This window comes from Escherichia sp. F1, assembly GCF_046764225.1.
Classification (GTDB): Bacteria; Pseudomonadota; Gammaproteobacteria; order Enterobacterales; family Enterobacteriaceae; genus Escherichia; species Escherichia coli.
The window spans coordinates 1,495,303-1,606,697 of record NZ_CP177202.1; the positions used below are offsets into that span (position 1 = coordinate 1,495,303).

Below are 111,395 nucleotides of genomic sequence, written 5' to 3' on the forward strand. Positions count from 1 at the left end.
GTTCGCGGCGACAGGCGGCAATCAATGCGCCTAACTCCTGCTTGGCTTGCAGCTGCGTCAAACCGTGTAAATCCAAAAACAGCTCCGGCGAATAATCGCCACGGCGCAGTTTCTTCGCCTCAAAATGGCTTACATCCGGGCGAACATATTTGACCGGACCTTCGGTATTTAATAACGGCTGAAACTCATCGGAAAAATAATGGCTGGCATCGGCCTGCTCCTGAATCAACCGTTTCACTGGCACTTCGCTGATTTTCTTACGCTGCGGTCGGTGGACAATCGTGTCCTGCTTAATCTTGCGAGTCCCCGCCATCAACTGGCGAAACAGAGCCTGGTCCTCCTCGCTAAGTGTTATTTTCTTTTTCATTTATCTGTCTCTATTTCTAATTTTCCTACAGTTTACCCGACTCGTAGCGCAATCGATCGTTTTAAACGTATTTTTCCTCACTCACCGCGCGTGAATGCTGATTTATCGTCATCTTCATGGCAAACTAGCCGCCGAAATTATTGCGATCATGCCCTGGAGGAATACGTGGATAAAATTTTCGTTGATGAAGCAGTAAATGAGCTGCAAACCATTCAGGACATGTTGCGCTGGTCGGTGAGCCGCTTCAGCGCGGCGAATATCTGGTACGGCCACGGCACTGACAACCCGTGGGATGAAGCCGTGCAACTGGTGTTACCTTCACTCTACCTGCCGCTGGATATCCCGGAAGATATGCGCACCGCGCGTCTGACCTCCAGCGAAAAACACCGTATTGTTGAGCGCGTAATTCGCCGCGTCAACGAGCGCATTCCGGTGGCCTACCTGACCAACAAAGCCTGGTTCTGCGGTCATGAATTTTACGTCGATGAACGTGTGCTGGTGCCGCGCTCGCCGATTGGTGAACTGATTAACAATAAATTTGCCGGACTCATCAGCAAGCAACCGCAGCACATTCTGGATATGTGCACCGGAAGCGGCTGCATTGCGATTGCCTGTGCTTATGCTTTCCCGGAAGCGGAAGTCGACGCGGTAGATATCTCTCCCGACGCGCTGGCGGTTGCTGAACAGAACATCGAAGAACACGGTCTGATCCACAACGTCATTCCTATTCGGTCCGATCTGTTCCGTGACTTGCCGAAAGTGCAGTACGACCTGATCGTCACCAACCCGCCGTATGTCGATGCGGAAGATATGTCCGACCTGCCAAACGAATACCGTCACGAGCCGGAACTGGGCCTGGCATCTGGCACCGACGGCCTGAAACTGACGCGTCGCATTCTCGGAAACGCGGCAGATTACCTCGCTGATGATGGCGTGCTGATTTGTGAAGTGGGCAACAGCATGGTACATCTTATGGAACAATATCCGGATGTTCCGTTCACCTGGCTGGAGTTTGATAACGGCGGCGATGGTGTGTTTATGCTCACCAAAGAGCAACTGCTGGCGGCCCGTGAACATTTCGCGATTTATAAAGATTAAGTAAACACGCAAACACAACAATAACGGAGCCGTGATGGCTGGAAACACAATTGGACAACTCTTTCGCGTAACCACCTTCGGCGAATCGCACGGGCTGGCGCTCGGCTGCATCGTCGATGGTGTTCCGCCAGGCATTCCGCTGACGGAAGCGGACCTGCAACATGACCTCGACCGTCGTCGCCCTGGGACATCGCGCTATACCACCCAGCGCCGCGAGCCGGATCAGGTCAAAATACTCTCCGGTGTTTTTGAAGGTGTTACTACTGGCACCAGCATTGGCTTGTTGATCGAAAATACCGACCAGCGTTCTCAGGATTACAGCGCCATTAAAGACGTTTTCCGTCCAGGCCATGCCGATTACACCTACGAACAAAAATACGGCCTGCGCGATTATCGCGGCGGCGGGCGCTCTTCCGCTCGTGAAACCGCCATGCGCGTGGCGGCAGGGGCGATTGCCAAAAAATATCTCGCTGAGAAATTTGGCATTGAGATTCGCGGTTGCCTGACCCAGATGGGCGACATTCCGCTGGAAATCAAAGACTGGTCGCAGGTCGAGCAAAATCCGTTCTTCTGCCCGGACCCCGACAAAATTGACGCGTTAGACGAGTTGATGCGCGCGCTGAAAAAAGAGGGCGACTCCATCGGTGCGAAAGTCACCGTTGTTGCCAGTGGCGTCCCCGCCGGACTTGGCGAGCCGGTCTTTGACCGCCTGGATGCCGACATCGCCCATGCGCTGATGAGCATCAATGCGGTGAAAGGCGTGGAAATTGGCGACGGTTTTGACGTGGTGGCGCTGCGTGGCAGCCAGAACCGCGACGAAATCACCAAAGACGGTTTCCAGAGCAACCATGCGGGCGGCATTCTTGGCGGCATCAGCAGCGGGCAGCAAATCATTGCCCATATGGCGCTGAAACCGACCTCCAGCATTACCGTGCCAGGGCGTACCATTAACCGCTTTGGCGAAGAAGTTGAGATGATCACCAAAGGCCGTCACGATCCTTGTGTCGGGATCCGTGCGGTGCCGATCGCAGAAGCGATGCTGGCGATCGTTTTGATGGATCACCTGTTACGGCAACGGGCGCAAAATGCCGATGTGAAGACTGATATTCCACGCTGGTAAAAAATGAACAAAACCGCGATTGCGCTGCTGGCCCTGCTTGCCAGTAGCGCCAGCCTGGCAGCGACGCCGTGGCAAAAAATAACCCAACCTGTGCCGGGTAGCGCACAATCGATAGGCAGTTTTTCTAATGGCTGTATCGTCGGTGCTGACACGCTGCCGATACAGTCCGAACATTATCAGGTCATGCGTACCGATCAGCGTCGCTATTTCGGACACCCGGATCTGGTGATGTTTATCCAGCGTCTGAGTAGCCAGGTGAGCAATCTGGGCTTGGGCACGGTGCTGATTGGCGATATGGGGATGCCTGCTGGTGGTCGTTTCAACGGCGGTCACGCCAGCCACCAGACCGGACTGGATGTCGATATCTTCCTGCAACTGCCAAAAACACGCTGGACCTCCGCGCAGCTCTTGCGCCCACAAGCGTTAGATTTAGTTTCCCGCGACGGTAAACACGTTGTCCCGACGCTGTGGAAGCCGGAAATTTTCAGCTTGATCAAACTCGCCGCCCAGGACAAAGACGTCACGCGCATTTTTGTTAATCCGGCGATTAAACAACAACTTTGCCTTGATGCGGGCACCGATCGCGACTGGTTGCGCAAAGTGCGACCCTGGTTCCAGCATCGCGCGCATATGCATGTACGATTACGTTGTCCTGCCGATAGTCTGGAGTGTGAAGATCAACCTTTACCGCCACCGGGCGATGGTTGTGGGGCAGAACTGCAAAGCTGGTTTGAACCTCCAAAACCGGGAACAACAAAGCCTGAGAAGAAGACACCGCCTCCGTTGCCGCCTTCCTGCCAGGCGCTACTGGATGAGCACGTGATCTAATGGAAACGTTTAATAGCCTGTTTATGGTTTCCCCGCTGTTGCTGGGAGTTCTCTTTTTTGTCGCCATGCTGGCGGGATTTATCGACTCGATTGCTGGTGGCGGTGGGTTACTCACTATTCCGGCATTGATGGCGGCGGGGATGTCTCCCGCTAACGCGCTGGCAACCAATAAACTGCAAGCCTGCGGCGGCTCTATTTCCGCCACTATCTACTTTATTCGCCGCAAAGTGGTTAGTTTAAGCGATCAGAAACTCAATATCGCCATGACCTTTGTCGGCTCAATGAGTGGCGCGCTGCTGGTGCAGTATGTTCAGGCTGATGTCTTACGGCAGATTTTGCCCATTCTGGTGATTTGTATCGGCCTCTATTTCTTGCTGATGCCAAAGCTGGGTGAAGAAGATCGCCAGCGCCGGATGTACGGACTACCTTTCGCGTTAATTGCCGGTGGCTGCGTCGGTTTTTACGATGGATTCTTTGGCCCGGCTGCCGGATCGTTTTACGCGCTGGCCTTCGTTACGCTGTGCGGATTCAACCTCGCCAAAGCCACGGCTCATGCCAAATTACTCAACGCAACTTCAAACATTGGCGGTCTGCTGCTGTTTATTCTCGGCGGCAAAGTGATTTGGGCGACGGGCTTTGTCATGCTGGTGGGGCAGTTCCTCGGCGCGCGCATGGGTTCACGACTGGTGTTGAGCAAAGGACAAAAGCTGATCCGCCCGATGATCGTTATCGTCTCGGCGGTTATGAGTGCCAAATTACTTTATGATAGCCACGGACAGGAGCTCCTCCACTGGTTGGGGATGAACTAATGAACAGTACACACCACTACGAGCAGTTGATTGAAATTTTTAATAGCTGCTTTGCCGATGATTTTAATACCCGTCTGATTAAAGGCGACGACGAACCGATCTATCTTCCTGCTGATGCGGAAGTACCGTATAACCGAATCGTCTTTGCTCATGGCTTTTATGCCAGCGCAATTCATGAGATTTCGCACTGGTGTATTGCCGGAAAAGCGCGCCGTGAGCTGGTTGATTTCGGCTACTGGTATTGCCCGGACGGACGCGATGCCCAAACGCAAAGCCAGTTTGAAGATGTTGAAGTGAAGCCGCAGGCGCTCGACTGGTTGTTCTGCGTGGCGGCGGGATATCCGTTTAACGTCAGTTGCGACAATCTGGAAGGGGATTTCGAACCGGATCGCGTGGTGTTTCAACGGCGGGTATATGCGCAGGTGATGGATTATCTGGAAAACGGCATTCCTGAACGCCCGGCACGCTTCATTAAAGCATTACAAAATTATTATCACACGCCGGAACTTACGGCGGAACAGTTCCCGTGGCCGGAAGCGCTCAACTAAAGCCAGCGCCACGTTTTACAATGAGGAAAGAAGATGATCGCGGAGTTTGAATCACGCATTCTGGCATTAATCGACGGTATGGTTGACCATGCCAGTGATGATGAGTTGTTTGCCAGTGGGTATTTGCGTGGCCACCTGACATTAGCCATCGCAGAACTGGAAAGTGGTGATGACCACTCCGCCCAGGCGGTACATACAACCGTTAGCCAGAGTCTGGAAAAAGCTATTGGTGCCGGTGAATTGTCGCCGCGTGACCAGGCGCTGGTGACCGATATGTGGGAAAACCTGTTTCAGCAGGCGTCACAGCAGTAAGTTGCGGCGTCTGGAGCACCATGCCTGATGCGACGCTTATCGCGTCTTATCAGGCCTACACGTCACACGTAGGTCGGATAAGGCGTTCACGCCGCATCCGACAAACAATGCCAAAGCTGGTTACCCAGCCTTAATTGCTTTACCCTTCAACAATTTCCGCACCCATAACCGATTCGGGTTTAACGCCGCCAGCGTACTGGCATCCATCGGAATTGGTTCGTTGCTCATCTGCGCCGCCAGAATCTCGGCACACAGTGGGGCAGAACACAAACCACGCGAACCCAAAGCAGCAAGCATAAAGAGATCGTCATAAACCGGCGCGCTTACCGCCTTATCTTTCTGCTCCGCCAGCGACGCATATTCCACGAGTGTTGCCTCATAATCGGGAACATTACCTACCATTGGCAGATGATCGCGGGTGGCACAACGTACACCGCAACGTGCCTCTTTATCACTGACATCAACCGCTTTCGCCCATTGTGCCTGCGGGAAACAATCAATCAACCGCTGGCGATTCTGCTGCTGATCGTCCTCACTGTACGCCGTATCTTCGCTGCCGCGATGATAACTGGCACCAATACAATGATGTTGATTCGCCGGATTTTGTGGCGTGAGATAACCGTCATAGCACAGCACCTGCTTCAGCTCCGCTAGTTCCGGCGTTGTCGGAATATGGCTAACCTGCCCGGCAACCGAATACACTGGCAGAGACGATGTTTGGCTGAAACGGCTGATTAGATGCCCGTTCGCCAGTACCACCACGCTATGCGTTGCTTGCTGATCTCCTGCAAAATTCAGCAACCAACAGTCATCCTTACGGGATAAATCCTGTAACTGGTGTTGATAACGAATCTGTAAACCTTGCTGTTGCGCCAGTTCCAGCACATTACAGGTCAGTTCTGCTGGACACAGCCATCCACCTTGCGGATATGTAATACCGCCACAATTTGTTACTACACCTGTAACGCCTTCAACCTCATTCGCCCCGACCGCAACAGCCAGTTCTGTGGGTAAATCCATCGACAGCATCTGTGCGATTTTATGCTGGCTTTTCTCATCCCAGCCTAACTGCGTGACGCCGCACCAGTCATGATCAAATTTGACGGGCAATAAATCGTAAAGCCGACGAGCAAAAGTAAACGCATTAGAGAAAAAGCGGTTTAGCGCCTCATCGTGTTTGCTTAATAACGGATACAACGCCCCCTGACGATTGCCGGAAGCACCCAGCGCGGGGGCTTCATCCGCGCAATAAAGCGTTACCTGCCAGCCGCGACGCAATAGCGCCAGCGACAACAACGCGCTGGCAATACCTCCGCCGATAATCGCCGCTTCCCGTTTGTTGCTGCCCGTGCGGTTAAACCACGGCGTGGAGCAGGGGAGGGGTAATGTCTGTTCCATCACCCCACAAAGCATTTCCCGTTTGCGCCCAAAGCCATTACGTTTTTGCATCGTGAATCCGGCTTCCTGTAAACCACGGCGGACAAAACCGGCAGACGTAAATGTCGCCAGCGTACCGCCCGGACGCGCCAGCCGGGCCATGGCGTTAAACAGATTTTGCGTCCACATATCCGGGTTTTTCGCTGGCGCAAAGCCGTCCAGAAACCAGGCATCTACTTTATGATTTAGCGAATCGTCCATTTGGCTGGTCAGTTCGTTAATATCGCCAAACCATAAATCCAGCGTCACGCGGCCTTCATCGAGCAATAAACGATGGCAACCAGGCAAGGGCATTGGCCACTGCGCCTGAAGTTGTTCCGCCCACGGAGCCAGTTCCGGCCAGTGTTGATGCGCTAAGGCTAAATCAGTACGGGTGAGGGGAAATTTCTCAAAACTGATGAAATGTAAGCGTTGTAATTGCGCTTGCGGATGTGCTTCGCGAAACTGAACAAATGCCTGCCATAGCGTCAGGAAGTTTAATCCGGTGCCGAAGCCGCTCTCTGCTACCACAAACAGAGGATGTGGATGTTCAGGAAAACGTGCCTCTAAATGGTTACCCCCGAGAAAAACATAACGCGTCTCTTCAAGTCCGTTATCGTTGGAAAAATAGACATCGTCAAAATCTCGGGAAACAGGTGTACCCTCAGCATTAAATTCGAGGTTGGCAGGTTGTATGGAGTAGTGTTTCACGTAAGTTACTCGTCTTACAGGCGGTGGCTCGATCTTAGCGATGTGTGTCAGGCTGCGCAAATTTCTCTATTAATTGGCTGATCGGACTTGTTCGGCGTACAAGTGTACGCTATTGTGCATTCGAAACTTACTCTATGTGCGACTTACAGAGGTATTGAATGAAACGTGCAGTGATTACTGGCCTGGGCATTGTTTCCAGCATCGGTAATAACCAGCAGGAAGTCCTGGCATCTCTGCGTGAAGGACGTTCAGGGATCACTTTCTCTCAGGAGCTGAAGGATTCCGGCATGCGTAGCCACGTCTGGGGCAACGTAAAACTGGATACCACTGGCCTCATTGACCGCAAAGTTGTGCGCTTTATGAGCGACGCATCCATTTATGCATTCCTTTCTATGGAGCAGGCAATTGCAGATGCTGGCCTCTCCCCGGAAGCTTACCAGAATAACCCGCGCGTTGGCCTGATTGCAGGTTCCGGCGGCGGTTCCCCGCGTTTCCAGGTCTTCGGCGCTGACGCAATGCGCGGCCCGCGCGGCCTGAAAGCGGTTGGCCCGTATGTGGTCACCAAAGCGATGGCATCTGGCGTTTCTGCCTGCCTCGCCACGCCGTTTAAAATTCACGGTGTAAACTACTCCATCAGCTCCGCGTGTGCGACCTCCGCACACTGTATCGGTAACGCAGTAGAGCAGATCCAACTGGGCAAACAGGACATCGTGTTTGCTGGCGGCGGCGAAGAGCTGTGCTGGGAAATGGCCTGCGAATTCGACGCAATGGGGGCGCTGTCTACCAAATACAACGACACCCCGGAAAAAGCCTCCCGTACTTATGACGCTCACCGTGACGGTTTCGTTATCGCTGGCGGCGGCGGTATGGTGGTGGTCGAAGAACTGGAACACGCGTTGGCACGTGGTGCTCATATCTACGCTGAAATCGTTGGCTACGGCGCAACGTCTGATGGCGCAGACATGGTTGCTCCGTCTGGCGAAGGCGCAGTGCGTTGCATGAAGATGGCGATGCACGGTGTTGATACCCCAATCGACTACCTGAACTCCCACGGTACTTCGACTCCGGTTGGCGACGTGAAAGAGCTGGCGGCTATCCGTGAAGTGTTCGGCGATAAGAGCCCGGCGATTTCTGCAACCAAAGCAATGACCGGTCACTCTCTGGGCGCTGCTGGCGTACAGGAAGCTATCTACTCTCTGCTGATGCTGGAACACGGCTTTATCGCCCCGAGCATCAACATTGAAGAGCTGGACGAGCAGGCTGCGGGTCTGAACATCGTGACCGAAACGACCGATCGCGAACTGACCACCGTTATGTCTAACAGCTTCGGCTTCGGCGGCACCAACGCCACGCTGGTAATGCGCAAGCTGAAAGATTAATTCGCAGTAGGCCGGAGTAGGTCGGATAAGACGCGCCAGCGTCGCCTCCGACATTACGCGCCAATGCGGCCTCCGGCACTAACGCCAAAGGGAACCCGATGGTTCCCTTTTTCACATTATTGACAATCGCCGCCTGTTCCAGGCAAACTTCCCGCTTTGTCGATTTCCTTCTGAAAAGACGTACGCGTTAATTCCTGCCAACGCACCGTAACCCTGAAACCAGAGAGATGAGACGGGGAAATTCCTCGCCTTGCGCTGCATTCTGGAGTAATGCATGACTGCTGTAAGCCAAACCGAAACACGATCTTCTGCCAATTTTTCGCTCTTCCGCATCGCTTTTGCGGTTTTTCTCACCTACATGACCGTAGGGCTGCCGTTGCCGGTTATCCCGCTGTTTGTTCATCATGAACTGGGCTATGGCAACACCATGGTCGGTATTGCCGTCGGCATTCAGTTTCTGGCTACGGTGCTGACGCGTGGTTACGCCGGGCGACTGGCCGATCAATATGGCGCAAAACGTTCGGCGCTTCAGGGGATGTTAGCTTGCGGTCTGGCTGGCGGCGCGCTGCTGTTGGCGGCGATTTTGCCCGTCTCCGCACCGTTCAAATTTGCCCTGTTGGTCGTCGGGCGTTTGATTCTTGGCTTTGGCGAAAGCCAGTTACTGACGGGCGCTCTGACCTGGGGATTAGGCATCGTTGGGCCAAAACATTCCGGCAAAGTGATGTCATGGAACGGAATGGCGATTTACGGTGCCCTCGCTGTTGGTGCGCCGCTTGGCCTATTGATTCATAGCCATTACGGTTTTGCCGCACTGGCGCTCACCACAATGGCATTACCCTTACTGGCGTGGGCCTGTAATGGCACAGTGCGCAAAGTACCGGCCCTGGCGGGAGAACGTCCATCGCTGTGGAGTGTTGTCGGGCTTATCTGGAAACCAGGGTTAGGTCTGGCACTACAAGGCGTTGGTTTTGCGGTTATCGGGACTTTCGTTTCGCTCTACTTTGCCAGCAAAGGATGGGCGATGGCGGGCTTTACTCTTACCGCGTTTGGCGGCGCATTTGTCGTGATGCGTGTCATGTTTGGCTGGATGCCGGACCGTTTTGGCGGCGTGAAAGTGGCGATTGTCTCTCTGCTTGTAGAAACGGTGGGCTTGTTGCTGCTCTGGCAAGCCCCAGGTGCGTGGGTCGCATTAGCGGGCGCGGCGTTAACCGGAGCCGGATGTTCGCTTATCTTTCCTGCGCTGGGCGTGGAGGTGGTTAAACGCGTACCGTCACAAGTTCGCGGCACCGCACTGGGCGGTTACGCCGCGTTTCAGGATATCGCCCTCGGCGTCTCCGGGCCGCTGGCGGGAATGCTGGCGACCACGTTTGGTTACTCTTCGGTATTTCTTGCCGGGGCGATCTCTGCGGTGCTGGGAATTATTGTCACGATACTGTCATTTCGTCGGGGCTAACGAACCAGCCAGACCAGCATCAGGATAATCGCGACTAACAGTATCCACAGCGCGGGACGCGTTGCCATATTTTGCAACGTGTCCATCATCGGTGGAAAAGGATTAAGCAGCGGTTGCATATCACGCGGATCAATCCCTTTAACCCGCCGTTGATAAAGCTGATTAAGAATATCCTCGGCCTGGGCAGAAGAAAGCGATGATTGCGCAGAAAGGCCATATTTTTGCTGGATATATGCCGATAACGCCGCCAGTTCACTGGCATCTAAAGGTTGTTTTAGCGCCATCTGGAGTGATTCAAGCGTCGGCGTATTTTGCTGGCTTAGCGTCTGACGCGCCTGTAGCCAGGTCACCAGATGGTTAAACAGTTTCGCTGGAATTAACTCACCATCTTTCACCCCGGAAAGTTCCAGCATCGATTGCCAGATCTGCTTGCTGGGTTCTCCCGTTGCCGCCGCAAGTTTGGTCACCAGCTGTTTGAGCGCATTGTGCTCCGCCGGTAATAACGGACGGTCGGTCGCCTCGCGCTGCTGCGGTTGCGGAATAACCATCTTCCCTTCCTGCAACAGGGTTAGAATGGTTTTTAATTGCTCCGGTGAGAGCTGATTCAGCGGCGTCTGACCAAAGTTATGACGGATATAATCCGTGACCGCCTGACGATTATTCCCCAGACGTAAATACTCCCCTAATTGCGCTAAAAGCTGGCGGGCAGAATGGCTTTTTTGCGCGGCCAGCAGACGTTGCGCCAGATTGTGCTCAGCGGCAGGGAAGTGACGCGAAAGCAGCGGTGAATCTCCCGACAGACCAATATCGTGCCTGATACCCGCCCACAGTTCTGCTCTTTGCTGTTGCGTCAGTGAGGTCACTTTCGTCATTAAGCTTTCCAGCGAAGTACGTTGCTGACTGGATAAAGGCTGATTGCCCGCGCCAGACGGCAGGTTATCTCCCTGACCTGGTGGTTGCCCAGGAGGAGGGCCGGAAATAGGTTGTATCATTACGTATCCTTATACCTGAAATCTTCGCAAGTATGCCTGGCCGCGAGATTATGGCACACTTGTCCGGTTAACTCTCGTCTCATACAGGTAACACAAACGTGAAAATCCTTGTTGATGAAAAAAACAAAGATTTAATTTCTTGATATAAAAGGATTTGTATCAGCGTATGTCCACGCAGTGACCACATTTTCGAGAGGTAGAGTAAGCCCGCAACATTGCGGGCTTTGTCTTATGGTTCGATCGCCGTTTTGAGCCGTTGTGTTGCTACATCAAAATAATGATCACTGGTTTCTATACCAATAAATTTGCGTCCTGCTTTCAGTGCAGCCACACCCGTTGTTCCCGATCCCATAAAAGGATCAAGGACTGTTCCACCACTATTCGCAGTCCTGACCAGTTCTGCCATAAGTTCTTCTGGTTTTCCGGTCGGGTGCATTTTCTTTGATGGGATAACCGGGAACGTCATGCAGCCGTCGAACGGTCCCGAAGGCGATTTACCTAAATGGCCTTTACTGCCCCAGACGATGTATTCGCACTGATGCCGGAAATACCCCGTATGGGGTGTTCGTGACCCCCTTCCTTTGTTCCACGCAATGATTCCACGCCATGTAAAACCGCTGGCCTGAAACGCATCGGTTAAAGCTGGCAGTTGTCGCCAGTCAGTAAATACCAGGGCATAACCGCCCGGCCTGACTGCGCGGTGTGCCTGTGCCATCCATAATTGTGTCCAGTAAGCCCACGAACGGGCATCCATGTTTTCACCCGCAAACCCATCAAAGCGATGAAGGTTCTCGCCGTTCAGATATTTTGCGTGGCTGCCCTGGTTGGTGCGTCCGGCCTTGTGTGTCGCGCCCGAACTGTAAGGCGGGTCAGTGATTAAGGCATCAATACTTTCTGGCTCAATCAGCGGCAATATTTCCAGCGCATTCCCACGACAGAGCGTGGCATTGTCAGTCTGATAAACCTTAGTGTGTTCCGGTGTATGTGCTGGTTGGTGCTGGATTGCGATCCCCACGGTCATAACTCCTCATGTGTGTGGGGTGCTCGATGGCTCTCGTTATCTGGTTAAGTGTTTTGCAGCGCGGACATTTTATTTCAATGTAGTGAAATGAGGCGCGGGCAAGTAGTTTGTTGCAATTTTTGCATCGTACATTTTGCGTCATTTGCGGCACCTCTTGTGTGGTTACTGCTGCCGATATGATAACAAATCGATCGTTTTTATCGATCGGATTTATTGCATCGATCTGTTATGCCTATTGCTTATGTATGGTGCCCTCATTTGTGAGGGTAGCAAAAAGAAAACCCGCAGTTTTTACGCTGCGGGTTTGTTGTTCATGTCTGAGAGATAGGGTGCCACTTCAGCCAACCTTAGCAACCGATTGACGGGGGATTGCTCCCCCGTCGCGGTTTCCTTACTGCTTACACTGTAAGAACGCCGCAAACTCCGCTCCCCAGAAGCTCATCCGTATTTCACACAGCGAACCGTGCAGCATCCAGATGATGAGGATTACCGTCACGCAGAACGTGATGGCCGTAAGCGATTTTTGCGACATAGCGCTTGCTCCTTTGTTGGAGAGGCGCTAACCTATCACTTGCTTAAGGTAGATATGTTAGGGCCTCGGTTAAACAGAGATGTTTTCCGGGGCCTTTCCACATCTGGCCTTCGGGTATTCCCTCCGACCATCAGCCGAAAGGCACCCGCGCGTAATCTATCGCTTTTTTGTTACTCCGGCAATTCTGCCTGTTAATTCTGAGATAAAGGCAAACTCATCTGATTGTTTCCCCTGTGTGAAGCTGGCAGATCATGCCACGGGATATCTTCTGAAGAGTGAACGCCGGAGGCGTGTTTTGATGTGAATTTATGGAAAGCTTCCAGTGTTGAGAAGCATACGCCGCATTCCAGATTGTTACACTGGTAATACTTTTGCCGCACGGTGTTTGAATCATTTTCCGGACGACTGGTGCGGATACGGGCAGATGCGCCACAAAGCGGACAACGGAACATAGCGACCTCCCTTAACGTGGTGCTGTCGCTATTCTAAGTTGCTCACTCTGTTTCCGCTATCCATTCCGGGATTTTTGCCTCAAGCTCAAGCTGCGTGGTAAAGCCGCTGTTATCAATGGTGTGCTCGGCTTTTGCAATAATCCAGTCCTGATTATCAATCTCGCTTTTAAATCCTGTTACCGTGCCATGCATTTCGGGGTAGAGTTCTGCACGTCCACGTGCCAGCGTGATGGAAAATGATGCGGCTCCGCGTTGTAGCTGCTGCCACTTTGCCGCCGCTGCGCGTCTTGCTGCCTGCTCGTTCTGATAAGTCTTGCGTAACACAAACACATTGCCTTCCGCACCTTCCATATAATCACCTTCACGGCTGCTGCTTTTCTCCTTTTTGGGTTTTGGCGGTTTGCGGCGTTTCACGCTGACTTTTTTCTTTTTCCCGTAATTAAGATCAAGCCAGTAAGCGCGTACCCCCGTATACGCTTCGCGGTCAGCAATGCGGAACTGATGGCGATCGCCACTGCTGCGCGTGATGGCGAACGATGGCAACGGCTGGCCCTGTGCGTTCACGCCACCGCCTGGCATAATGAATAACAGATTACCGCTTTTTACCGTGGTGATTGCGCCCAGCATTTCCGCCATGCGCGTAAGAAAGGACATGTCGCTTTCTTCGGTCTGGTCGGCGTGGTCGATTTCGATATCCATCAGCATTTCGCTGATTTGCGGTTTCAGACCGTACCGATGAGCGATGGCGGATACCACACGCTCAACGGTCACATCATGCCAGGACACCTCACGTTTAACGTTAAATTCATCCCGAAAATCTGCGCTTCTGGCTGAAACAGTCAGCCTGTCCGGCGGTCCTTCGTGAGCGATTTCATCAACAATGTAAGTGCCTTTTTCTGTCAGCGGTTCCCCTTTCCAGCCAATGAGAACCGTCAGACGCGCGCCCCGTGGCGGTAGCTGCAACTGGCCATCGGCATCATCCAGCGTGATGGTGAGCTGGTCCGCCTCAAATCCCCGGTTGTCGGTCAGCGACAGGCTCATCAGGCGCTCTGCCACGCCGGACAGCGTTTTACCCTCCGCGAGAATATCAAAATCCGGCATTTTCACGGGGTCTGTGCCCTGACTGAGCAATTGCATGGTGGTGTCGGTCATCTGTTCCCTCCCTGTGCGGCATGGTCGCATGTGCGTGCGGAGTGGGTTACTGCTTTTTGTTGTCGCCGTGGCGGGAGAATAGCGCAGGGGTGAGATTACGCGCGTGGTGGGTGATGATTGTTGCTGAATCATTTAACGGATACAAGGGGCTGAAGCTATGAGTGAAACTCGTTTTCATGGTGCCCGTGTTACGGAAAGTACCGACCTGGTAACAGCGATTAATGATGTTGATTCCAGTGTTATCGGTATCGTGGCAACGGCGGATGATGCGGATGCGGAGCTGTTCCCGCTGAACAAGCCCACACTGCTGACCCGCGTCAATGACGTGCTGGGAAAATGCGGAACAACGGGGACGCTTTATCGTGCGCTTAAGGCCATCGCAGACCAGGTGAGCACAAAGGTGATCGTCGTTCGCGTGGCTGAACACAAAGAAGAAGACGGAAAAACGCAGGATCAACTGGTTATCGGTGGTTCTGAATCTGACGGCAGCTATACGGGGATGTATGCGCTGCTTGTTGCAGAGCAGGATGAAAGCATCGGATACCGTCCGCGTATTCTGGCCGCGCCGGAGCTGGACACGGAGGCGGTAACAAAATCCCTGTGCGTGATTGCGGGTAAACTGCGCGCGTTTGTGTATGCCTCATGTCACGGCTGTAACACGATGGCTGAGGCGATTACCTACCGCCAGAAATTCAACGAACGTGAGGTGATGCTCTTATGGCCGGACTTCATCGCCTACAACCCGAAAAGTGGCAAAAACGAAACGTTCCCCGCGCCTGCCTATGCGTGCGGCCTTCGTGCGTACATTGACCATGAGCAGGGCTGGCACAAATCATTGTCCAACGTTCCGGTTAAAAATGTGCTGGGGATGTCGAGGCATGTGTTCTGGTCGTTGCAGGCCGAAGACAGCGATGCCAACAGCCTCAACAACAAAGAAATCACGACCATTATTCGTCGCAACGGGTTCCGCTTCTGGGGCAACCGCACACCGGAAACGAACGCCTACATCTTTGAGGTGTATACCCGAACCGCACAGGTGCTGGCTGATTCAATTGCGGAAGCGCAGTTTGAAACCATCGACAGTCCACTGACGCCTGCGAACGTGAAGGATGTTATCAGTGCCATCAGGGCAAAACTGGATTCACTGGTGACAGCCGGGAAACTGATTGGCGCGGAGTGCTGGTATGACGTGGTGGATAACAGCACCACGGATTTACGTCAGGGGCGTGTGCGTATTCGCTACAAATATACGCCCGTTCCGCCACTGGAAGACATGGAGCTTTACCAGACGTTTACTGATGAATACTTTGAACCCGCATTTGCGGTGCTGGGAGGTGCCTGATGGCTGTGCCAAAACATCTTCGCTTTTTTACGCTGTTTGTGGATGGTGAAAACGAAGTGGGTAAGGTGACGTCCGTCACTTTGCCTAAGCTGACGCGCAAAACCGACAGCTACCGGGGTGGTGGCATGATGGGGGCGGTAAGTATTGATCTCGGCCTGGACGACTCCGCGCTTGATGCGAGCTTTGTCATGGGGGGCGCAGTTCGTGAGCTGTTCCTTAAGTATGGCGGCACGATTGACGGCACGCTGCTGCGTTTTGCGGGTGAATACTACACCGATGCAGAAAGCGACCTGTATGAAGTCGAAATGCGCGGACGTGTGACGGAAATTGATATGGGGGAAGCCAAACAGGGCGAAGCCACATCACACACTTACGCCATTAAAAACACCTACTACAAGCTGAGCGTTAACGATCGCCCGTTGTGGGAGATTGACCTGCTGAACTTCATTTACCGGAAGGACGGCAAGGACATTGTGCCCGATCGCATCCGTTCCGCGCTCGGGCTTGGCTGATAAGTAATATGCAGGCGGCGCAGTGCGTCGCCTCTGACTGAAAAGGAGACAACTGATGAAAGACATCGATACTGAAACCCGGAATAACACCGTGGCGGATGATGTGACGGCAGGTGAGGATATGGCTGTCGAACGTGGCGTAAAACTGACCCGACCAATTGAGCGTGGTGGCGAAAAAATCACGTATGTGGAGATCACCGGGGCTATTGAACAGGCTGGATCCCTGCGTGGTCTGTCGCTGTCTGATGTGCTGAATCTGAAAGCGGATACCATGTTCACGCTGTTGCCTCGCGTGACCTCGCCACGACTGGATGAAGTGATGATTAAAAAAATGTCGTCACGCGATTTTATTCAGTTGTGCGCTGTGGCTGTAAATTTTATGAGCGAGCCAGACTCTGGCGCGAAGAGCGTGCAGGAGACGGCAGCGTAATCACCCTGGTGTGCTTTGAGCACATCGAAGATCTGGTGGCAGATATCGCCGCCATTTTTAACTGGTCGCCCGCCGAAATCTTCATGATGACGCCCGGCGAAGTGGTTAGCTGGCGTGAGCGGGCGGCACTTCGCAGCGGGAATGCAGACAATGAAGACTCTTGATATCCGGGTCGCTTTCAGCGCCGTTGACAGGCTGACCCGGCCTGCCGAAAACGCCCGCCGCCTGATGGGGCAGTTTGGTGACTCCATCCAGCGAACGCAGGGGGCGATCAAAAATCTCGAGCGTCAGGCGCGTTCATTTGAGCGCGCCCGTGACGCTGTCAGTAAAGCGGATGCGGGCATCGTGAAAGCACGACGCCAGCTTAACGCCCTTAATCAGTTACAACGCACGGGTACAGTGCTCAGCGAAAAACAACAAAAGCTGATGCAGCAGTTAAGCACCCGGCTTGAACGCCTGAATGAATCGCGCACACGGGAAATTCAGAAAATGCGGGAGCTTGGCGGAGAACTGAAACGCCACGGCATTTCCCTGACAGGCAGCGATAACACCATTCAGCAGGCCATCAGACGCACCGAACAATACAACAACCAGCTTGAACGCGAACGGCAGGCGCTTGCGCGTGTAACGCAGGCGCGTGAGCGGTATTCGCGCGCGCAGGAAACAGCGGGAAAACTGAAAACAGGTGGTGCGCTGGCAATTGGTGCGGCAGCGGCGGGCGGCTATGCTGCCGGGCGTTTTTTGCAGCCTGCGATCGGGTTCGGCAAAGAGATGTCCCGCGTTCAGGCACTGACGCGAATCGACAAAAACAGCCCGCAGTTTAAGGCGCTGCGTGAGCAGGCGTTAAAACTTGGCTCTGAAACACAGTTTACTGCGAGTGATGCCGCCAGTGGGCAGAGCTTTCTGGCAATGGCTGGTTTTACTCCGCAGGCCATTCAGGCCGCATTGCCCGGTGTTCTTAATATGGCGCTGGCAGGTGGCGTCGAACTCGGCGAGACGGCGGATATAGGCTCCAATATCCTCACACAGTTCAACCTGACAGCCGATCAAATGGACCGGGTTGGCGATACGCTGACAGCGGCATTCACCCGGACCAATACTGATTTACGCGCGCTGGGCGAAACCATGAAGTATACCGGTCCGGTTGCCGCAAAACTTGGTATCAGTCTTGAAGAAGCGGCAGCCATGGCCGGGATGCTTGCCAATAATGGCCTTCGTGGAAGCGATGCTGGTACGGCCATGCGCGCAAGTCTGTCCCGCCTTGCATCACCGCCAAAAGCTGCGGCTGATGCGCTGAAAGAGCTGGGAGTGTCAGTTGCTGACGCCAGAGGCAAAATGCGCCCGATGGAGGATGTGCTGCTTGATCTCTATAAGGCGACACAAAAATACGGACAGGTGGACCAGGTTTCCTTCTTCAAGGACATCGCCGGAGAAGAGGCGTTCGTTGGTTTGCAGACGCTTGTTGCGGCGGCTGGTTCAGGAGAGCTGCAAAAACTGACCAGAGAATTGCAGGGGGCAAGGGGAGAGGCCGATCGCGTTGCAAAAGTAATGGCCGATAATCTTGATGGGGACCTGAAAAATCTCGACAGCGCATGGGAAGGTCTTCGTATTCGCATCAGTGATCTGGTTGACGGTCCGCTGCGTTCTGTCACGCAGTGGCTCACGCGGGTGCTTGAAAAAATCACCTCGCTGGCGCAGGCCCATCCGGTACTGACGCGCCAGCTACTGATAGCAGGCGGTGCGTTGCTGGCAATGACTGCAACGGTTGGCTCGTTGTCGCTGGCTATTGGTGTGCTTGCTGGCCCGCTGGCAAAACTGCGTCTTGGTTTTTCTCTCCTGACCGGATCAATGAATGCTGTCAGGGTCCTGCCAGCACTATGGGGAATGGTGACGGGTTCCGTTTCTTTGCTGGGGGGTGCTATCGGGGCGCTGTTCAGTCCGGTCGGATTGATTGCTGCTGCGTTTGTGGCTGCGGCGGTTCTCATCTGGAAATACTGGGAACCCATTAAGGCGTTTTATGCCGGGGTGTTCAGCGGGATTATGGAACGGCTGGCTCCGTTGCGCGAAACCTTTGAACGGTTTGGCCCTGTTTTTGACGCAATCGGAAGCGGGATCAGTCAGGTGTTTAACTGGTTTAAATCGCTGCTGTCACCGATGGAGTCCAGCAAGGAAACGCTGGATAAATGTACCAGTGCTGGCGAGATATTCGGTAACGTTCTTGGCGGTGCGTTACAGCTTGTTCTGACACCTGCAAAAATGCTACTGGATACGCTGGCGTGGATACTTGAAAAACTTGGCGTCCTTCCGGATGAAGCGGAAAGGGCGCGCAAGAAAATCGAAGACGCACAGCGTGCGGCCATTCTTCAGGACAAGGTTGCCTTGCTTCAGGGGGACCTGGCGAAAATCAATCCGCCGAAGCCTGTGGAAAATGGCAATGGCACCGGGGGTGATAAACCCAAAGACAACAAACCACTCACAGACAGCAATACCGGGACGCTACGCAGACTCAGCAAAATTGCTGATAACACAGGTAAGCTGGTTGATGAGACAAAAAAACGTATTGGCCCCGGCGATATTGTCTTTAAGAACCTGCCCCGCGCACTTGCTGTTCGTGGGGAGTGGCAGGAGCGAAAGATTGCACAGGTCAGTAAGCCTGCCCCCGCAATTAATATCACACCCGTGGTCCCGGCTCCGCTGCCTCCGGCGCTGGTCCCTGTTGTTGCGGCCAGCTCCCGCCCGGTGGCGGAGGCCATACGATCGCCAGTGGCATCAGTTCCTGTAACTTCCCGTAACCGGGAGCCTGTTGCCTCCGGATTTGGTGGTGAAATTCATGTTCATCTGCATAACGTCGTTACACAGAATCCCCGCGAACTGGCGAAACTGGTCGGTGAAATGGTCAGGGCAGAAATGGAACGGCGCGCCCGTGCCGGGCGTGGCAGTTTTTACGATAAAGATTGAGGAGTCATGGCCATGATGATGATCTACGGCATGTTTGTTTTTGAGCTGCGCACATTGCCGCATCAGCAGTTACAGCAAAACAAAAGCTGGCGGCATGTGAAAAATGAACGCGTTAACCGTTCAGCAAGCTGGCAGTATATCGGTGCAGGTGATGATCGCATCGTTCTTTCTGGTGTGCTTTATCCTGAAATTACAGGGGGCGAAGTGTCGCTGTCGCTGCTGACCACGCAGGCGTATACAGGACGACCCTGGCCTTTGATTGATGGCGTCGGGCAGATTTACGGCATGTATGTCCTGACCGGAACGAATACGACCCGTTCCGAGTTTGATCGCTACGGTAAGGCGAAAAAGATAGAATTTTCACTGACACTTGAACGCTGCGATGAGGATTTGCGAGAGCGCCTGCAATCCTCATCATTCAGCGATATGCTGTCCGGCTTCAAAGATAAGGTGACATCATCTCTTAACAGCGCGGCCAGTTCAGTTAAAGGGCTGTTCTGATTTAACACAAAAACCGCTAATGGCCAGATTAGCGGTTATTTTGTTTTCTGACTCTTCTCTATTGTTCCGCTTGATTCTCCTGCGGGGTGGTAACGATAAATCGTCGATGTACCAATGCCGTAAATTATTGCCAGTTGTTTTCTGTCGTGACCGTTTTTAATCAGCCTTGCTATTTGCTCATGCTGTTCTTTTGTCAGCTTCGGTCGACGTCCGCCTGTGCGCCCCCGTGCGCGCGCTGCCGCCAGTCCGGCCAGTGTACGTTCAACAATTAATTCACGTTCCATTTCAGCCAGGGCACCCATCACGTGGAAGAAAAAACGCCCCATTGGAGAAGATGTATCTATGCTGTCGGTCAGACTGCGAAAATTAATCCCTCGCTCCCGTAGTTCCCCGACGAGAGAAATCAGATGTTTCATGCTTCGCCCGAGGCGATCCAGTTTCCAGACAACCAGCGTGTCACCTTTTTGAAGACGCTTTAAAGCGCGTTTTAATCCCGGTCGGTCTGTCTTTGTCCCGCTTAATTTATCTTCAAATATTTGTTCACATCCTGCACAAACAAGAGCGTTTCGTTGCAGGTCTGTATTCTGGTCATTTGTTGATACCCTTACATAGCCAATCAGCACGCTGAATCTCCCGTTTAAAAGCGCAAATCATGCCATGCAGGCCGGAAACGGCCATTATCTAAAACCTCGGTTTACAGGAAACGGTAAACAGGGCTGGTAACGCCGTGCAAAAAAATGGCGATACCTTGTCCGGTGGGCTTACTTTTGAAAATGACTCAATCCTTGCCTGGATTCGAAATACTGACTGGGCGAAGATTGGATTTAAAAATGATGCCGATGGTGACACTGATTCATACATGTGGTTTGAAACAGGCGACAACGGCAATGAATATTTCAAATGGAGAAGCAAACAAAGCACCACAACAAAAGACCTGATGAATCTTAAATGGGATGCTTTGTCTGTTCTTGTTAAAGCCCTTTTCAGCAGTGAAGTAAAAATATCGACAGTCAATGCACTGAGGATATTTAATTCATCTTTTGGTGCCATTTTTCGCCGTTCTGAAGAATGCCTGCATATCATCCCTACACGAGAGAATGAGGGAGAAAATGGTGATATAGGGCCATTACGCCCCTTTACGATTAACCTTAGAACTGGTCGGATAAGCATGGGGCATGGTCTTGATGTTACAGGGGATATATTTGCAAACCGTTTTGCAATTAACAGTAGTACCGGCATGTGGATTCATATGCGTGACCAGAATGCTATTTTGGGACGCAATGCGGTATCCACCGATGGTGCGCAGGCATTACTTCGTCAGGACCACGCTGATCGCAAATTTATGATTGGTGGACTGGGGAATAAGCAATTTGGCATCTACATGATTAATAACTCAAGGACAGCCAATGGTACCGATGGTCAGGCGTACATGGATAATAACGGGAACTGGCTTTGCGGCTCGCAAGTTATTCCCGGCAATTATGGTAATTTTGATTCACGTTATGTGAGAGATGTCCGACTTGGCACACGTGTTGTTCAGACTATGCAAAAAGGCGTGATGTATGAGAAATCAGGTCATGCAATTACGGGGCTTGGCATTGTCGGTGAAGTTGATGGCGATGATCCGGCAGTATTCAGACCAATACAAAAATACATCAATGGCACATGGTATAACGTCGCACAGGTGTAATTTATGCAGCATTTAAAAAATATTAAGTCTGGAAATCCAAAAACAAAAGAACAATATCAGCTAACAAAGAATTTTGATGTTATCTGGTTATGGTCCGAAGACGGAAAAAACTGGTATGAGGAAGTGAAAAACTTTCAGCCAGACACAATAAAGATTGTTTACGATGCAAATAATATTATTGTCGCCATCACCAAAGATGCCTCCACGCTTAACCCTGAAGGTTATAGCGTCGTTGAGGTTCCTGATATTACCGCCAACCGACGTGCTGATGATTCCGGTAAGTGGATGTTTAAGGACGGAGCTGTGGTTAAACGGATTTATACGGCAGACGAGCAACAACAACAGACCGAATCACAAAAGGCCGCGTTACTTTCCGAAGCAGAAAACGTTATTCAGCCATTGGAACGCGCTGTCAGGCTGAATATGGCGACGGATGAGGAACGCGCACGACTGGAGTCATGGGAACGCTATAGTGTTCTGGTCAGCCGTGTGGATACGGCAAATCCTGAATGGCCACAAAAGCCTGAATAAAAATTAAGGCCCGATAGCGGGCCTTGTTTCATTCTGGTTGTTCTGGAAACGTTACTGGCAGGCTGGAAGTGTCTGTAGATTCGACTTTCTGCGCAAAGAGCATCCACTCTGTTAATTTTTGTTTATTCTCGTCGGAAATGATGCCCAGCCGTAGCTGTGAGTCCCATAGCTGGGTTTTATCCCTGACGAGCTGTAGCAGGCTTTGCTTTTCATTTTCCGCCTGCTGCCTCTGCTCTTCCTCGGTATAAGTTCGCTTTACCACTACGCCATCTTTGAACATCCATTTACCCGAAATGTCAGCACGGCGATTTGCTGTAATATCAGGTAATTCAACGACGCTTGCGCCTTCCGGATTAATTGCTGAAACATCCTTTTCAATACAAATAATAACGCCGTTACGGTCATAGACCATTTTCAATGTGTCTGGCTGGAAATTCTTTTGTTCCTCATACCAGTTTTTTCCATCATCTGAATAAAGCCATTTGATGTTAAATTGCTTTGTTAGCTGGTATTGTTCTTTCGTTTTAGGATTGCCAGCAGTAATGTTTTTTAAGTTCATCATGATTAAATACTCCCCGCGTTATACCACGTTCCATTAATGCAATACTGAATTGGCCTTGCCTGTGTTGTATCAATTAATTCATCACGGTTTCCGTTAACTGAACCTGTAACGACATAACCTGACCTGTCAGACCAGCCGGGACCATTCCATGTCTGAACAGATGACAGACCGCCCAGGCGAATACCTGTAATAAACCTTGAGTTACATTCTGCCTGCGTGTATGCACCAACATCTCCCGCAGAGGGTTTGCGGGTCGTGGTGTAAAACTCTGACCAGTCAGCCTCAAATCCATAACCATCACGCGCTGAACGATAAAAAATACCGCCGTTCCTGTAATTCACGCGGAACTGTACAGCAGGGCAGCTCCCCGTATTCATATTGAAGTGGAGGATTAATGTCGATGCGCCACTGATATCTGCATCATAAACGCCGCTATTCCAGTTCCAGCCAACAGCTTTATCATTTGCAACCCTGCTTCCTGTTTGCCCTAAAGCAAATGCAGGCTGCTGGTTTTTCGTGTTGTAGTCTCTTCGCCATCCAGGAGCATAAGCATCACCATGATTAATATAAGTGAATTGAGCGTTAGTAATTCCGCCACCGCTGGACGTGCTCGGCGTAGTAACGCGTATGGTCATTGCGCCGCGAGTGCCAATAACTTCCACCACAGCACCTGCAAGACAAATATTTCCGCAACCTGTATCTGTAATGACCTTATTATTTGCATAAGCCCATGAGCCTTTGCACATCCAGTAAGGATGGTTAAATGCTCCCTGACTCTCCAACCACGAAATAAATTGCGCGGTTGTCCAGACCTGACTATCGCCACCAATATTCAGCCATGCGCTATATGCGCGGCAGGCCCCAATATTTTTGGTGAAGGTATCTTTTCCCGGAATATCTGCGCCGTTCTGGTTTTTCTGTAATGCGCCAGAAGCCTGATTTACCGTTTCCTGTAAACCGAGGTATTCGATAACGGCAGCAACGGTCGATTTCGCAAGAATATCCCGCCCGACTTTTGTCAGGGTTGCCAGGCTGGCGACATCATTCCCCGTAAAATACGGAAACTTGTCTGCAGCAGTAGCAAGCCCGGCCAGCGCCGTCAGGGTGGCATCTTTCGGTTGCTTACCCGCAAGCGCGTTAGTCATGGTGGTCGCAAAATTCGGGTCGTTTCCCAGCGCCGCCGCTAACTCGTTCAGCGTATTCAGTGCGTCAGGTGACGAATCTACAAGGGCGGCAATCGCAGCCATAACGAAAGCCGTGCTTGCGATTTGGGTATTATTCGTTCCCTGTCGCGCAGTTGGCGTTGTTGGCGTTCCGGTCAACGCAGGACTGTTTAAGGGCGCTTTCTTGTTCGTTTCATCCATTACCGCCTTGACCGCTTTCGATGTCGCGGCCAGTGTTTCAGACGTGTTGTTGGTGGCACTACTGAGCTGGACTATCCCTTTTTGTGCCGTCGTGGCGTCCTGAGCGGTATATTTTGCGTTAGCAAGGTCATACGCGGCCTTTACTGCTTTCGGCGTTGCAGCCTGCGTTTCAGACGTGCTGTTGGTTGCACTGCTGAGCTGGACTATCCCTTTTCGTGCCGTCGTGGCGTCCTGAGCGGTATATTTTCCGTTAGCCAGGTCATACGCGGCCTTAACCGCTTTCGGCGTTGCAGCCTGCGTTTCAGACACGCTGTTAGTGGCGCTACTGAGTTGAACAAAGCCTTTTGCGTTCAGCGAGGCGTCCGGGTGACGTCGTGACTGTTCATGCTCTTTCAGTTTGTCATCCACGTAATCCACTGTGGCCATCACCATGGTGTTATCCACGGTAAGCGCCACGGTGGCAGTGCTGGATACGGTCAGAATGGTGCGAAATGTTTGTGCACGACCGGACCCTTCGGCAACGGCTGGCTTGTAACTTTCGGCAGTATTGCCCACCGCGATTAAATCGCCGTGCTCATCAAATACACCAATTTCCCGGATCCAGAATCCGCCCGTTTCTGGAGGAATAACCAGCTCTGCAATAATGCGGTTCTGATGTGTTGCGTCCAGGATGACGCGATTAACAGTATGTCGCCACACCTCATGCACCAGACGGGTCTGCTTACTGTCTGGTGTGGGCAATGTACCGCCACCGTCGCCCACGGCCATATGAGTCAGGCGGACAGGCTTACCATCTGGCGCGGCTGCCTGAGCTAATTTTTTGGCACCCGTATCGGTGATAACGGTTTTAAATTTACGTGTTGTGGTACTCATGCTTAATCGTCCGGATAAATGGTAATGACTTCACCGTCGTAAGTTGCTGCCGCCGCGAAAATATCTCCCGGGATCTCCTGAATGATATTCAGCCCTGTCATGTGGCGGCTGACCGGGCGGGCATCAGCAATCAACCGCTCCATTTCCAGATACATTTCCTCCGTCACGCCACTGTCCAGCGTGCCGACTTCAACGGTAAATGTTCCCGGTTCTCCGCCGAACTCCCACCACTCAGACACGCGAATGAGGTACCCCAGCGGCTCAATGGCCCGGCGCAGTGCGCTGATGGTCCCTTTGTGTCGGTGTATCAGCCATGCATCACGAATAACCTGTCGCTTTGTCTCTTCCGGCCAGTTGCGATCCCAGCGGTCAACGGAAAACGCCCAGGCGAGATAAGGCAGCAGATGCACCGGGCAGGTGTCCGGCGACCACAGCGTGTTGAGGTCTACCGGAATGTCTGTAATGCGTGTTCCGACGGCTTCGGCACAACGCATGAAATTGCTGGCTGATGGCGGTAACAGTGAATTACTCATTGCGCCCACCTTCGCTGATGGTGAATGACTCACAGCGCGCCGCCTGTATGTCGCTGATGGCCATATTCTGTGTGGGTTCGATTATCTCCACGCGTTGCACACCGTGCACATGCAGTGCGGCAGCAATGGCGGACAACGCCACGTCCTGACCGATAAGCCCCTGCTCAGCCAGCCACTTCCTGAATGACGATTCCGCCGCGGCCAGAATAGGTTCGGATTCCGGGCCGGGGTAAAAGTACAGTTTTGCATTCAGCCGCCATGTCACGATTCTGGCGCTCTGTACGGTCAGGCGGTCGGCCACCGGGCGGGTATCCTCTGCATTCAGAACGGCGCGAACGGTATTAAGCAACGCCTCCGTTGCTGTGCCGTCGCCTTCAGTGGACAGAATGGAAACCGTCACATTTGCCGGAGACGGACTGATAGCCCGCGCATCACGCACCAGACCGCTGGCACTGCGGGCAAAATACTCGTATGCACCTGACGGGCCAGCAACACTCAGGCCGTCGTACGCCCGCTGCGCCCGCAGTCTCAGCGAGGTGTCGCTCTCCATCACCGCGTCGGTGGTATCCGTTGCCGGAGTGATAACCAGGCGCTTTGTGTTCATATTGCCCGCGAGGTTGTCCAGGTCTGTCCCGGCGCTGTGGCTTAACATGCAGGCGCGTGCACCCTCGTTAACCCGCTGGCGTAACAGCATTTCACGAAACGACATGGTTTGAGCGATAACGTTAAGGGGTTCCGATTCCAGCTCCAGCGCGGCGGAAACGGCTTCACGCTGTTCGGCGGGATAAGCCGCAATCATCATGGCCTTTGTGTCAGCCAGAATTGCTTCAAAGTCAGGCTCCGCGATGATGGCGGGTTCCGGTAACTGGGAAAGGTCAACGGCGGGCATGATTTACTCCCTCAGCGTGATGGTTAATTCAACATTCTGCATGGTCTGCATGACAGTGCCCGACAGCGTCACCCCGGCGCGGCCTCCCGCTTTCCAGACAACGTCGATGGCGTCCAGGGCAATGCGGGGTTCCCATCGTGTCAGTGCAATCACGGCAGCACTCATGCATTGCAGACGCGTGGTGTTATTCATGGGTTCGTCAATCAAATCAGGCACAAGGCTGCCATATTCCCGTCGCATAACCCGGCTTGCCAGCGGGGTGGTCAGGATATCCCTGACTGACTGTTTCAGGTGTTCCATATCGTTCAGGTTTCCCGTCCCGTCCGGATTCATTCCTGTGTAGCGGGTTGTCACTGCGGGCCTCCTGTCGAATCGCTGCCGCCTTTCACGCCACCGTGTTTATGCGTATGCACGGTAATGCCGTTTGAGGTGAAGTTGCCGCCGCTGTGCGTGATATTGCCGCTCATCTTTCCTCCTTTTGTGACGTCAAGCGTCGCCGTTCTCAGAAGGTTTGTGCATTCCACGACGGGCGTATCCAGTTTCACGCTGACGGATGCCTGTAAAGTGGCCGTTTTCATGCCGCTGGCACTCAGTGCGCCTGCGTCCGCGTCGTAGCGGAACACCGCGCCATCCGGCGCGCTGACCACAATTTCTTTCAGGCTTTTGCCGGGTGCCGGACTGGCATCACTCCACAGGCTGCCAATTATCATGGCGGTTTCCGGGTTGCCGCCAATGCAGGCAATTACCACCTGTTCGCCGGGTGATGGCGGCAGCCACACATTGAAGGCTCCCGCGCGCGTGGTGTTCCAGCGCAACCAGCCTGTTTCCAGTTCGCCGCTGCGAACGCGCACGCGCCAGGACTTCTCATCAACTTCAGAGATGATCCCGGTGCGGATGATGTTGCTCAGCAGTCGCATGAGTTCTGCGCTCACCGTACAGCCTCCGCAATCCGGCCCAGCACCGTGTTATAAATCAGGCGCTCATCTGCCTGGCTGATACCCAGCAGCTCACGTACCGGGTAATCGGTGAAAATGCCCGGCGCAACCTGATCGCGCTCACCGAACTGATGAACGCGTGCAATACGTGCGGCCGCGCCGCTGTAACCCACCGTCACACCGGAAGCATCTGCACGGGCTTTCAGGTAGCGGGCGGTGCGCAGTTTTACGAACATGGGGACGCGCTTTGTGCTGTCCTGGTTGATGCGCCGGGTGCGTATTTCCAGAAAACGGTCGATGTCATCCCGGTAAAACGTGCGGATATTGTTTTTATCCTCATCCCACCCGGTAATGGTTCGCCCGTATTTCCCCGTGTCGTGATGCCAGTTTTTCAGCGTGCGTGCTTCGTTATTCCAGATAAAGCGAATGCGTTCCTGTATCCGGGTTACGCGGCGTCTGCGTGGTGTCCACGCGGTCCCGTCCGGCGCTTTCTGTGACCGGATACGCGCCTGCTGGGCGCGGCGTAAATCCTGTGCCAGCTTTCTGGCGATGTTATTGATGGCCTGCTGATTCAGGCTGTCGCGGATGGCCTCAAAGGTTTCATCCACGCGGGTGAATGCCTTATCCATCGCTTTCACCCCACGTCACATCCTGGAATACATGCGACCAGTCGCCTTCGGAAGATGGCAGGCGGGGTTTTGGCTCCGGCAGGTGTTCTGCCTGCGGTGTCCCCTGACTGCTGCGCGTGATGCGAACGCGTTCCCGCAGGGGGAGCGTAAACAGGAGATCGGCGCTGTCATCGTCATTGATAACGGCGGAAAATTTGATGTCCTGATTACGCTCCGGATTGAGCAACAACTGTGGCTGATTTTCGGATAACCACGCCAGCAGCGGCAGCGTGAGATCGTCCAGCTCCCCGGCGTAATCCATGACAAACATCACCATCTGATAGCGGTAAACAAACGAGGGCGTTTCTCCGGTCGTTTCAATGTTGCCGCTCTCCACGAAAATGGTGAATTTTTCCGGGTTAGCCTGACACCATCGGCATGAACGGGTCATGGCTTCACGCAGGGAATCAGTTTTCAGCATGGTTGTTGTCCTCGTTGTTCAGTCGTTGCAGCCTGCGCTGTTCCAGTAATTCAATGGCCCGTTTATCCGCGTTACAGGTTTCCAGTGCATCCAGAAGGCGGTCGCCCCATATACCGAGATTTCCCCATGTGGGAGTGTCAGGGAAGGGGGGAGGCGTTACCGGTATGGTTAGCGTCTGCGGTATAAGCCGGACTGACGGCGCTGGCAGTGGCGCGTTCTGCGTGCCTGCGCAACCTGTCAGTAAAACGAGCGTCAGGCAAAGCGTGGGCGCATTCATCTTTTGCAATATCGTTGCGTAGCTGTTCACGTCTGGCCTCTCCGTCCTGATTTCTCTGTTGATTTTCCACGCGGAGTTGCGCCAGCACCTGCTGCATATCCTGTACCCCGGTGATGATGATATTCAGGGTGTCGACGGTGCTTTTCAGGGCGCTGGCCTGCGCTTCGTTTCTGGCGTTCTCCCGGCCCAGCGACCACGACAGACGCATGGATGTTCCCCATGCGGCAATCAGAAGAAAAGCGACGCCCAGAGAAGCCCATAACCTCATACTGCCACGCGTTCCTTTATCCAGCCGTAGACAAACGACTCGTTGGCTTCGCGTTTTTCCGCCAGCTCCAGATAGCGTTCACCCTGTGTACAGTTCAGTGCTGTTAACATCACCATCTCGCCGTCCCGACCGCGTTTTTCCAGATATGCATGCAATGCATTAATCGTGCGTGGGCCAGTGCGTCCGTCTGTGTCCATATCGGGATACAGTTTCCCGCCCTGATTGAATACGTTCAGCCAGCGCTGAAGCATTCTGGTTGCCACAGACGGCCCCATATTTATTCCGGTGTCACACAGTTCTGCGGCAATATCCGGGGACAGCTTCGCTATCTGATCAAAACGCGGTCCGTACCAGTAATCAGCTTCAAGGATTTCCAGTGCCTGTCCGCGCGTTAAATCACGCATATCGCCACGGTATCCGTGCGCCCGTGCCACCTTTTCAGTGATGCCCCATTTTGTCGGACCGCCTCTGTCATCCGGGTGATTGACATAGCCGCCTTCTTTGCCAAGAACGACATCAAAAATTTCGTCTTTCGATTTCATTTCGTCACCTCTGTGAATGATTTTTATGGTGATTACCGGCTTTAAGCCTGCGACTTATTCATCTCCCTTTTGGGTTATGCGGTTAAAGGCGGCAATGATCTTGTCGCGTGCTTTTTCTGCGCCCATAAAACCGATAGATGCGCCGAAAAACGTCACGGCATCTTCAGGAACTCCGAAGAAGCGCAACGACCCGGCCACGGCCATGGCAAGAACGCCGCACGCCAGCGATCCCGTTACGGTCTGAACCAGAGTTCGTCCGTCATAAAGACTCATCAGCGCGGAAATGCTGACCGCCGCGCCTGCTGCATACACCGTTGGCAGGTGGTCAAAGAGCCACGCAATAACCTGCTCTGTGATCCCTGTTTGAATGGTGCTCACTACTACTCCCCCCACAACTGAATCATTTCTCGTTTCTTCTTCTCCGGCTCCGGCATCTCCACGTCCTGCCCGGCGTCCAGAAATACCTGCTGACAGAGTCCGGGGTTGGCATCCAGTACCTTTTCGGTGACGCCCTGCGTCGTGCCGTAGTACCGGAAACAGAGCGAATCCACGGTGTCGCCTTCCAGTGCCTTCACTTTCATCAGCACAACTCCGCAAAGATTCGCGGGCGGCACAGAATGTCAGAGATGGCCCAGCTCACATCGCGCCACAAATCCGATGTCTGTATATCCAGTGCGTCCGCCCGGCGGTCGCCCTTGTCCGTTGTGTCCGCATCGCGGTAACGCTCCAGAATCAGGGCGCGTGTGGCGGTATAAACAGCATTGCGCCAGTGCCAGAGATTGACGCTTTCTCCGTTAATTACGGGTGCCGGAACATCGGCCAGCGTCTGATGGCCAGCCGCCTGCTGTTCCTGCTGCCATGCTTCCAGCTCGCGGGTAACGTGAGCCACGGCCCCGGTGGCAGTATGCAGCAGGCGGGAGGTGGTCACGCGGCCCGGCAGTCGTACCGCCAGACGCAGCTCGCGCAGCACAATATCCGGCCAGAATGCACCTGCTGAAATGCGAGTGTCGCCATCATCGGTATCGGTGATGTCGTCCTCTGCGGGTCCTGGTTCAGTTCTGGCAACCATACTCATGGGGTTCACTCCTGAAAAAATCGGGCGGTGGGTGCGCGGTGTAAACGGTCACGGAGTCAAACCGGAACACCGCGCACGCCGCCCGCTGACGGGGTCAGTCGTTAACCGCGCTTCGCCTTCTGCGTCGCGGTGGTTTTTCGTGTTGCAGGCTTCCGCGTTGTCTTTTTACTTTTGCTGCTTTCGTCCTGCGTCTGCTGTGTGCTGGCGTCTTCTGGTGCGGCTGCGGAATCGGCTTTTTTCAGGGCGCGGGAAAGGGTTGCAATCTCGCGTTTCACACCTGCGTTCGGGTTCAGGTGCATTGCTTCGCGCAGCAGCTTCAGTGACAGGGCCATGCTGTCCGCATCACTCAGGCCACGGCGGGCAAAGGCGCACGCCTTGCATAATTTGGCGCGCACTTCGTCCGGCATGTCCTGGTCGGTGACAATCTCCCGGAGGGTGTCCAGTGGTTCGATAAAGGCTGACAAATCCGCGTCGGCATCCGTCCCGGCCTGCGTCAGTACCGGGTTGCAGATTTCTTCGGTCAGCACTGTGGCAGCAGTACGGCCAAAGTTATCCGGCATGATGAGGTTGTGACGGACCACATACGCACCAATACGCAGCGCAAGCGGAAGATCGCCGCAGTCAATCGCCCACACCATCAGCGTGGCAATCACTTCGTCCTGTTGCCCGCCGTCAGCCTCCAGCGTTCCCTCAATCCAGCCGGAAAAGTCCGGCAACAACTCTTTTTTGATGGCGGCTTTCGCGCTTCTGGCCTGTACGCCCTTAAGCCGGGCCTGTGCCAGACGCAGACGATACAGCACCTCTTCATGCGCGGTACGCGCGGCGTGGTCCATGCCTTCAGTCGACCGGCCTGCGCGCTGTGCCATCACGTTCTGCCAGTGTTGCTGTGCAGGAGTAATCATTTGTTCTCTCCGTTACAGGCGGGCATGATGCCCGCCGTGAGTTGATTAGCTGTCGGCGAACTTCAGGCCAGTGACCATCGCGCACTTGCCATAGTCTTCAACGACATAAGCATCGTTGATGGACTGGTAGGTGGCGATGCGGTTGTATTCCGGCTCGTCTTTCATCAGGCGACGCATTGTTCCTTTCTGCCAGTAAATCGACAGGTTGTTGAACGAGGTGATCAGCATCGTTGAATCCGGGAAGAACGGCGCAAGGAATACATCCAGCCCGCCAATGGCGCGCGATGACAGGATGAGCTGTCCGGCAAGTAATTCCGCATTGGGATTCTGGCCGCTGATGCTGTTCAGCACGGGCAGACGCAGCGAGTTAAACAGGTTGCGCCCCATAATCACCACGAGGTCGTCAGCTTCCTTGTGCCATTCATCCAGCAGGGATGAGCGCGCGTCCTGTACCAGTGCATCAGCGTTCGCATACTTACCCGCGTGCGCCACGGTGTTGTCCATGTTGCGGGAGGTCAGCGTTACATCATTCATAACGCGCTCGCTGGCGTCGGTTCTGATGTGCTCCAGCCATCCCACGTTAACGTCCTGAAGCAGCTTGTTAGTGCTGAAGTTGGACTCATCTGCGTGAGACGTGCCGTTGAAACCGATCATGATGCGGTCAAGCGCCACCTGCCGGGCAATCTGTGTGCTGACGCGGGACTGAAAATCAGGGTGTGCCGCCCAGGCATCAAGCTGCGGATACGAAATAAACGTGTCGTAGTTCACCTGTTCGCACTGGTATTTGCGGTTTTTCAGATCAACCACGTTATTCGGGTTACGGCGTTTTGTGCCGTCATAACTGATATTCGTGCGCGCAATCGGCCCGGTGGTATCCAGGAGGATTTTTTCGCCTTTCTGGTCGGTCACACCGAATACGTTAATTTTTTTTGTAAATTCAGTGCTCTCCTTTACTGCGTTTTCAAAACGCTGCTGCACCGAGGGTTCTACGGTAAATCGCGATACCAGCGCAGAAACCGGGATATTGTTAAGCGACGCCTGCTGCGCCATATAGCAACCCAGTTTGTTGCGGGTAATATCTGACATCACCAGATTCATAAAAAATTTGCTCCTTTGTCTTGTCAGAAGTCAGCCAGTTGGTCGGAGGCTGCGCCCGTTGCGGTGAACCGGTTCTGCGGATCGCCGTCCTGCGTGCGCAATTTTTCCTTCAGTGCTGTCAGCTCTGTGGTCAGTGAAATGATTTTCTGACGGTCCTGCTTATGGCGGGCTTCCAGTGCATTAAAACGGTCGATAATGTCGGCCTGTGACGTTGCGACGCCTTCCACCGCTTCCTGAATGCGGGAAAAACTGGTGTCATCCGCTTTGCGGCCACGGCTAATAATTCCCATTACGCGGTTAAACCACTGGGTGCCTTCTTCCTGGCGTTGTTCTGCCATTTCGATGATTTCAGACTCGATGGCTTCGGAGATAAGCGGTGCTTCACCCTGGGCACTGTTAAACGTCATTACCGCCTGACGTTGCTGTGCCGTGAATTTCAGGCGCTCAGTGCCCAGGCTTGCCGGGGTGTCGGTCATCGCCAGCCCGACCAGATAGGCGCGCCCGTTGACGGAGAACTGCGGGTGCAGTTCGATACTGGAATAGATTTTCTTGCCGTCAGCGACAAGCTGCTTCATGCGCTCGGTCGGTTCGATTTCTGCATACAGCGCAGTACGCCCGGCCAGCGGACCTTCCGTAATGTCTTCCGTACTCAGTGCGGTGACATCGCCCATTGCGGAAAATTCGCTTGACGGGCATGGCGAGAGATAGTGCTCAACGTTCACGCGGGCAGCGTAAACATCCGGATCGAAGTTCTCAGCAGCTTCACGCAGATGCACCGGACTGATTTCGCGGCCATCAACAGTTGATCCGGAGACAGCCACGCGAAACTTTTTGCGTGATGTCTTTTTTTCATTAGCCATAGTTTTTGCCCCTCTGACTGGTTCTTCAGTCATGATGGCAAAGCGTAACAGGCTGATACAAAGGGCTTTTGTTGTAAGAAAACGGCCAGAACAGGGGGTTAAGGAGAACGGTTTCGCGCGCGGGTAATCTTCCTGTAATTACTCAGGGGGAGCAATGATTCAGGACGCTTTTGTGCGCCAGCGTGCGCGACAACTTTACTGGCAGGGTTATCCGCCCGCTGAAATATCACGTCTGATGGGAATAAACCCGAACACGATTTATGCGTGGAAAAAACGCGACCAGTGGGATGAAACGCCCCCCGTGCAGCGTGTCACGCAGTCCATCGATGCGCGCCTCATCCAGCTTACTGAAAAACAGAATAAAACAGGCGGTGACTTTAAGGAAATAGACCTGCTGACCCGGCAGCTTAAAAAACTGCATGATGGCCAGCCGGATGCGACGGCCACAGGAAAGAAAGGCCGGGCAAAAAAACTCAAAAATCATTTCACGCCGGAACAAATTGCCGCACTGCGGGAAAAAATCATCAGCAGGCTGGAGTGGCATCAGCGGGGCTGGTTTGACTCCCTGACCCTTTGCAGGGAAGCCGGGATACGTAACAGGATGATCCTGAAATCCCGACAGATTGGGGCGACCTGGTATTTTGCACAGGAAGCACTGCTGATGGCGCTGCGTGACGATGTGGCGCAACCTTACCAGCGTAACCAGATTTTTTTGTCTGCGTCGCGTCGTCAGGCGTTCCAGTTTAAAAGCATTATTCAGAAGGCTGCATCTGAAGTTGATGTGGAGCTGAAAGGGGGCGATAAAATCATCCTCTCCAACGGCGCAGAGCTGCATTTTCTCGGCACTTCTGCTGCGACGGCACAGTCCTACACAGGCAATTTTTATTTTGATGAATTTTTCTGGGTCAGTCGCTTTGCTGAACTGCGCAAGGTGGCTGGCGCTATGGCAACCCTCAGCGGGCTGCGACGCACCTACTTCTCCACGCCATCAACCGAAACGCACGAGGCATACGTCTACTGGAACGGCGACCGCTGGAACGAGAAAAAGGCCGCGCATAAACGCCAGCGTTTTTCTGTGGACTGGAAAACGCTGCATAACGGGCTTATCTGCCCCGACCGGACGTGGCGGCAAATTGTCACGCTGGAAGATGTGGTTAATCACGGCTGGAAACACACCGATATTGATGAAATTCGTGATGAAAACACCGAAGACGAGTTCCGCAATCTCTATATGTGTGAGTTTGTCCGCGAAGGGGAATCGGCATTTAACCTGAATATCCTGATTGGCTGCGGCGTTGATGGATACGACGACTGGAAAGACTGGAAACCTTTTGCTCCCCGCCCGATGGGGAATCGTCCGGTATGGATTGGGTATGACGCAAACGGCAGCAGTGGAAACGGCGACAGTGGCGCGGTGTCCGTGGTGGTTCCTCCGGCTGTTCCTGGTGGCCGTTTTCGAACGGTGGAGACGCGACGCGTTCAGGGGCTGGAGTTTGAAGAACAGGCCAGAGTCATTGAGGAGTTCACGTGTCGCTACAACGTGGAACACATCGGCATTGATGTGACGGGCGGGAACGGGGAGGCTGTTTATCAGATAGTGAAACGGTTTTTCCCTGCTGCTATTCCGTACACCTTCACGCTGTCATCAAAACGGTCGCTGGTACTGAAAATGCTGCAAATAATGCGTGCCGGGCGGTGGGAATACGATCGCGCCGAACGCGAGCTGGTCGCGGCCTTTAACGCCGTGCGTAAGGTGAAAACACCGGGCGGCTTTATCACTTACGAAACGGACCGCGCGAGGGGGATCAGCCACGGCGACCTTGCGTGGGCAACCATGCTTGCTGTCATTAACGAACCAATTGGCGGCGAAGGAGAAAACGAGCGTTTCACGGTTATGGAGTTCTGATGAGCAGAAAAAATAAAAAAGTGCGCATGAGTTCACGCATTGATCTCGCTGATGCGCTCAGGAAAGAATCGTCGCTCAGTGCATTCACATTTGATGGTCCTTACCGCCTGACCGGGCATGACCTGCTGGACAATATGTACTGTGCTGATAACGGGCGGTGGTATGAAACCCCGGTGGACTGGTACGGTCTGGCAAGAGCTGCCCGGCAAACGTCCTGGCATCAGTCTGCGCTTTACTTTAAGCGCAATGTATTGCTCGGCTGCTATATTCCGCACCCGCTGCTTTCCCGGCAGGATTTCTCGGCGCTGGCGCTGGCGCTGGACTGGTTTGTGTTCGGTAACGCATTCCTTGAGCTTCGGAGCAATATGCTCGGCGAACCGCTTAAATTACGGCACGCCCTGGCGAAATACATGCGACGCGGAAGTGATCTTGAATCATGGTGGTATGTGCAGGATGGCAAGGATGCGTTTCAGTTTCGCCCTGGCAAAGTGTGCCACCTGATGAATCCGGACATTAACCAGGAAATCTACGGCATGCCGGAATATCTTGGCGCATTACTCTCGGCCAGCCTGTCTCATTCGGCGGACATGTTCAGAAAACTGTATTACGACAACGGATCCCACGCCGGGTGCATCATCTACATCGGTGCAGCGCAGGTAAACCGCGAAAGCATGGACTCCCTGAAAGAAACGCTACAGGGGGCACGTGGTGGTGGTGCGTTTAAAAACGTGCTCATTCATGCGCCCAACGGGGGCAAAGAGGGGGTGCAAATTTTGCCGTTCCAGCAGATCACCGCAAAAGATGAGTTCATGAATGTTAAGGCGGCATCCCGTGATGATGTGCTGGCTGCGCACCGCGTTCCGCCGCAACTGATGGGGGCGATGCCGGGCGAAAAAAGTGCGTTTGGTGATGTGGAGAAGGCTGCGCGGGTTTACGCAATTAACGAGCTGATGCCCGTCATGGAGGCCATGAAGCACATCAATGACTGGCTCGGCGAAGAGGTGATCCGCTTTAACCCTTACGCACTGTTAGACACCCAGCCCACATCCTGACGCGCTTCGCTTGTCTGCTGCTTCGCCGGGGCATAAAAAATTTATGCCCCGACTCTCCAGCTCCTGTATCAATCAGATAATTTCACGACGCTTTCCTGCTTATTGCCATCATCGACGGTCAGACTCTTACGCAATCCCACCGCGTTGACTGCGTGTTCTCGCCGCCTCAGTGCGATTTTGACGGCCTTACCTTTCACCCCATCAAATCAGAATCCCTCACGTATGTTTCACGCTCAGCGTGAGAAATACGGCCATTCTGTCGTGTCGCTGCGACATCGTTAAGGGAACGCTATTTACCCCCTGAAACGCGGGCTGTTCCCCCGTCACCTGCGCGCAGAAAAAGCGCGTTTTTTTGTGCACGCACGGATCCTTGACCGATCCAGCCGCCATGCGGGCCGGAAGGGCAAAAAGTCGTTCAAAAAAATTGTGCAAATTTGTGCGCTTTTGTGCAAAGAAATGCCCCTCAAATTGAGGGGCATTATGTCTTGAAGGATTACGAACGAATAGGAATTGATGTTTGCGGTTGAATTGGCACGAGCACCTGATTATAAGTACGTAAAATTTCGTTATACAGGTCTTGGTGCTTTGATGCCTTAATGGTAATTATAAGAGCATACTTGATTTTTTCTGCCTTATGGCTGGCTATGCTTGCACCGGCCTCACGAGCGTTATAATGAATGTCAAATACAGGATTTTTTAGAGTTGAACCTAGCATGTTCTTCGAATTATGTAAGACGGTCTCCCATTTGCCCATGTCAGAACGTCGCTCACTTTCAGTTGAATATTTGGCCAGTTCAAAGAATCCCTTGGTTTCAGCATTTTGTTTTCCGTCTTTGATTTTTGAATCATTTGGCCGGAATGTCACTTCCAAACCAGCTTTTGTATAGGAAGCTGGGTCTTGTGGATCAGTGGTTGTTGCATAACAGAAAGTTGCCGCTAAGTTTATTCTACCTTTCAAGCCACCTTCAGGTATTGGAAGAGGAGCGCGTAAGTATTTTCCTGGTTTCAATTCACCTTGGTAGACGATACGGGCAACACCATCAGGGCTGACTATAATGTCGTTCAAGTCTTCAGGAAGTTTTCCCCAGCCAACTTCTGTACAAGGATGATCAAGCTGTTTTGACGCATGAATTAACAAAGCTTTGATTGCTAGTAGGCTCAAATCGTTCCCTAAAATTGCCCGAACACCAACAGCTGCTCGTAAGGCGTAAGGAGAGGCAAAGCTTGTTCCTAGCTGGGGTATGATTACAGGCTTCTTACCTTTACCTAAAACATGAAAGTACTCGTCTGTGTCACCACCAAACGCAACTAAATCCGGTTTCATCACGCCAGGACTTCTGCCTGGCCCAATGGCGCTATATGGTGCTCGTTTCCATTCCGTATCATTAACTGTATCACAAGCACCAACAGCAAGAGCATTAACGCAATCGGCTGGTACTTGAATTCTTGCATTACCAGACTTGCGATCCATTTCTCCATTGTTGCCAACAGCAACAGTCATTAATGTTTCACCATCACTTAACAAATCATCAATAACGGAAGTCCATGCATGAACTTCCGTATCTTCAATTGGTAGGTCTGGACCTAAACTTAGATTGATAAACTGATACTGGCGAGACAACAATACCTCTTCAATAAAGCCCAAAGTTCGATATAGTTCCAGCGGATCTTCTTGGCAGGTCTTGTTGTCCAAAACTCTTAAGTTATCAATATAAGAGTATGGTCTTTTCGCTTCCGATTTATTACTTATTGGTCCAAATAAAAAGGCTGAAGACACAGCTAAACCATGCTCTAAACCGTCTGGATCATCCTCTGCATGATCGTCCAAAACTCTATAGGATTTTAACCATGGCGATATAGCGTGCTCTGATGGTAAACCACCATCAAGAATCGCAACTTTTATTTCTGAAGATACGGGGCCCTCAGCAGGCAATTTACACTGAGCTAAAGGACCGTAGTTCCTTTGTATTGGTCTAATCCCACGCAATCTTGGAACCGGTCTTATTACTCGTACAAATGTAAATTTCGCAAGCTTACTAATAGTAATTCTATCGGCCTGGATTGGCACGAACCATAATGTACCAGCGGTAAAAGCTAATGAAGTATGTACTTTGATGTTCAAATTTGATGCAAACTGAACAAATTGTTGCTGAACCAAGTCTTGTTCATTATCTGGCAGTAAATGAACACCAACCTCAAAATACGAAGAATCCTGCTCACCAATGGTAATAATACGCTCTTCGGGTAAATAGGCATCGAACCGTTCTATGCGTGCAAAATCAATCGCTTCGTCAGAAAACTCTTTGAGTCCTGACACCCAATGAGGTAACTCTTTGAAGGATTCTCTTTTACCAGCAACAAACATTTGTGTCGTAGTTACTTCTGACACAGTAACTTTTCGCTTCCAGCTTTGAGGCGTAATTTTTACCGTCCTGCTGCCAATAGACGTTAACCCGGTAGACTTAAGCATTTTTGCAGGAAAAAAAGAGCGTGCAATATAGCTCGGATTCAACGTCAACTTAGCCACAGCATAATCATAAGGACATGCCTGACTGGGTAAATCATCAAAATTTTCTATAGTAGATGCAATTTGCGGCAATAAACGTTGTTTCGATTCGTAAAGAGAATAAACCTCAGCTTTTCCGGGCACTCTTTTAGGACCAGGAATATCGCTGGTTAATAATTCGCCGCGTCCAATCAGAAAATTAGTTTTCGCCATACATACTCCTTATCTATGCTGTATTACATTTTTTGACTGTATTTTCTAATTGTATCCCTACTGACTCCGGTTAAGTCTGATATGGCATGCTGGGATAATTTAGAATTTCTTTTTAGAGTAACTGCAATTTCTTTACGTTCATTCCTGTCTAATTCTGATAAACCATCTTTAATGAACGACCCAATCAACTCTTCATCTGAGGAAATACCTAAAGCGACCGAACGTCGGAATTTGTTGATAGAACGCTCAATATTACTAAAAGATTCATTTTTGAACATAATAGCCAGTAGATCTATCCAACGTGCAAAAATCGCGTAGTCGGGACCTGAAAAGCGTTTAATTGCTTCTTTAATACTTTCGCTATCTGGCTTCTCAAAATTGAGCACTAAATCAAAACGTCTCCATAGTGCTGGATCAATCAACTCAGCGAAGTTAGTTGCAGCAAGTAGCAAACTAGAAGACGGCCATTCGTCAACCTCCTGGAGTATTACGGTAACAAGTCTTTTTAATTCTCCAACATCAGAATCATCACTTCTCTTTTTGGCGATTGAATCAATTTCATCTAACAGAAGAACGCACGGCCCTTTCTTCGCAAAATCTAGAGCTGCCCGAAGGTTATTTCCGCTTTTGCCCAGATAGCTGCTCATTACTGCCGTTAAATCAAGAACGTAAAAAGGAACCCCTAATTTCTGAGCTAACCAGCTTGCCGTAAGTGTTTTACCTACACCCGGAGGGCCAACAAAAATGGCAGAGCGTGTTGGTTGTAAGCCGAGAGTCTTGAGGCGATCGATGTGCTTCCGCTCAAGAATAATTTGATCCAGTGAGTCTTCTATCTGACTGGACAGTAGAGGTTTGCTCACAATCTTTTCATTTGGTGCTTTAAGCAAGGTAAGCCTTGACTCCTCGTCCACAGGCATGGTTTGAGGCAGCGCTTGTTTTGGTGCGGTAACCTTACGCAGGCTTTGTGCAGGCTTTTGCGGTTTATTTCGTAGATAAAGATCAAGCTGCTCGGATAGAGCAGGCATAGTTTCCCGATATTTACGCACCAAGCGAGCGACATATAACCGAACGTCATCATACTGTTCAGTTATTACCAGTCTAACTAGTTGGGCTAAATCTGACTGAATACCACCTAAGTCGCCCATCTTAACTGTAACCTCTTGATTTTAAGTGAATTGAAAAAGCATTTAACTGGACTATTTATAGTATTGCACTTTTTTATCAAACAGGGAAGAGGAATACTATATGAAATTACAGTGTGCCTCATGGAACGTCCTTACCATGTCTAAACTCTACCTTCATACAATTGATGATTTCTTTCTTGGTTATTTTTTCTTCTCGCTATTGCCTTTGTCCTGCAACAGACCCGCCTTGTGACGTGCGCGTTCAGTGGTTTCACTGATTCTCTGTGCGTGCTCTGCGTCGCGGATGGCGCGCAGCATGTCAGAAAGCACGGTAACGGGTGTTTTCATGGTGTTCTGGTCCTGCTGAAGTGTGGATGCCAGGCGTGCAGCGGCTTCAGGGTCTGATGCCCCGAGCTGTTTCAGATAGCTGGAAACCGGGTTATGGCGGATTTCCGTGCTGTTTACGTCGTGATTACGGCTCAGGCGCTGCCAGAGCTGCGTGATTCGGCTGTCCGGTCGGGTATCTGGTTTGCGTACAATTTCAAATCCCTGCGGTGCAATGATGCTGCCGTCAACGTACAGACTGCCGCCCCGTAACAGGTGCTGCATCTGTTGTTCACCGATATGCAGGCCGAGAGATTCAGCAGACTCCCGCCATTCTTTAGCGAGTAATTCGTGGTTATCAGGCAAAGGCCGCTGCTGTTTGCGGCTCTGTGTCCAGCTCTGCATTTCATCACTGCTGTTTTTTGCCTGTTTGTCACGAAGCGAACGCATCAGCGCCCGGCGTTCGTGCCGTTTCAGTGAGCGCATCCATTCGTTCACTTCAACGCCGTCAGGGAGCTGCGGCCACGGTGCTGGCCGTTCTTCCGGCTGTTCTGTCCCGTTGTTGTCCGTTTCCTGTACACGGGGACAGTTATTGCCACGAGTCCAAGGGGCGGCAGGGCCGCCCTGAAGGTCAAAACCATTTTCGTGGGTGCTGTCTTCCGCTTCCGGTTTACGTCTTACCAGCTTCCAGTTATCCGGGTGCGTGCACACACGGGAGGATTCCCCGATGAGTGGTGACCAGATCCCGTAAATCTGTACACTCTGTTCGCCGTAATCGTTCAGCTCATCTGCGAGGTCGTAGGCTGTGCGAATCAGGTAGTCCTTGCGCGGAACAAGTACGCCACCCTGTTTTTCAATGTAGGTGGCAAAACACCCGGCATCAGCGGCAGCAAGAACCGCATCCATTGCGTCATCCTTCAGCCGTTGCGGGCCTTCCGGGTTGCGTGCCATCTGGCTGGCAAGGCGGCGGAGTTCACGCCACACCTGACGGGAGGGAATGCCAAAGAACTGGAACTGGCGGACCCGGTGAAGGCGCGCCCAGCCGATGGCGCGTTCCACGCTCTCGGCCATTGATTTTCCGGTTTCGTGGTCAACGCGTGGCTTGCCCGTTTTCGGGTCGATGCCATCCACGGCGCGGCTGTCCAGGTTCTTTCCGATGTAGGTGGCGATGTAGCTGGTTGGTGTGCCTTTTGAGCCGTCGACATACTCCGCCTTAAAGCGCGGAGTAATATCATTGCCCAGCTCGTGGCGGTCTTCCTGAATGGCAATATCGCGGGTGATGGCCACGATGCTGTCGATTTCTTCCGGATGAGCAAAGACCATCATATGCCAGTGCACGGTGCCGTCATGGTGAGGCTCCACCGTGCGGATGCCATACCAGCGAAGACCGTCGCGGTTCAGTTTTTTGCGGACCGCCGCAAAAAACGTGTTAACCAGGTAATCGCTGGAGTCGCGCATGGTGGCCCCGTTCCATTTGGGATTCGGATGACCGTTCTCTGTTGTGGCGTGGTATTTTGACGGGCAGGTGACAGTCAGAAACACCGCTTTGTCGCCACGGGCTTCGGCCAGAAGTTCCAGCCCCTTCATGGTGGCCATCATTTCTGCCTTACGGTGAACCGGGTTACTTACTCCCGCGTAATACACCGTCTCGAGATCAATCGTGAACCCGTCTTCATTTTCCAGCATGAAACTTTTCAGGAAATCGCGTGTTTTCTCGCGCTGTGCGCGAAACTCGCTTAACGCGTCCTGGCTCAGATAGGGCGATGTTTTTCTGGAAACCAGACAGGCGGCGCGGAGTTGTTCTTCTCTCCACTCGCAACGTAACAGCCACAGTTTGCGTTTCCACCATTCTGCACAGGTCAGGCGAAGGATTGCGCCCGGCAGCAGCTCCGTGTCCGGTTCGTTCCTCCGGTCTTTGTCTGTTGTCAGTGCGTCATAATGTGGAGGCATGGCGTGCAGGTGTAACGCCATGCGGGCCAGCATCTGATACGCCTTCAGGGTTACATCCATGGTCAGTTCGCCATCGGTCGCGCCAAAGCCATCGCAGAGTTTTTCGAAGGTGCTGCTGAACATCGCCGCCGTCATGGTGGCCAGTGTCTGTATCTGGTGTTTGTTGAGCTGCGGCAGGTAAAGCAAATCGTCCAGGCGTTCGCGTCCGGCAAGGGAGCGATAACCCTGTGTCAGCCAGCGGTGATCGGTGCGCTCCAGACGTTCGAATATTTTGCGCAGGTTTCCGCGCGCGTAGCGTTCAGCCTGCCAGCTCTTTTTGCCTTTCTGACGATCGGCTTCCTGTTTTTTGCGCAGGAAGGAGAGGTGGCGAATAAGCGGATCGCGCAGATAGGACGGCAGCAGGCGCAGCGAGGCCATGGCTTCATCCACCGCGCCGCGTGCCTGTTTTCTGGCATCTCCTGCCAGTGTGATGGTTTTGTCCTGTTTTTCCTGTGCGTCCAGGCTTTTATTAATCAGGTTGCCCAGCGGCGTTGCGGAGAACGCCGCATCAGCCATTTCCTGGCGGTGCTCGTTCTCTACCCGGTAGGCATCCAGCCAGGAGGAAAGCGCGGATTCAGGAGCGGGGATCCCCGTTCCTTCACGCCCCACTGCGTGGCGCGGTTGTTGCCAGTCCCTGATGTACTCTGCCGTCATAGTGATTTACTTCGTCATGCCATTCAGGGTGTCGCGGCAGACTGTAGCCAGCCGCTGAATTTCCAGCATGGTGTCTTCTGTGTCGGCATGGCGATGTGTGATGCGGATGCTGTCGGCAATCACATCGACGATTGCAGAGGATGGGCGCTGGTAAATGCCAATAACGGACGGGGTGCCACCTTCAATGCGGTAAAGCCTGTAATTTCCCTCGTGGCTGTCAATCATGTAGCGACCATCAATAACAATCTTTCCGTCAGCGAGCTGCGGTACAGGCAGGGATTTCAGGTACATGTCATAACGATCACGCACGCGAGCGGCAAGATCACGTTCTGTGTTGAGCAGGTATTCAAGAAAGTCGTTGGCGAGAATCATTGCGGCAATCCTCTTGTTACAGATGTGCGAAGGCCTCCCGCCGCAAGGTGCAGGAAAGGCCCGGAACAGGAGTTAATGGAGTTTGTTTTGCTGCTGGATGAGCTGTTGAAGCTCGTGCAGATCATCCGCCAGATAGCTGAAAACAGAGGCGGAATAAATGTTTGATAGTGCGTGGCTGCGCTCATGCAGCATATTGATGTGCATGATTTGCGCGACGCGTGATGCGCGGGAAAGTCTGCGGTTGATTTCAGTCTGGATGTGACGACGCTCCGCGATAGCGCGGTGTGGTTTGCGGTTTGCCATGGTGTGGCCCCTTGTGTAGTAAGTTGTGAAAACTCACCATCCAGAGCTGCGAAACTGTGGGTGGCGAGACGTACGAGGTTCGCAGTACCGGCTACACAAGAACCCGGCCCGACCGAAGTCGGCCCCGTACGCCCCGCCATAATTCTGACGCGAAAAAAACGTGGCAATACAGTACGCACAAAAAAACCGCTGGCGCGGTTGTGCGCTTGTGTAGTCAGCAGGCTGCGAAACCCGGCACCCGTTTTGTGAGGTGCAGCGGAAATGTAACCTGACTGATTGCGGCATGGCAAGCGGTTTTTTTGTGTGTGCATGTTCTGGTTTCTTAGTGGTTCAGAAAAAAATCAAAAACCTTGTCAATGCGTTGCAGCAGCTCTTGCTGTATTGCTTCCGGCGTTTCCGGTTCGCCTGGCGCCTCCAACGTCGCGCAGAAATCTTCGATTTCATGACGGAGCGTCAGGCGAATGGCGAGAGGTGTGGTTCTGGCGTGCTCCAGCTCATCCAGCAGCGCCAGCACAGCAGACGGCGAGAGCATTGCGCGAAACGCCAGTAATTTTTGAGGCGTTGCCATTCGTTGCAGGTCAGTCGCCAGTTCGCGTAATTCCTGGTGGTTGATGGCGTTCATGCTCTGGCTTCCTTCAGTAGCTGGTTAAACATGTTGGTAAGTGGATTGCCGCACCCGAACGGCATCGGGTTTATCTGGTAAGAAAAGCGACCGCCTGTTTTGCGCTCTTTTCTTATGACTGAACCGCTGCGCCAGAGTCGGCGTAACTCCGCATTAATGGCTGTGGTTGGGGTATTCAGTGCTGCGGCGATTTCTCCACCGCTACACCCCGGATTGGCAGCGATATAATCCAGAATGGTCATCTGCGTGACTCCTGTACCTGTCGGATAAGGTTCACCTGCACCACATTCGTGGCGCAGAAGTAAGTGCCGTCAGTGAGATAGATGTGATGTGCATCCTTTTCCGAACGATGTTTGTCGATAGTGGTAATCAGGCGTTCGTCGATCTCGTATTCGCGCCCTCTGGAGGTAAAGCGAACGACGGAAAAATGCTTAATTGCCATTGCGCCCCCTTTGTCCAGTAACCCTATGCGTTAAATACGGCACGTTGCGCGTCATCAATGAATACAGCTTGAGAGCGTTCTATCAGGCGGAGATTTGTCAGAAGCTCTGACTCTTTTGTGTGGTAAGGCGTTATCAGGTATTTGCCGTGCAGTTCGGCAATAATGGTGTATTGCAGCATCATTGCTGAACCAAGAATATAAATGCAGCGTCCAATGCTGGACGGATTCATGGCTGCAACTGTTGACTGTGTTTTAAGAGTGTCGATTTCTTTGCTCTGTTCCTCAATAATTTTGGCTGCGTCAGCGGTGATTTTTGCAATGGTCAGTGCGTGAAGTGCTGCCATATGTTGGCTACGCTTCACGGCATCTTTAGCCATTTCATCTTCCGCTTCTGATATTTTTTTTAATGTGTCGATAATGCCTTCTTCTTTTGCGTTCATTTTATATCTCCGTTATTTACGTGTGCGAATACCTCCGCGAATGCGGATAGTTTTCAGGTTTTCGGGTTTAATCTGGTGTTTTGTTTAAGCTGTTATTCGTCAGTGAAAAAGCGTTCAATCTTTTTTACTGAATGAATAATTCGCATAATCCCAATGGCGCAGGCCACCGAAATAATCAGAACAAGCCATGAGATAAATATACTCATGCGATATTCCCCAGCTTATACGGTTCAATATGTTCCCCGCATTCTGCGGCACAGATCAGCTCGGAAAGTTCGTTAAGTGCATCCAGATCATCAGCGTAAAAAGCGACGTCATACAAACTCCGGATTGCCCTGGTCAATGAGTCACGGGCTGCACGTTCAGCATGAGCGCCTGATGCACTTAAGCGAAAATAAAATCGTTCAAGTGCTTTATTAATGAGAGTTTTATATTCTTTGCCCATCGCAACGCCCTTTAATCTGCTTTCTGAATTTCAGCTTCTGAATCCATACAAATAATTTCGATATAGGGTTCATCGCCATTAACCTGACGTGCCTTTTCAGCTTCGCTAATGATTTCTCGTACGGTCTGGTACGGAAGCTCCACAGTCAGGCGCGTACCGTTCAGATAAACGTAAGTAGCTGCGTTTTTTTCGGATGGAACAACTCCGTCAATGGCTGATGCGCGTAATAACAGTTCACCGCGAAAATCAATAAAACGGATAAATACACCTTGTGCATGCTCTTTGGTCATAAAGCACCTGTTATAAATCAGCCTGTTTAATAAAACTTTGCCCGCGAAGCAGACGATCAACCGTGCGAAGTGCTTCGTATAATGTGAAATCCTGCCCGAAGTGATTGTCGCCGCAGCTCAATGCAAAAATGCGGTTTCCGGTAAACGGATTGCGTGGGCATTTGTGGACCATGATTCCAGCTTTCTCAATCAGCCAGGCATGCTCGCCGATTTGTTTTACTGGGTAGCCATCCGGCGTTGCATGTGTATCACTCAGGCTGTAGCGGATGTTACTGCGTGATGCACTGGTAGCGAAACGGTTAGCGTGGCGTTCAGCACCATTACGAAAGCGTGAATTACGTTGCTGTTTCATATTCCGACTTGCCTCAATGTGTTGAAGATCTACAGTCCGATGTTTCTTGTAAGTTTAAAAATTACTTCGGCCATAACTTCACTAATTACTCCAGTATCCCGGTTGGCCAGTGCCACTTCCCATGCGGCTTTTGCTCGTGTAGGGTCTAGCCGACCTGATTTTTGTTGTGTAATGATGGAACGTAAATCGTCATATAGTTCTTTTATGGCTGTTTCTTTTGTCTGTGTGAGGTTATCCATGGCAACACCTTCAAATATTGATGTTTTTAATGAAACTGTTGGTAAAACTTTTGCGTTTCTTTATGAGTCATTTCCCCGAAAAGTAACCATTGATGTTTGTGCTTTAACCGGGGTTTCCGCTCCAACGTTTGAAGAGAAGGACCCGGCGGTCAGAAAGCAAAAACATGAAGCTCTTGTTCTTCGTTATTACTCCATTGAGTGGCTTATTGCTGCTGGTTATGTATCTGCCGATGCTGTTCCTTTTGAAAGTTTCGATAAGGCGGTACTTACGGCTAAAGGACTTGAATTATTGAAACTTGATCCAGAGTCACTTAAGCAATCGCTTGGAGATAAACTTGTCGATGCAACCAAGAGTGGGGCGATAGATGCAATAAAAAGCACCGCCTCATCTGCACTTACCACAGGTATCTCCTTTGCTTTTAAACACTTGTTTGGCTAATCGACTGATGCATCCTACATAACGTCCATTTTTGAAGTATCTACGGCGAAACCTCATGTGATGGGGTTCGCTGTTTTGCTGTTGCTTATTCATTTTTTGTGCCTCTATCCGATGAGCCAAATAACAAACGCTATGAGCACCGCACCAATGGTGATCGGAAAAAGACCTCTGGCATAAGCGGCGAGGTAATGAACGTTGAGAACAATAAAGCGTTCTTTTTGTCCTGTTAGCTTGCTAAGCAGATAAATCGCTATTACACCCACTTCTAGGAATACAAGGTCCAAAATGGCGCTGGTGATATTGCTGGTCATTTATGATTAAAGCCCCAGCCACAACAACCATGCATCGCGGCGTTCTTTCGGCTGATCAAAAAACGCTTTGCGCATACCTGCGTTAAATGCTGGCAGATATACCCAGTTTTCTGATGCTCGCGTCTTCACTGAACCTGGTTTCACAAAGTCAATCGTTGGTAACTTTGCAGCGTCAATCATGGTTCTGACGGTTGATTCTTTGCGACCAATCATCTTGGCAAATAGTTGATATGGCACCGCTTCAAGTGGATATGGTGCTACCTGAATGAACCCCTCAAGCTCTGATTCGCTCATTGTGGTAATCTCCTTAATTCGTCCAAATGGCCCAAAATGGCTTATATAGGCTTATTTTGGCTATTTGAATGTTTTGTATTACATGTAACCCAATAGCGTGGAGTTTAGATCACATATGATCCATAAATCAAGCCTTGGAGAAAAACTTCGCCTGATTCGAGAGGCAGAGGGATTGTCACGTAGAGAGATGGAAGAGGTGACAGGGGTATCTCAAAACAATCTCAAAAATTATGAAATATTGGGAAGAATGATACCTGGAGAAACGTTACTCCTGATTTTGAATCATCCTCGTTTTCGGAAGTATTCGGATTGGGTGATGTTTAATCAAACTAATGCTGCGACGGGGCAGATTGCTCCGCCTCTCTCTCTTGATGGCTTCTTCGATTCGGAGGGAGATCAGGTTTCAACCGAAACAAGCCAAAAATCACCCCGCTAAGGCCAGAAAACTGGTTAGACCTGCTCTTTGTCTGGTCTGATTATTGCTGGAAAGAGGCTGGAGAAATTGTAGAGCGGTTCATTGGAGGGCTTCGCAATGTCAATTAAGAAGCTCGAAGATGGTCGTTATTTGCTGGACATCAGGCCGAACGGACGCAAGGGAAAGCGCGTGCGTAAGGTATTTGACAAAAAATCGGTAGCGGTGGCCACTGAACGCTACATCATGGCGAACGCTGAAAAGCGGGAATATATACAGGGCTACCGTGATCGCCGAACGCTAAATGATTTGCTTGAGTTGTGGTGGATGTATCACGGTCAACACAGGCGTAAGGCGGAAGAAGACCGAAAACAACTGCGCAACATAATCAATGAGCTTGGCGCTGATATGCAGGCTGTGGATCTTGATAAGCTGAAAATTATCGCGTGGCGTTCTCAAAAGATAGCTGATGGATTGAAACCGTCATCTGCTAACAGGTACATGAATCGGTTATCCGGAATGTTTACCGTGCTGAAAAAAATAGGTCTTTGGGATGCAGAACATCCGGTAAGGGGAATTTCTATTCTTTATGTATCTCCACGAGAAATGGCGTTCCTGTCACAGAAGGAAGTTGCGTTATTGCTCGATACATTGGAGGGCGATTACTGGCGTGTTGCTCTTTTGTGTTTAAGCACAGGAGCGCGCTGGAGTGAAGCCTGTAAGCTCCGTGGTGAACAGATAGTTCATAACCGAGTGACGTTTCTTGAAACCAAAAATGGCCGAAAGAGAACAGTGCCAATTTCGCAGGCAGTTTGTGAGGCGATCAAAACCAGAGAAACAGGCAGCTTGTTTGAGGTGAAGTACCGGGAATTCTGTCTGGCGCTGAAAAGAGTTAAGCCCGATTTGCCAAAAGGCCAGGCTGCACATGTGCTGCGGCATACGTTCGCCAGCCATTTTGTGATGAACGGAGGAAACATTATTGCGCTTCAGAAGATTCTTGGCCACGCAACCATTCAGCAAACAATGGCATATGCACATTTTGCACCGGATTACCTGCAGGATGCGGTGGCCCTTAATCCGCTGAAAGGTGGCGTAAGTGTCCACGCAGTGTCCACGGGGGATTAATTTTATATAGCCTGAAACGGCTTAAAGGGCGATACTGAATAACTATTTTTCAGTATCGCCCGTCTAAATGGTTATGTTGTTATCTGTATGATTATGAATGTTTTTTCAGATTAAACAGCAGTTTGCAAATGGGCGTTTGTTGATAAAGGAGCCTTAGATTGTCAGAGACTGAAAAAGGGTTAAAAATCCTTGTTGATGAAAATATGCCTTATGCCCGCGACTTATTTAGCCGTTTGGGTGAGGTGACCGCGGTTCCCGGGCGTCCAATTCCCGTGGCTCAACTGGCAGACGCGGATGCGCTGATGGTGCGTTCGGTCACGAAAGTGAATGAATCTTTGCTGGCAGGAAAACCCATTAAATTTGTTGGCACTGCCACCGCGGGGACCGACCATGTCGATGAAGCGTGGTTAAAGCAGGCGGGAATTGGTTTTTCCGCGGCACCTGGCTGTAATGCGATTGCGGTGGTGGAATATGTTTTCTCCTCACTGCTGATGCTTGCCGAACGCGATGGATTTTCACTGCACGAGCGTACCGTGGGGATCGTGGGCGTTGGTAACGTTGGTCGCCGTTTACAGGCGCGAATGGAAGCGTTAGGGATTACAACCTTGCTTTGCGATCCGCCTCGCGCCGACCGTGGTGATGAGGGGGATTTCCGCTCGCTGGATGAATTAGTTCAGCATGCGGATATTCTGACTTTCCATACGCCACTCTTTAAAGACGGGCCGTACAAAACGCTGCATCTGGCGGATGAAAAACTGATCCGTAGCCTGAAACCAGGAACGATTCTGATTAACGCCTGCCGTGGCGCAGTCGTCGATAATACTGCCCTATTGACCTGTCTGAACGAAGGCCAGAAGTTAAGCGTAGTGCTGGATGTCTGGGAAGGCGAACCGGAACTCAACGTGGAATTGCTGAAAAAAGTGGATATCGGCACGCCGCATATCGCAGGCTATACCCTGGAAGGTAAAGCACGCGGTACTACGCAAGTGTTTGAAGCCTATAGCAAGTTTATTGGGCATGAACAACACGTTGCGCTGGATACGTTGCTGCCCGCGCCAGAGTTTGGCCGCATTACGCTGCATGGTCCGCTCGATCAACCGACGCTGAAAAGGCTGGTGCATTTGGTGTATGATGTGCGCCGCGATGACGCACCGCTGCGTAAAGTCGCCGGAATACCGGGTGAGTTCGATAAGCTGCGCAAAAACTATCTTGAGCGCCGTGAATGGTCATCTCTGTATGTGATTTGTGATGACGCCAGTGCGGCATCATTGCTGTGTAAACTGGGTTTTAACGCCGTTCATCATCCGGCACGTTAATCTCTTCTTCATGCTCTCTGCTGTAATATTGGCAGGGAGCTTTGCTATTTCTGGAGTAAACCACCATGTCTGAAGGCTGGAACATTGCCGTCCTGGGCGCAACTGGCGCTGTGGGCGAAGCCCTGCTTGAAACGCTGGCTGAACGTCAGTTCCCGGTTGGGGAAATTTATGCACTGGCACGTAACGAAAGCGCAGGCGAACAACTGCGCTTTGGTGGTAAGACAATCACCGTGCAGGATGCTGCTGAATTCGACTGGACGCAGGCGCAGCTGGCATTTTTTGTCGCAGGCAAAGAAGCTACCGCAGCCTGGGTTGAAGAAGCGACCAACTCAGGTTGCCTGGTGATCGACAGCAGCGGATTGTTTGCTCTCGAACCCGACGTACCGCTGGTGGTGCCGGAAGTAAACCCGTTTGTACTGACCGATTACCGCAACCGGAATGTCATCGCCGTACCAGACAGTCTGACCAGTCAGCTGCTGGCGGCACTGAAACCGTTAATCGATCAGGGCGGTTTGTCGCGTATCAGCGTTACCAGCCTGATTTCAGCCTCCGCCCAGGGCAAAAAAGCGGTCGATGCGTTAGCGGGGCAGAGTGCGAAATTGCTCAACGGCATTCCGATTGATGAAGAAGATTTCTTCGGGCGTCAGCTGGCGTTCAACATGCTGCCGTTACTGCCGGATAGCGAAGGTAGCGTGCGTGAAGAACGTCGTATCGTTGACGAAGTACGCAAAGTCCTGCAGGACGAAGGGCTGATGATTTCGGCAAGCGTCGTCCAGGCACCGGTATTCTACGGTCATGCCCAGATGGTCAACTTTGAAGCTCTGCGTCCGCTGGAGGCAGAAGAAGCGCGTGATGCGTTTGCTCAGGGCGAAGATATTGTGCTCTCTGAAGAGAACGAATTCCCGACTCAGGTGGGGGATGCTTCTGGTACGCCGCATCTTTCCGTTGGCTGCGTGCGTAATGACTACGGTATGCCGGAGCAAGTTCAGTTCTGGTCGGTGGCCGATAACGTTCGCTTTGGCGGCGCGCTGATGGCAGTAAAAATCGCCGAGAAACTGGTGCAGGAGTATCTGTACTAATGTCCGACCAGCAACAACCGCCAGTTTATAAAATTGCGCTGGGCATTGAGTACGACGGCAGTAAGTATTACGGCTGGCAACGGCAGAACGAAGTCCGCAGTGTGCAGGAGAAGCTGGAAAAGGCGCTCTCCCAGGTGGCGAACGAACCGATCACCGTCTTCTGCGCCGGGCGTACTGACGCAGGTGTACACGGCACCGGGCAGGTGGTGCATTTCGAAACAACCGCGCAGCGCAAAGACGCTGCGTGGACGTTGGGCGTAAATGCGAATTTACCTGGTGACATCGCCGTGCGTTGGGTTAAAGCTGTACCTGATGATTTTCATGCCCGATTTAGCGCCACGGCTCGCCGTTATCGCTACATCATCTACAATCATCGGCTGCGCCCGGCGGTATTGAGTAAAGGGGTAACCCATTTTTACGAACCGCTGGACGCTGAACGGATGCATCGGGCTGCGCAATGTTTGCTGGGCGAGAATGATTTCACCTCGTTCCGTGCGGTGCAGTGCCAGTCCCGAACCCCGTGGCGCAACGTTATGCATATTAATGTCACGCGTCACGGTCCTTATGTGGTGGTAGATATCAAAGCGAATGCCTTTGTACATCATATGGTCAGGAATATTGTCGGCAGCCTGATGGAAGTCGGTGCCCACAACCAGCCGGAGAGCTGGATAGCAGAGTTGCTGGCGGCAAAGGACAGAACGCTGGCGGCAGCAACGGCAAAAGCGGAAGGGCTGTATCTGGTCGCGGTGGATTACCCTGACCGGTATGATCTTCCAAAACCGCCAATGGGCCCGCTATTTCTGGCGGACTAACAAGAATAATGCTCGGAACATTTCAGGCTGTAGCCAACGTAGTTACAGCCTGAAAGATGACGAGTACAAGGCATAGGCTAATATGGACCTGATTTATTTCCTCATCGATTTTATCCTGCACATTGACGTGCATCTGGCAGAACTGGTCGCGGAGTATGGCGTCTGGGTTTATGCCATTTTGTTCTTAATTTTGTTCTGTGAAACCGGTCTGGTGGTAACGCCGTTTTTACCGGGTGATTCATTGCTGTTTGTTGCCGGTGCGTTGGCATCACTGGAAACCAACGATCTCAACGTCCATATGATGGTGGTGCTGATGCTGATCGCCGCGATTGTGGGTGACGCGGTGAACTACACCATTGGACGGTTATTTGGTGACAAACTGTTCAGTAATCCGGATTCGAAAATCTTTCGTCGCAGTTATCTTGATAAGACTCATCAGTTTTATGAGAAACATGGCGGCAAAACGATTATTCTCGCCCGTTTTGTGCCGATCGTCAGAACATTCGCCCCGTTTGTTGCGGGAATGGGCCACATGTCGTACCGTCATTTCGCCGCTTATAACGTGATCGGCGCACTGTTGTGGGTACTGCTTTTTACCTACGCAGGCTATTTCTTCGGCTCGCTCCCCTTCATTCAGAGTAACCTTAAGCTGATGATTGTTGGCATTATTTTTGTTTCAATATTGCCTGGGGTTTTCGAATTTATCCGTCACAAACGCGCTGCGGCACGCGCCGCAAAATAAAAAGTAACTCCGCGGTTCGACCACTTTTTTATCCAAAGTTTCGGGCTGTTATGTTTTAATGTGCAACATTCATGGTCTGTTGGGGGCAAAAATGGCATTATGCGTCCCCAAAGATAAAACTGGCATCGAACCAGGTTCAGACAGAAAGGTCCCTAATGAGCTGGATTGAACGAATTAAAAGCAACATTACTCCCACCCGCAAGGCGAGCATTCCTGAAGGGGTGTGGACTAAGTGTGATAGCTGCGGTCAGGTTTTATACCGCGCTGAGCTGGAACGTAATCTTGAGGTCTGTCCGAAGTGTGACCATCACATGCGTATGACAGCGCGTAATCGCCTGCATAGCCTGTTAGATGAAGGAAGCCTTGTGGAGCTGGGTAGCGAGCTTGAGCCGAAAGATGTGCTGAAGTTTCGTGACTCCAAGAAGTATAAAGACCGTCTGGCATCTGCGCAGAAAGAAACCGGCGAAAAAGATGCGCTGGTGGTGATGAAAGGCACCCTGTATGGAATGCCAGTTGTCGCTGCGGCATTCGAGTTCGCCTTTATGGGCGGTTCCATGGGGTCTGTGGTAGGTGCACGTTTCGTGCGTGCCGTTGAGCAGGCGCTGGAAGATAACTGCCCACTGATCTGCTTCTCCGCCTCTGGTGGCGCACGTATGCAGGAAGCACTGATGTCGCTGATGCAGATGGCGAAAACCTCTGCGGCGCTGGCAAAAATGCAGGAGCGCGGCTTGCCGTACATCTCCGTGCTGACCGACCCGACCATGGGTGGTGTTTCTGCAAGTTTCGCCATGCTGGGCGATCTCAACATCGCTGAACCGAAAGCGTTAATCGGCTTTGCCGGTCCGCGTGTTATCGAACAGACCGTTCGCGAAAAACTGCCGCCAGGATTCCAGCGCAGTGAATTCCTGATCGAGAAGGGCGCGATCGACATGATCGTCCGTCGTCCGGAAATGCGCCTGAAACTGGCGAGTATTCTGGCGAAGTTGATGAATCTGCCAGCGCCGAATCCTGAAGCGCCGCGTGAAGGCGTAGTGGTGCCACCGGTACCAGATCAGGAACCTGAGGCCTGATAACTGATAAGGGCAGGGCCACTGGCTCTGCCCTTTTGCTATTCTCACCGTAACGAATCAGCGGATACCATGATTATCAAACGCACTCCTCAAGCCGCGTCGCCTCTGGCTTCGTGGCTTTCTTATCTGGAAAACCTGCACAGTAAAACTATCGATCTCGGCCTTGAGCGCGTGAGCCAGGTCGCGGCGCGTCTTGGCGTTCTGAAACCAGCGCCATTTGTGTTTACCGTTGCGGGTACGAATGGCAAAGGCACCACCTGCCGTACGCTGGAGTCGATTCTGATGGCGGCAGGGTACAAAGTGGGCGTCTACAGTTCACCGCATCTGGTGCGTTATACCGAGCGCGTACGTGTGCAGGGTCAGGAATTGCCGGAATCGGCCCACACCGCCTCTTTTGCGGAGATTGAATCGGCACGCGGTGATATTTCCCTGACCTATTTCGAGTACGGTACGCTGTCGGCGTTGTGGCTGTTCAAGCAGGCACAACTTGACGTGGTGATTCTGGAAGTAGGGCTGGGCGGTCGTCTGGACGCAACCAATATTGTCGATGCCGATGTCGCGGTAGTAACCAGCATTGCGCTGGATCATACCGACTGGCTGGGGCCAGATCGCGAAAGCATTGGTCGCGAGAAAGCAGGCATCTTCCGCAGCGAAAAACCGGCAATTGTCGGTGAGCCGGAAATGCCTTCTACCATTGCTGATGTGGCGCAGGAAAAAAGTGCACTGTTACAACGTCGGGGCGTTGAGTGGAACTATTCCGTCACCGATCATGACTGGGCGTTTAGCGATGCTCACGGCACGCTGGAAAATCTGCCGTTGCCGCTTGTCCCGCAACCGAATGCCGCAACGGCGCTGGCGGCACTGCGTGCCAGCGGGCTGGAGGTCAGTGAAAATGCCATTCGCGACGGGATTGCCAGCGCAATTTTGCCGGGACGTTTCCAGATTGTGAGCGAGTCGCCACGCGTTATTTTTGATGTCGCGCATAATCCACATGCAGCGGAATATCTCACCGGGCGTATGAAAGCGCTACCGAAAAACGGGCGCGTGCTGGCGGTTATCGGTATGCTACATGATAAAGATATTGCCGGAACTCTGGCCTGGTTGAAAAGCGTGGTTGATGACTGGTATTGTGCGCCACTGGAAGGGCCGCGCGGTGCCACGGCAGAAAAACTGCTTGAGCATTTGGGTAACGGCAAATCATTTGATAGCGTGGCGCAGGCATGGGATGCCGCAATGGCGGACGCTAAAGCGGAAGATACCGTGCTGGTGTGTGGTTCGTTCCACACGGTCGCACATGTCATGGAAGTGATTGACGCGAGGAGAAGCGGTGGCAAGTAAGTTTCAGAATCGGTTAGTGGGCACGATCGTGCTGGTGGCGCTGGGGGTGATTGTACTTCCAGGGCTGCTGGACGGGCAGAAAAAACATTATCAGGATGAGTTCGCGGCTATCCCGCTGGTGCCAAAAGCGGGCGATCGCGATGAGCCTGATATGATGCCAGCCGCCACCCAGGCGCTGCCGACGCAGCCGCCGGAAGGCGCAGCGGAAGAGGTGCGGGCAGGTGATGCCGCAGCACCGTCGCTCGATCCGGCCACTATTGCAGCCAATAACACCGAGTTTGAACCGGAACCTGCACCGGTCGCCCCACCGAAGCCGAAACCGGTGGAGTCGCCTAAACCGAAGGTTGAAGCACCACCTGCGCCGAAGCCGGTCGTGGAAGAAAAAGCAGCGCCAACGGGTAAAGCCTATGTTGTACAACTGGGCGCACTGAAAAATGCCGATAAAGTGAATGAGATTGTCGGTAAGCTGCGCGGTGCCGGTTATCGGGTTTATACGTCGCCATCCACGCCAGTGCAGGGTAAAATTACTCGTATTCTGGTTGGGCCAGATGCCTCGAAAGATAAGCTGAAAGGATCGCTGGGTGAGTTGAAGCAACTTTCTGGCTTAAGTGGCGTGGTAATGGGCTACACGCCGAATTAATACGGTCTTGCCTGATGCGACGCTGACGCGTCTTATCAGGCCTGCGCAGGGGTAGAACCGTAGGTCGAATAAGGCGTTCACGCCGCATCCGACACGCATTGTCCGATGCCGCAAAGGCATAAAAAGTCGATGGCGTTGAATATTTTTTCAGCGCCATTTTTATTGATGCGCGGGAAGGAAATCCCTACGCAAACGTTTTCTTTTTCTGTTAGAATGCGCCCCGAACAGGATGACAGGGCGTAAAATCGTGGGACACATATGGTCTGGATTGATTACGCCATAATCGCGGTGATTGCTTTTTCCTCTCTGGTTAGCCTGATCCGCGGCTTTGTTCGTGAAGCGTTATCGCTGGTGACATGGGGTTGTGCTTTCTTTGTTGCCAGTCATTACTACACTTACCTGTCAGTCTGGTTTACGGGCTTTGAAGACGAACTGGTTCGAAATGGGATTGCCATCGCGGTACTGTTTATCGCTACCCTGATCGTTGGTGCTATCGTGAACTTCGTGATAGGCCAGTTGGTGGAGAAAACGGGGTTGTCAGGCACCGATCGGGTGCTGGGCGTCTGTTTCGGTGCGTTGCGCGGTGTGTTGATTGTTGCTGCCATTCTCTTCTTTCTCGACTCCTTTACCGGGGTGTCGAAAAGCGAAGACTGGAGCAAATCACAGCTAATCCCGCAGTTCAGTTTTATCATCAGATGGTTTTTTGATTATCTGCAAAGCTCGTCAAGTTTCTTGCCCAGAGCGTAAGTGCTCTGAGATGTGGCTTAACGAGGAAAAAGACGTATGTGCGGTATTGTCGGTATCGCCGGTGTTATGCCGGTTAACCAGTCGATTTATGATGCCTTAACGGTGCTTCAGCATCGCGGTCAGGATGCCGCCGGCATCATCACCATAGATGCCAATAACTGCTTCCGTTTGCGTAAAGCGAACGGGCTGGTGAGCGATGTATTTGAAGCTCGCCATATGCAGCGTTTGCAGGGCAATATGGGCATTGGTCATGTGCGTTACCCTACGGCTGGCAGCTCCAGCGCCTCTGAAGCGCAGCCGTTTTACGTTAACTCCCCGTATGGCATTACGCTTGCCCACAACGGCAATCTGACCAACGCTCACGAGTTGCGTAAAAAACTGTTTGAAGAAAAACGCCGCCACATCAACACCACTTCCGACTCGGAAATTCTGCTTAATATCTTCGCCAGCGAGCTGGACAACTTCCGCCACTACCCGCTGGAAGCCGACAACATTTTCGCCGCCATCGCTGCTACAAACCGCTTAATCCGCGGCGCGTATGCCTGTGTGGCGATGATTATCGGCCACGGTATGGTTGCTTTCCGCGATCCAAACGGGATTCGTCCGCTGGTACTGGGAAAACGTGATATTGACGAGAACCGTACAGAATATATGGTCGCTTCCGAAAGCGTAGCGCTCGATACGCTGGGCTTTGATTTCCTGCGTGACGTCGCGCCGGGCGAAGCGATTTACATCACTGAAGAAGGGCAGTTGTTTACCCGTCAATGTGCTGACAATCCGGTCAGCAATCCGTGCCTGTTTGAGTATGTATACTTTGCTCGCCCGGACTCGTTCATCGACAAAATTTCCGTTTACAGCGCGCGTGTGAATATGGGCACGAAGCTGGGCGAGAAAATTGCCCGCGAATGGGAAGATCTGGATATCGACGTGGTGATCCCGATCCCGGAAACCTCGTGTGATATCGCGCTGGAAATTGCTCGTATTCTGGGCAAACCGTACCGTCAGGGCTTCGTTAAAAACCGCTATGTAGGCCGTACCTTTATCATGCCGGGTCAGCAGCTGCGTCGTAAGTCCGTGCGCCGTAAACTGAACGCCAACCGCGCCGAGTTCCGCGATAAAAACGTCCTGCTGGTCGACGACTCCATCGTCCGTGGCACCACTTCTGAGCAGATTATCGAGATGGCACGCGAAGCCGGAGCGAAGAAAGTGTACCTCGCTTCTGCGGCACCGGAAATTCGCTTCCCGAACGTTTATGGTATTGATATGCCGAGCGCCACGGAACTGATCGCTCACGGTCGCGAAGTAGATGAAATTCGCCAGATCATCGGTGCTGACGGGTTGATTTTCCAGGATCTGAACGATCTGATCGAAGCCGTTCGCGCTGAAAACCCGGATATTCAGCAGTTTGAGTGTTCGGTGTTCAACGGCGTCTACGTCACCAAAGATGTTGATCAGGGCTACCTCGATTTCCTCGATACGTTACGTAATGACGACGCCAAAGCAGTGCAACGTCAGAACGAAGTGGAAAATCTCGAAATGCATAACGAAGGATGATGCCTTCGCTCAGGGGGCCGGTCTGGCACCCTGACTTGCAACTCCTGCTGAAATCCTGCAAAGTCTGCCTGCAAGTCTGACAGGGCAACTATTTATGAAACGACTCATTGTAGGCATCAGCGGTGCCAGCGGCGCGATTTATGGCGTGCGCTTATTACAGGTTCTGCGCGATGTCGCAGATGTTGAAACGCATTTGGTGATGAGCCAGGCCGCGCGCCAGACCTTATCCCTCGAAACGGATTTTTCCCTGCGCGAAGTGCAGGCATTAGCCGATGTGACGCACGATGCGCGCGATATTGCTGCCAGCATTTCTTCCGGTTCTTTCCAGACACTGGGGATGGTGATTTTACCCTGTTCAATCAAAACCCTGTCCGGCATTGTCCATAGCTATACTGATGGCTTACTGACCCGTGCGGCAGATGTGGTGCTGAAAGAGCGTCGCCCGCTGGTGCTCTGCGTGCGTGAAACACCATTGCACTTAGGCCATCTGCGTTTAATGACGCAGGCAGCAGAAATCGGTGCGGTGATTATGCCTCCCGTTCCGGCGTTTTATCATCGCCCGCAATCCCTTGATGATGTGATAAATCAGACGGTTAACCGTGTACTCGATCAATTCGCCATAACGCTTCCTGAAGATCTCTTTGCCCGCTGGCAGGGCGCATAACCTCATTGTTGCCCTGTTTCAGGGCAATTTTGCAACCGCGATCAAATCCTCGACATTTTGTTCCTTTCGATGAATCGAAACGCTGCGATTCAACCGCCATACCTGCTATCTTCAACTTCAGGACAATAATGCAACGTCTTATTAACATATTTAACGTTGAATGTTACTGTTGTCGTAAAGATGGCATAAGACCTGCATGAAAGAGCCTGCAAACACACAACACAATACACAACATAAAAAAGCCATTTTCACTTGAGGGTTATGTATGAAGAAGTCGATTCTCGCTCTGTCTTTGTTAGTCGGTCTCTCCGCAGCGGCTTCCAGCTATGCGGCGCTACCGGAGACGGTACGTATCGGAACTGATACCACCTATGCGCCGTTCTCGTCGAAAGATGCTAAAGGTGATTTTGTTGGCTTTGATATCGATCTCGGTAACGAGATGTGCAAACGGATGCAGGTGAAATGTACCTGGGTTGCCAGTGACTTTGACGCGCTGATCCCCTCACTGAAAGCGAAAAAAATCGACGCCATTATTTCGTCGCTTTCCATTACCGATAAACGTCAGCAGGAGATTGCTTTCTCCGACAAGCTGTACGCCGCAGATTCTCGTTTGATTGCCGCCAAAGGTTCGCCGATTCAGCCAACGCTGGATTCACTGAAAGGTAAACACGTGGGTGTGCTGCAGGGATCAACCCAGGAAGCTTACGCTAACGAGACCTGGCGTAGCAAAGGTGTGGATGTGGTGGCCTATGCCAACCAGGATTTGGTCTATTCCGATCTGGCTGCAGGACGTCTGGATGCTGCGTTACAAGATGAAGTTGCTGCCAGCGAAGGATTCCTCAAGCAACCAGCCGGCAAAGAGTTCGCTTTTGCTGGCTCATCAGTGAAAGACAAAAAATACTTCGGTGACGGCACCGGTGTAGGGCTACGTAAAGATGATGCGGAACTGACGGCGGCGTTTAATAAGGCGCTTGGCGAGCTGCGTCAGGACGGCACCTACGACAAGATGGCGAAAAAGTATTTTGACTTTAATGTCTACGGTGACTGATACGTCGCAGGGAAGCTGTACCTGATGGAATGATCATCATGGTGCACGCCAGGTTTGTTGCACTATCGTGGTGCATTGAAATGCATACTTAAGCATTTTTAATGAAAAATAATACGTCTAACGGGGCGGGATATTTTGCCTTGATGGTCAATTTTATGGCACGATAAGTGTAACAAACCTGTAAATATTCCCTATAAAAAGACTGTCAGTTGAGGACATTATGAAAAAACTGGTGCTATCGCTCTCTCTGGTTCTGGCCTTCTCCAGCGCAACTGTGGCGTTTGCTGCGATTCCGCAAAACATCCGCATCGGTACCGATCCGACCTATGCGCCATTTGAATCAAAAAATTCACAAGGTGAACTGGTTGGCTTCGATATCGATCTGGCAAAGGAGTTGTGCAAACGCATCAATACGCAATGTACGTTTGTCGAAAACCCACTGGATGCGTTAATCCCGTCCTTAAAAGCGAAGAAGATTGACGCCATCATGTCATCGCTTTCCATTACGGAAAAACGTCAGCAAGAAATAGCCTTCACCGACAAACTGTACGCAGCCGATTCTCGTCTGGTGGTGGCGAAAAACTCCGACATTCAGCCGACAGTCGAATCGCTGAAAGGCAAGCGGGTAGGCGTATTGCAGGGCACCACCCAGGAGACGTTCGGTAACGAACACTGGGCACCAAAAGGCATTGAAATCGTCTCGTATCAGGGGCAGGACAACATTTATTCTGACCTGACTGCCGGACGTATTGATGCCGCGTTCCAGGATGAGGTCGCAGCCAGCGAAGGTTTCCTCAAACAACCCGTCGGTAAAGATTACAAATTCGGTGGCCCGTCTGTTAAAGATGAAAAACTGTTTGGCGTAGGGACCGGCATGGGCCTGCGTAAAGAAGATAACGAACTGCGCGAGGCACTGAACAAAGCCTTTGCCGAAATGCGCGCTGACGGTACTTACGAGAAATTAGCGAAAAAGTACTTCGATTTTGATGTTTATGGTGGTTAATCGCCATCGGTGAAAGAAAGTCCGCTCCCTTCGGGTAACCGGAGGGAGACAAGAGGCGGTAATTCACCACACACGACAGGACAGGCAGCATGTTGTATGGGTTTTCAGGTGTTATTTTACAGGGTGCGCTCGTCACGCTGGAGCTGGCTATCAGCTCTGTAGTGCTCGCTGTAATCATCGGTTTAATTGGCGCTGGCGGTAAGCTCTCGCAAAATCGGCTTTCGGGCCTTATTTTCGAAGGGTACACCACGCTGATTCGAGGCGTGCCGGACTTGGTGTTGATGCTGCTAATTTTCTACGGTTTGCAGATTGCACTAAACACGGTGACGGAGGCGATGGGCGTCGGGCAGATTGATATTGATCCGATGGTCGCAGGTATTATCACTCTCGGTTTTATCTACGGTGCTTACTTTACCGAAACGTTCCGTGGCGCGTTTATGGCTGTGCCGAAAGGGCATATAGAGGCGGCGACGGCGTTCGGTTTTACTCGTGGGCAAGTGTTTCGGCGGATCATGTTTCCGGCGATGATGCGTTACGCCCTGCCAGGCATTGGCAACAACTGGCAGGTGATCCTCAAATCTACCGCACTCGTTTCGTTACTCGGCCTGGAAGATGTGGTCAAAGCCACTCAGCTGGCAGGCAAAAGTACCTGGGAACCGTTCTATTTCGCCATCGTCTGTGGCGTGATTTACCTGGTTTTCACCACCGTTTCCAATGGTGTGCTGCTGTTCCTTGAGCGCCGCTACTCCGTGGGTGTGAAGAGGGCTGACCTGTGATCGAAATCTTACATGAATACTGGAAACCGCTGCTGTGGACTGATGGTTATCGCTTTACTGGCGTGGCGATCACCCTGTGGCTGCTGATTTTGTCGGTAGTGATAGGCGGAGTTCTGGCGCTGTTTCTGGCGATTGGTCGCGTCTCAAGTAATAAATACATCCAGTTTCCAATCTGGTTATTTACCTATATTTTTCGCGGTACGCCGCTGTATGTTCAGTTGCTGGTGTTCTATTCCGGCATGTACACGCTGGAAATTGTTAAGGGAACCGAGTTCCTTAACGCCTTTTTTCGCAGTGGCCTGAACTGTACCGTGCTGGCGCTGACGCTCAACACCTGCGCTTACACTACCGAGATTTTTGCCGGAGCGATCCGTTCAGTGCCGCATGGGGAAATCGAAGCCGCCAGAGCCTATGGCTTCTCGACCTTTAAAATGTATCGCTGCATTATTTTGCCATCGGCGCTGCGTATTGCGTTACCGGCATACAGCAACGAAGTGATCCTGATGCTGCACTCTACTGCGCTGGCGTTTACGGCCACTGTGCCGGATCTGCTGAAAATAGCCCGCGATATTAACGCCGCCACGTATCAACCTTTTACCGCCTTCGGCATTGCCGCGGTGCTCTATTTAATCATCTCTTATGTCCTGATCAGCCTCTTTCGCAGAGCGGAAAAACGCTGGTTGCAGCATGTGAAACCGTCTTCAACGCACTGAGAATACGATGTCCGAGAATAAATTAAACGTTATCGATTTGCACAAACGCTACGGCGAACACGAAGTGCTGAAAGGGGTCTCACTGCAAGCGAATGCCGGAGATGTCATAAGCATCATCGGATCGTCGGGATCGGGGAAAAGTACCTTTCTGCGCTGCATTAACTTCCTCGAAAAACCGAGTGAAGGGTCGATCGTGGTCAATGGCCAGACGATCAATCTGGTGCGCGACAAAGATGGTCAACTCAAAGTCGCCGATAAAAATCAGCTGCGCTTACTGCGCACACGCCTGACGATGGTATTCCAGCACTTCAATCTCTGGAGCCATATGACGGTGCTGGAAAACGTCATGGAAGCGCCGATTCAGGTGTTGGGCCTGAGCAAGCAGGAAGCGCGCGAGCGGGCGGTGAAGTATCTGGCGAAAGTCGGGATAGACGAACGTGCGCAGGGGAAATACCCGGTGCACCTGTCCGGTGGTCAGCAACAGCGTGTTTCTATCGCGCGGGCGCTGGCGATGGAACCGGAAGTTTTACTGTTTGATGAACCTACCTCGGCGCTCGATCCTGAACTGGTAGGCGAAGTGTTGCGTATTATGCAGCAACTGGCAGAAGAGGGGAAAACCATGGTGGTGGTGACCCACGAAATGGGCTTTGCTCGCCATGTTTCTACTCACGTCATTTTCCTCCATCAGGGGAAAATAGAAGAAGAGGGCGCGCCAGAACAGTTATTCGGTAACCCGCAAAGCCCTCGTCTGCAACAGTTCCTTAAAGGTTCGCTGAAATAATTTCCTCTCCGGTGGCTAACGCTGCCGGAGTATTTCATGGGGAATTTGCGAGTCCGCTTCCGCTGAAATGTAAAAGTTGCAGTCCGCTAAAAATAGTTCTGAATTCGCTGTCCAAAGATAAAAACTGCCTGCTGCATTGGGTGTAAATCGTGGTTATTGTCGCGTCATCTTAAATTTGAGGGGTGACGGAACGCCATGACAATATCGACAACTTCCACGCCGCATGATGCGGTATTTAAATCTTTTTTACGCCATCCAGACACCGCGCGGGATTTTATTGATATTCATCTTCCCGCGCCGCTGCGCAAACTGTGTGATTTAACAACACTTAAACTGGAACCAAACAGTTTTATTGATGAAGACCTGCGGCAATATTATTCCGACCTCTTGTGGTCTGTGAAAACGCAGGAGGGAGCGGGTTATATTTATGTGGTGATAGAGCACCAAAGTAAGCCAGAGGAATTAATGGCTTTTCGCATGATGCGCTATTCCATTGCGGCGATGCAAAACCATCTTGATGCGGGCTATAAAGAGCTTCCATTAGCGATCCCGATGCTGTTTTATCATGGTTGCAGAAGCCCTTATCCATATTCACTCTGCTGGCTTGATGAATTTGCCGAGCCTGCGATTGCCCGCCAAATTTATTCATCGGCTTTTCCGCTGGTGGATATTACCGTGGTGCCGGATGACGAGATTATGCAACATCGCAAAATGGCGCTGTTGGAGTTAATTCAGAAACATATTCGTCAGCGCGATCTGTTGGGATTAGTCGACCAAATTGTTTCGCTGCTAGTTACAGGGAACACTAATGACAGACAGCTAAAAGCCCTGTTTAATTACGTATTACAAACGGGGGATGCCCAGCGTTTCCGTGCATTTATTGGTGAGATAGCGGAACGCGCACCACAAGAAAAGGAGAAACTGATGACTATTGCTGACAGATTACGTGAAGAAGGCGCAATGCAGGGCAAACACGAAGAAGCCCTGCGTATTGCTCAGGAGATGCTGGAAAAAGGATTTGACTACGAAGTCATCCTGACGCTGACCCGACTTTCGCCAGACGATCTTATCGCGCAAAGCCACTAATCCTGTAACACCGGGAGTTAACTGGCGGATGTTTGCAGTAAACCACATCAACGAACAACATCCGCCAGCGCCTCTTCTAAATCGTACCAGCGAAACGCAAAACCCGCTTCTTCCAGCCGTTTAGGTAGCGCGCGTTGTCCACCTAATACCAGTACTGAAGATTCGCCCATTAACAGTCGAATGGCGGTCGCGGGGACGCGCAAAATGGCCGGGCGATGCAGCGCATGACCGAGCGCATGGGCAAATTGTTCATTGCGTACCGGGTAGGGCGAAACCATATTAAATGGCCCGCGCAGCTCGTTATCCAGCAGCCAGAGAATGCCGTTGACCATATCATCAATATGAATCCAGGCCAGATACTGCCGACCGGAACCAATCGGCCCGCCCAGGCCAAGACGAAACGGCGGCAGCATTTTACCGAGAATACCGCCATCCGGTGCCAGCACTACGCCGGTACGCAGCAGGCACACTCGCGTTTTGTCACTCTGTGCCCGACAGGCAATTTCTTCCCAGCGGGCGCAGAGTTTATGGGTAAATTCGTTATGCGGCGGTTCCTCTTCGGTAACCACCACTTCACCTAAGTCGCCATAATAGCCCGTTGCCGAGCCGGAAATGAGTACCGACGGTGGCGTGTCGCTGGCATTAATCAAATCGACCAGTTTTTGCGTGATATTCCAGCGGCTTTGGCAGAGACGCTCTTTTTGCTCGTGAGTCCAGCGTTTATCAGCAATCGGCTCTCCGGCCAGGTTGATTACCGCATCAACGCCGTTGAGGTTACTTTGATCGGCAAGCCCTTGCCATAGTGTCACCCGAGGGCCGAGAACGGAACTGGCTTTCTGCTGGTTACGCGTCACTACCGTGATTTGATGGCCCAGATCCAGCAAACGCGGAATCAAATGGCGACCAATTAATCCCGTCCCTCCGGTGATCACTATCTTCATGCAGCCTCCCGATATGGCGGTTAACGCTGCCAGCTTAAGGTCATGGATACCGAATCGGCGTAGCGCAGCGCGTGCAGTTTATCGATCTCCACTTCAGCATACGTCACCCAGTGATGTTCACGTGCGATATCGAGCACATCCTGAGTTAATTTTTCCAGCAAAGAGAAACGGTTATTCTCTACATGCTGAATAATGTTTTTCGTTACAGTGCGATAATTCAGCGCATCGTTGATATCTTCGCTGGTGCGCGCTTTATCGGCGGGGTAGTGGATCGTCACATTGATAACAATATCCTGACGGTTGTTAATTTCTTCTTCCTTAATTCCGATAAACGTACGTAAACGAAGGTTCTTTATACGAATAATAGCGGCAGGTTGTGCCATTGCAGGTTCTCCGTTGTTTTACTTAGGATGAAATAATACACGAGAACCTGTTTCTGTTAACTATCCGAACGCTCATCACCGAGTTGTGCTTTTAGCAGTGCCTGCCCGGTGGCAGGGCGCGAACGGATCCGCTCATGCCAGTTCTTGACTGCCGGATACATTGCGAGGTCAATTCGCTGGCGACTCCAGGCATTAACCCACGGCCAGCAGGCAATATCCGCAATGCTGTAGTTCTCGCCACCCAGCCAGGGCGAGTTTTCCAGCCGCTTGTTCAGTACATGGTACAGACGCTGAGTTTCAACCTGATAACGTTCAATAGCGTAAGGAATGGTTTGGGGGGCTGCGTGATTAAAATGATGATTTTGCCCAAGCATCGGCCCCAGTCCGCCTACCTGCCAGAATAACCACTGTAATGTGGCGGCGCGCTCACGCGTTTCATGACTCAAAAAGAGTCCTGTTTTCTCAGCCAGATACAACAAAATGGCACCAGACTCAAAGAGGCTTAGCGGTTCGCCGCCATCGGCTGGAGAATGATCAACAATTGCCGGAATTTTGTTGTTAGGCGAAATGCGCAAAAATTCCGGGCGAAACTGACCGCCTTTCCCCAGGTCTACCTTTATCAAGCGATAATCCAGCTCTGCTTCTTCGAGAAACAGCGTAATTTTGTGACCATTTGGTGTCGGGGCGAAATAGAGATCGATCATTGCAGCTCCGGTTGTCTAATCATCTGAACACCACAAGTATAGAAAGCGCGGCGACTTGCGTGAGTATTCGTCACGTGACAGTGGCAAAAAGGCTCTATAGTTTGATAGCTAGCCCCCCTTTATTGCCGAGGACATAATGAGTAAACCCGCTATCACGCTTTGGTCAGATGCCCATTTTTTCTCCCCTTATGTGTTATCCGCCTGGGTGGCGTTGCAGGAAAAAGGCCTGTCGTTTCATATCAAGACCATCGACCTCGACAGCGGTGAACATTTGCAGCCGACGTGGCAAGGTTACGGTCAGACACGCCGTGTGCCGTTATTACAAATTGATGATTTTGAGTTGAGTGAATCTTCTGCCATTGCGGAGTATCTGGAAGATCGATTTGCGCCACCGACCTGGGAACGCATTTATCCGCTTGATTTAGAAAATCGTGCGCGTGCACGACAGATTCAGGCCTGGCTGCGTAGCGATCTGATGCCCATACGCGAAGAACGTCCAACGGATGTTGTCTTTGCGGGTGCGAAAAAAGCGCCATTAACGGCGGAGGGAAAAGCCAGTGCGGAGAAACTGTTCGCGATGGCAGAACATTTGTTAGCACTGGGTCAGCCGAATTTATTTGGTGAATGGTGCATTGCTGATACTGATCTGGCGCTAATGATTAACCGCCTGGTACTACATGGCGATGAGGTGCCGGAACGCCTGGTGGATTATGCGACATTCCAGTGGCAGCGAGCGTCTGTCCAGCGTTTTATTGCACTTTCGGCGAAGCAATCTGGCTGATAGCAACGACAGAATCCAGTATCATAGCTTACGTTTTTTCGACGAGGAGTGAGTGATGAAACTGATGTTTGCATCGGACATTCATGGGTCGTTACCGGCGACGGAACGTGTTCTGGAGTTGTTTGCCCAAAGCGGTGCCCAGTGGCTGGTGATCCTTGGCGACGTGTTGAATCACGGCCCGCGTAATGCTTTACCGGAGGGTTACGCGCCAGCCAAAGTCGCTGAACGGCTTAATGAAGTGGCACATAAGGTTATCGCTGTGCGCGGCAACTGCGACAGCGAAGTGGATCAAATGCTTTTGCATTTCCCGATAACCGCGCCGTGGCAACAGGTATTACTGGAAAAACAACGTCTGTTTTTGACGCATGGTCATCTGTTTGGGCCGGAAAATCTGCCTGCTTTAAACCAGAACGATGTGCTGGTGTACGGTCATACCCATCTGCCAGTGGCAGAACAGCGGGGGGAGATTTTCCACTTTAACCCCGGCTCGGTGAGTATTCCTAAAGGCGGTAATCCGGCGAGTTATGGCATGCTGGATAATGACGTACTTAGTGTAATCGCACTCAATGATCAAAGTATCATTGCGCAGGTCGCGATTAATCCGTAATTTACCCACAACTCAAAATGCGCCGTAAGAGCGCCAGAAAAAGAAGGTTTCCTGATAATGGAACAGCGTCGTTTGGCAAGTACTGAATGGGTGGATATTGTCAATGAAGAGAACGAAGTCATTGCACAAGCCAGCCGGGAACAAATGCGGGCACAGTGTCTGCGTCATCGTGCAACTTACATCGTCGTGCATGATGGCATGGGCAAAATTCTGGTCCAGCGTCGTACGGAGACAAAAGACTTTTTACCCGGCATGTTAGATGCGACCGCAGGCGGTGTAGTCCAGGCCGATGAGCAACTGCTGGAATCCGCGCGTCGCGAAGCGGAAGAAGAGTTGGGCATTGCCGGTGTCCCCTTTGCCGAGCACGGGCAGTTCTATTTCGAAGATAAAAATTGCCGTGTGTGGGGCGCGTTGTTCAGTTGTGTCTCTCACGGTCCCTTCGCCCTACAGGAAGATGAAGTCAGTGAAGTTTGCTGGCTGACACCGGAAGAAATCACCGCACGCTGCGATGAGTTCACTCCAGACTCGCTGAAAGCGCTGGCGTTGTGGATGAAGCGCAATGCCAAAAATGAAGCCGTAGAGACTGAAACGGCAGAATGAAAAAAGAGCCGCAATTGCGGCTCTTAACATTTTTAGTGGTAGCCCATCAACTGAGCGCCGATCACTACGACGCTGGACATAATAAACAGCAGTCCAAGCAGGGTCGCGCCCACCTTCAGCCAGTTACGGAAGTCCACCCGGCACACACCGAGCGTTGCCATTAACGAAGCTGAGGTCGGGTAAATGATGTGGCTGAAGCCATCACCAAACTGGAACGCCAGCACAGTAACCTGACGGTTAACACCGACCAGATCGCCAAGCGGTGCCAGTAACGGCATGGTTAACGCCGCCTGACCAGAACCGGACGTCACGAAGAAATTAAATACTGCCTGGAAGAGCAACATAAACCAGGCCGCGACCGCGTTGTCCAGACCGCTAATGGCATTGGCAATGCTGTTGAGGATGGTATTTAACACGCTGGCATCACCCGCTTCACCATTACCGACCAGCAGCAAAATCCCTTTGGCGAAACCCACCAGCAGGGCAGGGGCGATCATCATTCGCGCCCCTTCGGTAAAGGATGAAGCCATGGTATTAACCGTCATGCCGTTAAGGCGGAAAACAACGCCGATGATGCCAATCACCAGACCCATGGTGAAGAACTGGCTGGCAATTTCTGGAATAAACCAGGCATTAACGATCACGCCCCAAATCACCCAGACCATTACGGCGGTCAGGACAATCAATACCAGCCAGTCACCAAAGGTAAACGGACGTTGTTCAACATCCGCCTGCTTTTCACGAAAGAAGCGGTCGGACTCATGAACGCGTGACAGAAGAGGATTCTTTTTCACTCGTGAGGCGTACACCATGGTAAAGATCAGGCCAATCAGAGTGGCGATAACCCATACCACGATGCGCAACCCGGAGCCAGAAAGTACCGGAACGCCGGCAATCCCCTGAGCAACGACCACACAAAACGGGTTCATCCACGAACTGGCAAAACCGATTTGCGTGGCGATATAGGTCACCAGGACGGTGGTAATACTGTCATAGCCTAGCCGGACCATTAGCGGTGCGATGATAATGGCAAAGGCGACGGCCTCTTCTCCCATACCAAATACCGCGCCGCCAAGTGAAAACAGAATAAAGAGCGCAGGAATAAAGAGAATTTCATTTCCGCGGGTATGGCGAATAAGCGCCAGGATACCGTTATCAATGGTTCCTGTACGCATCACAATGCCAAACGCGCCGCCAATCACCAGCATAAACATGATGATGCCAACGGCTGTCCCGTATTTCGATCCTGAGGTTAACCCTTCAAACGGGAAGTTCATCAGGCCCGGGCGTTCATCGCCCGTCGTGAACAGCTGTACGCGGTGATACTCAGGTTCGCCTGCTTCGTTAGTCAGAATGCGAAAAGAGTGTGGATCTACGACTTTGCGAGTTTTTGTTTGACCATCAACCTGATACTGCACTTCCTGACTGTCAAACATGCCCACCGGAACTACCCAGGTGGCAAGACTGGTTAAAATGGCAACAAAAAAGATAATCACCAACGTATCGGGCATTGCCCATCTTCTTGTTGGTTTAGATTCAGTGATTGCGGACATAGCGCAAATATTCCCTTGCACAAAACAAAGTGGTAAGTATGCAAAGTGAGATGGCGCAATTCATTGATGCAGCGCAGCTAAGCAAGATAATCAGAAAGGATTGATGCAAATTAAGAGAATAAAAAACCGGAAATAGTGACTATTTCCGGTTCAGATATCCGCAGCGCAAAGCTGCGGATGATGACGAGATTACTGCTGCTGTGCAGACTGAATCGCAGTCAGCGCGATGGTGTAGACGATATCGTCAACCAGTGCGCCACGGGACAGGTCGTTAACCGGCTTGCGCATACCCTGCAGCATCGGCCCGATGGAGATCAGATCGGCAGAACGCTGTACTGCTTTGTAGGTGGTGTTACCGGTGTTCAGATCCGGGAAGATGAACACGGTAGCGCGACCTGCAACCGGAGAGTTCGGCGCTTTGGATTTCGCAACGTCAGCCATTACCGCAGCGTCGTACTGCAGCGGACCGTCGATCATCAGGTCAGGACGTTTTTCCTGCGCCAGACGAGTTGCTTCGCGAACTTTTTCTACGTCGCTACCAGCACCAGAAGTCCCGGTGGAGTAGGAGAGCATAGCAACGCGCGGTTCGATACCGAAGGCCGCAGCGGAATCAGCGGACTGAATCGCGATTTCTGCCAGCTGTTCTGCGGTCGGATCCGGGTTGATCGCACAGTCACCGTAAACGTAAACCTGTTCCGGCAGCAGCATGAAGAACACGGAAGATACCAGGGAGCTGCCCGGTGCAGTTTTGATCAGCTGCAGCGGCGGACGGATGGTGTTTGCGGTGGTGTGAACTGCACCGGAAACCAGACCATCAACTTCATCCTGTTCCAGCATCAGCGTACCGAGAACCACGTTGTCTTCCAGCTGTTCGCGGGCAACGGTTTCGGTCATGCCTTTGTTCTTACGCAGTTCGACCAGACGACCAACATAGCTTTCGCGAACCACTTCTGGATCAACGATTTCAATGCCTGCACCCAGTTCTACACCCTGAGACGCTGCAACACGGTTGATCTCTGCCGGATTACCCAGCAGTACGCAAGTTGCGATACCACGTTCAGCACAGATAGCGGCTGCTTTAACGGTACGCGGTTCGTCACCTTCCGGCAGAACGATACGTTTGCCCGCTTTGCGCGCAAGTTCAGTCAGCTGATAACGGAACGCTGGCGGAGACAGACGACGGCTGCGCTCAGAAGTGGCAGTCAGAGAATCGATCCAGTCAGCGTTGATGTAGTTAGCAACGTATTCCTGAACTTTCTCGATACGCTCGTGATCGTCAACCGGAACTTCCAGGTTGAAGCTCTGCAGGCTCAGAGAAGTCTGCCAGGTGTTGGTGTTCACCATAAATACCGGCAGGCCGGTAGCGAAAGCACGTTCGCACAGTTTAGAAATGCGCGCGTCCATTTCGTAGCCGCCAGTCAGCAGCAGGGCACCGATTTCTACGCCGTTCATGGCAGCCAGGCAAGCGGCAACCAGCACGTCAGGGCGGTCTGCGGAAGTCACCAGCAGAGAACCGGCACGGAAGTGCTCCAGCATGTGCGGAATGCTGCGTGCGCAGAAAGTGACGGATTTAACGCGGCGAGTATTGATGTCGCCTTCGTTGATGATGGTCGCATTCAGGTGGCGAGCCATATCGATCGCACGAGTCGCGATCAGGTCAAAGCTCCACGGCACAGCGCCGAGAACCGGCAGCGGGCTGGATTCTTGCAGCTTCGCCGGATCAACATTGTTTACTTTAGCTTTGGAAGAGTCGTCGAAAATCTCGGACAGATCCGGGCGAGTACGACCCTGTTCATCAACCGGTGCGTTCAGTTTGTTAACGATAACGCCGGTGATGTTGGTGTTTTTGGCACCGCCGAAGCTGTTGCGGGTCAGTTCGATACGCTCTTTCAGCTGTTCCGGGGTGTCAGTGCCCTGAGACATAACGAAGACGATTTCCGCATTCAGCGTTTTAGCGATTTCGTAGTTCAGAGACTGGGCAAACTGGTGCTTACGTGTCGGGACCAGACCTTCAACCAGAACGACTTCAGCGTCTTTGGTGTTAGCGTGGTAGTTTGCGACGATCTCTTCCATCAGCACATCTTTCTGATTGCTGGAAAGCAGACCTTCAACGTAGCTCATTTTCAGCGGTTCAGCGGCCGTCGTGGTGGAAGAGTTCGCACGCACGATAGTGGTAGTCTGATCGGGCGCATCGCCACCGGTACGCGGCTGAGCGATAGGTTTGAAAACGCTCAGACGAACGCCTTTGCGTTCCATTGCACGGATCACGCCAAGGCTGACGCTGGTCAGACCGACGCTGGTTCCGGTAGGGATCAGCATAATAATACGGGACACGGTTTATCCTCTTTCGTTACCGCCGATTTGGCGGGTTACAAAACAGCACCGCCAGCTTAGCTGGCGGTGTGAAATCAGGCAGTCAGGCGGCTCGCGTCTTGCGCGATAACCAGTTCTTCGTTGGTTGGGATAACCACCGCAGGACGGGTACCTTCTTTGTTGATGAAACCAGATTTGCCGAAACGTGCAGCCAGGTTGCGTTCATGATCAACTTCAAAGCCCAGCACGCCCAGTTTGCCCAGAGACAGCTCACGAACCATCGCGGCATTTTCACCGATACCACCGGTGAATACAACAGCGTCCAGACGACCATCCATCAGCGCAGTGTAGGCACCGATGTATTTCGCCAGGCGGTGGCAGTAAACGTCCATTGCGCGCTTCGCATCTTCTTTCGTCGCGTAGTTGTCTTCAACATAGCGGCAGTCGCTGGTCACTTCGGTCAGACCCAGCAGGCCAGACTCTTTGGTCAGCAGTTTGTTGATTGCGTCAACGCTCATGCCCAGGGTGTCGTGCAGGTGGAAGATGATCGCCGGATCGATATCACCAGAACGGGTACCCATGACCAGACCTTCCAGCGGGGTCAGGCCCATAGAGGTGTCAACGCATTTACCGTTGCGGATAGCAGAAACGGAACCACCGTTGCCCAGGTGGCAGGTGATGATGTTCAGTTCTTCTACCGGTTTGTTCAGCATTTTTGCCGCTTCCTGGGTTACATAGAAGTGGCTGGTGCCGTGCGCGCCGTAACGACGGATGCCGTGCTCTTTGTACAGGTTGTACGGCAGGGCGTAGAGGTAAGACTCTTCCGGCATAGTCTGGTGGAACGCGGTGTCAAATACAGCAACGTTTTTGTCTTTCAGCTGTGGGAAAGATTTCAGAGCTTCTTCGATACCGATCAGGTGAGCCGGGTTGTGCAGCGGTGCAAAAGAAGCTGCATCTTTGATACCCTGAATAACAGACTCATCGATCACTACGGAGCTGGTATACTTTTCGCCGCCGTGTACGATACGGTGACCGATAGCAGTCAGCTGCGCAGACAGTTCTGGTTTTTGTGCCAGAATAGTATTAACGATAAAGTTGAGCGCTTCGCTGTGAGCGGCGCCTGCACCTAAAGCCGCTTCCTGTTTATTGCCGTCCATTTTCCATTTGATACGTGCTTCGGGCAGGTGGAAACATTCGGCTAAACCAGAAAGGTACTCTTCACCATTTACTGCATCGATGATGGCAAATTTCAGTGAAGAACTACCGCAGTTCAGAACCAGTACTAACTTACTCGACATGGAAGTACCTATAATTGATACGTGGCTAAAAAAACGTCAGGGAGCCATAGAGCGTAGCGCATGATGACACCGACATTTATGATTAACATCATGCACTGCAAATTTTTTTTGCATGATGGAAGAAATATCTTGAGTCTATGCCATTTTGCGTAATTTTCAGCCAATGGCATAATGTATATGAATTTGACGACTCAATGAATATGTACTACTTAGGCCTTCAGGCTGCTAAAGGATACCTGATAGTGGGTATGGAAGACAAAATGTTTTGAACGTTGTCCCGCTGAGTTGTGAATTTGCACAAATTTTTGAATCTTTATATGTGAAGTTGAGGTGAAGCATGTCAACGCCGGATAATCGTTCTGTTAATTTTTTTAGCTTGTTTCGCCGGGGACAGCATTACTCAAAGACGTGGCCGCTGGAAAAACGCCTTGCCCCGGTCTTTGTCGAAAATCGCGTTATCAAGATGACGCGTTATGCGATCCGTTTTATGCCGCCGATCGCCGTATTTACTCTCTGCTGGCAGATTGCCCTGGGCGGTCAGCTTGGGCCGGCAGTTGCCACTGCGCTGTTCGCCTTAAGTTTACCCATGCAGGGATTGTGGTGGCTGGGCAAACGTTCTGTAACGCCATTACCCCCTGCAATCCTTAACTGGTTTTATGAAGTTCGCGGTAAATTGCAGGAGTCTGGACAGGTGTTGGCACCCGTTGAAGGCAAGCCTGATTACCAGGCATTAGCTGACACGCTTAAGCGCGCCTTCAAACAACTGGATAAAACTTTCCTTGATGATTTGTAATTGACCCCTGATTACGCATATAAAAGAAGGCATACTCAGCCTTCTTTTTTTTCACCGTAGTAGAGTGATACAGGAGTCAACAATGGAAATGACCAACGCGCAACGTCTTATTTTGTCTAACCAGTACAAGATGATGACTATGCTCGATCCGGCAAATGCTGAACGTTACCGTCGCCTGCAAACAATCATTGAGCGTGGTTATGGATTACAGATGCGTGAACTGGATCGCGAGTTTGGCGAGCTGAAAGAAGAAACCTGCCGCACTATCATCGACATTATGGAGATGTATCATGCGTTGCATGTTTCCTGGTCTAATTTGCAGGACCAGCAATCCATCGATGAACGTCGTGTCACCTTCCTCGGCTTTGACGCCGCCACTGAAGCACGTTACCTCGGTTATGTCCGCTTTATGGTTAATGTGGAAGGGCGCTATACCCATTTTGACGCTGGAACTCACGGTTTTAACGCCCAGACGCCAATGTGGGAAAAATATCAACGCATGCTTAATGTGTGGCATGCCTGCCCGCGTCAGTACCATTTGAGCGCCAACGAAATTAATCAAATTATCAACGCCTGAGGAGGCCCGCGTGCGGTGCAAAGGTTTTCTGTTTGATCTTGATGGAACGCTGGTGGATTCCCTGCCTGCGGTAGAACGGGCGTGGAGCAACTGGGCCAGACGTCATGGGTTAGCGCCGGAAGAGGTGCTGGCTTTTATTCACGGTAAACAGGCGATCACCTCTCTGCGCCATTTTATGGCGGGCAAATCCGAGGCTGATATTGCCGCCGAGTTTACGCGTCTGGAGCAAATCGAGGCCACGGAAACCGAGGGTATTACCGCGCTTCCGGGGGCAATCGCCTTACTCAATCATTTGAATAAAGCAGGTATTCCGTGGGCCATTGTGACTTCTGGCTCCATGCCGGTAGCGCGAGCGCGCCATAAAGTAGCTGGGCTTCCCGCACCAGAGGTGTTTGTAACCGCTGAGCGAGTGAAGCGTGGAAAACCAGAACCTGATGCGTATCTGTTAGGCGCGCAGCTGCTGGGGCTTGCGCCGCAGGAGTGTGTGGTGGTGGAAGATGCTCCCGCTGGCGTGCTTTCTGGCCTGGCGGCGGGTTGTCATGTCATTGCGGTTAACGCTCCGGCAGATACCCCGCGCCTGAATGAGGTCGATTTGGTCCTCCACAGTCTGGAGCAAATTACTGTGACCAAACAGCCAAATGGCGATGTTATTATTCAGTGAAACACCTGATCATGATTTAGCCCCGTCTCGTCGGGGCTTTTTTATGGCAGAATCAAGTCATCCCCCTCAATTAACAAGGATAAGTTGTGAACGGTGAATTGATTTGGGTTCTTTCATTACTGGCTGTTGCCATCATCTTGTTTGCGACGGGCAGAGTGCGTATGGATGCGGTCGCTTTGTTTGTTATTGTCGCGTTTGCATTAAGCGGAACGCTGACGGTCCCCGAAGTATTTTCCGGCTTTTCCGATCCTAACGTTGTCCTGATTGCCGCCTTGTTCATTATTGGCGATGGTTTGGTCCGTACCGGTGTTGCCACTGTAATGGGGACATGGCTGGTCAAAGTGGCGGGCAACAGTGAAATCAAAATGTTGGTTTTGTTGATGCTGACCGTCGCGGGGCTTGGCGCGTTTATGAGTTCAACCGGCGTTGTCGCTATCTTTATTCCCGTGGTGTTAAGCGTTGCCATGCGTATGCAAACGTCGCCGTCGCGCCTGATGATGCCGTTAAGTTTTGCCGGGCTGATAAGCGGCATGATGACGCTGGTGGCGACGCCGCCGAACCTGGTAGTCAACAGTGAATTGCTGCGTGAAGGCTATCATGGTTTTAGTTTCTTTAGCGTAACACCTATTGGCCTGGTCGTGCTGGTGCTGGGTATTTTGTATATGTTAGTGATGCGTTTCATGCTGAAAGGGGATACCCAGACCCCGCAGCGCGAAGGCTGGACGCGTCGAACCTTTCGCGATCTTATCCGTGAATATCGACTGACCGGGCGTGCGCGTCGTCTGGCTATTCGCCCCGGTTCGCCAATGATTGGTCAACGGCTGGACGATCTCAAACTACGTGAGCGTTATGGCGCTAACGTCATCGGTGTTGAACGCTGGCGGCGTTTTCGTCGCGTTATCGTGAATGTTAACGGGGTTTCTGAATTTCGCGCGCGTGACGTTTTGCTTATTGATATGTCTGCGGCTGATGTCGATCTCCGGCAATTTTGTAGTGAGCAGTTGCTGGAGCCGATGGTACTACGCGGCGAGTATTTTTCTGACCAGGCCCTTGATGTGGGCATGGCAGAGATTTCATTAATTCCTGAGTCAGAACTGATTGGTAAATCGGTGCGCGAAATTGGTTTTCGTACCCGCTACGGACTGAATGTGGTGGGGCTAAAGCGCAATGGCGTGGCGCTGGAAGGTTCGCTGGCGGATGAGCCTCTGCTGCTGGGCGATATCATCCTGGTTGTTGGTAACTGGAAACTGATCGGTATGCTGGCCAAACAGGGCCGCGACTTCGTAGCGCTGAACTTACCGGAAGAGGTGAGTGAAGCATCGCCCGCGCACAGCCAGGCACCCCATGCGATTTTCTGTCTGGTGCTAATGGTGGCGTTAATGCTGACCGATGAAATTCCTAATCCTGTTGCCGCTATCATCGCCTGCCTGCTGATGGGGAAATTCCGCTGTATCGATGCTGAAAGCGCCTATAAATCCATTCACTGGCCGAGCATTATTTTGATCGTTGGGATGATGCCGTTTGCTGTGGCATTACAGAAAACGGGAGGTGTCGCGCTGGCGGTGAAAGGGCTGATGGACATTGGCGGCGGTTACGGGCCACATATGATGCTGGGTTGTTTGTTTGTCTTGTCGGCGGTTATTGGGCTATTTATCTCTAATACCGCAACGGCGGTGTTGATGGCTCCGATTGCGCTGGCTGCTGCCAAAACGATGGGTGTGTCGCCTTATCCATTTGCGATGGTCGTGGCGATGGCAGCATCCGCCGCCTTTATGACGCCGGTTTCTTCACCTGTTAACACACTGGTTTTAGGTCCGGGAAATTACAGCTTCAGTGACTTTGTGAAGTTGGGGGTACCGTTCACCATTATCGTGATGGCGGTTTGTGTGGTGATGATCCCGATGCTGTTTCCGTTTTGACAAGAGCCTGATGTCGCATCCGGCGCTTATTGCCTGATGTCGCATCCGGCGCTTATTGCCTGATGCGACGCAGACTCCGGCTGCTTACAGCGGTGAATCCTGGCTAATCTCATCGAGCGAAAGATGGAAGCTGGGAACAAAGACTTCCATGAAGTAGTCCATCTCCTGGCTGCGGCGCGCTTCAAGCGTCGCTTCCAGTCGCGTTTTTGCCAGCAAGAATTCATTATTTCCCGCCGCGAGTTCTTCCAGACATTTCAGATATGCACACAGTGCATCTGCCTGTTTCACCAGCGATTTCTCTTCATCGCTATATGCATGCTCGTCAATTAACGGCGCAAAAATATCCTGCAGCTCTTCCGGAACCATATCGACCAGTTTTTGCTGAGCGATTTTTTCAATCGCCTTGTATTCCTGAGCGATTTGCGAATTGAAGTATTTCACCGGAGTAGGGAGATCGCCGGTGAGCACTTCTGAGGCATCGTGGTACATCGCCAGTAAAGCGATACGTTCGGCGTTGACATTACCGCCAAATTTCCGATTTTTGATAGCTGCCAGCGCATGGGCGACCATCGCTACCTGCAAACTGTGTTCGGACACATTTTCCGTCCGCACGTTGCGCATCAGCGGCCAGCGGTTAATGAGTTTCAGGCGGGAGAGATGGGCAAAAAAATGGCTCTGTTTCATAGTGACCTTACGTATGATGACATCATCAGGTCATTGTGGCGGGATAACACTGCCGGATGCAATCTCCGGCAGTGAAATTAAGATTACAGCTGATGATAACCAGAAAGGAAACGCGCGAACTTACTCAAAGACAGCTCGATATCATCGACACGCGGTAGCGTGACAATGCGGAAGTGATCCGGCCACGGCCAGTTGAATGCCGTCCCTTGCACCAACAGAACTTTTTCCTGCAACAGGAAATCCAGCACCATTTTCTGATCGTCGTGAATATTAAAGCGTTTGGCGTCGATTTTCGGGAACATGTACAGCGCACCACGCGGTTTCACGCAGGAAACGCCCGGAATATCATTGATCAATTCCCATGCGCGGTTACGCTGCTCATAAAGACGACCGCCAGGGGTAATAAATTCACTGATGCTCTGATAACCGCCCAGCGCGGTCTGAATGGCGTGTTGCGCAGGAACGTTAGCACACAGGCGCATTGAGGCCAGCATTTCCAGACCTTCGATGTAACCTTTGGCGTGTTTTTTCGGCCCGTTCAACACCATCCACCCCTGACGGAAGCCAGCAACGCGGTACGTTTTCGACAGTCCGTTAAAGGTAATAGTCAGCAGATCAGGTGCCAGCGGCGCAATTGAGTGATGCTCAGCGTCGTCGTAGAGAATTTTGTCATAAATTTCATCGGCGAAGATAATGAGATTATGCTGACGTGCAATCTCCACTATCTCCATTAAAAGCTCTTTGGAATATACCGCGCCAGTTGGGTTATTTGGGTTGATAATAACGATCCCACGCGTACGAGGCGTAATTTTAGCGCGAATATCATCAAGGTCCGGGAACCAGTCAGAGGATTCATCGCAAAGATAATGCACCGCTTTACCGCTGGAGAGCGAAACCGCCGCGGTCCATAGTGGGTAATCAGGTGCAGGAACCAACATTTCGTCGCCGCTGTTCAGCAATGCCTGCATTGCCTGAACGATAAGCTCCGATACACCATTGCCGATGTAAATATCTTCCACGGTAACATCACGCATGCCACGAGCCTGGTAGTGCTGCATGATGGCTTTACGCGCGGAGTAAAGCCCTTTGGAATCGCAATACCCTTGAGCGGTAGGCAGGTTGCGAATCACGTCAACGAGGATTTCATCTGGCGCGTCAAAACCGAATGGGGCAGGGTTGCCGATGTTCAGTTTCAGTACCTTGTTACCTTCTTCTTCCAGGCGTTTTGCTTCTTTCAGCACCGGACCACGGATGTCGTAACAGACATTCTCTAATTTGCTGGATTTTTCAATGGGGGACATGAATCTTGACCTTTTTTGCTGTTATCGCCACTCCCTGCCGTGGAAGTCAGCTTAGAACAATGTACTCCCCCAGGACGGCGTTTTGAAGGTCTGCAGAATAAGATTTTGCCAGAGGGGAAGACTCGATTGTGCTGTTAATAACTTAATAATGGCAAAATAATGAGGTGTATATGCTTAGTAATTAATGTTATGTAGTGAATTGTTCTGATTCTTAATTGTGAGTGTGGTTTTTTTATCTGTAAGATAATTGTTTGAAAATGCCTCGTTTAAGAATTCACTAATGAATCGTGATGATGATATTTCCGCATTACGGAGAGTTTAACAGCGTGATGATTTCCGAGGTGTCGTAATGGGTGCAAGGTGTGAAACTATTGTTAAGCGGGATTAATGTATGAGGATGATGCTAATTAATTATTATTTAATATTCAAAAAGGTTTTGTTGTGCTTATTAATAATAGAAGATTACTTTGCCTAACATAACATAACTTTGCATCAGATAATTCGCAATGACCCTTATAAATAAAAGGTTTTTGGGGTAAAATGCTCGCATAAATGACGGATCCCTGCTCTTGATGCCGCCTCACCATTGCTGTTTGTACGTGTTCGCGTATGACCAGCGATGCTGCACGAGAGTGGAACAAGGACTCACATTTACATTTATACAAACACGCGCATGTCATAAATACAAAAGAGTGAGTAACTTAATAGATATGCGATTCCTGAAGATATATTCTGTGATCTACTTCAGGCATTATAACGGAACAATGTGAGTCGCTTTTTTAGTGCAACTCATATGCATTTTTACTTTCGTCCGGGTTCCGGATGAAACTGCCAGGGAGGCACATTACAAATGGAATTGCTTGTTTGTGTGTGCACAGCATTAACCAGCTCAGTATGAGCCGCCAGTAAGTGATAATATATGATAAGTGCAAATCGTCCGATAATTAACCTCGACCTCGATCTGCTGAGAACATTTGTTGCTGTTGCCGATCTGAACACTTTTGCTGCCGCAGCTGCCGCTGTGTGTCGTACTCAGTCCGCCGTAAGTCAGCAAATGCAGCGTCTGGAACAACTCGTTGGGAAAGAACTGTTCGCTCGTCACGGTCGCAACAAACTGTTAACTGAACATGGCATTCAACTTCTTGGTTACGCCAGAAAAATTCTGCGTTTTAATGATGAGGCCTGCTCATCATTAATGTTCAGTAATCTTCAGGGCGTGTTAACTATCGGTGCTTCAGATGAATCTGCCGATACGATCTTACCTTTCCTGTTAAATCGCGTGAGTTCGGTTTATCCGAAACTAGCGCTGGATGTCCGCGTTAAACGTAATGCCTATATGGCAGAAATGCTGGAATCCCAGGAAGTGGATTTGATGGTAACCACCCATCGTCCTTCAACGTTTAAGGCATTGAACCTGCGTACCTCGCCAACACACTGGTACTGCGCAGCGGAATACGTATTGCAAAAAGGCGAGCCGATCCCTCTTGTATTGCTGGATGATCCTAGCCCGTTTCGCGATATGGTGCTGGCGACGCTTAATAAAGCAGATATTCCATGGCGACTGGCTTATGTCGCCTCGACGCTTCCGGCAGTTCGTGCGGCAGTAAAAGCCGGTCTTGGCGTGACGGCAAGGCCGGTCGAGATGATGAGTCCAGACCTGCGTGTGCTGAGTGGAGTAGATGGCTTACCGCCGCTACCCGATACCGAATATTTGCTGTGCTATGACCCGTCCAGTAATAATGAGCTGGCCCAGGTGATCTATCAGGCGATGGAGAGCTACCATAATCCGTGGCAATACAGCCCAATGTCTGCTCCGGAAGGCGATGACTCATTGTTGATTGAAAGGGATATCGAGTAATCGACGGACCATAGATAATTTCTGAGACAATAGTGTAAAAACGAGCCGCTGGGGGTGTTTTAAACCCCAGCGGCTTTTTTTTAGTAAAAAGCCTTCCTCGTATCGTGCAGAACGTACAAAACTGTTCATTTTTCAATCACCAGAGATTCACGTCCCGAACGCACAAATAATCGCCTGAAAAAAATCACCTGCTACAATGATGTTAAAAAATACGTAAATTTGTTGCTGCGTTTTTGTTATGGAATGACAAAAGCGTGTCACAGATCAAGAAAATACTCTCTTTTGGGGGGAGGAATCGACACAAATTCCTGTCAAAATAGACCCGTATTTTTTCCATTGCTTCACAACGGACACGATTCAACAACATCTAATTATCCTGGAGTCGTCAAGGATCTGGGTTGAAAGGGCATTAAATGCTAATGGTGTTGATATTATGTAAACTAATGTGAAGAAACTTTTGTTAAAGTTGACAAAAGGTTATAGAAAGGAGTAAAAGACCACATCAATTAGCTGTATAAAAGAATTTCTACAGTGATTGTAAGGTTTTTTTTATTCCTCCCCATGAATCGATGTGGCGTCCATCTGCCGTGAAGAGCAGTGAATCTGGCGCTACTTTTGATGAGTAAGCAATGAGTATGTCAACATCCACTGAAGTCATCGCTCATCACTGGGCATTCGCTATCTTTCTTATCGTTGCCATTGGCCTGTGTTGCCTGATGCTGGTAGGCGGTTGGTTTTTAGGCGGTCGCGCACGCGCAAGGTCGAAAAACGTTCCGTTTGAATCCGGTATCGACTCGGTCGGCTCCGCCCGCTTACGCCTGTCCGCCAAGTTTTATCTGGTGGCCATGTTCTTCGTTATCTTCGACGTTGAAGCGCTGTATCTGTTCGCATGGTCAACCTCTATCCGCGAAAGCGGCTGGGTAGGCTTTGTGGAAGCTGCAATTTTTATTTTTGTGTTACTGGCAGGTCTGGTTTATCTGGTGCGTATTGGCGCGCTGGACTGGACGCCCGCGCGTTCACGCCGCGAGCGTATGAACCCGGAAACGAACAGTATCGCTAATCGTCAACGCTAACCGCGAGGCATTAAGATGGATTATACGCTCACCCGCATAGATCCCAACGGTGAGAACGACCGTTACCCCCTGCAAAAGCAGGAGATCGTAACCGACCCTCTGGAGCAAGAAGTTAACAAAAACGTGTTTATGGGCAAGCTCAATGACATGGTTAACTGGGGTCGTAAAAACTCAATTTGGCCGTATAACTTCGGTCTTTCCTGCTGTTACGTTGAGATGGTGACTTCGTTTACCGCGGTGCATGACGTGGCGCGTTTTGGCGCAGAAGTATTGCGTGCTTCGCCGCGTCAGGCTGACCTGATGGTGGTGGCAGGAACCTGCTTTACCAAAATGGCACCGGTTATTCAGCGTCTGTATGACCAGATGTTGGAACCAAAATGGGTTATCTCAATGGGTGCCTGTGCCAACTCCGGCGGTATGTACGATATTTATTCCGTTGTGCAGGGCGTCGATAAATTCATCCCGGTTGATGTGTATATCCCGGGCTGCCCGCCGCGTCCTGAAGCGTACATGCAGGCACTGATGCTGTTGCAGGAATCTATCGGCAAAGAACGTCGTCCGCTCTCCTGGGTGGTTGGCGATCAGGGCGTTTATCGCGCCAATATGCAATCAGAGCGCGAACGCAAGCGCGGTGAACGCATTGCCGTAACCAACCTGCGTACACCTGACGAGATTTAATTTGCGCCTGTCGGCAAAGGGATTTTTCTTCGCTTATTCCTAAATCTATTTCGCGAAGCTTACTGCGCCGACAGTCACCACGGACCATTTGCAATGGTGAACAATATGACCGACTTAACCGCGCAAGAACCCGCCTGGCAGACCCGCGATCATCTTGATGATCCGGTGATTGGCGAACTGCGCAACCGTTTTGGGCCGGATGCCTTTACTGTTCAGGCGACTCGCACCGGGGTTCCCGTTGTGTGGATCAAGCGTGAACAATTACTGGAAGTTGGCGATTTCTTAAAGAAACTGCCGAAACCTTACGTCATGCTGTTTGACTTACACGGCATGGACGAACGTCTGCGCACACACCGCGAAGGGTTACCTGCCGCGGATTTTTCCGTTTTCTACCATCTGATTTCTATCGATCGTAACCGCGACATCATGCTGAAGGTGGCGCTGGCAGAAAACGACCTGCACGTACCGACCTTCACCAAACTGTTCCCGAACGCCAACTGGTATGAGCGTGAAACCTGGGATCTGTTTGGCATTACTTTCGACGGTCACCCGAACCTGCGCCGCATCATGATGCCGCAAACCTGGAAAGGTCACCCGCTGCGTAAAGATTATCCGGCGCGCGCTACCGAATTCTCGCCGTTTGAGCTGACCAAAGCCAAACAGGACCTGGAGATGGAAGCCCTGACCTTCAAACCGGAAGAGTGGGGGATGAAGCGCGGCACCGAAAACGAGGACTTCATGTTCCTCAACCTCGGCCCGAACCACCCGTCGGCGCACGGGGCTTTCCGCATCGTTTTGCAGCTTGATGGCGAAGAAATTGTCGACTGCGTACCAGACATCGGCTACCACCACCGTGGTGCGGAGAAAATGGGCGAACGCCAGTCCTGGCACAGCTACATTCCGTATACCGACCGTATCGAATACCTCGGCGGCTGCGTTAACGAAATGCCTTACGTGCTGGCGGTAGAGAAACTGGCCGGGATCACCGTGCCGGATCGCGTTAACGTCATTCGCGTAATGCTTTCTGAGCTGTTCCGCATCAACAGCCATCTGCTGTATATATCCACCTTTATTCAGGACGTCGGCGCGATGACGCCAGTGTTCTTCGCCTTTACCGATCGTCAGAAAATTTACGATCTGGTGGAAGCAATCACTGGTTTTCGTATGCACCCGGCGTGGTTCCGTATTGGCGGCGTAGCGCACGACCTGCCGCGCGGCTGGGATCGCCTGCTGCGTGAGTTCCTCGACTGGATGCCGAAACGTCTGGCGTCTTACGAGAAAGCGGCGCTGCAAAACACCATTCTGAAAGGTCGTTCCCAGGGCGTTGCCGCCTATGGCGCGAAAGAGGCGCTGGAGTGGGGCACCACCGGTGCGGGCCTGCGCGCCACCGGGATCGACTTCGACGTGCGTAAGGCGCGTCCTTATTCTGGCTATGAAAACTTCGACTTTGAAATCCCGGTGGGTGGTGGTGTTTCTGACTGCTACACCCGCGTAATGCTGAAAGTGGAAGAGCTGCGCCAGAGTCTGCGCATTCTTGAGCAGTGCCTCAACAACATGCCGGAAGGCCCGTTCAAAGCGGATCACCCGCTGACCACGCCGCCGCCGAAAGAGCGCACGCTGCAACATATCGAAACCCTGATCACCCACTTCCTGCAAGTGTCGTGGGGTCCGGTGATGCCAGCCAATGAATCTTTCCAGATGATTGAGGCGACCAAGGGGATCAACAGTTACTACCTGACCAGCGACGGTAGCACCATGAGTTATCGCACCCGTATCCGTACGCCGAGTTATGCGCATTTGCAGCAAATTCCGGCGGCGATCCGCGGCAGCCTGGTGTCTGACCTGATTGTTTATCTGGGCAGTATCGATTTTGTTATGTCAGATGTGGACCGCTAATTATGCACGAGAATCAACAACCACAAACCGAGGCTTTTGAGCTGAGTGCGGCAGAGCGTGAAGCGATTGAGCACGAAATGCACCACTACGAAGACCCGCGTGCGGCGTCCATTGAAGCGCTGAAAATCGTTCAGAAGCAGCGTGGCTGGGTGCCGGATGGCGCGATCCACGCGATCGCCGATGTGCTGGGTATTCCGGCGAGCGACGTCGAAGGTGTGGCAACGTTTTATAGCCAGATCTTCCGCCAGCCGGTTGGTCGCCATGTGATCCGTTATTGCGACAGCGTGGTCTGTCATATCAACGGTTATCAGGGTATTCAGGCGGCGCTCGAGAAAAAGCTGAACATCAAACCAGGGCAAACGACATTTGACGGTCGCTTTACGCTGCTGCCAACTTGCTGCCTGGGGAACTGTGATAAAGGGCCAAACATGATGATCGATGAGGATACTCACGCACATCTGACCCCGGAAGCGATCCCTGAACTGCTGGAGCGGTATAAATGAAAAACATTATCCGTACTCCCGAAACGCATCCGCTGACCTGGCGTCTGCGCGATGACAAACAGCCAGTGTGGCTGGACGAATATCGCAGCAAAAACGGTTACGAAGGCGCGCGTAAGGCGCTGACCGGGCTGTCTCCGGACGAAATCGTTAATCAGGTAAAAGACGCTGGTCTGAAAGGGCGCGGCGGCGCGGGCTTTTCGACTGGTCTGAAGTGGAGCCTGATGCCGAAAGACGAATCCATGAATATCCGTTACCTACTGTGTAACGCCGATGAAATGGAGCCGGGCACCTATAAAGACCGTCTGCTGATGGAGCAACTGCCGCACCTGCTGGTGGAAGGTATGCTCATCTCCGCGTTTGCGCTGAAAGCGTACCGTGGCTACATCTTCCTGCGCGGCGAATATATCGAAGCGGCAGTGAATCTGCGCCGTGCCATTGCCGAAGCCACCGAAGCAGGCCTGCTTGGCAAAAACATTATGGGAACAGGTTTCGATTTCGAACTGTTCGTCCATACCGGGGCTGGGCGCTACATCTGCGGTGAAGAAACAGCGTTAATCAACTCCCTGGAAGGGCGTCGCGCTAACCCACGCTCGAAGCCTCCATTCCCGGCAACCTCCGGTGCATGGGGCAAACCGACCTGTGTCAATAACGTCGAAACCCTGTGTAACGTTCCGGCGATCCTCGCTAACGGCGTGGAGTGGTATCAGAACATCTCGAAAAGTAAAGATGCTGGCACCAAGCTGATGGGCTTCTCCGGTCGGGTGAAAAATCCGGGCCTGTGGGAACTGCCATTCGGCACCACCGCACGCGAGATCCTCGAAGATTACGCCGGTGGTATGCGTGACGGTCTGAAATTCAAAGCCTGGCAGCCAGGCGGTGCTGGTACTGACTTCCTGACTGAAGCGCACCTTGACCTGCCGATGGAATTCGAAAGTATCGGTAAAGCGGGAAGCCGTCTGGGTACGGCGCTGGCGATGGCGGTTGACCATGAGATCAACATGGTGTCGCTGGTGCGTAACCTGGAAGAGTTTTTCGCCCGTGAGTCCTGCGGCTGGTGTACGCCGTGCCGCGACGGTCTGCCGTGGAGCGTGAAAATTCTGCGTGCGCTGGAGCGTGGCGAAGGTCAGCCGGGCGATATCGAAACACTTGAGCAACTGTGTCGATTCTTAGGCCCGGGTAAAACTTTCTGTGCCCACGCACCTGGTGCAGTGGAGCCGTTACAGAGCGCCATCAAATATTTCCGCGAAGAATTTGAGGCGGGAATCAAACAGCCGTTCAGCAATACCCATTTGATTAATGGGATTCAGCCGAACCTGCTGAAAGAGCGCTGGTAACCGAATTTCGATTAACGCTCAGTCTCTGACTGAGAAAACTGGAAGCATGCTAATGGCTACAATTCATGTAGACGGCAAAGAATACGAGGTCAACGGAGCGGACAACCTGCTGGAAGCTTGTCTGTCTCTGGGCCTTGATATTCCTTACTTTTGCTGGCATCCGGCGCTGGGAAGCGTCGGTGCTTGCCGCCAGTGTGCGGTGAAGCAATACCAAAACGCGGAAGACACGCGTGGTCGCCTGGTGATGTCCTGTATGACACCGGCTTCCGATGGCACCTTTATTTCCATTGACGACGAAGAAGCGAAACAGTTCCGTGAAAGTGTGGTCGAGTGGTTAATGACCAACCACCCGCACGACTGTCCGGTATGTGAAGAGGGCGGTAACTGCCATCTTCAGGATATGACTGTGATGACCGGACACAGCTTCCGTCGCTACCGTTTCACCAAACGTACCCACCGTAATCAGGATTTGGGGCCATTCATCTCTCACGAAATGAACCGCTGCATCGCCTGCTACCGCTGCGTGCGTTACTACAAAGATTACGCTGACGGCACGGACCTGGGCGTTTACGGTGCGCACGACAACGTCTACTTCGGTCGCCCGGAAGACGGCACGCTGGAAAGCGAATTTTCCGGTAATCTGGTCGAGATTTGCCCGACCGGCGTATTCACCGACAAAACGCACTCCGAGCGTTACAACCGTAAATGGGATATGCAGTTTGCGCCGAGCATCTGCCAGCAATGTTCCATCGGCTGTAACATCAGCCCCGGCGAGCGTTACGGCGAACTGCGTCGTATCGAAAACCGTTACAACGGTACGGTAAACCACTACTTCCTCTGCGACCGTGGTCGTTTCGGTTACGGCTACGTCAACCTGAAAGATCGTCCGCGTCAGCCAGTACAGCGTCGTGGCGATGATTTCATTACCCTCAATGCCGAACAGGCAATGCAGGGCGCAGCAGATATTCTGCGTCAGTCGAAGAAAGTGATCGGTATTGGTTCTCCGCGTGCCAGCGTGGAAAGCAACTTTGCGCTGCGTGAGCTGGTGGGCGAAGAAAACTTCTACACCGGTATCGCTCACGGTGAGCAGGAACGTCTGCAACTGGCGCTGAAAGTGCTGCGTGAAGGCGGCATTTATACTCCGGCACTGCGCGAAATCGAATCTTACGATGCGGTACTGGTGCTGGGCGAAGACGTTACCCAGACCGGCGCGCGCGTCGCGCTGGCAGTGCGTCAGGCGGTGAAAGGTAAAGCGCGCGAAATGGCGGCAGCACAGAAAGTGGCTGACTGGCAGATTGCGGCAATCCTCAACATCGGTCAACGTGCGAAGCATCCGCTGTTTGTTACCAACGTTGATGATACCCGTCTGGATGATATCGCGGCGTGGACTTACCGCGCACCGGTTGAAGATCAGGCGCGTTTAGGTTTTGCCATCGCCCATGCGCTGGACAACTCCGCACCAGCGGTTGACGGTATCGAACCTGAGCTGCAAAGCAAAATCGACGTCATCGTGCAGGCTCTGGCGGGTGCGAAGAAACCGTTGATTATCTCCGGGACGAACGCTGGTAGCGCTGAAGTGATTCAGGCGGCGGCTAACGTGGCGAAAGCCCTGAAAGGTCGCGGCGCTGACGTTGGTATCACCATGATTGCCCGCTCTGTAAACAGCATGGGGCTGGGCATTATGGGCGGTGGATCGCTTGAAGAAGCGTTAACCGAACTGGAAACCGGACGCGCCGACGCGGTGGTGGTGCTGGAAAACGATCTGCATCGTCACGCTTCCGCTACCCGCGTGAATGCTGCGCTGGCTAAAGCGCCGCTGGTGATGGTGGTTGACCATCAACGCACAGCGATTATGGAAAACGCCCATCTGGTACTTTCTGCTGCCAGCTTTGCTGAAAGCGACGGTACGGTAATTAATAATGAAGGTCGCGCCCAACGTTTCTTCCAGGTTTACGATCCGGCTTATTACGACAGCAAAACTGTCATGCTGGAAAGCTGGTGCTGGTTACACTCGCTGCACAGCACCTTGCTGAGCCGTGAAGTGGACTGGACGCAGCTCGACCATGTGATTGACGCTGTTGTGGCGAAAATCCCGGAACTGGCGGGTATCAAAGATGCTGCGCCGGATGCGACATTCCGTATTCGTGGGCAGAAACTGGCCCGTGAGCCGCACCGTTACAGCGGTCGTACCGCCATGCGCGCCAATATCAGCGTTCATGAGCCGCGTCAGCCGCAGGATATTGACACCATGTTCACCTTCTCGATGGAAGGTAACAACCAGCCGACCGCGCACCGTTCGCAAGTGCCGTTTGCCTGGGCACCGGGCTGGAACTCCCCGCAGGCGTGGAACAAATTCCAGGACGAAGTGGGCGGCAAACTGCGCTTTGGCGATCCAGGTGTGCGTCTGTTTGAAACCAGCGAAAACGGTCTGGATTACTTCACCAGCGTACCGGCACGCTTCCAGCCGCAGGCAGGGAAATGGCGTATCGCGCCGTACTACCACCTGTTTGGCAGCGATGAATTGTCACAGCGTGCTCCGGTTTTCCAGAGCCGTATGCCACAGCCGTACATCAAACTTAACCCGGCGGATGCCGCGAAGTTGGGTGTGAACGCGGGCACTCGCGTCTCCTTTAGCTACGATGGCAACACGGTCACGCTGCCGGTTGAAATCGCCGAAGGGCTGACGGCAGGGCAGGTTGGCTTGCCGATGGGTATGTCCGGCATTGCTCCGGTGCTGGCTGGCGCGCATCTTGAGGATCTCAAGGAGGCACAACAATGAGTTGGATATCACCGGAACTGATTGAGATCCTGCTGACCATCCTCAAAGCGGTGGTGATCCTGCTGGTGGTTGTCACCTGTGGGGCATTCATGAGCTTTGGCGAACGTCGCCTGCTGGGTCTGTTCCAGAACCGTTACGGACCTAACCGTGTTGGCTGGGGCGGCTCGCTCCAGCTGGTCGCGGACATGATCAAGATGTTCTTTAAAGAAGACTGGATCCCGAAATTCTCGGATCGCGTCATCTTTACCCTGGCACCGATGATTGCCTTTACCTCGCTGCTGCTGGCCTTTGCGATTGTGCCAGTCAGCCCAGGTTGGGTGGTTGCCGACCTGAACATCGGGATTTTGTTCTTCCTGATGATGGCCGGTCTGGCGGTCTACGCGGTGCTGTTTGCGGGCTGGTCAAGTAACAACAAATACTCGTTGCTGGGGGCGATGCGTGCTTCTGCGCAGACTCTGAGCTACGAAGTGTTCCTCGGGCTTTCCCTGATGGGCGTGGTGGCGCAGGCCGGTTCATTCAACATGACCGACATCGTCAACAGCCAGGCGCATGTGTGGAACGTCATCCCGCAATTCTTTGGTTTTATTACCTTTGCCATCGCGGGCGTGGCGGTGTGTCACCGTCACCCGTTTGACCAGCCGGAAGCCGAGCAGGAACTGGCGGATGGTTACCACATTGAATATTCCGGTATGAAGTTCGGTCTGTTCTTCGTGGGTGAGTACATCGGGATTGTGACCATCTCTGCATTGATGGTGACGCTGTTCTTCGGTGGCTGGCAAGGCCCGTTGTTACCGCCATTCATCTGGTTCGCGCTGAAAACCGCGTTCTTTATGATGATGTTCATTTTGATTCGTGCGTCGTTACCGCGTCCGCGTTATGACCAGGTAATGTCCTTCGGCTGGAAAATCTGCCTGCCGCTGACGCTGATCAACTTGCTGGTAACGGCGGCTGTCATTCTCTGGCAGGCGCAATAAGGGGCAATAAGACCATGACCTTAAAAGAATTGTTAGTAGGTTTCGGCACCCAGGTTCGTAGTATCTGGATGATCGGCCTGCACGCGTTCGCCAAACGCGAAACGCGAATGTACCCGGAAGAGCCGGTCTATCTGCCGCCCCGTTATCGTGGTCGTATCGTTCTGACCCGCGATCCGGACGGCGAAGAGCGTTGCGTAGCCTGTAACCTCTGCGCGGTAGCCTGCCCGGTCGGCTGTATCTCGCTGCAAAAAGCAGAAACCAAAGACGGTCGCTGGTATCCGGAATTTTTCCGCATCAACTTCTCACGCTGCATTTTCTGTGGTCTGTGCGAAGAAGCCTGTCCGACCACGGCGATTCAGTTAACCCCGGATTTCGAAATGGGGGAATACAAGCGCCAGGATCTGGTTTACGAGAAAGAGGATCTGCTGATCTCCGGTCCGGGCAAATACCCGGAATATAACTTCTACCGGATGGCAGGTATGGCAATCGACGGCAAAGATAAGGGCGAAGCAGAGAACGAAGCCAAGCCTATCGACGTCAAGAGCCTGTTACCGTAAGGAGAGGGGCAATGGAGTTCGCTTTTTATATCTGTGGCCTGATAGCCATACTTGCGACCTTGCGAGTGATCACTCATACCAATCCGGTACACGCACTGCTGTACCTGATTATTTCGCTGCTGGCGATCTCTGGGGTGTTCTTCTCACTGGGCGCTTACTTCGCCGGTGCGCTGGAAATTATCGTCTATGCGGGTGCCATTATGGTGCTGTTCGTGTTCGTGGTGATGATGCTCAACCTGGGCGGTTCAGAAATCGAACAGGAACGCCAGTGGCTGAAACCGCAGGTGTGGATTGGTCCGGCGATTTTGTCGGCCATCATGCTGGTGGTGATTGTTTACGCCATCCTTGGTGTTAATGATCAGGGTATCGACGGTACGCCAATCAGTGCTAAAGCAGTGGGTATTACGCTGTTCGGGCCTTACGTACTGGCGGTGGAACTGGCTTCTATGCTGCTGCTCGCGGGTCTGGTTGTGGCCTTCCACGTTGGTCGTGAAGAGCGTGCGGGTGAAGTGCTGAGCAATCGTAAAGACGACAGCGCGAAAAGAAAAACGGAGGAGCACGCATGATCCCCTTACAACATGGACTGATCCTCGCGGCAATCTTATTCGTTCTTGGCTTAACCGGTCTGGTTATCCGTCGCAATCTGCTGTTTATGCTGATTGGTCTGGAAATCATGATTAACGCCTCCGCGCTGGCCTTTGTGGTCGCCGGAAGCTACTGGGGCCAGACCGACGGTCAGGTGATGTACATTCTCGCTATCAGCCTCGCGGCGGCAGAAGCGAGTATCGGCCTTGCGCTGCTGCTGCAACTTCACCGTCGTCGCCAGAACCTGAACATCGATTCAGTAAGTGAGATGCGCGGATGAACATGCTTGCCTTAACCATTATTTTGCCATTGATTGGCTTCGTCCTGCTGGCGTTCTCCCGTGGGCGCTGGTCTGAAAACGTCTCGGCGATCGTTGGCGTTGGCTCTGTAGGCCTGGCGGCGCTGGTAACTGCCTTTATTGGCGTCGACTTCTTCGCTAACGGCGAGCAGGCATACAGCCAGCCGCTGTGGACATGGATGTCGGTAGGCGACTTTAACATCGGTTTTAACCTGGTGCTGGACGGCCTGTCGCTGACCATGCTCTCGGTGGTCACTGGTGTGGGTTTCCTTATTCACATGTACGCCTCCTGGTATATGCGCGGTGAAGAGGGCTACTCTCGCTTCTTCGCTTACACCAACCTGTTCATCGCCAGCATGGTAGTTCTGGTGCTTGCCGACAACCTGCTGCTGATGTACCTCGGCTGGGAAGGCGTGGGCCTGTGCTCCTATCTGCTGATCGGTTTCTATTACACCGATCCGAAGAATGGCGCAGCGGCAATGAAAGCGTTCGTCGTGACCCGTGTGGGTGACGTCTTCCTCGCTTTCGCGCTGTTCATTCTTTACAACGAACTGGGCACCCTGAACTTCCGCGAAATGGTGGAACTGGCACCAGCGCACTTTGCTGACGGCAATAACATGCTGATGTGGGCGACGCTGATGCTGCTGGGCGGTGCGGTCGGTAAATCTGCGCAGTTGCCGTTGCAGACATGGCTTGCCGACGCGATGGCGGGCCCGACGCCTGTCTCCGCGCTGATCCACGCCGCAACCATGGTAACCGCGGGTGTCTACCTGATCGCCCGTACCCACGGCCTGTTCCTGATGACGCCGGAAGTTCTGCATCTGGTGGGCATTGTTGGGGCGGTTACGCTGCTGCTGGCCGGTTTTGCGGCGCTGGTACAGACCGACATCAAACGTGTTCTCGCTTACTCTACCATGAGCCAGATTGGCTACATGTTCCTCGCGCTTGGCGTACAGGCATGGGATGCGGCGATTTTCCACTTGATGACTCACGCGTTCTTTAAAGCGCTGCTGTTCCTGGCATCCGGTTCCGTCATTCTGGCCTGCCATCACGAACAGAACATCTTCAAGATGGGCGGTCTGCGTAAATCTATTCCGCTGGTTTATCTCTGCTTCCTGGTGGGCGGCGCAGCCCTGTCGGCACTGCCGCTGGTCACTGCGGGCTTCTTCAGTAAGGATGAGATCCTCGCGGGTGCGATGGCGAATGGTCATATCAATCTGATGGTGGCTGGTCTGGTCGGTGCGTTTATGACCTCGCTCTACACCTTCCGTATGATTTTCATCGTCTTCCACGGAAAAGAACAAATTCACGCTCACGCCGTGAAAGGGGTAACTCACAGCCTGCCGCTGATTGTGCTGCTGATCCTTTCCACCTTCGTTGGCGCACTGATTGTACCGCCGCTGCAGGGCGTGCTCCCGCAAACGACGGAGCTGGCGCACGGCAGCATGTTGACCCTGGAAATTACCTCTGGCGTGGTCGCGGTGGTCGGCATTCTGCTGGCAGCCTGGCTGTGGCTGGGTAAACGTACTCTGGTGACCTCCATCGCCAACAGTGCGCCGGGCCGTCTGCTGGGCACCTGGTGGTACAACGCCTGGGGCTTTGACTGGCTGTACGACAAAGTGTTCGTCAAGCCGTTCCTGGGTATTGCCTGGTTGCTGAAACGCGATCCGCTGAACTCAATGATGAACATCCCGGCTGTCCTTTCCCGCTTTGCAGGTAAAGGTCTGCTGTTAAGCGAGAACGGTTATCTGCGCTGGTATGTGGCATCCATGAGCATCGGTGCGGTCGTGGTGCTGGCACTGTTGATGGTACTGCGTTGAGTTGTTGGCTGAGTGAATATACCCGGCGTTGCGCCGGGTCTGTGAACTAAGAATAAATTTTAGGTAACTGTTCCTGAAGTACAGGCGTCATCGGCGAAGTCAGACCGGATACCGCCAGCGCACAGCAACCGGAGCGTACTTAAGTACGTGAGGATTGCGAGCACTGCCGGGATTCGGGCTGGCGAGTGAGATAGCCTGAGCAGGAGTAAATATAAGGGACATACTTAGCTATGTTATTACCCTGGTTAATACTAATCCCCTTTATCGGCGGCTTCCTGTGCTGGCAGACCGAACGCTTTGGCGTCAAGGTGCCGCGCTGGATCGCGCTGATCACCATGGGATTGACGCTGGCGCTGTCGCTGCAACTGTGGTTGCAGGGCGGTTATTCACTGACGCAATCCGCCGGAATTCCGCAGTGGCAGTCTGAATTCGACATGCCGTGGATCCCGCGTTTTGGTATCTCTATCCATCTCGCCATTGACGGGCTATCGCTGCTGATGGTCGTGCTGACCGGTCTGCTCGGTGTGCTGGCGGTACTCTGTTCGTGGAAAGAGATCGAAAAATACCAGGGCTTCTTCCACCTCAACCTGATGTGGATCCTGGGCGGCGTTATCGGCGTGTTCCTTGCCATCGACATGTTCCTGTTCTTCTTCTTCTGGGAAATGATGCTGGTGCCGATGTACTTCCTGATCGCACTGTGGGGGCATAAAGCCTCTGACGGTAAAACGCGTATCACGGCGGCAACCAAGTTCTTCATTTACACCCAGGCGAGTGGTCTGGTGATGTTGATCGCCATCCTGGCGCTGGTTTTTGTTCACTATAATGCGACCGGCGTCTGGACCTTCAACTATGAAGAGCTGCTGAATACGCCAATGTCCAGTGGTGTGGAATATCTGTTGATGCTGGGCTTCTTCATCGCGTTTGCGGTGAAAATGCCGGTGGTTCCGCTGCATGGCTGGCTGCCGGATGCGCACTCACAGGCTCCGACCGCCGGTTCCGTGGACCTCGCGGGGATCTTGCTGAAAACCGCCGCTTACGGTCTGCTGCGTTTCTCCCTGCCGCTGTTCCCGAACGCGTCGGCAGAGTTCGCGCCAATCGCTATGTGGCTGGGTGTTATCGGCATCTTCTACGGTGCGTGGATGGCCTTCGCCCAGACCGATATCAAACGTCTGATCGCCTACACCTCGGTTTCCCACATGGGCTTCGTGCTGATTGCTATCTATACCGGCAGCCAGTTGGCCTACCAGGGCGCGGTAATCCAGATGATTGCGCACGGCTTGTCGGCAGCGGGTCTGTTTATTCTCTGCGGTCAGCTTTATGAACGTATCCATACCCGCGACATGCGCATGATGGGCGGTCTGTGGAGCAAGATGAAATGGCTGCCAGCACTGTCGCTGTTCTTTGCGGTGGCAACGCTTGGGATGCCAGGCACCGGTAACTTCGTCGGCGAATTTATGATTCTGTTCGGCAGCTTCCAGGTTGTCCCGGTGATTACCGTTATCTCTACCTTTGGGCTGGTCTTTGCATCTGTTTATTCGCTGGCGATGTTGCATCGCGCTTACTTCGGTAAAGCGAAAAGCCAGATTGCCAGCCAGGAACTGCCAGGGATGTCGCTGCGTGAGCTGTTTATGATCCTGTTGCTGGTGGTGCTGCTGGTACTGCTGGGCTTCTATCCGCAGCCGATTCTGGATACCTCGCACTCCGCGATTGGCAATATCCAGCAGTGGTTTGTTAATTCCGTTACTACTACAAGGCCGTAAATCGCCATGACAATAACTCCACAAAACCTGATCGCACTGCTACCGTTGCTGATCGTCGGCTTGACGGTGGTGGTTGTGATGCTCTCCATTGCGTGGCGACGCAATCATTTCCTCAACGCTACGCTCTCGGTTATTGGGCTTAACGCGGCGCTGGTTTCGCTCTGGTTTGTCGGCCAGGCGGGCGCTATGGACGTTACGCCACTGATGCGCGTTGATGGTTTCGCCATGCTTTACACCGGGCTGGTATTGTTGGCGAGCCTCGCCACCTGTACTTTCGCCTACCCGTGGCTTGAAGGCTATAACGACAACAAGGACGAGTTCTACCTGTTGGTGTTAATTGCCGCGCTGGGCGGGATCCTGCTGGCGAATGCCAACCATCTGGCGTCTCTGTTCCTCGGTATCGAACTGATCTCTTTGCCGCTGTTTGGCCTGGTCGGTTACGCTTTCCGCCAGAAACGTTCGCTGGAAGCCAGTATCAAATACACCATTCTCTCTGCCGCAGCGTCTTCTTTCCTGCTGTTCGGTATGGCGCTGGTGTATGCGCAGTCTGGCGACCTGTCGTTTGTCGCGCTGGGTAAAAACCTCGGCGACGGTATGCTCAACGAGCCGCTGTTGCTGGCAGGTTTCGGCCTGATGATTGTCGGCCTCGGCTTCAAACTCTCTCTGGTGCCGTTCCACCTGTGGACGCCAGACGTATACCAGGGCGCGCCTGCGCCGGTTTCCACTTTCCTGGCGACGGCGAGCAAAATCGCTATCTTCGGTGTGGTGATGCGTCTGTTCCTCTACGCACCGGTGGGTGACAGCGAAGCAATTCGCGTGGTGCTGGCGATTATCGCCTTTGCCTCTATCATCTTCGGTAACCTGATGGCGCTGAGCCAGACCAATATCAAACGTCTGCTCGGTTACTCATCTATCTCTCACCTCGGCTATCTGCTGGTGGCGCTGATTGCGCTGCAAACTGGCGAGATGTCGATGGAAGCGGTAGGGGTTTACCTGGCCGGTTATCTGTTCAGCAGCCTAGGCGCGTTCGGCGTGGTCAGCCTGATGTCCAGCCCGTATCGTGGCCCGGATGCTGATTCCCTGTTCTCTTACCGCGGTCTGTTCTGGCATCGTCCGATCCTCGCGGCGGTGATGACGGTGATGATGCTGTCTCTGGCCGGTATCCCGATGACGCTGGGCTTTATCGGTAAGTTCTACGTGCTGGCGGTCGGTGTCCAGGCACACCTGTGGTGGCTGGTGGGTGCCGTGGTTGTCGGTTCGGCAATCGGCCTCTACTACTACCTGCGCGTGGCGGTGAGCCTGTATCTTCACGCCCCGGAACAACCGGGTCGCGATGCACCATCAAACTGGCAGTACAGCGCGGGCGGTATCGTGGTGCTGATCTCTGCACTGTTGGTACTGGTGCTGGGTGTATGGCCACAACCGCTGATTAGCATTGTGCGGTTAGCCATGCCGCTGATGTAAGCTGTCAGTTCGTAAGTCAGAAAGCCGCCGACATGTTCGGCGGTTTTTTTTGGTGCCCTGACCCCATCACCCAACAATAACCGTCAGCGCATGATTCCCTTGTCGCAGCATACGTCGATACGCACTAATCAGCTTTTCCATATCAAGCATGATCGAAGCAAAGAGTTGCCCCTCTAACTCTTCTGAAAAAGTCACACCAGGGTAAATCTCCATTTCATTGAGTCGTTTAATGGAAAACTGTTTACGCAGCTCACTTCGATCCAGAGCTTCCAGTCGGTCGATTGTCGCGGCTAACTCCTGATTCCAGGTCAATCCCAGGAAGCCATCTATGCCATCTTCGAGGTTGTGTTCACCAAGCACGGCACGACTCAGCGGATCATTCTTCGCGGGATCAAAAGCAGAGGTGCCCGTCAGGCCAAAGTGTAAAAAATCCCAGCGTTTATCAATATCCAGTCGGCGTAATCCTGAAAGCGTGTCATGTATATTATCCATCAAAGGTTTTTGAGTAGACTCAAGCAGTTGGTTAATCTTTTCTGAGTCAATTTCTGCAAAATAGCCAATCATTCCCATTTTATTTTCCTCCGTTGAATTTCATGTTTTGCATCTTAAAACAGACGAGGGAAAATAAAATGTACATGTCGCTTTTTCTGGACTCGCCTCGAGAAATTTTTATTATTTACTGTTGTATAACAAAGTTATAACCCCATCCACTACCTGAGCCATTTTCTGATAATTCAATCTGTCTGCGGTATCACCGGGCAAGTGGTATTGTTTATTACGATAAAAAGCGGTGTCAGTAATCATTACTGCGGGAATATCGTGTTGCCAATAATTCAGGTGGTCAGAGAAATCAATACCGGGAATAAACCCTGGGGCATTCATAGAATAAACAGATAAATCCCGGGATGACAACAATGCCGCTTTTACCTGACGAACGGCGTTGATATCCTGCATTCTGCCGACCACGGCAATAAAGTCTCCCCGATCGGGATAAAGCCAGAACATTGCCGGGTAAGGGTAATCCTGACTACCAGCCGCAGAGTCGTAATAGCCAATCATCTCCAGCGCTATCATTAATCTCACTGGACGCTCAAGCGAAGCTGCATGTACCGCGCTCCCCATTTCATCGCTACGAAAGAAGGGCGGTTCTTCCGACGCATAGGCGACCAGCTGCACGCCTGTTTTCGGTACTTGCTGATGTAACAAACGTGCCAGTTCGAGTAATCCAGCCACACCGCTGGCGTTATCATCCGCGCCCGGCGTATAGGTCAATTGATCGTTTTCATAACTGCTGGCAGAGTCATAGTGCGCACCAATAATAATCAGCGGTCCATCGGCAGGACCATAATCAGCAACAATGTTTTTGTAGGGGCCACCCGCAATGGGGACGTCCTGCGAGGTAACTCTGGCACCGCTACTGACAAAGACCTCTTTTATATACTCTGCGGACCTATTCAGATTATCAATATTGTCGGCACTACGTGGATGCACAGTTTGTGTAAGATAACGAACTGTTTTTTCTAATTGCTCAGGACTTGCGTGTCGGGGCGTTGGCGGTAATGCATTGACCCAGGGTTGGTAAAAAATAATAAAAGTAAGCGATAGTAGTAATGATATAAAATAAAGAGGTGTCATTTTTTTCATATGTAAATTATCAATAAAAGGCGTTATTTTATAATTATTTATAATGAGTTATGAGTGTTTATTTTATTACGCTTGGTAGAGATATACAAAAAGTATTTTTTTTACAGTGGGTTCGCTATTTTAAAAAGGAATCCATATGAGAAAAAATATAATTATGTTATTTATTGGCAGATTGAATTGACAGGGGGCAGAAATCTGAGGGTAAGAAAAGTCAGCAACTACAATCCACTACATCAACAGACCAGCAATCGCGTGCCGCGATACGCAGGAAATACCCGTAGATTGAACTGGCGGATGGTGTGACTGACATCGGTCAGTGATGACTTTTTAGCAAACTATGTTCGATCAGTCAGCATATTTGCTGACTGGTCGAATTGACTAACAATGATGTTAACTTACTCTTTTTCCTGATGCTCTATTTTTGGGTTGTGAGTGTTTTATTCTAAGTCTTTATAATAATGATTGATATTTGCATCGCCATATTTATCTAAATAACAATTTCTGTTTACCAGTCTATGTTGAAAATCAATTTCGTACTGCTCTTCTGCTGAATATTTTTTAAATCTGTCAGCATAGTTTTTTAATAACGTATAGGGGGCGCTGTCAGAATTACTTTCCCTTTGTTCAATCACTTCCTGGGCTGCCATGCACACAAATGCACCGCAACTTTGGCTTAAATATTGCTGAAGATCGGCATGTAAAAATATTATCTCGGGTTCAGTTAAATGAACTTTTATATTATTATTCGACATTTCTCCCATGAGTTCAGAATTAAAACTATTAATGATACGCTTAAGTGAATTTTCTTTTTCATGGCCTAGTGCACGTAATGAATTGAATATGATGCATTTTATTTGTTGTGTGTTATTTTTTTCATTAACTATTTTTTGTAGCGAAACTAATATCCAGTGTCCGCCAGTATTTATGGGGAATAACTGGACTGCTTTCGGCCATAATGGATCGCTCTTAATATTATCATTGAGAGCGACTTCCAGGTAAGTGCTGTTGGAATTGGGGAGGTAGAAATCAGTAGGATAATTGACTTGAGTATTTTTTGCATTAGCGGCTATCTTTTTAAGATAGCAAGCTATTTCATCTGTGGTTAATTGACGATTTTTATCCCAGAAGTTTGTCCCATCGCTCAGTTCATTATTCTTATCATTTAAAAGTACCTTTGAAAGCGACTGTTTTTCTGATATAAGAGGAATGTCCTCACCGATAATTGTCATTAATTTCGAAGGGGAGAATAGTTTTTTGAACAGGAGATCATCTGAATCATGTGATTTGAGGGGGGGGGTGGTTGAGGTATGTGCCAAATTATATAATTTTAAACAGGCATTTTTAATAAGTCGGATAATCGATAGGGTCTCATTTGTTGGGTTTCTAACAATATGGTAAAGAATATCTTCAGCTTTTTTCCCAAATTCATCATAACCTAACGCAATGTTATGCAGTAACTCAATACTTTCTTCATCTCCGGATAACGCTGTTTTTTTTAAAGACTGCAGTAATTCATCGGTCACAGTAAATTTTTCTGCAAATGTCTGACTGAGTTGGGTTTGAGATAATTGACAATAATTGCTGACAACTGTAACCATCATAGGCTCCTTTTAGTTGCAAAGGTTGTGCTGAATGAAGATAAAAAGAGGCAACTTACTGCTCTGAATATAGTGCGTAAGGAGATGAATAAATATCAAAAATCGCTCAATATGCCCGTGTGGGTGGATATATGTAGCGCGGGTTGCGATAACAGGGCAAGTTTCGCCCTGTTTTTAATAATAAGCAGAGTTAAACGTTAAACACGGTGAAATCATTCGCTAGTTCAGTCGCCGGGAAAATTGACCGACATTCACGTAACAGGTGCTGACAACCTTTGTCATCATAGCGCGAGCTGACGTGGGTAATGATTAGCTTACCGACTCCAGCCTCACGGGCCAGTGTCGCAGCCTGGCGTGTAGAGCTATGACCGCGACTATTGGCTTTGGCTTCCATGGTTATATCCAGCGTCGCTTCGTGCACCATGACATCGACACCTTTAGCCAGGTCAAGTGCGGCATCGCAGGGGCCGGTATCGCCGAAAATAGCGAGCGCTTTACCTGGCACTGGAGCGGCTAAGTAATCTGCGCCGTTAATCTGCCTTCCATCTTCCAGCATGATTGTTTTGCCCGCTTTTAATTCCTGAAACAGTGGGCCAGGCGGTACGCCAGCAGCTTTTAATGCCTGGGCATTTAATGCACCCGGTTTATCATGTTCTTCAATACGATAGCCATAACATTCCAGTGGGTGTTCCATCGGATAAGCGGTCACTTTGCGCAGGCCATCATCGAGAATTTCGCCAGCGCCAATTTCGACAATTTCCAGCGGATAATCGGTCCATGAGCCGCTAATCCGCAGCGCAGTCTCCACAAATTCACGGATACCTTGCGGACCATAAATCGTTAAGGGTTGGATAATGCCTGACATAGAACGACTGCACAGCAAGCCGGGTAAACCAAAGAGATGATCGCCATGAAGGTGACTGATAAAAATCTTATCCAGTTTTCCAGGGTTAAAGGCGGTATGCAGTAGCTGATGCTGGGTGCCTTCACCGCAGTCAAACAACCAAAGTCCGCTCTGGGTCGGATGTTGCAGGTTAAGCAATATTGCCGTGACATTGCGCGTACGGGTTGGCACACCGGCTGAAGTACCTAAAAAAATTAATTCCATGAGTTCATCACGTTTCAAAAAATAATCCGGCTAGTATAAGGCATACATCTAAAAGGAGAGCATTATGATTGAATGGCAAGATCTGCATCACTCTGAATTATCGGTTTCCCAGCTTTATGCCTTATTACAACTGCGTTGCGCGGTGTTTGTTGTTGAGCAGAATTGCCCTTATCAGGATATCGATGGTGATGATTTGACGAGGGATAATCGCCATATTCTCGGTTGGAAAAATGATGAACTGGTGGCGTATGCGAGGATTCTGAAAAGTGATGATGATCTTGAGCCGGTCGTTATTGGTCGGGTGATTGTTAGTGAAGCGTTGCGTGGCGAAAAAGTGGGGCAGCAGCTGATGAATAAAACACTCGACACATGTACGCGTCACTGGCCTGATAAACCTGTTTATCTCGGGGCGCAGGCGCATCTGCAAAACTTCTACCAGAGTTTTGGCTTTATCCCTGTGACGGAGGTCTATGAAGAAGATGGTATCCCACACATTGGGATGGCACGCGAGGTAATTCAGGCGTAATCAATAACCCTTGTCTATAGTTAGTGACAGGTTTTACGCAAATGGAGAACGAGAATGTCTAATCAGTTTGGTGATACACGTATCGATGATGACCTGACGCTGCTTAGTGAAACACTGGAAGAGGTGCTCCGCTCCTCTGGCGATCCCGCCGATCAGAAATATGTTGAGCTGAAAGCGCGTGCAGAAAAAGCGCTGGATGATGTGAAAAAACGGGTTAGCCAGGCTTCAGACAGTTATTACTATCGGGCGAAGCAGGCTGTTTATCGTGCTGATGACTACGTCCACGAAAAACCCTGGCAAGGAATTGGTGTGGGCGCGGCCGTTGGGCTGGTACTAGGACTGTTGCTGGCACGCCGTTAAAACCTCCCTACACCGGGGTACTGCATTTTTTTTGTAGTACCCCGTATAATGTGAGGCTTTTAACAGGGAGAGGTCCGCGTGCAATCACTTACTACGGCGCTGGAAAATCTACTGCGCCATTTGTCGCAAGAGATTCCGGCGACACCCGGCATTCGGGTTATTGATATTCCTTTCCCTCTCAAAGACGCTTTTGATGCCTTGAGCTGGCTGGCCAGTCAGCAAACGTACCCGCAATTCTACTGGCAACAACGTAATGGTGATGAAGAAGCTGCCGTCCTGGGTGCGATTACCCGTTTTACGTCGTTGGACCAGGCACAAACGTTTCTTCGTCAGCACCCGGAACACGCCGACTTACGCATCTGGGGGCTGAATGCGTTTGACCCGTCGCAGGGTAATTTACTTTTACCACGCCTCGAATGGCGACGTTGTGGCGGTAAAGCCACGCTGCGGCTGACGCTATTCAGCGAAAGCTCCCTTCAGCATGATGCGATTAAGGCAAAAGAATTTATCGCCACACTGGTGAGTATTAAACCCTTGCCTGGGTTACATTTAACCACCACCCGAGAACAACACTGGCCGGACAAAACGGGCTGGACGCAATTAATCGAACTGGCAACGAAAACCATCGCCGAAGGTGAGCTCGACAAAGTGGTGCTTGCTCGGGCAACTGACCTGCATTTCGCAAGTCCGGTCAATGCGGCAGCGATGATGGCTGCCAGTCGTCGGCTCAATCTGAATTGCTACCATTTTTACATGGCCTTTGATGGCGAAAATGCTTTTCTTGGTTCTTCACCGGAACGGTTATGGCGGCGGCGTGACAAAGCGCTGCGTACCGAAGCGCTGGCGGGAACGGTAGCAAATCATCCTGATGATAAGCAGGCGCAGCAGTTAGGTGAGTGGCTGATGGCGGATGATAAAAACCAGCGCGAGAACATGTTGGTGGTGGAGGATATCTGCCAACGATTACAGGCCGATACCCAAACGCTGGATGTTTTACCGCCGCAGGTACTGCGTCTGCGTAAAGTGCAGCATCTTCGCCGCTGTATCTGGACTTCACTCAACAAAGCGGATGATGTGATCTGTTTACATCAGTTGCAGCCAACGGCAGCAGTTGCTGGCTTACCGCGCGATCTGGCGCGACAGTTTATCGCCCGTCACGAACCGTTCACCCGAGAATGGTACGCCGGTTCTGCGGGCTATCTCTCTTTACAACAAAGCGAATTCTGCGTTTCCCTGCGCTCAGCAAAAATTAGCGGCAATGTCGTGCGACTATATGCTGGCGCGGGCATTGTCCGTGGTTCCGACCCCGAGCAAGAGTGGCAGGAAATCGACAACAAAGCGGCAGGGCTGCGTACTTTATTACAAATGGAATAGTAATGAGTCGCATCATTACCGATTCATATCAATAATCTATTTTTGTAGCTCCTTATACTTAGCCGCAATATTGATACCGGACAAACTCATGTCAGTAAGCGCATTTAACCGACGCTGGGCGGCGGTCATTCTGGAAGCATTAACGCGTCACGGCGTCAGACACATCTGTATCGCCCCTGGCTCGCGTTCTACACCGTTAACGTTAGCGGCGGCGGAGAATTCCGCATTCATTCACCACACCCATTTCGATGAGCGTGGACTGGGGCATCTGGCGCTGGGGCTGGCGAAAGTCAGCAAGCAGCCGGTGGCGGTGATTGTGACCTCCGGCACGGCGGTAGCAAATCTCTATCCTGCACTGATTGAAGCCGGGTTAACCGGAGAAAAACTGATCCTGTTAACCGCCGATCGCCCGCCGGAGCTAATTGACTGCGGCGCGAATCAGGCAATTCGTCAGCCGGGAATGTTCGCCTCTCACCCCACGCACAGTATTTCACTGCCGCGCCCGACCCAGGATATCCCCGCACGTTGGCTGGTTTCTACCATCGACCATGCTCTCGGTACGCTTCATGCGGGTGGAGTCCATATCAACTGCCCGTTTGCTGAACCGCTGTATGGCGAAATGGACGACACCGGGCTTAGCTGGCAACAGCGTCTGGGCGACTGGTGGCAGGACGACAAACCGTGGCTGCGTGAAGCGCCTCGTCTGGAAAGTGAAAAACAGCGCGACTGGTTCTTCTGGCGACAAAAGCGCGGAGTGGTGGTTGCCGGGCGCATGAGTGCGGAAGAGGGCAAAAAAGTTGCACTGTGGGCGCAAACTCTTGGCTGGCCGCTGATTGGCGACGTGCTGTCGCAAACCGGACAGCCGCTGCCGTGTGCCGATCTTTGGTTAAGCAACGCCAAAGCGGTGAGTGAGTTGCAGCAGGCGCAGATTGTCGTGCAACTTGGGAGCAGCCTGACCGGCAAACGGCTCCTGCAATGGCAGGCAAGCTGTGAACCCGAAGAGTACTGGATTGTTGATGACATTGAAGGGCGACTTGATCCGGCACACCATCGCGGACGTCGCTTAATTGCCAATATTGCCGACTGGCTGGAGCAACATCCGGCAGAAAAACGCCAGCCCTGGTGCGTTGAAATCCCGCGCCTGGCGGAACAGGCAATGCAGGCGGTTATTGCCCGTCGCGATGCGTTTGGCGAAGCGCAACTGGCGCATCGCATCAGCGACTATCTGCCTGAACAGGGGCAATTGTTTGTCGGTAACAGCCTGGTGGTACGTCTGATTGATGCGCTTTCGCAACTTCCGGCAGGTTACCCGGTATACAGCAACCGTGGTGCCAGCGGTATCGACGGGCTGCTCTCGACCGCCGCAGGCGTTCAGCGGGCCAGTGGCAAACCGACGCTGGCGATTGTGGGCGATCTCTCAGCTCTTTACGATCTCAACGCGCTGGCGTTATTACGTCAGGTTTCCGCGCCGCTGGTATTAATTGTGGTGAACAACAACGGCGGGCAAATTTTCTCGCTGTTGCCAACGCCGAAAAACGAACGCGAGCGTTTCTATCTGATGCCGCAAAACGTCCATTTTGAGCACGCCGCCGCGATGTTCGAGCTGAAATATCATCGTCCGCAAAACTGGCAGGAACTTGAAACGGCGCTTGCTGACGCCTGGCGCACGCCAACCACCACCGTGATTGAAATGGTGGTTAACGACACCGACGGTGCGCAAACTCTCCAGCAGTTGCTGGCGCAGGTAAGCCATTTATGATCCTGCACGCGCAGGCAAAACACGGCAAGCCAGGTTTACCCTGGCTGGTTTTTTTGCACGGTTTTTCCGGCGATTGCCACGAATGGCAAGAAGTGGGCGAGGTGTTTGCCGACTACTCACGGTTGTATGTTGATCTCCCAGGTCACGGTGGTTCGGCGGCGATTAGCGTCGATGGATTTGATGATGTCACCGACTTACTGCGTAAAACCTTAGTTAGTTACAACATCCTTAACTTCTGGCTGGTGGGGTACTCGCTTGGCGGACGGGTGGCGATGATGGCGGCTTGCCGGGGGCTGGCGGGGCTTTGTGGGGTTGTTGTCGAAGGCGGGCATCCTGGGTTGCAAAATGCTGAACAACGCACGGAACGTCAGCATTCCGATCGCCAATGGGCGCAGCGTTTTCGCACAGAACCGTTAACGGCGGTATTTGCTGACTGGTATCAACAGCCTGTTTTTGCCTCACTCAATGACGAACAACGCCGGGAGCTGGTTGCGCTGCGCAGCAACAATAATGGCGCAACGCTTGCCGCCATGCTGGAGGCGACTTCTCTCGCCGTCCAGCCCGATTTACGTGCTAACCTTAGCGCCCGCACATTTGCGTTTTATTATTTATGTGGTGAACGTGACAGCAAATTCCGCGCTCTGGCGGCGGAACTGGCTGCCGACTGCCATGTCATTCCTCGCGCCGGACATAACGCGCATCGGGAAAATCCCGCTGGCGTAATCGCAAGTCTGGCGCAGATCTTGCGTTTCTGACTAAAGGACACAATATGATTTATCCTGATGAAGCAATGCTTTACGCACCGGTTGAATGGCACGACTGCTCCGAAGGCTTTGAGGACATTCGTTATGAAAAATCCACCGACGGTATCGCAAAAATCACCATTAATCGTCCGCAGGTGCGCAATGCCTTCCGTCCTCTGACGGTAAAAGAGATGATCCAGGCACTGGCAGATGCGCGTTATGACGATAATGTCGGCGTGATCATTCTGACTGGCGCAGGCGATAAAGCGTTCTGCTCCGGTGGTGACCAGAAAGTGCGTGGTGATTACGGCGGCTATAAAGATGATTCCGGCGTACATCACCTGAACGTGCTGGACTTCCAGCGTCAGATCCGTACCTGTCCGAAACCGGTTGTCGCGATGGTGGCTGGCTACTCCATCGGCGGCGGTCACGTTCTGCACATGATGTGCGACCTGACTATCGCGGCAGATAATGCCATCTTCGGTCAGACTGGCCCGAAAGTCGGTTCCTTCGACGGCGGCTGGGGCGCTTCCTACATGGCTCGCATCGTCGGGCAGAAAAAAGCGCGTGAAATCTGGTTCCTGTGCCGTCAGTACGACGCAAAACAGGCGCTGGATATGGGCCTTGTGAACACCGTGGTACCGCTGGCGGATCTGGAAAAAGAAACCGTCCGCTGGTGCCGCGAAATGCTGCAAAACAGCCCGATGGCGCTGCGCTGCCTGAAAGCTGCACTGAACGCCGACTGTGACGGTCAGGCAGGTCTGCAGGAGCTGGCAGGTAACGCCACCATGCTGTTCTATATGACGGAAGAAGGTCAGGAAGGTCGCAACGCCTTCAACCAGAAACGTCAGCCTGATTTCAGCAAATTTAAACGGAATCCGTAATGCGTAGCGCGCAGGTATACCGCTGGCAGATCCCCATGGACGCGGGGGTGGTTCTGCGCGACAGGCGGTTAAAAACCCGCGACGGGCTGTATGTTTGCCTGCGTGAGGGCGAGCGTGAAGGGTGGGGGGAGATCTCCCCACTGCCGGGCTTCAGTCAGGAAACCTGGGAAGAGGCGCAAAGTGCGCTGCTTGCCTGGGTAAATAACTGGCTGGCAGGCGATTGCGAATTACCGCAAATGCCTTCCGTCGCCTTTGGCGTAAGCTGTGCATTGGCGGAGTTGGCAGACATGCTCCCGCAGGCAGCCAATTATCGTGCTGCGCCGCTGTGTAATGGCGATCCTGACGATCTGATCCTCAAACTTGCCGATATGCCGGGCGAGAAAGTGGCGAAGGTCAAAGTGGGATTGTACGAAGCCGTGCGCGACGGCATGGTGGTCAATCTGTTGCTGGAGGCGGTTCCTGATCTGCATTTGCGTCTTGACGCGAATCGCGCCTGGACGCCGCTGAAAGGCCAGCAGTTTGCCAAATACGTTAACCCGGATTATCGCCACCGCATTGCTTTTCTCGAAGAGCCGTGCAAAACCCGCGATGATTCGCGTGCGTTTGCCCGTGAAACCGGCATTGCCATTGCCTGGGATGAAAGCCTGCGCGAGCCAGATTTTGCCTTTGTAGCTGAAGAGGGCGTGCGCGCGGTGGTTATCAAGCCCACGCTCACGGGCAGCCTGGATAAAGTACGCGAGCAGGTGCAGGCGGCGCACGCGTTGGGGCTGACGGCGGTGATCAGTTCTTCTATTGAGTCGAGCTTAGGCTTAACGCAACTGGCGCGGATTGCCGCCTGGTTAACGCCAGACACCATTCCGGGGCTGGACACGCTGGATCTGATGCAGGCGCAGCAGGTTCGTCGCTGGCCGGGTAGCCCGCTACCGTTAGTGGAAGTTGATGCACTGGAGCGGCTGTTATGATCTTCTCTGACTGGCCGTGGCGTCACTGGCGGCAAGTGCGGGGAGAAGCCATCGCCTTACGTCTTAATGACGAGCAACTTAACTGGCGCGAGCTTTGTGCTCGCGTCGATGAATTAGCCTCCGGCTTTGCGGCGCAGGGCGTTGTTGAGGGCAGCGGCGTGATGTTGCGGGCGTGGAATACGCCGCAAACGCTGCTCGCCTGGCTGGCGTTACTGCAATGCGGGGCGCGGGTGTTGCCCGTGAACCCTCAGCTGCCGCAACCGTTGCTTGAAGAATTGCTGCCCAATCTGACGCTGCAATTTGCGCTGGTGCCGGATGGGGAAAACACGTTTCCGGCGTTAACGTCGCTGCACATTCAGCTGGTTGAAGGCGCACATGCCGCTGCGTGGCAGCCGACGCGTCTGTGCTCAATGACGTTGACCTCCGGCTCTACCGGTTTGCCGAAAGCCGCTGTTCATACTTATCAGGCCCATCTTGCCAGTGCGCAAGGTGTGTTATCGCTGATACCGTTTGGCGAGCACGATGACTGGTTGCTCTCTTTACCGCTGTTTCACGTCTCCGGTCAGGGAATTATGTGGCGCTGGTTATACGCTGGTGCGCGGATGACGGTGCGTGATAAACAGCCATTGGAGCAAATGCTGGCAGGCTGTACGCACGCTTCACTGGTGCCAACACAACTCTGGCGTTTGCTGGTTAACCGCAGTTCCGTTTCCCTGAAAGCGGTGCTACTTGGCGGCGCGGCTATCCCGGTCGAGTTGACGGAACAGGCGCGTGAGCAGGGGATTCGTTGCTTTTGCGGCTATGGTCTGACCGAGTTTGCCTCCACGGTGTGTGCGAAAGAAGCCGACGGTCTGGCAGACGTTGGTTCGCCGCTGCCGGGTCGGGAAGTGAAAATCGTTAATGATGAAGTGTGGCTGCGGGCTGCCAGTATGGCTGAAGGTTACTGGCGTAACGGGCAACTGGTTCCACTGGTTAATGACGAAGGCTGGTACGCTACGCGCGATCGCGGTGAGCTGCATAATGGCAAGCTGACCATTGTCGGGCGTTTAGACAATCTGTTCTTCAGTGGCGGTGAGGGTATTCAGCCGGAAGAAGTCGAGCGCGTTATTGCTGCACATCCTGCGGTTTTGCAGGTGTTTATCGTCCCCGTTTCCGACAAGGAGTTTGGCCATCGGCCGGTAGCGGTTGTGGAGTATGACCAGCAAAGCGTTGATCTCAGCGAATGGGTGAAAGATAAACTGGCCCGTTTTCAGCAACCTATACATTGGCTGACGTTGCCGCCAGAGTTAAAAAACGGCGGCATTAAGATTTCACGTCAGGCGCTAAAAGAGTGGGTGCAACGCCAGGATTAAGAAATCATTAGTTTCACTTCGCAATTTTGCCATTCCATTGCCGTTGATAATAGGTTTATCTGTTAATCTGTAAATTAATGTGAAAATTCTTATCAAACAGGGTGGTGCAATGGAATGGCTGGTTAAAAAGTCATGCTGTGATAAACAAGATAACAGACATGTACTTAAGCTTTGTGATGCTGGTGGCACGATAAAAATGATCGCCGAAGTGAAGAGTGACTTCGCCGTGAAAGTGGGGGATTTACTCTCGCCTTTGCAGAATGCGCTTTATTGTATTAATCGTGAAAAGCTGCATACGGTGAAAGTCCTCTCGGCAAGCAGTTATAGCCCCGATGAGTGGGAACGGCAGTGTAAAGTGGCAGGGAAAACTCAGTAACGTTGTTTTGTCGTGGGCAGGAAAATCAGCATCAACCCGCTCATAATACAGGCTACTCCCAGTAGTGCTTTCAGCGAAAAAGTCCCTTCCCAGCCGGGAAGTACCATTGAAGCAATCCATACCAGCACATAACTCATACTGAGCAAGGCATAGGCTTTGCTTAGTGCAAGTTTATGTAGTGTTTTATACCAACAAAAAACGGAAAGCAGATAACCCAGCAGCCCGAGTAATAGTATCCGGGCATCCAGGCCAAAAGCTAACAGCGCCGCGATAAAATCCCATAAGTGCGTCATCGGCGGCAGATGACTCGCCGCAAAACCCAGGCTTAATTGCGCAGCGGAGGCGATAATGACGCTGAATAATCCCCACATCAGGCCCATTACACGGTACTCCCGAGGATCACAATGCCACCAATAATGAACGCCACCCCACACCAGTGACGCGGCGATACCGGTTCGTGCCACAGTTTTACTGCAGCCAGCGTCACCCAGACAAAATTCAGACTTAACATCGGGTAGGCAATGCCTACCGGTACGTTCTGCAAGACCAGCAGCCAGAGCACCATGGCAAGACCAAGACAAGCCAGCGCCAGTCCCAGCCACAGCACGATATGTTTGCGCCGTTTGTTTATCGCCACAAAGCAGGTTGCCTGTTTCTGACACAACTGCCCGGCAACGCTAAGCAAGCTGGCAAAGACTAATGTCAGCCAGATCATTTGGGACGATACTGAATCAGCACCAGACGCTCCTGACGATCGATGGCATCTGCGGGCGGAATGGCGAGACTGTTGATATCTTCATCGCGGTCAACCGAAAGCACGAGTGTAATAATCCCCTCCTGACGATGTTGATTAAGCCAGTTTGCGAACTCATCACCGCTGACAAATCTCCCTTTCGCATCCGGATAATTAAGGCCGTATTTCAACTCACCTGTCTGGCGATACATGATGATGTCATCGCGTTGCAGGCTCCATGCCAGACCTGCGGCAACACCGACGCTATCAGTAAGAATATAGCGGCTTGGCTGCAGTGATTCTTGTGTCATCTCGACAAAAAATTGCGGATGTTTTCCTTCCATGACTCTGTCAGGAATTGAAAATCCTACCAGCAACGCCAGCCCCAGCGGGCAAAGCGCGGCAAAAGACCAGGTCTTTTCGACGTTTGTTAAGGTGTACCAGCCGAAAAATGCCCATAGCGAAAAAATCGACCAGGCACAAAAGACTTTATAGCTCTCGAAGGTTTGCCACACTGGCGTGTTCATTGGTCCCCATGGGGAGACCACAAATGTGGCAATAATGCCAGTGACACCAAAAGTGATGTTAATCCAGCCATTAATCCGCAGCGCCAGAGGATTATTTTTTGCTGCCAGCAA

General features: G+C 52.0%; 123 protein-coding genes and 2 pseudogenes (2 of these 125 only partly in view). 68 read left to right on the forward strand and 57 right to left on the reverse strand.

Annotated features, from left to right (window positions below):
* Window positions 1-367, reverse strand: partial view of an endonuclease SmrB gene (gene smrB / locus ACK8NJ_RS07110; protein WP_000727295.1) — the 5' portion only. It extends 185 nt beyond the left edge of the window; the window shows 367 of its 552 coding nt (coding positions 1-367); its start codon is at window positions 365-367; its stop codon lies off the left edge, out of view.
* A gap of 165 nt (window positions 368-532) precedes the next feature.
* Here smrB and prmB point away from each other — a divergent pair, with 165 nt between their 5' ends.
* The 6 genes from prmB to ACK8NJ_RS07140 are packed head-to-tail and all read left to right on the forward strand — an operon-like array spanning window position 533 to window position 5,082.
* Window positions 533-1,465, forward strand: a complete 933-nt coding sequence (gene prmB, locus ACK8NJ_RS07115) for a 50S ribosomal protein L3 N(5)-glutamine methyltransferase (protein ID WP_001306448.1) — start codon at window positions 533-535, stop codon at window positions 1,463-1,465.
* Window positions 1,466-1,499: 34 nt separating this feature from the next.
* On the forward strand, window positions 1,500-2,585 hold the full coding sequence (gene aroC / locus ACK8NJ_RS07120; RefSeq protein ID WP_001297933.1) for a chorismate synthase: 1,086 nt from the start codon (window positions 1,500-1,502) through the stop codon (window positions 2,583-2,585).
* Between the two features lie 3 nt (window positions 2,586-2,588).
* Window positions 2,589-3,413 carry a penicillin-insensitive murein endopeptidase gene (gene mepA, locus ACK8NJ_RS07125; protein ID WP_001043808.1) on the forward strand — a complete coding sequence of 275 codons (825 nt, stop codon included), beginning with the start codon at window positions 2,589-2,591 and terminating at the stop codon, window positions 3,411-3,413.
* Complete coding sequence (locus ACK8NJ_RS07130) at window positions 3,413-4,222, forward strand: sulfite exporter TauE/SafE family protein (protein WP_001545608.1); 810 nt, start codon at window positions 3,413-3,415, stop codon at window positions 4,220-4,222. The genes mepA and ACK8NJ_RS07130 overlap by 1 nt, the downstream gene beginning before the upstream one ends.
* On the forward strand, window positions 4,222-4,770 hold the full coding sequence (gene epmC / locus ACK8NJ_RS07135; RefSeq protein ID WP_193792595.1) for an elongation factor P hydroxylase: 549 nt from the start codon (window positions 4,222-4,224) through the stop codon (window positions 4,768-4,770). Before ACK8NJ_RS07130 ends, epmC begins: the two co-directional genes overlap by 1 nt.
* Window positions 4,771-4,803: 33 nt before the next feature.
* Window positions 4,804-5,082: a YfcL family protein gene (locus tag ACK8NJ_RS07140; RefSeq protein ID WP_000559764.1), complete on the forward strand. Its 279-nt coding sequence runs from the start codon at window positions 4,804-4,806 to the stop codon at window positions 5,080-5,082.
* Window positions 5,083-5,202: 120 nt separating this feature from the next.
* Here the strand turns inward: ACK8NJ_RS07140 and mnmC are convergent, their stop codons facing one another.
* Window positions 5,203-7,209 carry a bifunctional tRNA (5-methylaminomethyl-2-thiouridine)(34)-methyltransferase MnmD/FAD-dependent 5-carboxymethylaminomethyl-2-thiouridine(34) oxidoreductase MnmC gene (gene mnmC, locus ACK8NJ_RS07145; RefSeq protein WP_411962295.1) on the reverse strand — a complete coding sequence of 669 codons (2,007 nt, stop codon included), beginning with the start codon at window positions 7,207-7,209 and terminating at the stop codon, window positions 5,203-5,205.
* 158 nt (window positions 7,210-7,367) lie between these two features.
* Between mnmC and fabB the strand changes: the two genes are divergently transcribed.
* On the forward strand, window positions 7,368-8,588 hold the full coding sequence (gene fabB / locus ACK8NJ_RS07150) for a beta-ketoacyl-ACP synthase I (RefSeq protein ID WP_000817178.1): 1,221 nt from the start codon (window positions 7,368-7,370) through the stop codon (window positions 8,586-8,588).
* Window positions 8,589-8,862: 274 nt separating this feature from the next.
* Window positions 8,863-10,041, forward strand: coding sequence for an arabinose transporter (locus ACK8NJ_RS07155; RefSeq protein WP_000127789.1), 1,179 nt, complete (start codon window positions 8,863-8,865; stop codon window positions 10,039-10,041).
* Here the strand turns inward: ACK8NJ_RS07155 and flk are convergent.
* From flk to ACK8NJ_RS07185, 6 genes are all read right to left on the reverse strand, one after another.
* The gene (gene flk, locus ACK8NJ_RS07160) at window positions 10,038-11,033 is read right to left on the reverse strand and encodes a flagella biosynthesis regulator Flk (RefSeq protein ID WP_000615813.1); all 996 of its coding nucleotides are present in this window, start codon (window positions 11,031-11,033) and stop codon (window positions 10,038-10,040) included. The two genes, ACK8NJ_RS07155 and flk, sit on opposite strands and share 4 nt — an antisense overlap.
* 229 nt (window positions 11,034-11,262) lie before the next feature.
* Window positions 11,263-12,054 (reverse strand): DNA-methyltransferase, encoded by a 792-nt coding sequence (locus ACK8NJ_RS07165; protein WP_000215758.1) that lies wholly within the window; start codon window positions 12,052-12,054, stop codon window positions 11,263-11,265.
* Entirely contained in the window at window positions 11,999-12,196 is a 198-nt protein-coding gene (locus tag ACK8NJ_RS07170) for a Com family DNA-binding transcriptional regulator (protein WP_001353016.1), read from the reverse strand. The genes ACK8NJ_RS07165 and ACK8NJ_RS07170 overlap by 56 nt, the downstream gene beginning before the upstream one ends.
* A 249-nt stretch (window positions 12,197-12,445) precedes the next feature.
* A complete protein-coding gene (locus ACK8NJ_RS07175; RefSeq protein ID WP_000078920.1) occupies window positions 12,446-12,586 on the reverse strand; it encodes a Hok/Gef family protein in 141 nt (46 codons plus the stop codon).
* Between the two features lie 191 nt (window positions 12,587-12,777).
* Window positions 12,778-13,038 (reverse strand): ogr/Delta-like zinc finger family protein, encoded by a 261-nt coding sequence (locus ACK8NJ_RS07180; RefSeq protein WP_000488104.1) that lies wholly within the window; start codon window positions 13,036-13,038, stop codon window positions 12,778-12,780.
* A gap of 42 nt (window positions 13,039-13,080) precedes the next feature.
* Window positions 13,081-13,881, reverse strand: coding sequence for a contractile injection system protein, VgrG/Pvc8 family (locus ACK8NJ_RS07185; protein WP_244448995.1), 801 nt, complete (start codon window positions 13,879-13,881; stop codon window positions 13,081-13,083).
* Between ACK8NJ_RS07185 and ACK8NJ_RS07190 the strand changes: the two are divergent.
* The 7 genes and pseudogenes from ACK8NJ_RS07190 to ACK8NJ_RS07220 all read left to right on the forward strand — a co-directional run.
* Window positions 13,842-13,934, forward strand: a pseudogene (locus ACK8NJ_RS07190) (hypothetical protein); the annotation flags it as partial. The gene ACK8NJ_RS07185 and the pseudogene ACK8NJ_RS07190 overlap by 40 nt on opposite strands.
* 413 nt (window positions 13,935-14,347) lie before the next feature.
* Window positions 14,348-15,532, forward strand: a complete 1,185-nt coding sequence (locus tag ACK8NJ_RS07195; protein WP_000005431.1) for a phage tail sheath subtilisin-like domain-containing protein — start codon at window positions 14,348-14,350, stop codon at window positions 15,530-15,532.
* The gene (locus ACK8NJ_RS07200) at window positions 15,532-16,044 is read left to right on the forward strand and encodes a phage major tail tube protein (protein WP_000290450.1); all 513 of its coding nucleotides are present in this window, start codon (window positions 15,532-15,534) and stop codon (window positions 16,042-16,044) included. Before ACK8NJ_RS07195 ends, ACK8NJ_RS07200 begins: the two co-directional genes overlap by 1 nt.
* 55 nt (window positions 16,045-16,099) lie before the next feature.
* Window positions 16,100-16,474: a tail protein gene (locus tag ACK8NJ_RS07205; protein WP_000651572.1), complete on the forward strand. Its 375-nt coding sequence runs from the start codon at window positions 16,100-16,102 to the stop codon at window positions 16,472-16,474.
* Window positions 16,475-16,482: 8 nt separating this feature from the next.
* On the forward strand, window positions 16,483-16,638 hold the full coding sequence (locus tag ACK8NJ_RS07210; protein WP_000333503.1) for a GpE family phage tail protein: 156 nt from the start codon (window positions 16,483-16,485) through the stop codon (window positions 16,636-16,638).
* Window positions 16,625-19,432: a phage tail tape measure protein gene (locus ACK8NJ_RS07215; RefSeq protein ID WP_411962296.1), complete on the forward strand. Its 2,808-nt coding sequence runs from the start codon at window positions 16,625-16,627 to the stop codon at window positions 19,430-19,432. The genes ACK8NJ_RS07210 and ACK8NJ_RS07215 overlap by 14 nt, the downstream gene beginning before the upstream one ends.
* Window positions 19,433-19,444: 12 nt before the next feature.
* Window positions 19,445-19,933: a phage tail protein gene (locus ACK8NJ_RS07220; protein WP_000979954.1), complete on the forward strand. Its 489-nt coding sequence runs from the start codon at window positions 19,445-19,447 to the stop codon at window positions 19,931-19,933.
* A 35-nt stretch (window positions 19,934-19,968) separates the two neighbouring features.
* On the opposite strand, the gene ACK8NJ_RS07225 is transcribed toward ACK8NJ_RS07220, so the two are convergent.
* A complete protein-coding gene (locus ACK8NJ_RS07225) occupies window positions 19,969-20,556 on the reverse strand; it encodes a recombinase family protein (protein WP_000905060.1) in 588 nt (195 codons plus the stop codon).
* A 104-nt stretch (window positions 20,557-20,660) separates the two neighbouring features.
* On the opposite strand from ACK8NJ_RS07225, the gene ACK8NJ_RS07230 reads away from it, so the two are divergent.
* Both ACK8NJ_RS07230 and ACK8NJ_RS07235 read left to right on the forward strand, forming a co-directional pair.
* Window positions 20,661-21,623: a phage tail protein gene (locus ACK8NJ_RS07230; protein WP_411962297.1), complete on the forward strand. Its 963-nt coding sequence runs from the start codon at window positions 20,661-20,663 to the stop codon at window positions 21,621-21,623.
* Between the two features lie 3 nt (window positions 21,624-21,626).
* Window positions 21,627-22,154: a tail fiber assembly protein gene (locus ACK8NJ_RS07235; protein ID WP_411962298.1), complete on the forward strand. Its 528-nt coding sequence runs from the start codon at window positions 21,627-21,629 to the stop codon at window positions 22,152-22,154.
* 28 nt (window positions 22,155-22,182) lie between these two features.
* Here ACK8NJ_RS07235 and ACK8NJ_RS07240 read toward each other — a convergent pair whose 3' ends face one another.
* The 17 genes from ACK8NJ_RS07240 to ACK8NJ_RS07315 all read right to left on the reverse strand — a co-directional run bounded on the left by ACK8NJ_RS07240 (window position 22,183) and on the right by ACK8NJ_RS07315 (window position 33,421).
* On the reverse strand, window positions 22,183-22,716 hold the full coding sequence (locus ACK8NJ_RS07240; RefSeq protein ID WP_332244927.1) for a tail fiber assembly protein: 534 nt from the start codon (window positions 22,714-22,716) through the stop codon (window positions 22,183-22,185).
* Between the two features lie 2 nt (window positions 22,717-22,718).
* Window positions 22,719-24,953, reverse strand: a complete 2,235-nt coding sequence (locus ACK8NJ_RS07245) for a tail fiber protein (protein ID WP_411962299.1) — start codon at window positions 24,951-24,953, stop codon at window positions 22,719-22,721.
* 2 nt (window positions 24,954-24,955) lie between these two features.
* The gene (locus ACK8NJ_RS07250; RefSeq protein ID WP_000071720.1) at window positions 24,956-25,486 is read right to left on the reverse strand and encodes a phage tail protein I; all 531 of its coding nucleotides are present in this window, start codon (window positions 25,484-25,486) and stop codon (window positions 24,956-24,958) included.
* Window positions 25,479-26,375, reverse strand: a complete 897-nt coding sequence (locus tag ACK8NJ_RS07255; protein ID WP_001407215.1) for a baseplate assembly protein — start codon at window positions 26,373-26,375, stop codon at window positions 25,479-25,481. Before ACK8NJ_RS07255 ends, ACK8NJ_RS07250 begins: the two co-directional genes overlap by 8 nt.
* Window positions 26,376-26,378: 3 nt before the next feature.
* Complete coding sequence (locus ACK8NJ_RS07260; protein WP_000213447.1) at window positions 26,379-26,729, reverse strand: GPW/gp25 family protein; 351 nt, start codon at window positions 26,727-26,729, stop codon at window positions 26,379-26,381.
* The gene (locus tag ACK8NJ_RS07265; RefSeq protein WP_001685018.1) at window positions 26,726-27,292 is read right to left on the reverse strand and encodes a phage baseplate assembly protein V; all 567 of its coding nucleotides are present in this window, start codon (window positions 27,290-27,292) and stop codon (window positions 26,726-26,728) included. The genes ACK8NJ_RS07260 and ACK8NJ_RS07265 overlap by 4 nt, the downstream gene beginning before the upstream one ends.
* An 11-nt stretch (window positions 27,293-27,303) precedes the next feature.
* Window positions 27,304-27,939 carry a phage virion morphogenesis protein gene (locus ACK8NJ_RS07270; RefSeq protein ID WP_411962300.1) on the reverse strand — a complete coding sequence of 212 codons (636 nt, stop codon included), beginning with the start codon at window positions 27,937-27,939 and terminating at the stop codon, window positions 27,304-27,306.
* On the reverse strand, window positions 27,932-28,399 hold the full coding sequence (locus ACK8NJ_RS07275) for a phage tail protein (protein ID WP_000920594.1): 468 nt from the start codon (window positions 28,397-28,399) through the stop codon (window positions 27,932-27,934). The genes ACK8NJ_RS07270 and ACK8NJ_RS07275 overlap by 8 nt, the downstream gene beginning before the upstream one ends.
* A complete protein-coding gene (lysC, locus tag ACK8NJ_RS23865; RefSeq protein ID WP_418512423.1) occupies window positions 28,386-28,655 on the reverse strand; it encodes an Rz1-like lysis system protein LysC in 270 nt (89 codons plus the stop codon). The genes ACK8NJ_RS07275 and lysC overlap by 14 nt, the downstream gene beginning before the upstream one ends.
* Window positions 28,537-28,944 carry a DUF2570 domain-containing protein gene (locus ACK8NJ_RS07280; RefSeq protein WP_411962301.1) on the reverse strand — a complete coding sequence of 136 codons (408 nt, stop codon included), beginning with the start codon at window positions 28,942-28,944 and terminating at the stop codon, window positions 28,537-28,539. The genes lysC and ACK8NJ_RS07280 overlap by 119 nt, the downstream gene beginning before the upstream one ends.
* Entirely contained in the window at window positions 28,941-29,486 is a 546-nt protein-coding gene (locus ACK8NJ_RS07285; RefSeq protein ID WP_411962302.1) for a glycoside hydrolase family 108 protein, read from the reverse strand. Before ACK8NJ_RS07285 ends, ACK8NJ_RS07280 begins: the two co-directional genes overlap by 4 nt.
* A 54-nt stretch (window positions 29,487-29,540) precedes the next feature.
* On the reverse strand, window positions 29,541-29,864 hold the full coding sequence (locus ACK8NJ_RS07290) for a phage holin family protein (protein WP_000104344.1): 324 nt from the start codon (window positions 29,862-29,864) through the stop codon (window positions 29,541-29,543).
* Window positions 29,865-29,866: 2 nt separating this feature from the next.
* Complete coding sequence (locus ACK8NJ_RS07295; protein ID WP_000864897.1) at window positions 29,867-30,067, reverse strand: tail protein X; 201 nt, start codon at window positions 30,065-30,067, stop codon at window positions 29,867-29,869.
* Window positions 30,067-30,561, reverse strand: a complete 495-nt coding sequence (locus ACK8NJ_RS07300; protein ID WP_000063074.1) for a head completion/stabilization protein — start codon at window positions 30,559-30,561, stop codon at window positions 30,067-30,069. Before ACK8NJ_RS07300 ends, ACK8NJ_RS07295 begins: the two co-directional genes overlap by 1 nt.
* Window positions 30,562-30,662: 101 nt before the next feature.
* Window positions 30,663-31,463, reverse strand: coding sequence for a phage terminase small subunit (gene gpM, locus ACK8NJ_RS07305; RefSeq protein ID WP_411962303.1), 801 nt, complete (start codon window positions 31,461-31,463; stop codon window positions 30,663-30,665).
* Window positions 31,464-31,508: 45 nt separating this feature from the next.
* Window positions 31,509-32,561 carry a phage major capsid protein, P2 family gene (locus ACK8NJ_RS07310; protein WP_042053764.1) on the reverse strand — a complete coding sequence of 351 codons (1,053 nt, stop codon included), beginning with the start codon at window positions 32,559-32,561 and terminating at the stop codon, window positions 31,509-31,511.
* Window positions 32,562-32,584: 23 nt separating this feature from the next.
* Window positions 32,585-33,421 carry a GPO family capsid scaffolding protein gene (locus tag ACK8NJ_RS07315; protein WP_042053767.1) on the reverse strand — a complete coding sequence of 279 codons (837 nt, stop codon included), beginning with the start codon at window positions 33,419-33,421 and terminating at the stop codon, window positions 32,585-32,587.
* A 154-nt stretch (window positions 33,422-33,575) separates the two neighbouring features.
* On the opposite strand from ACK8NJ_RS07315, the gene ACK8NJ_RS07320 reads away from it, so the two are divergent.
* Together ACK8NJ_RS07320 and ACK8NJ_RS07325 are read left to right on the forward strand one after the other, a co-directional pair.
* The gene (locus ACK8NJ_RS07320; RefSeq protein ID WP_042053771.1) at window positions 33,576-35,327 is read left to right on the forward strand and encodes a terminase large subunit domain-containing protein; all 1,752 of its coding nucleotides are present in this window, start codon (window positions 33,576-33,578) and stop codon (window positions 35,325-35,327) included.
* A complete protein-coding gene (locus ACK8NJ_RS07325) occupies window positions 35,327-36,379 on the forward strand; it encodes a phage portal protein (RefSeq protein ID WP_077136288.1) in 1,053 nt (350 codons plus the stop codon). The genes ACK8NJ_RS07320 and ACK8NJ_RS07325 overlap by 1 nt, the downstream gene beginning before the upstream one ends.
* Before the next feature lie 493 nt (window positions 36,380-36,872).
* On the opposite strand, the gene ACK8NJ_RS07330 is transcribed toward ACK8NJ_RS07325, so the two are convergent.
* The 14 genes from ACK8NJ_RS07330 to ACK8NJ_RS07395 all read right to left on the reverse strand — a co-directional run bounded on the left by ACK8NJ_RS07330 (window position 36,873) and on the right by ACK8NJ_RS07395 (window position 46,694).
* Window positions 36,873-39,098: a S8 family peptidase gene (locus ACK8NJ_RS07330; protein ID WP_001140702.1), complete on the reverse strand. Its 2,226-nt coding sequence runs from the start codon at window positions 39,096-39,098 to the stop codon at window positions 36,873-36,875.
* A gap of 23 nt (window positions 39,099-39,121) precedes the next feature.
* Window positions 39,122-40,243, reverse strand: coding sequence for an AAA family ATPase (locus ACK8NJ_RS07335; RefSeq protein ID WP_000502620.1), 1,122 nt, complete (start codon window positions 40,241-40,243; stop codon window positions 39,122-39,124).
* Between the two features lie 180 nt (window positions 40,244-40,423).
* Window positions 40,424-43,189: a replication endonuclease gene (locus tag ACK8NJ_RS07340; RefSeq protein ID WP_411962304.1), complete on the reverse strand. Its 2,766-nt coding sequence runs from the start codon at window positions 43,187-43,189 to the stop codon at window positions 40,424-40,426.
* A gap of 6 nt (window positions 43,190-43,195) precedes the next feature.
* The gene (locus ACK8NJ_RS07345) at window positions 43,196-43,561 is read right to left on the reverse strand and encodes a hypothetical protein (RefSeq protein WP_001559522.1); all 366 of its coding nucleotides are present in this window, start codon (window positions 43,559-43,561) and stop codon (window positions 43,196-43,198) included.
* A 72-nt stretch (window positions 43,562-43,633) separates the two neighbouring features.
* A complete protein-coding gene (locus ACK8NJ_RS07350) occupies window positions 43,634-43,864 on the reverse strand; it encodes a hypothetical protein (RefSeq protein WP_000013441.1) in 231 nt (76 codons plus the stop codon).
* 322 nt (window positions 43,865-44,186) lie between these two features.
* Complete coding sequence (locus ACK8NJ_RS07355; RefSeq protein ID WP_159386844.1) at window positions 44,187-44,486, reverse strand: hypothetical protein; 300 nt, start codon at window positions 44,484-44,486, stop codon at window positions 44,187-44,189.
* Window positions 44,483-44,728: a MarR family transcriptional regulator gene (locus ACK8NJ_RS07360; protein ID WP_000153674.1), complete on the reverse strand. Its 246-nt coding sequence runs from the start codon at window positions 44,726-44,728 to the stop codon at window positions 44,483-44,485. The genes ACK8NJ_RS07355 and ACK8NJ_RS07360 overlap by 4 nt, the downstream gene beginning before the upstream one ends.
* Window positions 44,725-44,928, reverse strand: a complete 204-nt coding sequence (locus tag ACK8NJ_RS07365) for a hypothetical protein (protein WP_137460234.1) — start codon at window positions 44,926-44,928, stop codon at window positions 44,725-44,727. Before ACK8NJ_RS07365 ends, ACK8NJ_RS07360 begins: the two co-directional genes overlap by 4 nt.
* 23 nt (window positions 44,929-44,951) lie before the next feature.
* Window positions 44,952-45,368 carry a hypothetical protein gene (locus ACK8NJ_RS07370; protein WP_000991906.1) on the reverse strand — a complete coding sequence of 139 codons (417 nt, stop codon included), beginning with the start codon at window positions 45,366-45,368 and terminating at the stop codon, window positions 44,952-44,954.
* 92 nt (window positions 45,369-45,460) lie between these two features.
* Window positions 45,461-45,574 carry a hypothetical protein gene (locus ACK8NJ_RS07375; protein WP_000021654.1) on the reverse strand — a complete coding sequence of 38 codons (114 nt, stop codon included), beginning with the start codon at window positions 45,572-45,574 and terminating at the stop codon, window positions 45,461-45,463.
* Window positions 45,571-45,813, reverse strand: coding sequence for a DUF4754 family protein (locus ACK8NJ_RS07380; RefSeq protein ID WP_000514277.1), 243 nt, complete (start codon window positions 45,811-45,813; stop codon window positions 45,571-45,573). Before ACK8NJ_RS07380 ends, ACK8NJ_RS07375 begins: the two co-directional genes overlap by 4 nt.
* An 11-nt stretch (window positions 45,814-45,824) precedes the next feature.
* The gene (locus ACK8NJ_RS07385) at window positions 45,825-46,103 is read right to left on the reverse strand and encodes a hypothetical protein (protein ID WP_000159462.1); all 279 of its coding nucleotides are present in this window, start codon (window positions 46,101-46,103) and stop codon (window positions 45,825-45,827) included.
* A 10-nt stretch (window positions 46,104-46,113) separates the two neighbouring features.
* Window positions 46,114-46,455, reverse strand: coding sequence for a DUF4761 family protein (locus ACK8NJ_RS07390; RefSeq protein WP_411962305.1), 342 nt, complete (start codon window positions 46,453-46,455; stop codon window positions 46,114-46,116).
* Between the two features lie 29 nt (window positions 46,456-46,484).
* On the reverse strand, window positions 46,485-46,694 hold the full coding sequence (locus tag ACK8NJ_RS07395; protein ID WP_025672304.1) for a hypothetical protein: 210 nt from the start codon (window positions 46,692-46,694) through the stop codon (window positions 46,485-46,487).
* On the opposite strand from ACK8NJ_RS07395, the gene ACK8NJ_RS07400 reads away from it, so the two are divergent.
* Window positions 46,693-47,133 carry a hypothetical protein gene (locus tag ACK8NJ_RS07400; RefSeq protein ID WP_000235157.1) on the forward strand — a complete coding sequence of 147 codons (441 nt, stop codon included), beginning with the start codon at window positions 46,693-46,695 and terminating at the stop codon, window positions 47,131-47,133. The two genes, ACK8NJ_RS07395 and ACK8NJ_RS07400, sit on opposite strands and share 2 nt — an antisense overlap.
* Window positions 47,134-47,237: 104 nt before the next feature.
* Here the strand turns inward: ACK8NJ_RS07400 and ACK8NJ_RS07405 are convergent, their stop codons facing one another.
* Both ACK8NJ_RS07405 and ACK8NJ_RS07410 read right to left on the reverse strand, forming a co-directional pair.
* A complete protein-coding gene (locus tag ACK8NJ_RS07405) occupies window positions 47,238-47,444 on the reverse strand; it encodes a hypothetical protein (RefSeq protein ID WP_033816537.1) in 207 nt (68 codons plus the stop codon).
* 6 nt (window positions 47,445-47,450) lie between these two features.
* Window positions 47,451-47,738, reverse strand: coding sequence for a Cox family DNA-binding protein (locus ACK8NJ_RS07410; protein WP_000004248.1), 288 nt, complete (start codon window positions 47,736-47,738; stop codon window positions 47,451-47,453).
* Between the two features lie 115 nt (window positions 47,739-47,853).
* Here ACK8NJ_RS07410 and ACK8NJ_RS07415 point away from each other — a divergent pair, with 115 nt between their 5' ends.
* From ACK8NJ_RS07415 to rpnB, 18 genes are all read left to right on the forward strand, one after another.
* Window positions 47,854-48,174: a helix-turn-helix domain-containing protein gene (locus tag ACK8NJ_RS07415; RefSeq protein WP_033816538.1), complete on the forward strand. Its 321-nt coding sequence runs from the start codon at window positions 47,854-47,856 to the stop codon at window positions 48,172-48,174.
* 96 nt (window positions 48,175-48,270) lie between these two features.
* On the forward strand, window positions 48,271-49,275 hold the full coding sequence (locus ACK8NJ_RS07420; RefSeq protein ID WP_135404709.1) for a phage integrase: 1,005 nt from the start codon (window positions 48,271-48,273) through the stop codon (window positions 49,273-49,275).
* Window positions 49,276-49,478: 203 nt separating this feature from the next.
* Window positions 49,479-50,591: a 4-phosphoerythronate dehydrogenase PdxB gene (pdxB, locus tag ACK8NJ_RS07425; RefSeq protein WP_411962516.1), complete on the forward strand. Its 1,113-nt coding sequence runs from the start codon at window positions 49,479-49,481 to the stop codon at window positions 50,589-50,591.
* Window positions 50,592-50,656: 65 nt separating this feature from the next.
* Window positions 50,657-51,670 (forward strand): aspartate-semialdehyde dehydrogenase, encoded by a 1,014-nt coding sequence (locus ACK8NJ_RS07430; RefSeq protein WP_411962306.1) that lies wholly within the window; start codon window positions 50,657-50,659, stop codon window positions 51,668-51,670.
* Window positions 51,670-52,482, forward strand: a complete 813-nt coding sequence (gene truA / locus ACK8NJ_RS07435) for a tRNA pseudouridine(38-40) synthase TruA (protein ID WP_001283590.1) — start codon at window positions 51,670-51,672, stop codon at window positions 52,480-52,482. The genes ACK8NJ_RS07430 and truA overlap by 1 nt, the downstream gene beginning before the upstream one ends.
* Before the next feature lie 82 nt (window positions 52,483-52,564).
* On the forward strand, window positions 52,565-53,224 hold the full coding sequence (locus tag ACK8NJ_RS07440; RefSeq protein WP_000364328.1) for a DedA family protein: 660 nt from the start codon (window positions 52,565-52,567) through the stop codon (window positions 53,222-53,224).
* 155 nt (window positions 53,225-53,379) lie between these two features.
* Window positions 53,380-54,294, forward strand: coding sequence for an acetyl-CoA carboxylase, carboxyltransferase subunit beta (gene accD / locus ACK8NJ_RS07445; protein ID WP_000118404.1), 915 nt, complete (start codon window positions 53,380-53,382; stop codon window positions 54,292-54,294).
* A gap of 69 nt (window positions 54,295-54,363) precedes the next feature.
* Complete coding sequence (gene folC, locus ACK8NJ_RS07450) at window positions 54,364-55,632, forward strand: bifunctional tetrahydrofolate synthase/dihydrofolate synthase (RefSeq protein ID WP_125097186.1); 1,269 nt, start codon at window positions 54,364-54,366, stop codon at window positions 55,630-55,632.
* On the forward strand, window positions 55,622-56,272 hold the full coding sequence (gene dedD, locus ACK8NJ_RS07455) for a cell division protein DedD (RefSeq protein ID WP_000147000.1): 651 nt from the start codon (window positions 55,622-55,624) through the stop codon (window positions 56,270-56,272). Before folC ends, dedD begins: the two co-directional genes overlap by 11 nt.
* Window positions 56,273-56,530: 258 nt before the next feature.
* The gene (gene cvpA / locus ACK8NJ_RS07460; protein WP_000262113.1) at window positions 56,531-57,019 is read left to right on the forward strand and encodes a colicin V production protein; all 489 of its coding nucleotides are present in this window, start codon (window positions 56,531-56,533) and stop codon (window positions 57,017-57,019) included.
* A 36-nt stretch (window positions 57,020-57,055) separates the two neighbouring features.
* Window positions 57,056-58,573, forward strand: a complete 1,518-nt coding sequence (gene purF / locus ACK8NJ_RS07465) for an amidophosphoribosyltransferase (RefSeq protein WP_000334221.1) — start codon at window positions 57,056-57,058, stop codon at window positions 58,571-58,573.
* A gap of 94 nt (window positions 58,574-58,667) precedes the next feature.
* A complete protein-coding gene (gene ubiX, locus ACK8NJ_RS07470; RefSeq protein ID WP_000825691.1) occupies window positions 58,668-59,237 on the forward strand; it encodes a flavin prenyltransferase UbiX in 570 nt (189 codons plus the stop codon).
* Between the two features lie 265 nt (window positions 59,238-59,502).
* Window positions 59,503-60,285 carry a lysine/arginine/ornithine ABC transporter substrate-binding protein ArgT gene (gene argT / locus ACK8NJ_RS07475; protein WP_000748263.1) on the forward strand — a complete coding sequence of 261 codons (783 nt, stop codon included), beginning with the start codon at window positions 59,503-59,505 and terminating at the stop codon, window positions 60,283-60,285.
* Window positions 60,286-60,505: 220 nt separating this feature from the next.
* Window positions 60,506-61,288 carry a histidine ABC transporter substrate-binding protein HisJ gene (gene hisJ / locus ACK8NJ_RS07480; protein ID WP_000737631.1) on the forward strand — a complete coding sequence of 261 codons (783 nt, stop codon included), beginning with the start codon at window positions 60,506-60,508 and terminating at the stop codon, window positions 61,286-61,288.
* Window positions 61,289-61,377: 89 nt separating this feature from the next.
* A complete protein-coding gene (gene hisQ / locus ACK8NJ_RS07485) occupies window positions 61,378-62,064 on the forward strand; it encodes a histidine ABC transporter permease HisQ (RefSeq protein ID WP_000965518.1) in 687 nt (228 codons plus the stop codon).
* Window positions 62,061-62,777, forward strand: a complete 717-nt coding sequence (locus ACK8NJ_RS07490; protein ID WP_000569958.1) for an ABC transporter permease — start codon at window positions 62,061-62,063, stop codon at window positions 62,775-62,777. The genes hisQ and ACK8NJ_RS07490 overlap by 4 nt, the downstream gene beginning before the upstream one ends.
* A 7-nt stretch (window positions 62,778-62,784) precedes the next feature.
* A complete protein-coding gene (gene hisP / locus ACK8NJ_RS07495) occupies window positions 62,785-63,558 on the forward strand; it encodes a histidine ABC transporter ATP-binding protein HisP (RefSeq protein ID WP_001293612.1) in 774 nt (257 codons plus the stop codon).
* 195 nt (window positions 63,559-63,753) lie between these two features.
* Complete coding sequence (rpnB, locus tag ACK8NJ_RS07500; protein ID WP_411962307.1) at window positions 63,754-64,644, forward strand: recombination-promoting nuclease RpnB; 891 nt, start codon at window positions 63,754-63,756, stop codon at window positions 64,642-64,644.
* A gap of 47 nt (window positions 64,645-64,691) precedes the next feature.
* Here rpnB and ACK8NJ_RS07505 read toward each other — a convergent pair whose 3' ends face one another.
* Genes ACK8NJ_RS07505 through yfcG form a run of 3 tightly spaced genes read right to left on the reverse strand, consistent with a single transcriptional unit; the run spans window position 64,692 to window position 66,672 of the window.
* Window positions 64,692-65,585 (reverse strand): TIGR01777 family oxidoreductase, encoded by an 894-nt coding sequence (locus ACK8NJ_RS07505; protein WP_072648079.1) that lies wholly within the window; start codon window positions 65,583-65,585, stop codon window positions 64,692-64,694.
* Window positions 65,586-65,605: 20 nt separating this feature from the next.
* Window positions 65,606-65,968 carry a dihydroneopterin triphosphate 2'-epimerase gene (folX, locus tag ACK8NJ_RS07510; RefSeq protein ID WP_000068457.1) on the reverse strand — a complete coding sequence of 121 codons (363 nt, stop codon included), beginning with the start codon at window positions 65,966-65,968 and terminating at the stop codon, window positions 65,606-65,608.
* Between the two features lie 56 nt (window positions 65,969-66,024).
* Window positions 66,025-66,672, reverse strand: coding sequence for a GSH-dependent disulfide bond oxidoreductase (gene yfcG, locus ACK8NJ_RS07515; protein ID WP_001520930.1), 648 nt, complete (start codon window positions 66,670-66,672; stop codon window positions 66,025-66,027).
* A 136-nt stretch (window positions 66,673-66,808) separates the two neighbouring features.
* Here yfcG and yfcF point away from each other — a divergent pair, with 136 nt between their 5' ends.
* Genes yfcF through yfcD form a run of 3 tightly spaced genes read left to right on the forward strand, consistent with a single transcriptional unit; the run spans window position 66,809 to window position 68,660 of the window.
* Complete coding sequence (gene yfcF / locus ACK8NJ_RS07520; protein ID WP_000042440.1) at window positions 66,809-67,453, forward strand: glutathione transferase; 645 nt, start codon at window positions 66,809-66,811, stop codon at window positions 67,451-67,453.
* Window positions 67,454-67,508: 55 nt separating this feature from the next.
* On the forward strand, window positions 67,509-68,060 hold the full coding sequence (yfcE, locus tag ACK8NJ_RS07525; RefSeq protein ID WP_000772452.1) for a phosphodiesterase: 552 nt from the start codon (window positions 67,509-67,511) through the stop codon (window positions 68,058-68,060).
* Window positions 68,061-68,117: 57 nt separating this feature from the next.
* The gene (gene yfcD, locus ACK8NJ_RS07530) at window positions 68,118-68,660 is read left to right on the forward strand and encodes an NUDIX hydrolase YfcD (protein WP_000437935.1); all 543 of its coding nucleotides are present in this window, start codon (window positions 68,118-68,120) and stop codon (window positions 68,658-68,660) included.
* Between the two features lie 32 nt (window positions 68,661-68,692).
* On the opposite strand, the gene yfcC is transcribed toward yfcD, so the two are convergent.
* From yfcC to ackA, 3 genes are all read right to left on the reverse strand, one after another.
* Window positions 68,693-70,213, reverse strand: a complete 1,521-nt coding sequence (yfcC, locus tag ACK8NJ_RS07535; RefSeq protein WP_001274493.1) for a putative basic amino acid antiporter YfcC — start codon at window positions 70,211-70,213, stop codon at window positions 68,693-68,695.
* 189 nt (window positions 70,214-70,402) lie between these two features.
* A complete protein-coding gene (gene pta / locus ACK8NJ_RS07540; RefSeq protein ID WP_000086716.1) occupies window positions 70,403-72,547 on the reverse strand; it encodes a phosphate acetyltransferase in 2,145 nt (714 codons plus the stop codon).
* Between the two features lie 74 nt (window positions 72,548-72,621).
* Window positions 72,622-73,824 carry an acetate kinase gene (gene ackA, locus ACK8NJ_RS07545; protein ID WP_000095707.1) on the reverse strand — a complete coding sequence of 401 codons (1,203 nt, stop codon included), beginning with the start codon at window positions 73,822-73,824 and terminating at the stop codon, window positions 72,622-72,624.
* Between the two features lie 337 nt (window positions 73,825-74,161).
* Here ackA and yfbV point away from each other — a divergent pair, with 337 nt between their 5' ends.
* From yfbV to ACK8NJ_RS07565, 4 genes are all read left to right on the forward strand, one after another.
* Window positions 74,162-74,617, forward strand: coding sequence for a terminus macrodomain insulation protein YfbV (yfbV, locus tag ACK8NJ_RS07550; RefSeq protein WP_000106627.1), 456 nt, complete (start codon window positions 74,162-74,164; stop codon window positions 74,615-74,617).
* An 82-nt stretch (window positions 74,618-74,699) separates the two neighbouring features.
* Complete coding sequence (locus ACK8NJ_RS07555; protein ID WP_000426124.1) at window positions 74,700-75,194, forward strand: YfbU family protein; 495 nt, start codon at window positions 74,700-74,702, stop codon at window positions 75,192-75,194.
* Between the two features lie 10 nt (window positions 75,195-75,204).
* The gene (gene hxpA, locus ACK8NJ_RS07560; RefSeq protein ID WP_001203403.1) at window positions 75,205-75,855 is read left to right on the forward strand and encodes a hexitol phosphatase HxpA; all 651 of its coding nucleotides are present in this window, start codon (window positions 75,205-75,207) and stop codon (window positions 75,853-75,855) included.
* A gap of 86 nt (window positions 75,856-75,941) precedes the next feature.
* Window positions 75,942-77,774, forward strand: a complete 1,833-nt coding sequence (locus ACK8NJ_RS07565; RefSeq protein WP_097336563.1) for an SLC13 family permease — start codon at window positions 75,942-75,944, stop codon at window positions 77,772-77,774.
* 84 nt (window positions 77,775-77,858) lie between these two features.
* On the opposite strand, the gene yfbR is transcribed toward ACK8NJ_RS07565, so the two are convergent.
* Both yfbR and alaA read right to left on the reverse strand, forming a co-directional pair.
* Window positions 77,859-78,458, reverse strand: coding sequence for a 5'-deoxynucleotidase (yfbR, locus tag ACK8NJ_RS07570; protein ID WP_000813854.1), 600 nt, complete (start codon window positions 78,456-78,458; stop codon window positions 77,859-77,861).
* Window positions 78,459-78,541: 83 nt separating this feature from the next.
* Window positions 78,542-79,759, reverse strand: coding sequence for an alanine transaminase AlaA (gene alaA / locus ACK8NJ_RS07575; protein ID WP_000074527.1), 1,218 nt, complete (start codon window positions 79,757-79,759; stop codon window positions 78,542-78,544).
* A 919-nt stretch (window positions 79,760-80,678) separates the two neighbouring features.
* Between alaA and lrhA the strand changes: the two genes are divergently transcribed.
* The 14 genes from lrhA to nuoN all read left to right on the forward strand — a co-directional run bounded on the left by lrhA (window position 80,679) and on the right by nuoN (window position 97,338).
* The gene (lrhA, locus tag ACK8NJ_RS07580; RefSeq protein WP_000622290.1) at window positions 80,679-81,617 is read left to right on the forward strand and encodes a transcriptional regulator LrhA; all 939 of its coding nucleotides are present in this window, start codon (window positions 80,679-80,681) and stop codon (window positions 81,615-81,617) included.
* A 629-nt stretch (window positions 81,618-82,246) separates the two neighbouring features.
* Window positions 82,247-82,690 carry an NADH-quinone oxidoreductase subunit NuoA gene (nuoA, locus tag ACK8NJ_RS07585; RefSeq protein WP_000062997.1) on the forward strand — a complete coding sequence of 148 codons (444 nt, stop codon included), beginning with the start codon at window positions 82,247-82,249 and terminating at the stop codon, window positions 82,688-82,690.
* Between the two features lie 15 nt (window positions 82,691-82,705).
* Window positions 82,706-83,368: an NADH-quinone oxidoreductase subunit NuoB gene (gene nuoB / locus ACK8NJ_RS07590; RefSeq protein WP_000386733.1), complete on the forward strand. Its 663-nt coding sequence runs from the start codon at window positions 82,706-82,708 to the stop codon at window positions 83,366-83,368.
* 93 nt (window positions 83,369-83,461) lie between these two features.
* Window positions 83,462-85,264 (forward strand): NADH-quinone oxidoreductase subunit C/D, encoded by a 1,803-nt coding sequence (gene nuoC, locus ACK8NJ_RS07595; RefSeq protein ID WP_000247878.1) that lies wholly within the window; start codon window positions 83,462-83,464, stop codon window positions 85,262-85,264.
* A gap of 2 nt (window positions 85,265-85,266) precedes the next feature.
* Window positions 85,267-85,767 (forward strand): NADH-quinone oxidoreductase subunit NuoE, encoded by a 501-nt coding sequence (gene nuoE, locus ACK8NJ_RS07600; RefSeq protein WP_000545042.1) that lies wholly within the window; start codon window positions 85,267-85,269, stop codon window positions 85,765-85,767.
* Window positions 85,764-87,101 carry an NADH-quinone oxidoreductase subunit NuoF gene (nuoF, locus tag ACK8NJ_RS07605; RefSeq protein ID WP_000789500.1) on the forward strand — a complete coding sequence of 446 codons (1,338 nt, stop codon included), beginning with the start codon at window positions 85,764-85,766 and terminating at the stop codon, window positions 87,099-87,101. Before nuoE ends, nuoF begins: the two co-directional genes overlap by 4 nt.
* Window positions 87,102-87,153: 52 nt before the next feature.
* Window positions 87,154-89,880: an NADH-quinone oxidoreductase subunit NuoG gene (nuoG, locus tag ACK8NJ_RS07610; protein ID WP_411962308.1), complete on the forward strand. Its 2,727-nt coding sequence runs from the start codon at window positions 87,154-87,156 to the stop codon at window positions 89,878-89,880.
* Window positions 89,877-90,854 carry an NADH-quinone oxidoreductase subunit NuoH gene (gene nuoH / locus ACK8NJ_RS07615; protein ID WP_000118507.1) on the forward strand — a complete coding sequence of 326 codons (978 nt, stop codon included), beginning with the start codon at window positions 89,877-89,879 and terminating at the stop codon, window positions 90,852-90,854. The genes nuoG and nuoH overlap by 4 nt, the downstream gene beginning before the upstream one ends.
* Before the next feature lie 14 nt (window positions 90,855-90,868).
* On the forward strand, window positions 90,869-91,411 hold the full coding sequence (gene nuoI, locus ACK8NJ_RS07620) for an NADH-quinone oxidoreductase subunit NuoI (protein ID WP_000172749.1): 543 nt from the start codon (window positions 90,869-90,871) through the stop codon (window positions 91,409-91,411).
* Window positions 91,412-91,422: 11 nt separating this feature from the next.
* A complete protein-coding gene (gene nuoJ / locus ACK8NJ_RS07625) occupies window positions 91,423-91,977 on the forward strand; it encodes an NADH-quinone oxidoreductase subunit J (RefSeq protein ID WP_000393511.1) in 555 nt (184 codons plus the stop codon).
* A complete protein-coding gene (gene nuoK / locus ACK8NJ_RS07630; protein WP_000612644.1) occupies window positions 91,974-92,276 on the forward strand; it encodes an NADH-quinone oxidoreductase subunit NuoK in 303 nt (100 codons plus the stop codon). Before nuoJ ends, nuoK begins: the two co-directional genes overlap by 4 nt.
* Window positions 92,273-94,114: an NADH-quinone oxidoreductase subunit L gene (gene nuoL, locus ACK8NJ_RS07635; protein WP_001056618.1), complete on the forward strand. Its 1,842-nt coding sequence runs from the start codon at window positions 92,273-92,275 to the stop codon at window positions 94,112-94,114. The genes nuoK and nuoL overlap by 4 nt, the downstream gene beginning before the upstream one ends.
* A gap of 230 nt (window positions 94,115-94,344) precedes the next feature.
* Window positions 94,345-95,874 carry an NADH-quinone oxidoreductase subunit M gene (gene nuoM, locus ACK8NJ_RS07640; RefSeq protein WP_000926441.1) on the forward strand — a complete coding sequence of 510 codons (1,530 nt, stop codon included), beginning with the start codon at window positions 94,345-94,347 and terminating at the stop codon, window positions 95,872-95,874.
* A gap of 6 nt (window positions 95,875-95,880) precedes the next feature.
* Window positions 95,881-97,338: an NADH-quinone oxidoreductase subunit NuoN gene (gene nuoN / locus ACK8NJ_RS07645; protein WP_000156701.1), complete on the forward strand. Its 1,458-nt coding sequence runs from the start codon at window positions 95,881-95,883 to the stop codon at window positions 97,336-97,338.
* A 66-nt stretch (window positions 97,339-97,404) separates the two neighbouring features.
* Here nuoN and ACK8NJ_RS07650 read toward each other — a convergent pair whose 3' ends face one another.
* The 4 genes and pseudogenes from ACK8NJ_RS07650 to rbn all read right to left on the reverse strand — a co-directional run bounded on the left by ACK8NJ_RS07650 (window position 97,405) and on the right by rbn (window position 101,688).
* Window positions 97,405-97,908, reverse strand: a complete 504-nt coding sequence (locus tag ACK8NJ_RS07650; RefSeq protein ID WP_000525375.1) for a YfbM family protein — start codon at window positions 97,906-97,908, stop codon at window positions 97,405-97,407.
* A 102-nt stretch (window positions 97,909-98,010) separates the two neighbouring features.
* Window positions 98,011-98,982: a M28 family metallopeptidase gene (locus ACK8NJ_RS07655; protein WP_256270303.1), complete on the reverse strand. Its 972-nt coding sequence runs from the start codon at window positions 98,980-98,982 to the stop codon at window positions 98,011-98,013.
* Window positions 98,983-99,372: 390 nt separating this feature from the next.
* Window positions 99,373-100,583: pseudogene (gene elaD, locus ACK8NJ_RS07660) on the reverse strand (deubiquitinase ElaD).
* A 187-nt stretch (window positions 100,584-100,770) separates the two neighbouring features.
* The gene (rbn, locus tag ACK8NJ_RS07665) at window positions 100,771-101,688 is read right to left on the reverse strand and encodes a ribonuclease BN (RefSeq protein WP_001329358.1); all 918 of its coding nucleotides are present in this window, start codon (window positions 101,686-101,688) and stop codon (window positions 100,771-100,773) included.
* A gap of 64 nt (window positions 101,689-101,752) precedes the next feature.
* On the opposite strand from rbn, the gene ACK8NJ_RS07670 reads away from it, so the two are divergent.
* The 9 genes from ACK8NJ_RS07670 to pmrD all read left to right on the forward strand — a co-directional run bounded on the left by ACK8NJ_RS07670 (window position 101,753) and on the right by pmrD (window position 110,024).
* On the forward strand, window positions 101,753-102,214 hold the full coding sequence (locus ACK8NJ_RS07670) for a GNAT family N-acetyltransferase (protein WP_256270302.1): 462 nt from the start codon (window positions 101,753-101,755) through the stop codon (window positions 102,212-102,214).
* Window positions 102,215-102,268: 54 nt separating this feature from the next.
* A complete protein-coding gene (elaB, locus tag ACK8NJ_RS07675) occupies window positions 102,269-102,574 on the forward strand; it encodes a stress response protein ElaB (RefSeq protein ID WP_000070621.1) in 306 nt (101 codons plus the stop codon).
* A 78-nt stretch (window positions 102,575-102,652) separates the two neighbouring features.
* On the forward strand, window positions 102,653-103,948 hold the full coding sequence (menF, locus tag ACK8NJ_RS07680) for an isochorismate synthase MenF (protein ID WP_001191410.1): 1,296 nt from the start codon (window positions 102,653-102,655) through the stop codon (window positions 103,946-103,948).
* An 88-nt stretch (window positions 103,949-104,036) separates the two neighbouring features.
* Entirely contained in the window at window positions 104,037-105,707 is a 1,671-nt protein-coding gene (menD, locus tag ACK8NJ_RS07685) for a 2-succinyl-5-enolpyruvyl-6-hydroxy-3-cyclohexene-1-carboxylic-acid synthase (protein ID WP_001389848.1), read from the forward strand.
* Complete coding sequence (gene menH / locus ACK8NJ_RS07690) at window positions 105,704-106,462, forward strand: 2-succinyl-6-hydroxy-2,4-cyclohexadiene-1-carboxylate synthase (protein ID WP_000600535.1); 759 nt, start codon at window positions 105,704-105,706, stop codon at window positions 106,460-106,462. Before menD ends, menH begins: the two co-directional genes overlap by 4 nt.
* A gap of 14 nt (window positions 106,463-106,476) precedes the next feature.
* Window positions 106,477-107,334 carry a 1,4-dihydroxy-2-naphthoyl-CoA synthase gene (gene menB, locus ACK8NJ_RS07695; RefSeq protein WP_000640002.1) on the forward strand — a complete coding sequence of 286 codons (858 nt, stop codon included), beginning with the start codon at window positions 106,477-106,479 and terminating at the stop codon, window positions 107,332-107,334.
* Window positions 107,334-108,296 carry an o-succinylbenzoate synthase gene (menC, locus tag ACK8NJ_RS07700; RefSeq protein WP_411962309.1) on the forward strand — a complete coding sequence of 321 codons (963 nt, stop codon included), beginning with the start codon at window positions 107,334-107,336 and terminating at the stop codon, window positions 108,294-108,296. Before menB ends, menC begins: the two co-directional genes overlap by 1 nt.
* The gene (menE, locus tag ACK8NJ_RS07705) at window positions 108,293-109,648 is read left to right on the forward strand and encodes an o-succinylbenzoate--CoA ligase (RefSeq protein WP_411962310.1); all 1,356 of its coding nucleotides are present in this window, start codon (window positions 108,293-108,295) and stop codon (window positions 109,646-109,648) included. Before menC ends, menE begins: the two co-directional genes overlap by 4 nt.
* A 109-nt stretch (window positions 109,649-109,757) precedes the next feature.
* On the forward strand, window positions 109,758-110,024 hold the full coding sequence (gene pmrD / locus ACK8NJ_RS07710; protein ID WP_001389849.1) for a signal transduction protein PmrD: 267 nt from the start codon (window positions 109,758-109,760) through the stop codon (window positions 110,022-110,024).
* On the opposite strand, the gene arnF is transcribed toward pmrD, so the two are convergent.
* The 3 genes in view from arnF to arnT are tightly spaced (each overlapping or abutting the next) and all read right to left on the reverse strand, a layout consistent with a single transcriptional unit that may run on beyond the window.
* The gene (gene arnF, locus ACK8NJ_RS07715; RefSeq protein WP_000523864.1) at window positions 110,018-110,404 is read right to left on the reverse strand and encodes a 4-amino-4-deoxy-L-arabinose-phosphoundecaprenol flippase subunit ArnF; all 387 of its coding nucleotides are present in this window, start codon (window positions 110,402-110,404) and stop codon (window positions 110,018-110,020) included. The genes pmrD and arnF overlap by 7 nt on opposite strands.
* A complete protein-coding gene (gene arnE, locus ACK8NJ_RS07720) occupies window positions 110,404-110,739 on the reverse strand; it encodes a 4-amino-4-deoxy-L-arabinose-phosphoundecaprenol flippase subunit ArnE (RefSeq protein ID WP_000638031.1) in 336 nt (111 codons plus the stop codon). Before arnE ends, arnF begins: the two co-directional genes overlap by 1 nt.
* Window positions 110,736-111,395, reverse strand: the 3' end of a protein-coding gene (gene arnT / locus ACK8NJ_RS07725) for a lipid IV(A) 4-amino-4-deoxy-L-arabinosyltransferase (protein WP_179151185.1). It continues 993 nt past the right edge of the window; the window shows 660 of its 1,653 coding nt (coding positions 994-1,653); the start codon falls outside the window, past its right edge; it ends in the stop codon at window positions 110,736-110,738. The genes arnE and arnT overlap by 4 nt, the downstream gene beginning before the upstream one ends.

Bases quoted from the DNA above. Each gene is read 5' to 3' on its own strand.
- ACK8NJ_RS07410 (WP_000004248.1), bottom strand. From the start codon at position 47,738: ATGAGCGAATCAGAGCTTGAGGGGTTCATTCAGGTAGCACCATATCCA.
- ACK8NJ_RS07320 (WP_042053771.1), top strand. From the start codon at position 33,576: ATGATTCAGGACGCTTTTGTGCGCCAGCGTGCGCGACAACTTTACTGG.
- folX (WP_000068457.1), bottom strand. From the start codon at position 65,968: ATGGCACAACCTGCCGCTATTATTCGTATAAAGAACCTTCGTTTACGT.
- ACK8NJ_RS07235 (WP_411962298.1), top strand. From the start codon at position 21,627: ATGCAGCATTTAAAAAATATTAAGTCTGGAAATCCAAAAACAAAAGAA.
- ACK8NJ_RS07200 (WP_000290450.1), top strand. From the start codon at position 15,532: ATGGCTGTGCCAAAACATCTTCGCTTTTTTACGCTGTTTGTGGATGGT.
- ACK8NJ_RS07380 (WP_000514277.1), bottom strand. From the start codon at position 45,813: ATGGGCAAAGAATATAAAACTCTCATTAATAAAGCACTTGAACGATTT.
- menD (WP_001389848.1), top strand. From the start codon at position 104,037: ATGTCAGTAAGCGCATTTAACCGACGCTGGGCGGCGGTCATTCTGGAA.
- yfcE (WP_000772452.1), top strand. From the start codon at position 67,509: ATGAAACTGATGTTTGCATCGGACATTCATGGGTCGTTACCGGCGACG.
- truA (WP_001283590.1), top strand. From the start codon at position 51,670: ATGTCCGACCAGCAACAACCGCCAGTTTATAAAATTGCGCTGGGCATT.
- pdxB (WP_411962516.1), top strand. From the start codon at position 49,479: ATGCCTTATGCCCGCGACTTATTTAGCCGTTTGGGTGAGGTGACCGCG.
- folC (WP_125097186.1), top strand. From the start codon at position 54,364: ATGATTATCAAACGCACTCCTCAAGCCGCGTCGCCTCTGGCTTCGTGG.
- nuoF (WP_000789500.1), top strand. From the start codon at position 85,764: ATGAAAAACATTATCCGTACTCCCGAAACGCATCCGCTGACCTGGCGT.
- nuoJ (WP_000393511.1), top strand. From the start codon at position 91,423: ATGGAGTTCGCTTTTTATATCTGTGGCCTGATAGCCATACTTGCGACC.
- ACK8NJ_RS07195 (WP_000005431.1), top strand. From the start codon at position 14,348: ATGAGTGAAACTCGTTTTCATGGTGCCCGTGTTACGGAAAGTACCGAC.
- ACK8NJ_RS07130 (WP_001545608.1), top strand. From the start codon at position 3,413: ATGGAAACGTTTAATAGCCTGTTTATGGTTTCCCCGCTGTTGCTGGGA.
- ACK8NJ_RS07205 (WP_000651572.1), top strand. From the start codon at position 16,100: ATGAAAGACATCGATACTGAAACCCGGAATAACACCGTGGCGGATGAT.
- gpM (WP_411962303.1), bottom strand. From the start codon at position 31,463: ATGATTACTCCTGCACAGCAACACTGGCAGAACGTGATGGCACAGCGC.
- cvpA (WP_000262113.1), top strand. From the start codon at position 56,531: ATGGTCTGGATTGATTACGCCATAATCGCGGTGATTGCTTTTTCCTCT.
- ACK8NJ_RS07270 (WP_411962300.1), bottom strand. From the start codon at position 27,939: ATGGATAAGGCATTCACCCGCGTGGATGAAACCTTTGAGGCCATCCGC.
- flk (WP_000615813.1), bottom strand. From the start codon at position 11,033: ATGATACAACCTATTTCCGGCCCTCCTCCTGGGCAACCACCAGGTCAG.
- mepA (WP_001043808.1), top strand. From the start codon at position 2,589: ATGAACAAAACCGCGATTGCGCTGCTGGCCCTGCTTGCCAGTAGCGCC.
- hisQ (WP_000965518.1), top strand. From the start codon at position 61,378: ATGTTGTATGGGTTTTCAGGTGTTATTTTACAGGGTGCGCTCGTCACG.
- ACK8NJ_RS07370 (WP_000991906.1), bottom strand. From the start codon at position 45,368: ATGAACGCAAAAGAAGAAGGCATTATCGACACATTAAAAAAAATATCA.
- menB (WP_000640002.1), top strand. From the start codon at position 106,477: ATGATTTATCCTGATGAAGCAATGCTTTACGCACCGGTTGAATGGCAC.
- nuoI (WP_000172749.1), top strand. From the start codon at position 90,869: ATGACCTTAAAAGAATTGTTAGTAGGTTTCGGCACCCAGGTTCGTAGT.
- purF (WP_000334221.1), top strand. From the start codon at position 57,056: ATGTGCGGTATTGTCGGTATCGCCGGTGTTATGCCGGTTAACCAGTCG.
- accD (WP_000118404.1), top strand. From the start codon at position 53,380: ATGAGCTGGATTGAACGAATTAAAAGCAACATTACTCCCACCCGCAAG.
- ACK8NJ_RS07555 (WP_000426124.1), top strand. From the start codon at position 74,700: ATGGAAATGACCAACGCGCAACGTCTTATTTTGTCTAACCAGTACAAG.
- ACK8NJ_RS07265 (WP_001685018.1), bottom strand. From the start codon at position 27,292: ATGCGACTGCTGAGCAACATCATCCGCACCGGGATCATCTCTGAAGTT.
- alaA (WP_000074527.1), bottom strand. From the start codon at position 79,759: ATGTCCCCCATTGAAAAATCCAGCAAATTAGAGAATGTCTGTTACGAC.
- aroC (WP_001297933.1), top strand. From the start codon at position 1,500: ATGGCTGGAAACACAATTGGACAACTCTTTCGCGTAACCACCTTCGGC.
- menC (WP_411962309.1), top strand. From the start codon at position 107,334: ATGCGTAGCGCGCAGGTATACCGCTGGCAGATCCCCATGGACGCGGGG.
- rbn (WP_001329358.1), bottom strand. From the start codon at position 101,688: ATGGAATTAATTTTTTTAGGTACTTCAGCCGGTGTGCCAACCCGTACG.
- ACK8NJ_RS07385 (WP_000159462.1), bottom strand. From the start codon at position 46,103: ATGACCAAAGAGCATGCACAAGGTGTATTTATCCGTTTTATTGATTTT.
- ubiX (WP_000825691.1), top strand. From the start codon at position 58,668: ATGAAACGACTCATTGTAGGCATCAGCGGTGCCAGCGGCGCGATTTAT.
- ACK8NJ_RS07250 (WP_000071720.1), bottom strand. From the start codon at position 25,486: ATGAGTAATTCACTGTTACCGCCATCAGCCAGCAATTTCATGCGTTGT.
- ackA (WP_000095707.1), bottom strand. From the start codon at position 73,824: ATGTCGAGTAAGTTAGTACTGGTTCTGAACTGCGGTAGTTCTTCACTG.
- ACK8NJ_RS07395 (WP_025672304.1), bottom strand. From the start codon at position 46,694: ATGGATAACCTCACACAGACAAAAGAAACAGCCATAAAAGAACTATAT.
- ACK8NJ_RS07655 (WP_256270303.1), bottom strand. From the start codon at position 98,982: ATGAAAAAAATGACACCTCTTTATTTTATATCATTACTACTATCGCTT.
- yfcF (WP_000042440.1), top strand. From the start codon at position 66,809: ATGAGTAAACCCGCTATCACGCTTTGGTCAGATGCCCATTTTTTCTCC.
- nuoN (WP_000156701.1), top strand. From the start codon at position 95,881: ATGACAATAACTCCACAAAACCTGATCGCACTGCTACCGTTGCTGATC.
- ACK8NJ_RS07285 (WP_411962302.1), bottom strand. From the start codon at position 29,486: ATGAAATCGAAAGACGAAATTTTTGATGTCGTTCTTGGCAAAGAAGGC.
- epmC (WP_193792595.1), top strand. From the start codon at position 4,222: ATGAACAGTACACACCACTACGAGCAGTTGATTGAAATTTTTAATAGC.
- ACK8NJ_RS07325 (WP_077136288.1), top strand. From the start codon at position 35,327: ATGAGCAGAAAAAATAAAAAAGTGCGCATGAGTTCACGCATTGATCTC.
- ACK8NJ_RS07415 (WP_033816538.1), top strand. From the start codon at position 47,854: ATGATCCATAAATCAAGCCTTGGAGAAAAACTTCGCCTGATTCGAGAG.
- ACK8NJ_RS07420 (WP_135404709.1), top strand. From the start codon at position 48,271: ATGTCAATTAAGAAGCTCGAAGATGGTCGTTATTTGCTGGACATCAGG.
- ACK8NJ_RS07310 (WP_042053764.1), bottom strand. From the start codon at position 32,561: ATGAATCTGGTGATGTCAGATATTACCCGCAACAAACTGGGTTGCTAT.
- yfbV (WP_000106627.1), top strand. From the start codon at position 74,162: ATGTCAACGCCGGATAATCGTTCTGTTAATTTTTTTAGCTTGTTTCGC.
- ACK8NJ_RS07355 (WP_159386844.1), bottom strand. From the start codon at position 44,486: ATGAACGCCATCAACCACCAGGAATTACGCGAACTGGCGACTGACCTG.
- yfcG (WP_001520930.1), bottom strand. From the start codon at position 66,672: ATGATCGATCTCTATTTCGCCCCGACACCAAATGGTCACAAAATTACG.
- ACK8NJ_RS07255 (WP_001407215.1), bottom strand. From the start codon at position 26,375: ATGCCCGCCGTTGACCTTTCCCAGTTACCGGAACCCGCCATCATCGCG.
- argT (WP_000748263.1), top strand. From the start codon at position 59,503: ATGAAGAAGTCGATTCTCGCTCTGTCTTTGTTAGTCGGTCTCTCCGCA.
- arnE (WP_000638031.1), bottom strand. From the start codon at position 110,739: ATGATCTGGCTGACATTAGTCTTTGCCAGCTTGCTTAGCGTTGCCGGG.
- ACK8NJ_RS07340 (WP_411962304.1), bottom strand. From the start codon at position 43,189: ATGACGGCAGAGTACATCAGGGACTGGCAACAACCGCGCCACGCAGTG.
- ACK8NJ_RS07215 (WP_411962296.1), top strand. From the start codon at position 16,625: ATGAAGACTCTTGATATCCGGGTCGCTTTCAGCGCCGTTGACAGGCTG.
- ACK8NJ_RS07335 (WP_000502620.1), bottom strand. From the start codon at position 40,243: ATGGGCGACTTAGGTGGTATTCAGTCAGATTTAGCCCAACTAGTTAGA.
- yfcD (WP_000437935.1), top strand. From the start codon at position 68,118: ATGGAACAGCGTCGTTTGGCAAGTACTGAATGGGTGGATATTGTCAAT.
- nuoB (WP_000386733.1), top strand. From the start codon at position 82,706: ATGGATTATACGCTCACCCGCATAGATCCCAACGGTGAGAACGACCGT.
- ACK8NJ_RS07390 (WP_411962305.1), bottom strand. From the start codon at position 46,455: ATGAAACAGCAACGTAATTCACGCTTTCGTAATGGTGCTGAACGCCAC.
- yfcC (WP_001274493.1), bottom strand. From the start codon at position 70,213: ATGTCCGCAATCACTGAATCTAAACCAACAAGAAGATGGGCAATGCCC.
- nuoM (WP_000926441.1), top strand. From the start codon at position 94,345: ATGTTATTACCCTGGTTAATACTAATCCCCTTTATCGGCGGCTTCCTG.
- ACK8NJ_RS07405 (WP_033816537.1), bottom strand. From the start codon at position 47,444: ATGACCAGCAATATCACCAGCGCCATTTTGGACCTTGTATTCCTAGAA.
- ACK8NJ_RS07350 (WP_000013441.1), bottom strand. From the start codon at position 43,864: ATGGCAAACCGCAAACCACACCGCGCTATCGCGGAGCGTCGTCACATC.
- ACK8NJ_RS07245 (WP_411962299.1), bottom strand. From the start codon at position 24,953: ATGAGTACCACAACACGTAAATTTAAAACCGTTATCACCGATACGGGT.
- ACK8NJ_RS07295 (WP_000864897.1), bottom strand. From the start codon at position 30,067: ATGAAAGTGAAGGCACTGGAAGGCGACACCGTGGATTCGCTCTGTTTC.
- ACK8NJ_RS07280 (WP_411962301.1), bottom strand. From the start codon at position 28,944: ATGAGGTTATGGGCTTCTCTGGGCGTCGCTTTTCTTCTGATTGCCGCA.
- elaB (WP_000070621.1), top strand. From the start codon at position 102,269: ATGTCTAATCAGTTTGGTGATACACGTATCGATGATGACCTGACGCTG.
- nuoG (WP_411962308.1), top strand. From the start codon at position 87,154: ATGGCTACAATTCATGTAGACGGCAAAGAATACGAGGTCAACGGAGCG.
- nuoH (WP_000118507.1), top strand. From the start codon at position 89,877: ATGAGTTGGATATCACCGGAACTGATTGAGATCCTGCTGACCATCCTC.
- ACK8NJ_RS07650 (WP_000525375.1), bottom strand. From the start codon at position 97,908: ATGGGAATGATTGGCTATTTTGCAGAAATTGACTCAGAAAAGATTAAC.
- ACK8NJ_RS07140 (WP_000559764.1), top strand. From the start codon at position 4,804: ATGATCGCGGAGTTTGAATCACGCATTCTGGCATTAATCGACGGTATG.
- nuoE (WP_000545042.1), top strand. From the start codon at position 85,267: ATGCACGAGAATCAACAACCACAAACCGAGGCTTTTGAGCTGAGTGCG.
- ACK8NJ_RS07505 (WP_072648079.1), bottom strand. From the start codon at position 65,585: ATGAAGATAGTGATCACCGGAGGGACGGGATTAATTGGTCGCCATTTG.
- hisJ (WP_000737631.1), top strand. From the start codon at position 60,506: ATGAAAAAACTGGTGCTATCGCTCTCTCTGGTTCTGGCCTTCTCCAGC.
- ACK8NJ_RS07275 (WP_000920594.1), bottom strand. From the start codon at position 28,399: ATGCTGAAAACTGATTCCCTGCGTGAAGCCATGACCCGTTCATGCCGA.
- ACK8NJ_RS07315 (WP_042053767.1), bottom strand. From the start codon at position 33,421: ATGGCTAATGAAAAAAAGACATCACGCAAAAAGTTTCGCGTGGCTGTC.
- menH (WP_000600535.1), top strand. From the start codon at position 105,704: ATGATCCTGCACGCGCAGGCAAAACACGGCAAGCCAGGTTTACCCTGG.
- hisP (WP_001293612.1), top strand. From the start codon at position 62,785: ATGTCCGAGAATAAATTAAACGTTATCGATTTGCACAAACGCTACGGC.
- ACK8NJ_RS07180 (WP_000488104.1), bottom strand. From the start codon at position 13,038: ATGTTCCGTTGTCCGCTTTGTGGCGCATCTGCCCGTATCCGCACCAGT.
- nuoC (WP_000247878.1), top strand. From the start codon at position 83,462: ATGGTGAACAATATGACCGACTTAACCGCGCAAGAACCCGCCTGGCAG.
- ACK8NJ_RS07240 (WP_332244927.1), bottom strand. From the start codon at position 22,716: ATGATGAACTTAAAAAACATTACTGCTGGCAATCCTAAAACGAAAGAA.
- yfbR (WP_000813854.1), bottom strand. From the start codon at position 78,458: ATGAAACAGAGCCATTTTTTTGCCCATCTCTCCCGCCTGAAACTCATT.
- nuoL (WP_001056618.1), top strand. From the start codon at position 92,273: ATGAACATGCTTGCCTTAACCATTATTTTGCCATTGATTGGCTTCGTC.
- ACK8NJ_RS07360 (WP_000153674.1), bottom strand. From the start codon at position 44,728: ATGACCATTCTGGATTATATCGCTGCCAATCCGGGGTGTAGCGGTGGA.
- ACK8NJ_RS07220 (WP_000979954.1), top strand. From the start codon at position 19,445: ATGATGATGATCTACGGCATGTTTGTTTTTGAGCTGCGCACATTGCCG.
- ACK8NJ_RS07165 (WP_000215758.1), bottom strand. From the start codon at position 12,054: ATGACCGTGGGGATCGCAATCCAGCACCAACCAGCACATACACCGGAA.
- rpnB (WP_411962307.1), top strand. From the start codon at position 63,754: ATGACAATATCGACAACTTCCACGCCGCATGATGCGGTATTTAAATCT.
- ACK8NJ_RS07430 (WP_411962306.1), top strand. From the start codon at position 50,657: ATGTCTGAAGGCTGGAACATTGCCGTCCTGGGCGCAACTGGCGCTGTG.
- ACK8NJ_RS07375 (WP_000021654.1), bottom strand. From the start codon at position 45,574: ATGAGTATATTTATCTCATGGCTTGTTCTGATTATTTCGGTGGCCTGC.
- ACK8NJ_RS07175 (WP_000078920.1), bottom strand. From the start codon at position 12,586: ATGTCGCAAAAATCGCTTACGGCCATCACGTTCTGCGTGACGGTAATC.
- ACK8NJ_RS07440 (WP_000364328.1), top strand. From the start codon at position 52,565: ATGGACCTGATTTATTTCCTCATCGATTTTATCCTGCACATTGACGTG.
- ACK8NJ_RS07330 (WP_001140702.1), bottom strand. From the start codon at position 39,098: ATGGCGAAAACTAATTTTCTGATTGGACGCGGCGAATTATTAACCAGC.
- pmrD (WP_001389849.1), top strand. From the start codon at position 109,758: ATGGAATGGCTGGTTAAAAAGTCATGCTGTGATAAACAAGATAACAGA.
- ACK8NJ_RS07365 (WP_137460234.1), bottom strand. From the start codon at position 44,928: ATGGCAATTAAGCATTTTTCCGTCGTTCGCTTTACCTCCAGAGGGCGC.
- menE (WP_411962310.1), top strand. From the start codon at position 108,293: ATGATCTTCTCTGACTGGCCGTGGCGTCACTGGCGGCAAGTGCGGGGA.
- arnF (WP_000523864.1), bottom strand. From the start codon at position 110,404: ATGGGCCTGATGTGGGGATTATTCAGCGTCATTATCGCCTCCGCTGCG.
- ACK8NJ_RS07300 (WP_000063074.1), bottom strand. From the start codon at position 30,561: ATGAGTATGGTTGCCAGAACTGAACCAGGACCCGCAGAGGACGACATC.
- ACK8NJ_RS07400 (WP_000235157.1), top strand. From the start codon at position 46,693: ATGGCAACACCTTCAAATATTGATGTTTTTAATGAAACTGTTGGTAAA.
- fabB (WP_000817178.1), top strand. From the start codon at position 7,368: ATGAAACGTGCAGTGATTACTGGCCTGGGCATTGTTTCCAGCATCGGT.
- ACK8NJ_RS07345 (WP_001559522.1), bottom strand. From the start codon at position 43,561: ATGATTCTCGCCAACGACTTTCTTGAATACCTGCTCAACACAGAACGT.
- ACK8NJ_RS07170 (WP_001353016.1), bottom strand. From the start codon at position 12,196: ATGACGCAAAATGTACGATGCAAAAATTGCAACAAACTACTTGCCCGC.
- ACK8NJ_RS07155 (WP_000127789.1), top strand. From the start codon at position 8,863: ATGACTGCTGTAAGCCAAACCGAAACACGATCTTCTGCCAATTTTTCG.
- lrhA (WP_000622290.1), top strand. From the start codon at position 80,679: ATGATAAGTGCAAATCGTCCGATAATTAACCTCGACCTCGATCTGCTG.
- ACK8NJ_RS07670 (WP_256270302.1), top strand. From the start codon at position 101,753: ATGATTGAATGGCAAGATCTGCATCACTCTGAATTATCGGTTTCCCAG.
- nuoA (WP_000062997.1), top strand. From the start codon at position 82,247: ATGAGTATGTCAACATCCACTGAAGTCATCGCTCATCACTGGGCATTC.
- nuoK (WP_000612644.1), top strand. From the start codon at position 91,974: ATGATCCCCTTACAACATGGACTGATCCTCGCGGCAATCTTATTCGTT.